111 protein-coding genes and 3 tRNA genes (1 of these 114 running past the window's edge) are annotated in these 115,343 nt (G+C 40.6%); 78 read left to right on the forward strand and 36 right to left on the reverse strand.

All coding sequences use genetic code 11. The features are described from left to right. Positions 1-337: 337 nt before the first annotated feature. The gene (locus ACU0NF_RS00005) at positions 338-1,372 is read left to right on the forward strand and encodes a hypothetical protein (RefSeq protein WP_445659711.1); all 1,035 of its coding nucleotides are present in this window, start codon (positions 338-340) and stop codon (positions 1,370-1,372) included. A 167-nt stretch (positions 1,373-1,539) separates the two neighbouring features. On the opposite strand, the gene ACU0NF_RS00010 is transcribed toward ACU0NF_RS00005, so the two are convergent. Beyond that, positions 1,540-2,412 carry an ATP-binding protein gene (locus ACU0NF_RS00010; RefSeq protein WP_445659712.1) on the reverse strand — a complete coding sequence of 291 codons (873 nt, stop codon included), beginning with the start codon at positions 2,410-2,412 and terminating at the stop codon, positions 1,540-1,542. A gap of 187 nt (positions 2,413-2,599) precedes the next feature. Between ACU0NF_RS00010 and ACU0NF_RS00015 the strand changes: the two genes are divergently transcribed. The 5 genes from ACU0NF_RS00015 to ACU0NF_RS00035 all read left to right on the forward strand — a co-directional run bounded on the left by ACU0NF_RS00015 (position 2,600) and on the right by ACU0NF_RS00035 (position 5,346). Continuing rightward, positions 2,600-4,111 carry a DUF3336 domain-containing protein gene (locus ACU0NF_RS00015; protein ID WP_370982980.1) on the forward strand — a complete coding sequence of 504 codons (1,512 nt, stop codon included), beginning with the start codon at positions 2,600-2,602 and terminating at the stop codon, positions 4,109-4,111. A 163-nt stretch (positions 4,112-4,274) separates the two neighbouring features. Then, positions 4,275-4,928, forward strand: a complete 654-nt coding sequence (locus tag ACU0NF_RS00020) for a serine/threonine protein kinase (protein WP_445659713.1) — start codon at positions 4,275-4,277, stop codon at positions 4,926-4,928. 104 nt (positions 4,929-5,032) lie between these two features. Further along, a tRNA-Leu gene (locus tag ACU0NF_RS00025) sits at positions 5,033-5,117 on the forward strand. Between the two features lie 33 nt (positions 5,118-5,150). Next, positions 5,151-5,224, forward strand: a tRNA-Trp gene (locus ACU0NF_RS00030). Positions 5,225-5,261: 37 nt separating this feature from the next. Further along, a tRNA-Leu gene (locus ACU0NF_RS00035) sits at positions 5,262-5,346 on the forward strand. Between the two features lie 173 nt (positions 5,347-5,519). Here ACU0NF_RS00035 and ACU0NF_RS00040 read toward each other — a convergent pair. Then, positions 5,520-5,723, reverse strand: coding sequence for a hypothetical protein (locus ACU0NF_RS00040; RefSeq protein ID WP_067723371.1), 204 nt, complete (start codon positions 5,721-5,723; stop codon positions 5,520-5,522). A gap of 472 nt (positions 5,724-6,195) precedes the next feature. Here ACU0NF_RS00040 and ACU0NF_RS00045 point away from each other — a divergent pair, with 472 nt between their 5' ends. Further along, entirely contained in the window at positions 6,196-6,468 is a 273-nt protein-coding gene (locus ACU0NF_RS00045; protein WP_370982977.1) for a hypothetical protein, read from the forward strand. A gap of 21 nt (positions 6,469-6,489) precedes the next feature. On the opposite strand, the gene gloB is transcribed toward ACU0NF_RS00045, so the two are convergent. Continuing rightward, positions 6,490-7,221 carry a hydroxyacylglutathione hydrolase gene (gene gloB, locus ACU0NF_RS00050; RefSeq protein WP_445659714.1) on the reverse strand — a complete coding sequence of 244 codons (732 nt, stop codon included), beginning with the start codon at positions 7,219-7,221 and terminating at the stop codon, positions 6,490-6,492. Positions 7,222-7,441: 220 nt separating this feature from the next. Between gloB and ACU0NF_RS00055 the strand changes: the two genes are divergently transcribed. After that, the gene (locus ACU0NF_RS00055; protein ID WP_445659715.1) at positions 7,442-8,263 is read left to right on the forward strand and encodes a PhzF family phenazine biosynthesis protein; all 822 of its coding nucleotides are present in this window, start codon (positions 7,442-7,444) and stop codon (positions 8,261-8,263) included. 139 nt (positions 8,264-8,402) lie between these two features. After that, positions 8,403-11,168 (forward strand): M16 family metallopeptidase, encoded by a 2,766-nt coding sequence (locus ACU0NF_RS00060; protein ID WP_445659716.1) that lies wholly within the window; start codon positions 8,403-8,405, stop codon positions 11,166-11,168. 349 nt (positions 11,169-11,517) lie between these two features. Here the strand turns inward: ACU0NF_RS00060 and ACU0NF_RS00065 are convergent, their stop codons facing one another. Further along, positions 11,518-12,582 (reverse strand): amidohydrolase family protein, encoded by a 1,065-nt coding sequence (locus ACU0NF_RS00065; RefSeq protein WP_445659717.1) that lies wholly within the window; start codon positions 12,580-12,582, stop codon positions 11,518-11,520. Between the two features lie 123 nt (positions 12,583-12,705). Then, the gene (locus tag ACU0NF_RS00070) at positions 12,706-13,101 is read right to left on the reverse strand and encodes a DUF3144 domain-containing protein (RefSeq protein ID WP_131319003.1); all 396 of its coding nucleotides are present in this window, start codon (positions 13,099-13,101) and stop codon (positions 12,706-12,708) included. Between the two features lie 109 nt (positions 13,102-13,210). On the opposite strand from ACU0NF_RS00070, the gene ACU0NF_RS00075 reads away from it, so the two are divergent. Continuing rightward, the gene (locus tag ACU0NF_RS00075; protein WP_131319005.1) at positions 13,211-13,843 is read left to right on the forward strand and encodes a hypothetical protein; all 633 of its coding nucleotides are present in this window, start codon (positions 13,211-13,213) and stop codon (positions 13,841-13,843) included. 34 nt (positions 13,844-13,877) lie between these two features. Here ACU0NF_RS00075 and ACU0NF_RS00080 read toward each other — a convergent pair whose 3' ends face one another. Together ACU0NF_RS00080 and ACU0NF_RS00085 are read right to left on the reverse strand one after the other, a co-directional pair. Continuing rightward, complete coding sequence (locus ACU0NF_RS00080) at positions 13,878-15,338, reverse strand: CYTH and CHAD domain-containing protein (protein ID WP_445659718.1); 1,461 nt, start codon at positions 15,336-15,338, stop codon at positions 13,878-13,880. A 180-nt stretch (positions 15,339-15,518) separates the two neighbouring features. Then, a complete protein-coding gene (locus ACU0NF_RS00085) occupies positions 15,519-16,979 on the reverse strand; it encodes a CYTH domain-containing protein (protein ID WP_445659719.1) in 1,461 nt (486 codons plus the stop codon). Positions 16,980-17,250: 271 nt separating this feature from the next. Here ACU0NF_RS00085 and ACU0NF_RS00090 point away from each other — a divergent pair, with 271 nt between their 5' ends. The 4 genes from ACU0NF_RS00090 to ACU0NF_RS00105 all read left to right on the forward strand — a co-directional run bounded on the left by ACU0NF_RS00090 (position 17,251) and on the right by ACU0NF_RS00105 (position 20,747). Continuing rightward, a complete protein-coding gene (locus tag ACU0NF_RS00090) occupies positions 17,251-17,634 on the forward strand; it encodes a DUF962 domain-containing protein (RefSeq protein ID WP_131383405.1) in 384 nt (127 codons plus the stop codon). A gap of 589 nt (positions 17,635-18,223) precedes the next feature. Next, positions 18,224-18,844, forward strand: a complete 621-nt coding sequence (thiE, locus tag ACU0NF_RS00095; RefSeq protein ID WP_171536857.1) for a thiamine phosphate synthase — start codon at positions 18,224-18,226, stop codon at positions 18,842-18,844. A 39-nt stretch (positions 18,845-18,883) separates the two neighbouring features. Next, on the forward strand, positions 18,884-20,185 hold the full coding sequence (gene hemL, locus ACU0NF_RS00100; RefSeq protein WP_445659720.1) for a glutamate-1-semialdehyde 2,1-aminomutase: 1,302 nt from the start codon (positions 18,884-18,886) through the stop codon (positions 20,183-20,185). A gap of 148 nt (positions 20,186-20,333) precedes the next feature. Further along, positions 20,334-20,747 (forward strand): GlcG/HbpS family heme-binding protein, encoded by a 414-nt coding sequence (locus tag ACU0NF_RS00105; protein WP_445659721.1) that lies wholly within the window; start codon positions 20,334-20,336, stop codon positions 20,745-20,747. 96 nt (positions 20,748-20,843) lie between these two features. Here the strand turns inward: ACU0NF_RS00105 and ACU0NF_RS00110 are convergent, their stop codons facing one another. Next, positions 20,844-22,025, reverse strand: coding sequence for a hypothetical protein (locus tag ACU0NF_RS00110; protein WP_445659722.1), 1,182 nt, complete (start codon positions 22,023-22,025; stop codon positions 20,844-20,846). Positions 22,026-22,215: 190 nt separating this feature from the next. On the opposite strand from ACU0NF_RS00110, the gene ACU0NF_RS00115 reads away from it, so the two are divergent. The 5 genes from ACU0NF_RS00115 to ACU0NF_RS00135 all read left to right on the forward strand — a co-directional run bounded on the left by ACU0NF_RS00115 (position 22,216) and on the right by ACU0NF_RS00135 (position 28,085). Then, on the forward strand, positions 22,216-22,923 hold the full coding sequence (locus ACU0NF_RS00115) for a phosphopantetheine-binding protein (protein WP_445659723.1): 708 nt from the start codon (positions 22,216-22,218) through the stop codon (positions 22,921-22,923). Between the two features lie 132 nt (positions 22,924-23,055). Continuing rightward, positions 23,056-23,700 (forward strand): RluA family pseudouridine synthase, encoded by a 645-nt coding sequence (locus tag ACU0NF_RS00120; RefSeq protein WP_171536851.1) that lies wholly within the window; start codon positions 23,056-23,058, stop codon positions 23,698-23,700. Positions 23,701-23,844: 144 nt separating this feature from the next. Next, a complete protein-coding gene (gene rapA / locus ACU0NF_RS00125; RefSeq protein WP_445659724.1) occupies positions 23,845-26,682 on the forward strand; it encodes an RNA polymerase-associated protein RapA in 2,838 nt (945 codons plus the stop codon). Between the two features lie 152 nt (positions 26,683-26,834). Next, positions 26,835-27,101, forward strand: coding sequence for a PAAR domain-containing protein (locus tag ACU0NF_RS00130; protein ID WP_171533616.1), 267 nt, complete (start codon positions 26,835-26,837; stop codon positions 27,099-27,101). Positions 27,102-27,257: 156 nt separating this feature from the next. Beyond that, the gene (locus ACU0NF_RS00135; protein WP_171533615.1) at positions 27,258-28,085 is read left to right on the forward strand and encodes an alpha/beta fold hydrolase; all 828 of its coding nucleotides are present in this window, start codon (positions 27,258-27,260) and stop codon (positions 28,083-28,085) included. Between the two features lie 48 nt (positions 28,086-28,133). Here the strand turns inward: ACU0NF_RS00135 and fabR are convergent, their stop codons facing one another. Continuing rightward, positions 28,134-28,829 (reverse strand): HTH-type transcriptional repressor FabR, encoded by a 696-nt coding sequence (gene fabR / locus ACU0NF_RS00140; protein ID WP_445659725.1) that lies wholly within the window; start codon positions 28,827-28,829, stop codon positions 28,134-28,136. A gap of 139 nt (positions 28,830-28,968) precedes the next feature. On the opposite strand from fabR, the gene ACU0NF_RS00145 reads away from it, so the two are divergent. Both ACU0NF_RS00145 and ACU0NF_RS00150 read left to right on the forward strand, forming a co-directional pair. Further along, positions 28,969-30,036 (forward strand): ferredoxin reductase, encoded by a 1,068-nt coding sequence (locus ACU0NF_RS00145; protein ID WP_445659726.1) that lies wholly within the window; start codon positions 28,969-28,971, stop codon positions 30,034-30,036. 14 nt (positions 30,037-30,050) lie between these two features. Beyond that, a complete protein-coding gene (locus tag ACU0NF_RS00150) occupies positions 30,051-31,145 on the forward strand; it encodes a fatty acid desaturase family protein (RefSeq protein WP_131383388.1) in 1,095 nt (364 codons plus the stop codon). Between the two features lie 42 nt (positions 31,146-31,187). On the opposite strand, the gene ACU0NF_RS00155 is transcribed toward ACU0NF_RS00150, so the two are convergent. From ACU0NF_RS00155 to ACU0NF_RS00165, 3 genes are all read right to left on the reverse strand, one after another. Next, complete coding sequence (locus ACU0NF_RS00155) at positions 31,188-31,391, reverse strand: hypothetical protein (RefSeq protein WP_131383387.1); 204 nt, start codon at positions 31,389-31,391, stop codon at positions 31,188-31,190. Between the two features lie 193 nt (positions 31,392-31,584). Continuing rightward, positions 31,585-32,235 carry an HAD-IB family hydrolase gene (locus ACU0NF_RS00160; RefSeq protein ID WP_445659727.1) on the reverse strand — a complete coding sequence of 217 codons (651 nt, stop codon included), beginning with the start codon at positions 32,233-32,235 and terminating at the stop codon, positions 31,585-31,587. Further along, positions 32,202-33,410: a DUF1615 family protein gene (locus tag ACU0NF_RS00165; RefSeq protein WP_445659728.1), complete on the reverse strand. Its 1,209-nt coding sequence runs from the start codon at positions 33,408-33,410 to the stop codon at positions 32,202-32,204. The genes ACU0NF_RS00160 and ACU0NF_RS00165 overlap by 34 nt, the downstream gene beginning before the upstream one ends. An 82-nt stretch (positions 33,411-33,492) precedes the next feature. Between ACU0NF_RS00165 and dusB the strand changes: the two genes are divergently transcribed. Together dusB and ACU0NF_RS00175 are read left to right on the forward strand one after the other, a co-directional pair. After that, entirely contained in the window at positions 33,493-34,515 is a 1,023-nt protein-coding gene (dusB, locus tag ACU0NF_RS00170; protein ID WP_445659729.1) for a tRNA dihydrouridine synthase DusB, read from the forward strand. A 311-nt stretch (positions 34,516-34,826) separates the two neighbouring features. Further along, positions 34,827-35,441, forward strand: a complete 615-nt coding sequence (locus tag ACU0NF_RS00175) for a hypothetical protein (protein WP_445659730.1) — start codon at positions 34,827-34,829, stop codon at positions 35,439-35,441. 72 nt (positions 35,442-35,513) lie between these two features. Here ACU0NF_RS00175 and ACU0NF_RS00180 read toward each other — a convergent pair whose 3' ends face one another. Then, the gene (locus tag ACU0NF_RS00180; RefSeq protein ID WP_445659731.1) at positions 35,514-36,557 is read right to left on the reverse strand and encodes an NAD(P)H-dependent flavin oxidoreductase; all 1,044 of its coding nucleotides are present in this window, start codon (positions 36,555-36,557) and stop codon (positions 35,514-35,516) included. A gap of 221 nt (positions 36,558-36,778) precedes the next feature. Here ACU0NF_RS00180 and ACU0NF_RS00185 point away from each other — a divergent pair, with 221 nt between their 5' ends. From ACU0NF_RS00185 to ACU0NF_RS00195, 3 genes are read left to right on the forward strand one after another with little or no spacing between them, the layout of a single operon-like run. After that, entirely contained in the window at positions 36,779-38,038 is a 1,260-nt protein-coding gene (locus ACU0NF_RS00185; protein WP_445659732.1) for a putative DNA modification/repair radical SAM protein, read from the forward strand. Continuing rightward, complete coding sequence (locus ACU0NF_RS00190) at positions 38,038-38,817, forward strand: TIGR03915 family putative DNA repair protein (RefSeq protein WP_445659733.1); 780 nt, start codon at positions 38,038-38,040, stop codon at positions 38,815-38,817. The genes ACU0NF_RS00185 and ACU0NF_RS00190 overlap by 1 nt, the downstream gene beginning before the upstream one ends. A 53-nt stretch (positions 38,818-38,870) precedes the next feature. Next, the gene (locus tag ACU0NF_RS00195) at positions 38,871-39,392 is read left to right on the forward strand and encodes a hypothetical protein (protein ID WP_445659734.1); all 522 of its coding nucleotides are present in this window, start codon (positions 38,871-38,873) and stop codon (positions 39,390-39,392) included. A 65-nt stretch (positions 39,393-39,457) separates the two neighbouring features. Here ACU0NF_RS00195 and ACU0NF_RS00200 read toward each other — a convergent pair whose 3' ends face one another. From ACU0NF_RS00200 to ahpF, 4 genes are all read right to left on the reverse strand, one after another. Then, on the reverse strand, positions 39,458-40,669 hold the full coding sequence (locus tag ACU0NF_RS00200; protein ID WP_445659735.1) for a YeeE/YedE family protein: 1,212 nt from the start codon (positions 40,667-40,669) through the stop codon (positions 39,458-39,460). 139 nt (positions 40,670-40,808) lie between these two features. Next, on the reverse strand, positions 40,809-41,510 hold the full coding sequence (locus tag ACU0NF_RS00205) for a VIT1/CCC1 transporter family protein (protein WP_445659736.1): 702 nt from the start codon (positions 41,508-41,510) through the stop codon (positions 40,809-40,811). Positions 41,511-41,646: 136 nt separating this feature from the next. Next, the gene (locus tag ACU0NF_RS00210; protein ID WP_131267331.1) at positions 41,647-41,991 is read right to left on the reverse strand and encodes a hypothetical protein; all 345 of its coding nucleotides are present in this window, start codon (positions 41,989-41,991) and stop codon (positions 41,647-41,649) included. Positions 41,992-42,198: 207 nt separating this feature from the next. Continuing rightward, positions 42,199-43,764, reverse strand: a complete 1,566-nt coding sequence (ahpF, locus tag ACU0NF_RS00215) for an alkyl hydroperoxide reductase subunit F (RefSeq protein WP_445659737.1) — start codon at positions 43,762-43,764, stop codon at positions 42,199-42,201. A 270-nt stretch (positions 43,765-44,034) separates the two neighbouring features. Here ahpF and ACU0NF_RS00220 point away from each other — a divergent pair, with 270 nt between their 5' ends. Together ACU0NF_RS00220 and ACU0NF_RS00225 are read left to right on the forward strand one after the other, a co-directional pair. Next, positions 44,035-44,256 carry a DUF1653 domain-containing protein gene (locus ACU0NF_RS00220; RefSeq protein ID WP_202736866.1) on the forward strand — a complete coding sequence of 74 codons (222 nt, stop codon included), beginning with the start codon at positions 44,035-44,037 and terminating at the stop codon, positions 44,254-44,256. A 63-nt stretch (positions 44,257-44,319) separates the two neighbouring features. Continuing rightward, complete coding sequence (locus ACU0NF_RS00225; protein WP_445659738.1) at positions 44,320-44,910, forward strand: O-methyltransferase; 591 nt, start codon at positions 44,320-44,322, stop codon at positions 44,908-44,910. A 94-nt stretch (positions 44,911-45,004) separates the two neighbouring features. On the opposite strand, the gene ACU0NF_RS00230 is transcribed toward ACU0NF_RS00225, so the two are convergent. Then, positions 45,005-45,211: a KTSC domain-containing protein gene (locus ACU0NF_RS00230; protein ID WP_131267327.1), complete on the reverse strand. Its 207-nt coding sequence runs from the start codon at positions 45,209-45,211 to the stop codon at positions 45,005-45,007. A gap of 257 nt (positions 45,212-45,468) precedes the next feature. Then, positions 45,469-46,032, reverse strand: coding sequence for an alkyl hydroperoxide reductase subunit C (gene ahpC / locus ACU0NF_RS00235; protein WP_131215921.1), 564 nt, complete (start codon positions 46,030-46,032; stop codon positions 45,469-45,471). Between the two features lie 568 nt (positions 46,033-46,600). Between ahpC and hrpA the strand changes: the two genes are divergently transcribed. From hrpA to ACU0NF_RS00260, 5 genes are all read left to right on the forward strand, one after another. Continuing rightward, positions 46,601-50,488: an ATP-dependent RNA helicase HrpA gene (hrpA, locus tag ACU0NF_RS00240; protein ID WP_445659875.1), complete on the forward strand. Its 3,888-nt coding sequence runs from the start codon at positions 46,601-46,603 to the stop codon at positions 50,486-50,488. Between the two features lie 28 nt (positions 50,489-50,516). Then, complete coding sequence (locus tag ACU0NF_RS00245; protein ID WP_445659739.1) at positions 50,517-51,626, forward strand: beta-ketoacyl-ACP synthase III; 1,110 nt, start codon at positions 50,517-50,519, stop codon at positions 51,624-51,626. A gap of 11 nt (positions 51,627-51,637) precedes the next feature. Beyond that, a complete protein-coding gene (locus ACU0NF_RS00250) occupies positions 51,638-52,396 on the forward strand; it encodes a lysophospholipid acyltransferase family protein (protein ID WP_445659740.1) in 759 nt (252 codons plus the stop codon). A 167-nt stretch (positions 52,397-52,563) separates the two neighbouring features. Continuing rightward, positions 52,564-54,570, forward strand: coding sequence for a hypothetical protein (locus tag ACU0NF_RS00255; RefSeq protein WP_445659741.1), 2,007 nt, complete (start codon positions 52,564-52,566; stop codon positions 54,568-54,570). Between the two features lie 88 nt (positions 54,571-54,658). Then, positions 54,659-56,374 carry an AAA family ATPase gene (locus tag ACU0NF_RS00260; RefSeq protein WP_445659742.1) on the forward strand — a complete coding sequence of 572 codons (1,716 nt, stop codon included), beginning with the start codon at positions 54,659-54,661 and terminating at the stop codon, positions 56,372-56,374. A 71-nt stretch (positions 56,375-56,445) separates the two neighbouring features. On the opposite strand, the gene ACU0NF_RS00265 is transcribed toward ACU0NF_RS00260, so the two are convergent. Then, positions 56,446-57,411: a 3-carboxyethylcatechol 2,3-dioxygenase gene (locus ACU0NF_RS00265; RefSeq protein WP_445659743.1), complete on the reverse strand. Its 966-nt coding sequence runs from the start codon at positions 57,409-57,411 to the stop codon at positions 56,446-56,448. 476 nt (positions 57,412-57,887) lie between these two features. Here ACU0NF_RS00265 and ACU0NF_RS00270 point away from each other — a divergent pair, with 476 nt between their 5' ends. After that, on the forward strand, positions 57,888-58,250 hold the full coding sequence (locus tag ACU0NF_RS00270; protein ID WP_445659744.1) for a hypothetical protein: 363 nt from the start codon (positions 57,888-57,890) through the stop codon (positions 58,248-58,250). A 99-nt stretch (positions 58,251-58,349) separates the two neighbouring features. Here ACU0NF_RS00270 and ACU0NF_RS00275 read toward each other — a convergent pair whose 3' ends face one another. Next, entirely contained in the window at positions 58,350-58,520 is a 171-nt protein-coding gene (locus ACU0NF_RS00275) for a hypothetical protein (protein WP_445659745.1), read from the reverse strand. A 230-nt stretch (positions 58,521-58,750) separates the two neighbouring features. Here ACU0NF_RS00275 and ACU0NF_RS00280 point away from each other — a divergent pair, with 230 nt between their 5' ends. Then, positions 58,751-59,671 (forward strand): LysR family transcriptional regulator, encoded by a 921-nt coding sequence (locus ACU0NF_RS00280; RefSeq protein ID WP_445659746.1) that lies wholly within the window; start codon positions 58,751-58,753, stop codon positions 59,669-59,671. Between the two features lie 149 nt (positions 59,672-59,820). On the opposite strand, the gene ACU0NF_RS00285 is transcribed toward ACU0NF_RS00280, so the two are convergent. After that, entirely contained in the window at positions 59,821-60,273 is a 453-nt protein-coding gene (locus ACU0NF_RS00285; protein WP_131319082.1) for a DUF441 domain-containing protein, read from the reverse strand. A 141-nt stretch (positions 60,274-60,414) separates the two neighbouring features. Between ACU0NF_RS00285 and ACU0NF_RS00290 the strand changes: the two genes are divergently transcribed. Continuing rightward, entirely contained in the window at positions 60,415-61,125 is a 711-nt protein-coding gene (locus ACU0NF_RS00290) for a pseudouridine synthase (protein WP_445659747.1), read from the forward strand. Here ACU0NF_RS00290 and ACU0NF_RS00295 read toward each other — a convergent pair. From ACU0NF_RS00295 to ACU0NF_RS00305, 3 genes are all read right to left on the reverse strand, one after another. Continuing rightward, positions 61,118-61,561 carry a GNAT family N-acetyltransferase gene (locus ACU0NF_RS00295; RefSeq protein WP_445659748.1) on the reverse strand — a complete coding sequence of 148 codons (444 nt, stop codon included), beginning with the start codon at positions 61,559-61,561 and terminating at the stop codon, positions 61,118-61,120. The two genes, ACU0NF_RS00290 and ACU0NF_RS00295, sit on opposite strands and share 8 nt — an antisense overlap. A gap of 90 nt (positions 61,562-61,651) precedes the next feature. Next, positions 61,652-61,987, reverse strand: a complete 336-nt coding sequence (locus ACU0NF_RS00300) for a type II toxin-antitoxin system RelB/DinJ family antitoxin (protein ID WP_445659749.1) — start codon at positions 61,985-61,987, stop codon at positions 61,652-61,654. A 115-nt stretch (positions 61,988-62,102) separates the two neighbouring features. Beyond that, the gene (locus ACU0NF_RS00305; protein ID WP_445659750.1) at positions 62,103-63,008 is read right to left on the reverse strand and encodes a pseudouridine synthase; all 906 of its coding nucleotides are present in this window, start codon (positions 63,006-63,008) and stop codon (positions 62,103-62,105) included. Between the two features lie 151 nt (positions 63,009-63,159). Here ACU0NF_RS00305 and tsaE point away from each other — a divergent pair, with 151 nt between their 5' ends. The 4 genes from tsaE (at position 63,160) to hfq (ending at position 67,158) form a co-directional block, all read left to right on the forward strand. Then, positions 63,160-63,636 carry a tRNA (adenosine(37)-N6)-threonylcarbamoyltransferase complex ATPase subunit type 1 TsaE gene (gene tsaE, locus ACU0NF_RS00310; protein WP_131267467.1) on the forward strand — a complete coding sequence of 159 codons (477 nt, stop codon included), beginning with the start codon at positions 63,160-63,162 and terminating at the stop codon, positions 63,634-63,636. Further along, positions 63,629-65,587 (forward strand): DNA mismatch repair endonuclease MutL, encoded by a 1,959-nt coding sequence (gene mutL / locus ACU0NF_RS00315; RefSeq protein WP_445659751.1) that lies wholly within the window; start codon positions 63,629-63,631, stop codon positions 65,585-65,587. The genes tsaE and mutL overlap by 8 nt, the downstream gene beginning before the upstream one ends. 6 nt (positions 65,588-65,593) lie before the next feature. Then, complete coding sequence (miaA, locus tag ACU0NF_RS00320) at positions 65,594-66,538, forward strand: tRNA (adenosine(37)-N6)-dimethylallyltransferase MiaA (RefSeq protein WP_445659752.1); 945 nt, start codon at positions 65,594-65,596, stop codon at positions 66,536-66,538. Positions 66,539-66,630: 92 nt separating this feature from the next. Continuing rightward, positions 66,631-67,158, forward strand: a complete 528-nt coding sequence (hfq, locus tag ACU0NF_RS00325) for an RNA chaperone Hfq (protein ID WP_370983335.1) — start codon at positions 66,631-66,633, stop codon at positions 67,156-67,158. 175 nt (positions 67,159-67,333) lie between these two features. On the opposite strand, the gene ACU0NF_RS00330 is transcribed toward hfq, so the two are convergent. Further along, positions 67,334-68,638, reverse strand: a complete 1,305-nt coding sequence (locus ACU0NF_RS00330; protein WP_445659753.1) for a peptidylprolyl isomerase — start codon at positions 68,636-68,638, stop codon at positions 67,334-67,336. Next, a complete protein-coding gene (locus ACU0NF_RS00335) occupies positions 68,638-71,097 on the reverse strand; it encodes an LPS-assembly protein LptD (RefSeq protein ID WP_445659754.1) in 2,460 nt (819 codons plus the stop codon). Before ACU0NF_RS00335 ends, ACU0NF_RS00330 begins: the two co-directional genes overlap by 1 nt. Positions 71,098-71,217: 120 nt before the next feature. Between ACU0NF_RS00335 and ACU0NF_RS00340 the strand changes: the two genes are divergently transcribed. The 29 genes from ACU0NF_RS00340 to ACU0NF_RS00480 all read left to right on the forward strand — a co-directional run bounded on the left by ACU0NF_RS00340 (position 71,218) and on the right by ACU0NF_RS00480 (position 93,554). Continuing rightward, positions 71,218-72,231 (forward strand): aminoglycoside phosphotransferase family protein, encoded by a 1,014-nt coding sequence (locus ACU0NF_RS00340; RefSeq protein ID WP_445659755.1) that lies wholly within the window; start codon positions 71,218-71,220, stop codon positions 72,229-72,231. Beyond that, complete coding sequence (gene murU, locus ACU0NF_RS00345; RefSeq protein WP_445659756.1) at positions 72,231-72,920, forward strand: N-acetylmuramate alpha-1-phosphate uridylyltransferase MurU; 690 nt, start codon at positions 72,231-72,233, stop codon at positions 72,918-72,920. Before ACU0NF_RS00340 ends, murU begins: the two co-directional genes overlap by 1 nt. A gap of 85 nt (positions 72,921-73,005) precedes the next feature. Further along, entirely contained in the window at positions 73,006-73,638 is a 633-nt protein-coding gene (gene rsmG, locus ACU0NF_RS00350) for a 16S rRNA (guanine(527)-N(7))-methyltransferase RsmG (protein ID WP_131267307.1), read from the forward strand. A gap of 25 nt (positions 73,639-73,663) precedes the next feature. Further along, positions 73,664-74,446, forward strand: a complete 783-nt coding sequence (locus ACU0NF_RS00355) for a ParA family protein (RefSeq protein ID WP_445659757.1) — start codon at positions 73,664-73,666, stop codon at positions 74,444-74,446. Next, positions 74,443-75,330: a ParB/RepB/Spo0J family partition protein gene (locus tag ACU0NF_RS00360; RefSeq protein ID WP_445659758.1), complete on the forward strand. Its 888-nt coding sequence runs from the start codon at positions 74,443-74,445 to the stop codon at positions 75,328-75,330. Before ACU0NF_RS00355 ends, ACU0NF_RS00360 begins: the two co-directional genes overlap by 4 nt. A gap of 30 nt (positions 75,331-75,360) precedes the next feature. Next, positions 75,361-75,999, forward strand: coding sequence for a MotA/TolQ/ExbB proton channel family protein (locus ACU0NF_RS00365; protein WP_445659759.1), 639 nt, complete (start codon positions 75,361-75,363; stop codon positions 75,997-75,999). Positions 76,000-76,007: 8 nt separating this feature from the next. Continuing rightward, complete coding sequence (locus ACU0NF_RS00370; protein ID WP_445659760.1) at positions 76,008-76,430, forward strand: ExbD/TolR family protein; 423 nt, start codon at positions 76,008-76,010, stop codon at positions 76,428-76,430. Further along, positions 76,430-78,157 carry a lipid A export permease/ATP-binding protein MsbA gene (gene msbA, locus ACU0NF_RS00375; protein WP_445659761.1) on the forward strand — a complete coding sequence of 576 codons (1,728 nt, stop codon included), beginning with the start codon at positions 76,430-76,432 and terminating at the stop codon, positions 78,155-78,157. The genes ACU0NF_RS00370 and msbA overlap by 1 nt, the downstream gene beginning before the upstream one ends. A 3-nt stretch (positions 78,158-78,160) precedes the next feature. Next, entirely contained in the window at positions 78,161-79,165 is a 1,005-nt protein-coding gene (gene lpxK, locus ACU0NF_RS00380) for a tetraacyldisaccharide 4'-kinase (protein WP_445659762.1), read from the forward strand. Positions 79,166-79,177: 12 nt separating this feature from the next. After that, positions 79,178-79,939, forward strand: coding sequence for a 3-deoxy-manno-octulosonate cytidylyltransferase (kdsB, locus tag ACU0NF_RS00385; protein ID WP_445659763.1), 762 nt, complete (start codon positions 79,178-79,180; stop codon positions 79,937-79,939). A gap of 29 nt (positions 79,940-79,968) precedes the next feature. Continuing rightward, complete coding sequence (locus tag ACU0NF_RS00390) at positions 79,969-80,952, forward strand: DNA polymerase III subunit delta' (protein WP_445659764.1); 984 nt, start codon at positions 79,969-79,971, stop codon at positions 80,950-80,952. Between the two features lie 19 nt (positions 80,953-80,971). Next, positions 80,972-81,313, forward strand: coding sequence for a PilZ domain-containing protein (locus tag ACU0NF_RS00395; RefSeq protein ID WP_067726035.1), 342 nt, complete (start codon positions 80,972-80,974; stop codon positions 81,311-81,313). A gap of 26 nt (positions 81,314-81,339) precedes the next feature. Next, a complete protein-coding gene (locus tag ACU0NF_RS00400; RefSeq protein WP_445659765.1) occupies positions 81,340-82,113 on the forward strand; it encodes a TatD family hydrolase in 774 nt (257 codons plus the stop codon). 45 nt (positions 82,114-82,158) lie between these two features. Beyond that, the gene (locus ACU0NF_RS00405) at positions 82,159-82,773 is read left to right on the forward strand and encodes a TetR/AcrR family transcriptional regulator (protein WP_445659766.1); all 615 of its coding nucleotides are present in this window, start codon (positions 82,159-82,161) and stop codon (positions 82,771-82,773) included. Positions 82,774-82,782: 9 nt separating this feature from the next. Further along, complete coding sequence (locus ACU0NF_RS00410; protein WP_445659767.1) at positions 82,783-83,340, forward strand: pilus assembly FimT family protein; 558 nt, start codon at positions 82,783-82,785, stop codon at positions 83,338-83,340. A 118-nt stretch (positions 83,341-83,458) separates the two neighbouring features. After that, positions 83,459-83,890 carry a type II secretion system minor pseudopilin GspI gene (gene gspI / locus ACU0NF_RS00415; protein WP_445659768.1) on the forward strand — a complete coding sequence of 144 codons (432 nt, stop codon included), beginning with the start codon at positions 83,459-83,461 and terminating at the stop codon, positions 83,888-83,890. Further along, complete coding sequence (gene gspJ / locus ACU0NF_RS00420) at positions 83,890-84,579, forward strand: type II secretion system minor pseudopilin GspJ (protein WP_445659769.1); 690 nt, start codon at positions 83,890-83,892, stop codon at positions 84,577-84,579. Before gspI ends, gspJ begins: the two co-directional genes overlap by 1 nt. A gap of 21 nt (positions 84,580-84,600) precedes the next feature. After that, a complete protein-coding gene (gene gspK / locus ACU0NF_RS00425) occupies positions 84,601-85,548 on the forward strand; it encodes a type II secretion system minor pseudopilin GspK (protein WP_445659770.1) in 948 nt (315 codons plus the stop codon). 158 nt (positions 85,549-85,706) lie between these two features. Further along, positions 85,707-86,303 (forward strand): 6-pyruvoyl trahydropterin synthase family protein, encoded by a 597-nt coding sequence (locus ACU0NF_RS00430; protein WP_131267294.1) that lies wholly within the window; start codon positions 85,707-85,709, stop codon positions 86,301-86,303. Between the two features lie 50 nt (positions 86,304-86,353). Continuing rightward, positions 86,354-87,067: a uracil-DNA glycosylase gene (ung, locus tag ACU0NF_RS00435; RefSeq protein WP_131382846.1), complete on the forward strand. Its 714-nt coding sequence runs from the start codon at positions 86,354-86,356 to the stop codon at positions 87,065-87,067. Continuing rightward, positions 87,064-88,188 (forward strand): enoyl-CoA hydratase/isomerase family protein, encoded by a 1,125-nt coding sequence (locus ACU0NF_RS00440; protein ID WP_131382845.1) that lies wholly within the window; start codon positions 87,064-87,066, stop codon positions 88,186-88,188. The genes ung and ACU0NF_RS00440 overlap by 4 nt, the downstream gene beginning before the upstream one ends. Before the next feature lie 2 nt (positions 88,189-88,190). Next, positions 88,191-88,712 carry a tRNA adenosine(34) deaminase TadA gene (gene tadA / locus ACU0NF_RS00445; RefSeq protein WP_445659771.1) on the forward strand — a complete coding sequence of 174 codons (522 nt, stop codon included), beginning with the start codon at positions 88,191-88,193 and terminating at the stop codon, positions 88,710-88,712. Positions 88,713-88,771: 59 nt separating this feature from the next. After that, a complete protein-coding gene (locus ACU0NF_RS00450) occupies positions 88,772-89,203 on the forward strand; it encodes an SRPBCC family protein (RefSeq protein WP_445659772.1) in 432 nt (143 codons plus the stop codon). A gap of 17 nt (positions 89,204-89,220) precedes the next feature. Then, entirely contained in the window at positions 89,221-89,904 is a 684-nt protein-coding gene (gene cmk, locus ACU0NF_RS00455) for a (d)CMP kinase (protein WP_445659773.1), read from the forward strand. 108 nt (positions 89,905-90,012) lie between these two features. Further along, positions 90,013-91,689, forward strand: a complete 1,677-nt coding sequence (rpsA, locus tag ACU0NF_RS00460) for a 30S ribosomal protein S1 (RefSeq protein ID WP_131216210.1) — start codon at positions 90,013-90,015, stop codon at positions 91,687-91,689. A gap of 160 nt (positions 91,690-91,849) precedes the next feature. Continuing rightward, entirely contained in the window at positions 91,850-92,152 is a 303-nt protein-coding gene (locus tag ACU0NF_RS00465) for an integration host factor subunit beta (protein WP_370983306.1), read from the forward strand. Positions 92,153-92,173: 21 nt separating this feature from the next. Beyond that, positions 92,174-92,533: a lipopolysaccharide assembly protein LapA domain-containing protein gene (locus ACU0NF_RS00470; RefSeq protein ID WP_131319363.1), complete on the forward strand. Its 360-nt coding sequence runs from the start codon at positions 92,174-92,176 to the stop codon at positions 92,531-92,533. A 36-nt stretch (positions 92,534-92,569) separates the two neighbouring features. After that, positions 92,570-93,250 carry an orotidine-5'-phosphate decarboxylase gene (gene pyrF, locus ACU0NF_RS00475; protein WP_445659774.1) on the forward strand — a complete coding sequence of 227 codons (681 nt, stop codon included), beginning with the start codon at positions 92,570-92,572 and terminating at the stop codon, positions 93,248-93,250. Positions 93,251-93,347: 97 nt separating this feature from the next. Continuing rightward, positions 93,348-93,554, forward strand: a complete 207-nt coding sequence (locus tag ACU0NF_RS00480; protein ID WP_445659775.1) for a hypothetical protein — start codon at positions 93,348-93,350, stop codon at positions 93,552-93,554. Positions 93,555-93,696: 142 nt separating this feature from the next. Here ACU0NF_RS00480 and ACU0NF_RS00485 read toward each other — a convergent pair whose 3' ends face one another. Further along, complete coding sequence (locus ACU0NF_RS00485) at positions 93,697-94,629, reverse strand: lysine exporter LysO family protein (RefSeq protein WP_445659776.1); 933 nt, start codon at positions 94,627-94,629, stop codon at positions 93,697-93,699. A gap of 51 nt (positions 94,630-94,680) precedes the next feature. After that, positions 94,681-96,192, reverse strand: coding sequence for a flavin-containing monooxygenase (locus ACU0NF_RS00490; protein ID WP_445659777.1), 1,512 nt, complete (start codon positions 96,190-96,192; stop codon positions 94,681-94,683). A gap of 156 nt (positions 96,193-96,348) precedes the next feature. On the opposite strand from ACU0NF_RS00490, the gene ACU0NF_RS00495 reads away from it, so the two are divergent. The 5 genes from ACU0NF_RS00495 to ACU0NF_RS00515 all read left to right on the forward strand — a co-directional run bounded on the left by ACU0NF_RS00495 (position 96,349) and on the right by ACU0NF_RS00515 (position 102,591). Beyond that, a complete protein-coding gene (locus ACU0NF_RS00495; RefSeq protein WP_445659778.1) occupies positions 96,349-97,356 on the forward strand; it encodes a helix-turn-helix domain-containing protein in 1,008 nt (335 codons plus the stop codon). A gap of 84 nt (positions 97,357-97,440) precedes the next feature. Continuing rightward, positions 97,441-98,580 carry a cell division protein ZapE gene (gene zapE / locus ACU0NF_RS00500; RefSeq protein ID WP_131267280.1) on the forward strand — a complete coding sequence of 380 codons (1,140 nt, stop codon included), beginning with the start codon at positions 97,441-97,443 and terminating at the stop codon, positions 98,578-98,580. Positions 98,581-98,949: 369 nt separating this feature from the next. Next, entirely contained in the window at positions 98,950-101,115 is a 2,166-nt protein-coding gene (locus tag ACU0NF_RS00505) for a malate synthase G (RefSeq protein WP_445659779.1), read from the forward strand. 78 nt (positions 101,116-101,193) lie between these two features. Beyond that, positions 101,194-101,664, forward strand: a complete 471-nt coding sequence (locus ACU0NF_RS00510; protein WP_445659780.1) for a hypothetical protein — start codon at positions 101,194-101,196, stop codon at positions 101,662-101,664. 267 nt (positions 101,665-101,931) lie between these two features. After that, positions 101,932-102,591: an SOS response-associated peptidase gene (locus ACU0NF_RS00515; RefSeq protein WP_445659781.1), complete on the forward strand. Its 660-nt coding sequence runs from the start codon at positions 101,932-101,934 to the stop codon at positions 102,589-102,591. A gap of 7 nt (positions 102,592-102,598) precedes the next feature. On the opposite strand, the gene ACU0NF_RS00520 is transcribed toward ACU0NF_RS00515, so the two are convergent. Together ACU0NF_RS00520 and ACU0NF_RS00525 are read right to left on the reverse strand one after the other, a co-directional pair. Continuing rightward, positions 102,599-103,063 carry a MarR family winged helix-turn-helix transcriptional regulator gene (locus ACU0NF_RS00520; RefSeq protein ID WP_131267276.1) on the reverse strand — a complete coding sequence of 155 codons (465 nt, stop codon included), beginning with the start codon at positions 103,061-103,063 and terminating at the stop codon, positions 102,599-102,601. Positions 103,064-103,215: 152 nt separating this feature from the next. Continuing rightward, a complete protein-coding gene (locus ACU0NF_RS00525; RefSeq protein WP_131267275.1) occupies positions 103,216-103,680 on the reverse strand; it encodes a MarR family winged helix-turn-helix transcriptional regulator in 465 nt (154 codons plus the stop codon). 929 nt (positions 103,681-104,609) lie between these two features. Between ACU0NF_RS00525 and ACU0NF_RS00530 the strand changes: the two genes are divergently transcribed. From ACU0NF_RS00530 to ACU0NF_RS00540, 3 genes are all read left to right on the forward strand, one after another. Beyond that, positions 104,610-106,136 carry a TerC family protein gene (locus tag ACU0NF_RS00530; protein ID WP_445659782.1) on the forward strand — a complete coding sequence of 509 codons (1,527 nt, stop codon included), beginning with the start codon at positions 104,610-104,612 and terminating at the stop codon, positions 106,134-106,136. Between the two features lie 274 nt (positions 106,137-106,410). Beyond that, the gene (locus ACU0NF_RS00535; RefSeq protein WP_445659783.1) at positions 106,411-107,142 is read left to right on the forward strand and encodes a hypothetical protein; all 732 of its coding nucleotides are present in this window, start codon (positions 106,411-106,413) and stop codon (positions 107,140-107,142) included. Positions 107,143-107,404: 262 nt separating this feature from the next. After that, the gene (locus tag ACU0NF_RS00540) at positions 107,405-109,156 is read left to right on the forward strand and encodes an FAD-dependent monooxygenase (RefSeq protein ID WP_445659784.1); all 1,752 of its coding nucleotides are present in this window, start codon (positions 107,405-107,407) and stop codon (positions 109,154-109,156) included. Between the two features lie 16 nt (positions 109,157-109,172). On the opposite strand, the gene ACU0NF_RS00545 is transcribed toward ACU0NF_RS00540, so the two are convergent. The 5 genes from ACU0NF_RS00545 to ACU0NF_RS00565 all read right to left on the reverse strand — a co-directional run bounded on the left by ACU0NF_RS00545 (position 109,173) and on the right by ACU0NF_RS00565 (position 113,450). Then, positions 109,173-110,066: a LysR substrate-binding domain-containing protein gene (locus ACU0NF_RS00545; protein ID WP_445659785.1), complete on the reverse strand. Its 894-nt coding sequence runs from the start codon at positions 110,064-110,066 to the stop codon at positions 109,173-109,175. An 88-nt stretch (positions 110,067-110,154) separates the two neighbouring features. Next, positions 110,155-110,976 carry a hydroxyethylthiazole kinase gene (gene thiM, locus ACU0NF_RS00550; RefSeq protein WP_445659786.1) on the reverse strand — a complete coding sequence of 274 codons (822 nt, stop codon included), beginning with the start codon at positions 110,974-110,976 and terminating at the stop codon, positions 110,155-110,157. Positions 110,977-111,063: 87 nt separating this feature from the next. Then, complete coding sequence (locus tag ACU0NF_RS00555) at positions 111,064-112,227, reverse strand: hypothetical protein (RefSeq protein WP_131319337.1); 1,164 nt, start codon at positions 112,225-112,227, stop codon at positions 111,064-111,066. 234 nt (positions 112,228-112,461) lie between these two features. Continuing rightward, positions 112,462-112,725, reverse strand: coding sequence for a hypothetical protein (locus ACU0NF_RS00560; protein WP_131267268.1), 264 nt, complete (start codon positions 112,723-112,725; stop codon positions 112,462-112,464). Positions 112,726-113,009: 284 nt separating this feature from the next. Then, a complete protein-coding gene (locus ACU0NF_RS00565) occupies positions 113,010-113,450 on the reverse strand; it encodes a hypothetical protein (protein ID WP_131382827.1) in 441 nt (146 codons plus the stop codon). 219 nt (positions 113,451-113,669) lie between these two features. Here ACU0NF_RS00565 and pepN point away from each other — a divergent pair, with 219 nt between their 5' ends. Further along, positions 113,670-115,343, forward strand: the 5' portion of a protein-coding gene (pepN, locus tag ACU0NF_RS00570; protein ID WP_445659787.1) for an aminopeptidase N. 933 nt of this gene lie beyond the right edge of the window; only the first 1,674 of its 2,607 coding nucleotides appear in the window; it begins with the start codon at positions 113,670-113,672; its stop codon lies off the right edge, out of view.

Raw genomic sequence — 115,343 nt, forward strand, 5'->3', positions numbered from 1 at the left:
TGGTATTGCCACTCGTTTTGAAAAGTTGGCTCGTAATTATAAGTCCATGTTGTTCTTGGCTTGTTTGTTTATTTGGTGCAAAGCAAAATGAGGACACGCCCTAGAAAAATTACATAATAAAGTTGCATTAACAGCTTTTTAATATTGCTGGAAACATACATTAAAATTACAGAAAAAAATTTGACTCTAATTACTATTGTTCAATCAATGCCATGCGAGATCAGGCAAGAAATAGATTAAGGATGGTGATGGAGTTTCATCAACTTAATTTTTATACGGTAAATGTCCATCTTTTCATTAAATAAAAATGCAAATAAATTTTAGGGAATAGAATCTCATGAAAAAGAAAACCACATTATTTGGAATTGCTTTTATCTCTGGTTTATTGAGTGCTTGCGGAGGCGGAGGAGGTAGCTCCGATAGCCCGTCATCTGTGACCACTCCTCCCAATGTACCAAATGATACTATTTCTCCAGAACTTTCAGATGAGTTTGTACCCTTTAAAGATCAGCTTGTGCTGGATAAAATTAATGGCAACACCAGTAATGATACCGATTACAACGTCGCACTCGGTCATATGATTGCAGAGTCCTTTGGTGATTATCCTTATGGGCGTACTGCTCGCCTGGTACAAATTTATAACCTGGGTATAAACAGTATTAAATATCCGAACGTTTTATGTGCCGAAGTAACAAAGACAGATACTGTAAAGACCCTTAAATTAAAAGATAATAAAGACAATTGCGTCATTCTGGATAAAACCTATCGCAAGGGTTCGAGCATTACCCAAACGGTCAATGGAAATACCACCACTTTGACTTTTAACAATGTACGTTATGGTTCCAATGTCGATTTCAACCTTAAAGATGACTATCTGATTTCTGGTACGATCGTTCATAGCAAAGCAAAAGATGCATCTGGTGCATCAGAAACCTATAAAATTGATCAGCTCGAGTTTCAGCGCATAGCCGAAAATACCACTGCGCCTGCGTCCGGAATGGGTTTTAGTGAAGACAGTAAGGAATATCTTCAGGTAATCAATTATAGCTACAGTTTAGTAGATGATTATGGCAATGGAAGTAATGGCAACCGGACTTTAAAGAGTCAGGGGACTATTATCGGTCAGCCTTACCTGGCGGATTTCCGTTACAAATTTGATTTTAATACCACGACTCCATTCAAGATGGAAGAAGTCGCATTGAACAATTTTGAACATCTTCCGGTTGAGGGGACTTTGAAAATTACTGATCGTTATAATCAGGTGATCGAAGTGAAACAAAACCAGCCTAGATCACTTAAAGCGACTGTCTATTTCAATGGCAGTGAAATTACGGACCTACTGTGGTCAACGATTATTGGCGATAAAAAATAAAATCCGATATAAAAAAACTCCGCTTTTGCGGAGCTTTTTTAATGATTGAGTGAACTTAATATTTAAATTTTTAAAATAAATTGAGAGGTTTCTACAATTATTTGAGAAATTTCTACAGTCATGAAAGTCACTTTATTATTCATACTGGGATTTCCATTATGAAAAACTTATAAAGATTTTAATTGCTGTGAACCAATCCAGTGTTTAGAAAACTGATAGGCTGCACGCCCTGAACGTTGCCCACGAGCCTGACACCAGCGTAATGCTTCAGCACGTGTATGTTCATCCAAAGGTATATTGGCTTTTGCTAAATAATGTTCAACGATTTGCAAATACAAATTTTGGTCCATAGGATAAAACGACAACCACATCCCAAAACGATCAGATAACGAAATTTTCTCTTCAATCGCTTCCTGAGGATGTAATTCGTTATATTGTGGAACATCAACCCGCGTTACCGGCGTATTTTCATGCATGAATTCAGGCAGTAAATGACGGCGGTTACTGGTCGCATAAATAATAAAATTACTTGAACCAGATTGTAATGAACCATCTAAAACACTTTTTAGACTGCGATAATTTTCATCTTCTGCGTTAAAGGCTAAATCATCACAATAGACAATAAATTTTTCAGGACGGTTTTCAATCAACTTCTGAATAAGGGGAAGGTCAGACAAATCATCACGTTCAATTTCAATTAAACGTAAGCCTTCTGCTTCGTATTGAGTGAGCAGGGCGCGGACAATGGAGGATTTACCCGTACCACGTGAGCCAGTAAGTAAAACATCGTTGGCTGGTAAGCCCTTGAGAAATTGCAGGGTATTTTGGATCACTTTTTCTTTTTGTCTTTCAATACCTTTTAAATCGTTCAAATACATTTTTTTGGGTTGTTGAATGGCTTTTAATTGTTGGTCTTGCCATTTAAAAGCAGAGGCTGAAAAGTCGGTTTCCTGTTTCAGCTGTGGTAAATTTTGCTGTAATTGTTGGAGTACATTAGAAAGTGCTTGTAAAATATGCTCAGGTAAATCGATTGTTGCCATGATTGTTCAGCTTATACGTGTAAAAGTAAAAAGGGGAGTTTTACTGAAGAACTGTATATCAAATAGTCAGGATTTGCCAATGGAATAGGCATTTTTGCAATCATCATCCCTTGAGTTTTCTGTCAATGTTATGTGTGATAAGCTGTCAGAAAGGCGAAATAAAAATGAAAGTGTTTGAGGGATAGATATGCTATTTAAAGATTTCACACAAGATATTAATCCACATCAAGCGTATCGCATAAAAAAATTAAAGCGCCAACTTGAAACAGCTGAAACTTATGAAGAATGGAAGAGTATTGCATTAGAAATAGATGAAGAAACGGGCGCTCAAGAATGGAAATATGATAACTGTTCACCTTATTTTGATGCCGAAATTATTTCCGAGCGATTAAGCCGCTTAAGACGCTACCGTTTCCAAAAACGTACTGAAGATCTCATGTATATATTACGTGAAGGTCTAAGCTATGATATTGCCAATATTGCCAATCCAATGTTATTTACTGCCACCTATGTGGGAACAAAAAAAATCATAGAAGATTATGTGGAAGAAGTCAGTGAAAGTCTGGCCTACATTGCCTCAGAATCGTGTTCTTGTTTATGTCGGGCCGAGAAAATCGAATTTTTCGAACATTGTAAACAGGCATATGGTCAACCTGCCATCATGTTTTCAGGTGGTGCGACCTTGGGGTTGTTTCATACAGGTGTGTGTAAGGCATTGCTGGAACAAGATTTAATGCCCAAGGTTTTATCGGGTTCAAGTGCGGGTGCCATTATGACGGCAATGTTAGGCACTTCAAAACCGTCCGATATTTCAGGTCTTTTAAATGGTGAAAATTTCTTTAGTGAAGCTTTTCATTTTCGTAAATTTAGCGAAATTATAAAAGGCAACGGGGGCGTTGCCGATGTGAAATACCTCAAGAAATTCTTGATTGAGAATTTAGGTGATGTGACTTTTGAAGAAGCGTTTAAAATCTCCGGTTTGCATATTAATGTGGCTGTTGCCCCTTATGATGCTTCACAAGAAGCCCGGATTTTGAATGCCTATACTTCACCAGATTTGCTGGTCTGGAGTGCAGTATTGGCATCTTGTGCTGTGCCTATTTTATTTCCACCGGTTAAACTCACCAGTAAGCGTCAAAATGGTCAACTCACCCCTTATATGGCAAATACACGTTGGGTAGATGGCAGTGTGCGCAGTGATTTCCCTCAAGAGAAAATGGCGAGACTGTATAATTTAAATTACACCATCGCCAGTCAGGTCAATCCTCATATTGTGCCGTTTATGCAAAGTGATGTTGAGCGTTACCGTCGAGATCTGCTGAGCTGGCCAGAACGGATTGTTCGCCGTCAGGGTAAAGTGATTAGCAAAGGGATTATGGACTTTGCCCGGGGGCGGGTGGGGAAAATTCCACCAGTGCGACGATTGCTCGATCATGGTTTTGGTGTGATTGATCAAGGTTATTATGGTGATGTAAATATTGTGGGTGATTATAGCTTGCGACACTATAGTTATATGTTTCAGAACCCGCGGCCATATTTGTTCAAATTGTTGCAACGTGAGGGTGAGCGGGCGACTTGGCCTAAAATAACCACCATTGAAACGCATGCCCGTGTAGGTAAAACCATTCTCCATTGTCTGGAACTTTTAAATTATCAAGATGATCCCGCACAGAAACAAGCAGAATTTATTGCGGTTTAATGCTGAAGATATTGCTTGCTTTAATTTGATTCTAAAGACCAAGCCCAAAAGTTTAACTTTTGGGCGTTCTTTATTTAGCTTTGAATATCAGAGGCAACTCTATTGGCTAAAAACACAAGCATGCAATGTAAACCAGAGTTATGAAGCTGGATTTTTAAATGAATTGGCTTTTTATCAGCAATATGCAGATCAACTTCATTCTTCCAATAACATGCCTGATTTTTTATTACCCTTTCAAGTGATTGCTCATTTAAAAACGGATGGGCAACAAGAGTCGGGCAGAGCAGCCTTGATTTTGAGTCATGCTGAACCGTTATTCAATGATTGTGCTGGCATGTTGCTGAATGAGATTAAAGAGACGCTGTTAAACGTTCTGGATGTGGTTGATCAATTGCATCAACTCGGCTGGATTCATGCGGATTTAAAGCGAGAGCATTTTGTTCAATACCAGCAGCGCGTGTGCCTGATTGATTTTGAACAGGTACAAAAAATTAATTCACCCCAGAATTTACAAAATTTGACTGCAACTCCGCGCTATATGGCCCCTGAACTTTTTCATGCCGAAGAAAAAACCGTACAGACCGATATTTATGCTTTGGGGGTTGTTTTTTATGAATGGCTCACAGGGCAGCGTTTAACAGCGGAAAATTATCAGGATTGGGCGTATTTACATTGCCAACGGTTAAGTATTGAACTTCCAGAACATTTCGCACCTTTTGAAAAGCTTCTATCTGGGATGTTGGCCAAGCAAAAAGAGCAGAGGTTTACCAGTATTTACACCGTAAAACGGGGCTTACTCACTGAAAATGTTCAATAAAAATACAAAAAAACTGTTTTTGTTTTTTATTTAAACAAACAAGTGGATTTTTCATAAAAAGGTCTTGTCAGGATGAATCGATCTCTATAATATACACAGCCATTGGGGACGTGGCGAAATTGGTAGACGCACTGGATTTAGGTTCCAGCGCCGCAAGGTGTGAGAGTTCGAGTCTCTCCGTCCCCACCAATTATTATCAAACTTGTTTGGTAATAAGGCTATAGAGGATTGGTGTAATGGTAGCATGACGGTCTCCAAAACCGTTCGTCAAGGTTCGAGTCCTTGATCCTCTGCCAAGTTTTAAAAAATCTAACATTATGTTAGTACCCTGATGGGGACGTGGCGAAATTGGTAGACGCACTGGATTTAGGTTCCAGCGCCGCAAGGTGTGAGAGTTCGAGTCTCTCCGTCCCCACCATCTAGATATTGAAGCAAGGTTATATACCTTGCTTTTTTATTGTCTAAAATAAATGAAAGATAAAATAAAAAAGCCCCAAGAGGGGCTTTAAAGATGATTCTGAAAAAATGTTTTGAAAAATATATTTTAAATAAGTTATTTTTATCTCGATTCAAACGTGAAATATATTTTTTTTAAGCTTTTAAGTGATCTTCAAATTCTTCACCGAGTTGCATCGCCAGGGAATTACCCGCCAAATCACAAGTCACCAACCCATATTCTTTTTTAAAACTAAAAGTAAATCCGCGATTGTCGGTTAATGTTTTTACCGAATAGCCTAATTTTTCTAGCCAAATACGAAATGCAATTAAATTTTTTGCCTTAACAACTTTCTTCACGAGAGAACTCCTTGTGTATATTAGATACATTGCAGTATTAAATTAATAATAGGGATGCAGTTTTTTTTTTAAAGGGTAGCTTTGTGTGGTTTTTTATAAAATAAATAATTTGTATTTTTTAGCAGCGATTATTGAATAAAAGAATAGCTAAAAATGAAGACCAAATTTATCAAAATGTTGATGAATTTTTTATATATTATTGATTTTAATATAATAATTTGGTTGTATGGGCGGGAAATATTTATACACAATTTTTAATGTAGCAAAATTATTTATATTTAAGCGATTTTTGAGGAATTCTTTAGCAATACCAAGCTGAGTCAGGAAAACCATGATTGTTTTATAAACAAATCGATAACCGTGAAAAAAAATGACAGTGCGTCTGGGTTGGAAAGACGCTAAAGTATATCGCTCTGTACAGGAAATTTTGAACTCCGCCCTGTGTAATCTTGATTAAGATAATTAGACTGAAATGACGACAGAAACCGTTGAACAAAATGTATTGAATCAAATTCAAAATATGCAGCAACAAGATTTAATTCCTGTTGCTGTCATGTTGGGACATGAAGACTGGCTGATCTTTGCGGAACAATCAAAAGTGTCTTATACGCCTTTTGGCAGTGCCAGACGTTATCAGCCTGCTTTAGGTGGCTTGCTCTTGGTTCGGGTGGATGAAATGAATATGACTCGTGTGGTGACTCAAATTGAGCTGGACGCTTACGCACAAACACATCAAATTTTATAAAGCTTTCATATTCGCTTCATATTAAAAATTATCTTTTAATTCTCGTAGACGTTGGAATTCAGCCACGCTTTCAACTCTTAAAAATGGATTGGTGTCCAACTCCAATTCAATTGTGCTGGGCAGCGTGCATTGACCGAGCATACGTTGTGCTTCGACTTTTTCGAAACGCTGTTGAATCGCCAGATTGTCTGGTTCTGCCTGCAAGGCAAATTTTGCATTGGAAAGGGTGTATTCGTGCGTGCAATACACTTTAGTTCGTGCAGGTAAAGCGGCTAAGCGATTAAGAGAATGATACATTTGCTCATATGTGCCTTCAAAAACCCGACCGCAGCCCATCGCAAACAGCGTGTCACCGCAAAAAAGAACATCTATGGCATCAATGAAATAGACGATGTGTCCGAGTGTATGACCCGGCACGGCAATAACTTCAATATCTAAATCATGGAAGGTAATATGGGCGTCATGTTGCAGAGGATGGCTAATAAAAGGAACTTTACTCAACTCATCACGTGGACCATAGACAGGAATATTGCGATTGAGTAAAAGCTCGGGTACGCCGCCTGTATGATCTTTATGCCAATGGGTCAGCCAGATCTGACTCAGCTTTAAATTGTTTTCTGCACAGTATGCTTCTACCAAATGTGCTTCGGTTGGATCAATCGCGACAACTTCCTTACTTGGCGTATGCTCTAATAACCAAATATAGTTTTGTAATTGATTTTTGACATCAATCATATGAATTTGAAAAGTCATGAGATGGGCGATCAATGAGAGAGATATGAATAAGCTAGCGTTAAAGCAGAATTTTTTCTAGTGCAAGATCGCAAATCAATAAGAAAACTTAATTTTCAATAAAGTCATAAATATCTGGGTTTTGTCAAAAAATGAACTATAGAAATTATTTTTAAATCTTTTTCTATATTCAGGTTTTTCAATCGCTAAAATGGCTACAAATAAAATTGGATAAATTGATATGAAAATGTATCAGGTGGATGCGTTCACAAATGAGCTGTTTAAGGGGAATCCTGCAGCGGTGATTGTGACTGAACAATGGTTAGATGAAACACTAATGCAAAATCTTGCCTTGGAAAACAATTTGTCTGAAACGGCCTTTGTGAAAATCATTGATGCAGAGAATTATGAAATCCGCTGGTTTACGCCGACTACAGAAGTGGACTTTTGTGGACATGCGACTTTGGCCAGCAGTTTTGTGCTGTTTAAAGATTTCACCTCTGCAAAAGTTATTCAATTTCATGTGAAAAATCTGGGTATCTTTGTGGTCAGCCAAGAAGCGGATGGCAAAATTAAAATGAATTTTCCTGTTCGCCGTGCAGAGAAAGTTGAGACTTATCCTGAGGTTTTAACTCAAGCTTTAAGCAAGCCCTTCAAAAATGTCTATTTGAATAGTCAGGCCTATATTGTGGAATATGAAAACCCACAAGATGTTATCGATGAAACGCCAAATTTGGAATTGCTGAAACAATTGGGGCGCATTCGAACTGCCATTACAGCACAAGGGACATGCGTAGATTTGGCCTTAACTGCACAAGCTGAGCAATATGATTGTGTTTCGCGTTATTTTGCCCCTGCCAATGGTATTGATGAAGATCCGGTAACAGGTTCAATTCATACCGCCATTGCGCCGCTATGGGCTGAAAAGCTCGCTAAAGTTGAAATTCTAGCGTATCAGGCATCAAAACGTGGCGGGGAATTGCATTGTGTTGTGCTTGAAAATGAACGGATTGAAATTTCAGGTTATGCAAAATTATATATGCAGGCAGAGCTGTATCTATAAAATCTTGTAAATAAAGTTGCTACACAGCCGTTGAAATAAACGGCTCTTTTTTCAAAAAACTACTACTAAAAATCAAAAGCATTTCCTAAGATGTCGTGGGTTATAAAAATTCATATCGTGGAATAAAATTGGAATAATTATGTTAATGCGGTTTAAACAACTTACCATCTCTTTATTATTTGTCGGCATGAGTGCAACCGCTTGGTCACAACCTGTTTTAGTAAAATCTCAACAGAAGATTGAGGAATATAAATTAGATAACGGTTTGCGTGTCGTTCTTGCGCAAAATGACAAAGAAAATAAAGTATTTATGAATACCGTTTATCTCACTGGTTCATTAAACGATCCCCAAGGTAAAGGGGGATTGGCGCATTTATTAGAGCATTTGGCATTTAAAGGCACACAGAATATTAAAGGCGAAGAGTTTCAGCGCCGTCTGGATCAATACACGTTAATGACCAATGCCAGCACCGATTATTATTCAACTAAATATACCAATATTATTCGCCCAGAACAGAATGCAATTAATGAAGTGATTCATCTTGAAGCGGAGCGAATGGATAAGCTGGTTCTGCAAGAAAAGTTTGTCCCTTCTGAAATTTCGATTGTGAAACGTGAACGTGAAGTTCGCATGGATCAGCCTTTTTCGGTCATGATGGACCAGATGTGGAAGTCCGCTTATGGCAATCGATATCTGGGGCGTTTGCCGATTGGCGACTTAAACGAATTACAGTCTATTAAAATGGATGAGCTGAATAAATTTTACCGTACCTGGTACACACCGAATAATGCGGTGATGGTGATATCAGGTAAATTTGATAAAGCTGAAGTGTTGAAACAGATTGATAAAAGCTTCAGTCCAATTGCAGCACGCCAAGTTCCAGCCCAAACTAACGTCCCGGTACTGGATTCAGCCAAAATCCAGAACAGAAACTTTCTGGTACAAAAGGGCAGTGATCTGGCCAAATTCAATATTTATTTGAATGGCAAGAATGAAAAGATCAAGTCTGCACTCGCTTTAGCGCCATATTTATATACCATGCAGCCGAGCGGGCATCTTTATCAAAGTGTGGTCGAAACAGGGGTAAGTACCGGGGTTCAGTCCACCACTTGGCTAGATCAAGACTTTAATCTGGTGTTTATGGGCGCTGTTTATGCCCCAAATCATGATGCGAAGAAAGTCCAGTCGGAATTGATTTCAGGGGTAGAGAAAAACAAGCCGTTTAATGAAACCGAGCTGAATCGGGTCAAAAATCTGATTCAGAATCAGGCAGACAACATCCAGACTAATGCCGCAGCATTGGGTGGACGCTTGAGTGATTATTACGTCTCTTATCAAGGCAATTGGTCACAATATTTTACTGATCTGGATAATGTGAAAAAACTCAAGCTCTCTGAGGTCAATCAAACCTTAACCCAGTTTTTAGTCCCTGAACATCGTATTTCCGGGGATATCAAACCGACTCCAGAAGATCAGAAAAAGGCACTAGAGCAAAAACAGGCATCTGAACAGCCTAAAACGCTTGATCAAAGCGATATCAAAGAAGAACCTTTAAAGGATTATAGCGTCTATAAACAAGAGGTTGCTGAATATGTTAAAACCTCGAAACAGTATTTAGTCGATACCGAAAAGAAAATTCAACGCGGAACATTGCAGAATGGAATTAAATACGCATTATATCCAACAACGACACGTGATGACAAAACCTATGCCACCATTTCTGTCGATTTTGGTACGGAAAAATCCTTATTTAATAAAGGTGAAGTGCTCGATTTGATGGCGTATTTATTATTGCGTGGTTCAGATCAATATAGCTTGCAGGATATTGCCGATAAATCCATTGAAGCGGGTGGTGGTGCCACTGCAACCGCATCCGCCAATAGTATTAGCATTCAGATTGTGGCGAAAAAAGAAAAGTTTGATGATTATTTCAAGTTTATGATGCAGGTTTTGAAAAATCCGAAGTTTGAACAATCTCAGTTTGACTTGATCAAATCGCAAACTTTATCTGCATTAGACCGTCCTTATACCGAGCCTGAAACCGTTGCTGCGCTCACCATGACCCGATTGCTTGAAACCTATCAACCCGGTGATTTGCGTTACCATTTTGAGCCGGATCTTGCCAAGCAACAAATTAAAGCTGCCACGGTTGAGCAAGTGAAGAAGCTGTATCAGGATTTCTTTGTCAGCAACCATGCACAAATCGCGATTACCGGTGATTATCAAGCCAAACCCATGCTCGCATTAGTGCAAAAAGAGTTTTCGGATTGGAAAGCACAATTGCCATATCAACGTCTAAGCTCTGATTATCAAGCGTATCCGGCACAGAAAATTCATGCTTTATCTGAACAACGCGAGTTCGGCAGTTATCAATCTATTTTGACTTTCCCAGCCGGTGCAAATCATCCTGATGCTACAGCGTTAATCGTATTTAGTTATATTTTAGGAGATTCACAACTCTCTTCACGTTTAGCTCAGGAATTACGTGAAAAAAATGCTCTGGTATATGGCTTTGGCAGTAATGTTGAACTGGATGACTGGGTCGATTCTGGTGCCTTAACCATTGATGCCAATTATACTGCAGGTAAATCGGCGCAAGTTTCCCAAGGTGTGCGCAAAGTCTTAAATGACCTGCTCACTAAAGGGGTGACCGAGCAAGAACTGGAAGCAGCGAAAGCCAATATCCTGAAAAAACGTGTGACGACTTTGGAAGATGAGCGCAATATTCATCAAATGTTAACGCCGCAATTAGAACGTGATCGTGATTTATTGTTCCGTGAAAAGCGTGATCAGGCACTGGCAAAATTGACCAAAGCCGATGTAGATGCCGTGATCAAGAAATACATGAAACTGGATCAGCTGGTTGAAGTTATGGCGGATCAGTATGGTAAAAAAGTAAAATAAACTGCTTGAAAACTTCTTAAGCGAAAATTTTAAAATCCTCCATGAGTGGGGGATTTTATTATTGTTGTTTCAATATACTCAATTAGGTTGCCCGATAGCTAAAGCCAATTCTGCCGATGATGCCTGCAAGAACTGCTAATTGGGGATGCCATCCGTAGATTAAAAAGAAGAATACATAGACACCGCAGCCCATTAAGATAGAGCCAATGGCGATGTCTGTATTAAGGATGTTTGATGATTTGTTGGTAATAGTAGGAAGTCATCCAACCAAAACTTAGGATTAAGCTCATACAGCAAATTTTTTGACTTAAGCTAATATCGGTAATCTCAAACATGACGGGATGTTGGTTTAAAGCCGATAAAACTGCTTTGCATTATGATGAAACACCTGCTGCAATGCGTTCGGATCATAAGCTACCACTGCATCGCTAAAGGCATCAATAATATTCACCAAGGATGAGCTGACGCGATCCATCGGGAAGTTGGACGCAAACATCACCCGATATGTTCCAAAACAGTGGAGTACATGGCTAATCAGTGGCATGGCTAAATCATAAATTTCCTGTTTACTGGCCAGCCGATCCTGCTTATGGAATTGATGACCTAAGACAGGCATCAACAAGCCTGACATCTTGGTGTAGACATTTGGGCATAGGGCAAGTTCGGCAATATCATCTTGCCAGCGAATTAAAATATTTTCCCGGGCTATTTTGGTCATTCCTGTCAGGGTTCCGACTTGACCAAATAATCCGGCAGGTGTTCCAAAATGATCCAGCACAATCGAGGTTTCAGGGAATTGTTTGGCTAAGGCAATCACATCACTGAGCTGAGTTGAATAAACCCAGGCATCAAACGTTAACTTGTTTTGTGCTAAAGCTTCGAAGCCTTTAAGAAACTTTTTATTCAAATATAAATGCGGTTCATCCGCCCAGGCATGAATGTCTGTATCTTCATGTACCGCAGCCATTTTACGAATGCCTTTAAAGCGCGGTGAGGCCTTTTGATGTAGCTGTAAAATCTTCTTAAAATTGCTGTCCCGTGGATCTGCTGTTGCAACAATACCGCCCAGCTTTACCGTTCCGAGATTAAAGGGCAGGGATTCAATGAACTTTGTTTCGCCTATCACGCCTTTGCCTTTATTTTTATGCCAGCTGGCTTCTACATGCACCACTTGTTCTACCTGATAATGCCCAATATCTTGCACATAATTTTCAGGTAAATAAGGCGCTGTAATGTGATTGGTGAGTCCCACCGTTTCAATGAGATCATCTGACTTAATCAGGCGAACGAATTTATCGAGCAAATAAGGATGCTTGCCCAATAACTTAACTGCCAAAGCTGCCGCATGGGGCGTGTTATAGGGATCCCATTGGTGAATATGCGCGTCAATAATTGCAAAATCCAGTTGTTGCATGGGCTTATCCTTAATTCATCGGTTTCTTTTATTCACCTTACTGCAAACTCATCGGGCTTTGAATGACCTTTTATCCAAAAGTAGCGGCGTAAAAAAAGCCCTTACGGGCTTTTCATTACATGATCAGTGTTTATGATCATGGTCATGCTTGTTGGCATGAAATTCTTCGTTATGACGGAAGCGAAGATAGTTTTCAAACTGTTCGCAATATTCATCATAGTTGTCTTCAAGCATCATCTGAAACTGCTGCATGATGTATGACATGACCTGGTCTTTGGCATCACGCATTTCATTGCCGTCTTTAAAGTTATTGGCTGCTACCCAGGTATTAAAACGTGCAGTACCAAACAACATTGCAGCACTGACTTGACCGCGCATTTCAGCGGGCTTTACTTGTGAACCTTTTTCAACACGACAAAATTCATTTGCTTGTTTGATAAATTCATCGGCACGTTCAAAAAAAGCAGCATTTAACGCTTCTTCTTCGGTTACATCTGTTGCTTCAATCTTTTGAACCATGAACTTTTCCTGCAAAAACGATCTAATGGCATATTATAGGCAAAGCCTTGCAGAAACTAAACCTTTGGATTAATCTAAAAATAGCCTAAGTATAAACATGGATAGTCCAATGCAAGATGCCATTGCGGTACAAAGTTTAAAAAGTGACATTGCCTTATTGCGTCAAAACATTTGGCCACCTGCAAACTTGGCCAATGTGGAAGGCTTGCCGATTTATTATGGCTCGAAGTCAGAAGTCGAAGAATATTACCGACAATGGACGGGGCTGATTGAAAGGGCACAAGATCTGTTTCAGCCCTTTATGGAAGATGAAACCCTTGATGCGGTGCATTTACCCAGCCATTTGAATTTGCCGTTGTTTTATTTTCATGTGGATCGCATCCGGATTAACAAAACCCGTGCCAAAGAGTCGAAAACCTTTCGCGGCATTGCCAGCCTGATTGATAAATGCGGGCAATTTGAGCCTGAACAAATTCAGGCCATGCGACTCTGGTTAGACAGTGATGATACCGCTGCCCTGGTTGCACACCGTGAATTTGTTGATTTGCGCACTTATGTGTTTCAGCATGGGCAAAGTGAATACACCCGCACCCGATTTTATGTAAATGGCATTGTGCTCAGTACAGAACCGCACTTTGAATTGGTCGATGCCCGAGATAAACCACGTAAACAGCGCAATGATAGTTATAGTGACCCACTGGCTGATAATAATACCTGGAAAATCTTTGGCAAATATCGCTAAGCAAATGTGATGTCGAAAGTTTAAATTTCCAGAGTTACCAGAAAGTGTCGGTTTTAGCATAAGTGTCTAAATGCTGTTGAGCCTGCTCTAGAATGTATTTTTTCTCATTCGCAATCCAGCCCAATATAAACCACACTTTTTGTTTGCGTTTAACCAGGTCTTGAAACATGGCTTCAGCCACATTTAAATCATTAAATTGACCCAAACTTTCTTGTGCAGGTTTTAAATCTTTCAAGTAATTCTTTAGCTCTTTGCCCGGATAGAGCGAAGCAATAAACTCGATGCAATAACGCAAGCGTTTGACTCGTTTACGGGTGCGATGCTGTGACTCAATATCCAGCTCCAGAAAATGATCGGCATCTTTGCAAATTTGTTGATGCAATTTCTGGAGTTTTTTTGCGATATCTTTTTTTAACTGCGTCTTTTGTTTGGTTGCGCAAAGCTGATGCACGAATTGCAGTAAAGCCAATATTAAGTTGACTGAGTCTAAAGAACGTAAAGACTCCTCAATCGGAATGCTGTTTTCTTCAGGAGCATCCGGAAGTTGTACAAAGGGAGCACCTGCCTGTTGCAGTTGGGGCAAGAGTCCTTCACTTAAAGCATCGCGGTCTCGGGTTGAACCGAGTTGACGAAACAGGGTCCTAAGTTGTTCCTGCCATTCAGGATCGGCATCCGTTGACCAATCTCCAAAAACACGTAAGGCACTTCTTAAACGGCGAATCGCGACGCGAGTTTGATGAACATGCTCGCTATTATATTGTTCAGCTGCAATAGCGGTTGCATTCGGCAAAAGGTGTTGCAAGGTATTATTGACGATCTGTTTTAATGCACTATCCGTTGAGTCTTTTTGTTTTAGCTGTAATGGACTGGCAAATTGAGCCGGAGCAATCTTTAAATTTTGTGCCAGTAAAGCGCCGCGCTGCGCTTTACTACGTACATCTAGCCACAAATGATATTGTTTAACCCAAGGTTGAATAAATTTGATTAGGTCTTGGATAGTTCCTTGTTTAAGCTCAAATTCAATCTCATAAATTGCCAGAGTTTGATCATCATGACGGATCTCACCGTGATCTAGACTGACTTCAATCTCTGCACGATTATAATGAACCACATACACCAGACGTTCTACATCTGTTTCAAATTGTGTGATTAAATTTTTGGCCTGTTTGCCTAATACCTGTTGCAGCAATTTTTTGGCTTGAGGGTTGGATTGATAAATCTGCAGATCTAAAGCCGGATTATCCATCTCGCCTAAATCTATTTCCAATTCAAAACGTTCTAAATGATGACCGCTCGGAGCTTTTAAGGTTTGTATCCAGTGCGTACCTTCAAGGCGTTGACGCAACGAGATTTTTTGCTCGGCTAGGTGCCGTTCTGGCGTATCGTAATATTTTGCATATAAAGAAATTGGACGCGCATTCTTGGACAAGAAGAATTGATAGATTTGTTTTTGATATGGTAGCGGGATCTGAAATTTTAATTCTACTTCTAGCATGTTAAAACTCCTGACGCTTTACAATCAAAGTGGTGATGACCTTGATTGTAAGCCAGCCTCAATAAAAGACTAGGAGATTTTTGCTCAAAAGTTTATACAGCGTATTACAAGATATGTCATCATCATGCCTGAAATATCCTGTCATACGCTTTAGTATTATTTATTACTTAATATTATTTATTATTTAATGAATTTACGGCTCACTAGAAATTGTTCTGTCGCCTCAAGTAAATTCTGTGCATAAACTTCCTGTTTTGCCGTTAGCCAACCCAAAACGAACCAGTCACTGGCTTCAAGTTCAGTTTGCTGAATATAATCCGCAGAAGACGCCAAAATTTGATATTCACTGGCAGCAAGTTGCGCGTCATTTAAAGCTTTGCTGTATTTCTGCAAATTTTTGACATCATAAATAGAGGTCAAAATAGGGAAGCTAAACTTCAATTCATGAATCTTGCTGGCTAATTTATTCAGACTCTCAAAATCAGTAATATCTGCACTGTTTAAACTGTCTTGCAAATTTTTATATTGATTTTGCAAGGTATTTTGTGCAAACCATTTTAAGTCGTGAGATTGAGCTTTTTCTTCATTGTCTAAACCAAACATCAATAATTCTAAATAGTGATGCACGTTTTGAGTTGAGCGAACCAGATTAGATAACTTTTCTTTGGCATACAAAATATCTTTGGTTAAGTTTGATGCGGTATTCGGGTTTTGTAAAAATGCACCCAAAGTCGTCTGCATGTGTTCCAAATGCTGTAAATGATCAAACTGCTGTTTAAATGCGCCAAGTTGCATCGCCCATTTGTCTGAAACAGCCTCATTCCAGTCTTTAAATAGCGATAGCGTTAAATTTAAATGATCTAGGGCAATCTGCGCTTGAAGAATATGTTCTTTTTCAGAAACCACTGCTGAAATGGCGGCAATGTTAGGTAACAAATGCTGTAACTGTTGGGCAATGAGTAAGCGTAAATTTTTATTGGCTGGATCTTTTTTGCTTAAGATAAATTCGTTGGCAGATTTTGCCGGACTGACTTTTTGAGCCGTTGCCAAAAGATTGCCAATTTCAGCTTTACTGCGCACATCAAGCCAAAGCTGGTATTTTTTAACCCATTCAAAGCTAAAGGCTAAAAGTGATTGTACAGAACCTGCCTTAAGTTCGAATTCCACCTCATGCACTTCGCGTTGCTCGGTTGCAGTGCGTACTTCACCGATATCTAAACTCACTTCAATATCGGTTTCTTCAAATTGAATCACGCGAAAGGTGCGTTGAATATCCGTCTCAAATTGTAATTTAAGTTGTTCTTGTGAGTCAGCTAAAGCATTTTTTAAGATTTGCTGGGCTTCAGCGTCTTGCTCATAAATACTTAAATCAAGCTGGGGCGCCTGTTCAAGCTCACCCAGGTCATAATTATGCTCAAAACGGTGTAGATGGCTTTTTCCCGCAGCTTTTAAGGTTTGAATCCAGCGTGTACCTTCCAGCCGTTGGCGCAGGGCAACGCCATGTTGGGAAAGCAGGCGCTGTTCAGTGTCATAATATTTTGCTTTAAGTTGAATAATTTCCGATTTTTTAGGATCTAACGCTTTCAGTAAAGCATTACGTCTTGCTTCAGGAATCTGAAATTTTAATTCAACTTCGACCATGATCTCTCATCCTAATTTTTTGACGCTATTTCAGAAATGAATCGCGTCACTTTACGGTACAAATGCGTTATGAAATCTATTCTTTTATAGCGCTGGAATTGTATTCTTAATTTTAAGTCCCCGATTGTAACGAAAATCAATTTTCATGTAAGACTTGACGAAGCAATTCTTAAGTAATTGCTTTTAAAATAGACAGAAAGTAAGAGCAAACTTAGCTTTTATTTGGACAAAATATACGCTAACGTAAACAAAAATAATTGGGATGATGACCATGAATGGACTTGTAAAGCTAAACTTCGAACATGATCCTGAACCAGAATTTCAGCTTCCGATTCAAAACTATCATGAATTTTATCAGTTTTATTTAACCGAGCACCGCAATATCAGCAGCCGCCGTTTGCATGCATTTGGAAGCAGCGTTGGCGTGTATTTCTTTACTCAAGCCATTCGTCAAAGAAAACCAAAATATTTGGCTTATGGTTTATTGTCTGGTTATGCCTGTGCATGGGTGGGACATTTCATGTTTGAGAAAAATAAACCTGCCAGTTTTAAACAACCCCTGTATAGCTTTATTTCGGATTGGCGCATGCTCTCTGATGTGTTGCGTGGGAATTTGAGCCTAAAAGACCGTTCACTGGATAAAATTGCAAGTTAATGAATTAGATTTTTTATGGATAATAATAGCTGTATCAAAACCCAAGTTTGACTTGAAGATAAAATAATACAGAATTTGAATGACTAAAGCTTGCAAAAATAGAGTGAATATTCTATTAATGGATGTGTGCTTATTCAATTCATTTTTAGGATTGAATAAAGCATGTAATCTTTAAGTTTTCCAAGCCTAGAGCGACCTTTCTCTAGGCTTTTTTTATGGGTATATTGAAGTGAAATTTAAGCATGGATTGAAAAAAGAGAGTGACTCTCTAATCCTTTGTTTCGCTTCCCCAAGCGCGTTTTTATCACAAAGAATTAGAAAGTCAGATGGTCGCTCCAAGTTTTATTGTTATATTGTATTGGTTATTTATTGTTATTCTGTAAGCTGATTAAACCGTTTAATGCACACATGATCTATCACTGAAAATAGGTATTTTTTCACTGAATCATAAAAAATAAGAGAACGGTTGGTATTTTCTGGGTTTTTTAAAAATTTATCGTTAGTAATCCATTTGTATTTGCGTGATATGCGCTGAATCTTGCTGTTGATATGCATATAATAAGACAGTTCTGGTTTTGGCAGCTTTTTTATGCGCGGTTTATATTTAATTACCAATGATGATCCTTTAGAGCTTTTATTGGCGAAGTTAGAAGGTGCAATGGCGAATGGCGGCATTGCGGTCTTGCAATATCGTCGTAAAAAAATTGCCAAAGAAGATCAAATTTACGAAATCGAGTATATGAAAGCCATGTGTGCTGAATACCGTGTCCCTTTTATCATTAATGATGATCTTGAAATGGCGGTCAAATACGGTGTAGGTGTCCATTTGGGGCAGGGTGATGGCTCTATTGTCGATGCTGTTGCACGGTTGCCTCAAGGTGTGTTGATTGGTCGTAGCTGTAATAACTCAATTGAGCTGGCTGAACAGGCGATTGCCGATGGCGCAAATTATGTGGCATTTGGTGCGATTTATGCGACCGACACCAAACCTGAAGCAGGTAACATTGGCTTGGAAACCTTAAAACTTGCCAAAGAAAAACTTAATGTACCCCTCTGTGCAATTGGCGGTTTAACCGTTGAAAATTCCAGCGAAGTCATTGAATCTGGTGCAGATTACTGCGCAGTGATTAGTGATATATTGGGACTTCCTATGCATGCCATTCCTGAACGTTTAGATGAATGGTCTGCGCTTTTTCAAGCTAAAGCATAAAATATTTTTGATAGATTTAATTTTTAGTCGAGTGCCTTCATGAGCTTATCTCCAAAGCAAGAACAATTGTTCAAACAAGCCAGCAAACATATTCCAGGTGGTGTGAATTCACCTGTACGTGCTTTTAATGGGGTGGGTGGTACGCCTGTATTTATTGAAAAAGCCAAAGGTGCGTATTTGTTCGATGTCGATGGTAAACGCTATGTCGATTACGTGGGTTCATGGGGACCGATGATTTTAGGACATGCACATCCAGCAATTATTAAAGCCGTTCAGGATGCTGCAGTTGATGGTTTAAGCTTTGGTGCGCCAACGGTTCATGAAACCACACTGGCTGATATTATCTGTGAAATTATGCCATCCATTGAATTGGTTCGTATGACCAACTCGGGCACAGAAGCCACCATGACCGCGATTCGTCTGGCACGCGGTTATACCGGTCGTGACAAGATTGTAAAATTTGAAGGCTGTTACCACGGTCACTCAGACTCGCTTTTAGTCAAAGCAGGCTCAGGCATGTTGACCAGTGGTGAAGGTGAGGCGACTTCTGCGGGTGTGCCTGCTGATTTTGCCAAGCATACGCTCACGCTTCCATACAATGATATTGCGACTTTAAAAGAATGCTTCGCCAAATTTGGTCATGAAATTGCTGGGGTAATTGTTGAACCAGTCGCAGGCAACATGAATCTGGTGAAACCGATTGACGGTTTCTTGCAAGCGATTCGTGATGTATGTGATGAGCATGGTTCAGTATTTATTATTGATGAAGTGATGACCGGTTTCCGTGTTGGTTTAGGCGGTGCACAAGCACATTATAGCGTAACACCGGATTTAACCACCTTGGGTAAAATCATCGGTGCTGGTCTGCCAGTGGGTGCATTTGGTGGTAAACGTGAAGTAATGGAATGCATTGCGCCACTGGGTAAAGTTTATCAAGCAGGAACATTGTCAGGTAATCCACTAGCAATGCGTGCCGGTATTGAAATGTTCAAACATTTACGTGTCGAAGGTTTCTATGAAAAATTAACGGCTCAACTTGCCAAGTTACTGTCAGGCTTAGAAGCTGCGGCTGCTGAGGCAGGCATTCCGTTCAAGACTCAACAAGTCGGTGGTATGTTCGGTTTGTACTTCACAGATCAAGAAGACATCACCAGCTTTGATTCAATGTTGAAATGCGATGTGGATGCGTTCCGTAAATTCTTCCATGGCATGTTGGAGCGTGGTGTGAACCTTGCTCCATCTGCATTTGAAGCTGGTTTTATTTCAGCAGCGCATTCTGATGAAGATATTGCATTTACCATTCAGGCTGCTATCGAGACTTTTGCTGAAATGAAAGCTTAATTTATACATTTTAAAATCCTCCCTCTTGCGAAGCGGTACTTCTCACCTTTTCAAAGGAGGGAATTTCAATTTTAGAAATAATAAAATTTCCCCTCTTTCTTAAAGAGGGGTTAGGGGAGATTAAATTCTAAATTAGGGATATTTAATCATGCAAACCAAACATTATTTGACTTTAAGTGATGCAGAGTTTTTATTAGATCAGGCACATCAATATGCGATCGAAAATCAGTTTAATGTCAGTATTGCTGTGGTTGATGAAACAGGCACTTTGCTGGCCATGAAGCGTATGGATGGTGCTTCACCGATGACTGCAAATTTATGTTTGGAAAAAGCCAAATGTTCAGCCATCAGCCGCCGTCCATCCAAGTTATTTGAAGATATTATCCGTGGTGGGCAAATGGGCTTTCTGACTATGGATAGTTTTTCTGGCATGCTGGAAGGCGGTGAGCCGATTATGTATCAAGGACAGTTGGTCGGTGCAATGGGTGTGTCTGGAGTAAAGTCATTTCAGGATGCGGAGATTGCACAGGTGGCGATTGAGAAGTTTTTAGCGCAGGTCTAAAAATAAAGCTAATTTTAAGTAAAAAATAAAAATTAGTGGTTGAACGTGAAACGTCAACAAAAAAGCCCAATCGGTGAAGATAGGGCTTTAAAATCATTACTTAAGGTCTTTTAACCAACTATATATATATGGATCCTTTTTCAATAAGCTTGTCACCATCTCACTACGTTTCGCTTTATCTAGTTTTAAGAGAATACTTCTAAGGTCCACATTGATAGAATTTTCTGGAGCACCTCGATCACGGGCTTTACTATACCAATCGTGACCAAGATTATATTCATGGTTTTCCATGTATATAGCTCCTAACAAAGTACAAGGCCTATAGTCTTGAGAACTATGATCATGTGCTTTTAAACCATGTTCTATAGCTATATCGGACTTCTCAAGATCCCTTTTAACTCCACCTAAAGTTGTAAAGTAAGCTGATAATATTTTTTCGTTTTTATTTGAAGAAAGGTTTGTATTTTCTAAAAAGTTTTCAGCTTCTTTACTAGCCTTACACTTTCTTAATTGGCTAGAAGCATTGATAGCATGCCAATCTGATTTGTTTATTTCATATTGTTTAAGATAAAAATTGGCTTCTACGCGATGAAATTTCATTTTAACTTCATCTGTAAAAAATTTACGTCCTTCTGAATTTAACCAAACAGCATCCTGCTCTTGTAATCTTTGTTTGTTATCCAAAAGATTCAATATATTAAGTAGTTTAGACCGTTGCTTGGTTGAAATATGGTAAGGATGAATACCATATTTATTTAAAAGAGCCTTTTCTCTCTGTTGTGCAATATAATTTGGATCCGATTCTAATTTCTTTCTTTTGTCACGTGCAGCCTGTTCCCTGACTCTTGTTTCTTGAGCTAATTTTTCTTGGCCCTTTTGTAATTCAATAAGTTCTAATTCTCTAGCTTTTTCTAAGCGGATCCTTTCTTCTTCTAAATGCTCTGAGTATTTTATTCTTTCATTAAGAGATTCTTTTTTATACTGATTAAAGGATGTTTTTCCTTCAACTAAGTTATGTAAAGCATTAAGATTTTGACGAATTAAGTAAGCTTTTTCCTGTAAAGTTAAACTATTATTCTGCTTCGTTTTTAACTTCTGAATTATTTTGTGAAGAATACTATGTGGGATCATTGAGCTTTCTATATGATCTAAATAGTAAAAAGCGGCATCTTTCTTCATGTCATCAATATATTGTTGATGTTTTTGAGCATCCTCAACAGATACTTTTCCCCGGTAATTAGAACGGTAAGTATTCTTAAAAAATCTATTTCTAGTCATTTCAATTATTCAACAATTATTATGATTCTATTAAATAATTTTTTTCAAGATATTAAAAGTCCTTCCTTTTAACATAAGGCGATTGTAAGAAATTTTTTCAAAAATATTTAGGTTAATCCAAAAACTTATCAAGCATGTAAATCTAGGCTAGCATATTGCAACTTTGAAAATATTAAATAGAAGCTCTCCCATGCTGTACCCCATGCCCAAAAAAATCCAACTCGCACCCTCACAAGCCAAATGGCAGCTTTCATCAATTGAATCTGTTCTGGTACTGGTGGGATTGCAAAATCTAAGGATGATGGCAGGAATACAAGACAGTGACCTAATGACTCATCTGATCCAGATCAGCAATAAAGCCAAAGCTTTGGATATTCCGATTGTGGATTTGTATGGCGATGACTTGATGCAAGGCATGCAGCAACTCGGTGAATATGCATCCACTCATCCGCAACTCATCTTTGCAGGACAGGTGAGTCCGATGTTCAAGCAAATATTGCCGCATTTGCAAAGTGTGACTGAACAGATCTGCGTGGTTGATGACGCGATCCTGTTGCCAAATCAGGAACAGCACATTCAATGGATTGACAGCATTTCAGCCCAAGCTTTGCATCATATGAATAGCTATAGTTTGACCCGGCTATGGGATTTAAGTGCGCCGTCCAATTATGTGCTTTCCACCAAGGGGATCATGCTCGCCGTTGCAGAGCAGTTGAACATGGATGCACTTGAAATTGACCCTTATGTCGATTTGAAGCAATACGGTCTGGATTCTGTGGCCATTGTCAGTCTGGTCGGTGTTTGGCGCGCGCATGGTGCGAATGTGAGGTATGAAGATGTCTTAAAACACAATTCACTGCATGAACTGGTCAGCTTTATTTTGCAATCGGCAGGTTGATAACGCGAGATTGAAATAATTTTTGAGCAAAATCGGAAAATCCGTCGTCAATTGCGGCATTGCGCATTGTAATTCTGCGCCAAGCTTTCTATCATTGCCGGCTTGTTTTCGCGATCCGCTTGGAATTGAACATTGAGTAATTTTCTAACCGAACACCTGATCCATCGTGACGAAGATTTTATGGTGATCCATAAACCCGCAGGTGTACTCACCGTTCCCGGTAAAACTGAAGATTTACAAGATTGCGTGATCAACAGATTATTAAAAATAGAACCCAAAACTTTACTGATTCATCGTCTGGATCGTGATACTTCAGGCATCCTGGTTTTTGGCTTGAGCAAATGGGGACAAAAAACCATTTCCCGCCAGTTTCAGGAACGCCAAACAGAAAAAACCTATCAGGCCGTCGTTGCTGGTCATCTTGAAGGCGAAGGCACGGTTGATGTCCCGGTGATTTACGATCCTGAACATCCGCCTTTACATATTGCCGCTCCAGATCACAACAAGCCTGCGCTCACACATTGGCAAGCCATCGAACATTTTGAAATTCAAGGGCAGGCGGTGACGCGTGTCAAACTTACTCCCATTACAGGTCGTTCACATCAGCTTCGTGTGCATATGCAGTATCTCGGTCATCCGATTGTGGGTGACACCTTGTATGCTACACCAGAGCAGCAACAGTTGATTCCTCGACTGTGCTTGCATGCTGAACACTTGAGTTTTTACCATCCTCAAACAGAGGAACGTGTGGAATTTTATTATCCAGTTCCTTTTTAAGGTGAAAACTTTTTAATCGTCATCGATTTTGCGCACTTTTTAGTGGGCTTTATGTCAAAATATATTGCTTAAAGACCTGTTTTATTGCTCAAATACTCATCAGGTTTTGAGCTTGAAAATAAGTGTCCTCATTTTTAGATAAAGGTGGAAAAATTGCATCAGTTTGCTATTGGTCAGCGTTGGTTATCAGATACAGAAACAGAGCTTGGATTAGGGGTTCTCATTGATGTAGATGAACGATCGGTTAGCATTTTATTCCCGAAGAGTGATGAAACACGTGTTTACGCACGTAACAATGCACCTTTATCGCGTATTGTTTTTAACATTAAAGATGAATTGCAGGATCAGGAAGGCACCAAGTGGCTGGTTGAGTCTTTTGAAGACCGTCATGGCGTGGTGCGTTATAACGTGATTCGTACCCTGGAAGATGGGACTGAAGAACGTAAAGCTTTAAATGAAACCCGTGTGGGTGCACATATTCAGCTGTCTAAACCGCTAGACCGTTTGCTTGCCAGTCAAGTGGATTATAAAGAATGGTATGACCTGCGTATTGAAGCCTTGATGATGCAAGCCAATATGAAATCAAGTCCATTACGCGGCATGATTGGAGCGCGTGTGGGGCTGATTCCGCATCAGCTTTATATTGCACATGAAGTCGGTCAGCGTTTTGCGCCGCGTGTTTTACTTGCCGATGAAGTAGGCTTGGGTAAAACCATTGAAGCCGGCCTGATCATTCATCAGCAGCTTAAAACCGGTCGTTCAGAACGTATCCTGATTTTAGTGCCCGATTCACTGCAATATCAGTGGATGATTGAGATGCGTCGCCGTTTCAATCTACAGTTCTCGTTATTTGATTTAACCCGTACCGCTTCAATTAAAGAACACGATCCAGATTTAAATCCATTCCTGACTGAGCAATGCATTATTGCCAGTGTGGACTTAATGGTCGATCACGAAGATTTACGTGAACAGGCATTAGAAGCCGGTTTCGATCTTCTTGTCGTGGATGAAGCCCATCACTTGATGTGGAGTGAAGAAGAAGGTGGTAACGACCGTTATGACCTTGTTGAAGAGCTGGCTGAAAAAACTCCGGGTGTGTTACTGCTTACAGCGACCCCAGAACAACTGGGTGTAGAAAGCCATTTTGCGCGTTTACGTCTGCTCGATCCGCAACGCTTTAGTTCACTAGACCGTTTCTTGGATGAAGAAGAGCAATATCACCACACCGCAAAAATTGCTGAAGTGTTGATGTCGGATCTGCCTTTAGAAGAAGGGCATTTAAAAGCGATTGAAGGCTTATTGGGTCATAGTATTCAGGATGAGCCAGAACAGCGTTTCCGTGCCATTCATGAATTGTTAGACCGTCATGGTACTGGCCGTATTTTATTCCGTAATACTCGTGAAGCCATTCGAGGTTTTCCTGGTCGTGACTGTCAACCTGCACCGTTACCGGCACCTGCTCAATGGTCGAAAGACGGCAAGTTACGTGAACAAATGTGGCCTGAAGAAGCGCAGCTTGATGGTGCTTGGATGGAACATGATCCACGTGTGATGTGGCTGATGGAAATGCTGCGTACCGAGCTTAAACACAAAAAAGTGTTGCTCATTGCGCGTAGTGGTCCAGTGGTTGAAGCATTGGAAAATGTACTTCGTTTACATGCCGGTATTCGTACTGCCATGTTCCATGAAGGCATGAGTCTTTTAGAGCGTGACCAGGCAGCCGCTTATTTCGCTGAAGAATCGTATGGCGCGCAAATTTTATTGTGTTCTGAAATTGGTTCGGAAGGACGTAACTTCCAGTTTGCCTCAGACCTGATTTTGTTTGATTTGCCTGCGAATCCAGATGTTCTAGAACAACGTATTGGTCGTTTGGACCGTATTGGTCAAGAAAACCGTATTCAGATTCATGTGCCATATTTAGCCGGTACAGCGCAAGAGCGGATGTTCCGTTGGTACAACGAAGGTTTAAATATTTTCAGTAATATTTCACCAACGGCACAGACGCTGCAAGAAAACTTCATTGCTAAATTAAAAGACTGTTTGTTGGCAGATTTGGGTCAACAGTTTGAAGATTTGCTTGAAGAAGTCAGTGTTCAGCGTGAAGCCTTGGAAGCTGAATTACAGGAAGGTCGTGACCGCTTGCTTGAATACAATTCATGTCGTCCTATCGTGGCACAAGAAATTGTTCAAGCGCTTGAAGACTATGATGACAACACCACTTTGCCAATGTTTATGAAACGCTTCATGGCATCGACAAACATCGATTTTGATGAGCAAAGTAACGGTACCGTAATCATCAAGCCAACCGATCAAATGCAGGTGCAAGGTTTATCTCTTGATGAAGAAGGCATGACTGCCACCTTCTATCGTGACCAAGCTCAAGTCCGTGAAGATGCGCAGTATCTAACCCTTGAACATCCATTCACTGAAAGTGTGATGGAAATGATTAATACCCAGTCATTTGGTAGCACCAATGTTGCATTGTTAAAATCGAATGCGCTTAAACAGGGTTCTTTGCTGTTAGAAGTGTGGTTTAAAGTGGATGTCATTGCGCCTAAATCATTGAATCTGCCTTCAAGCTTGCCTCAGCAGTTGATTCGCGTATTGCTCAGTGAAACCGGTCAGGACTTGTCTGCCAAGATTGATCCAAGTATCTTGAAACCGTATTTGCATCATTTGGATAGCAATAGCTGCCGTCAGGTGGTTAAAGCCCGCCGTGATGTGATTGAGCAACGCTATACACAGGCGCTTGATATTGCTAAGACAGCATTACCAAACTTTAAGAAACAAGCCAAAGAAGTGTATGGCAATAAATGGCAATATGAAATTGACCGTTTAAGCTACTTGAAGCAATTTAATCCAAGTATTCGTGAAGATGAAATTGCTCGTCTACAAAAATTACAATCAGAAGGCATTAGCTTGCTTGATGGTTTATCTGTGACACCAGAAGCCATTCAAGTGTTGGTTGTGGTTAAACCATAATTTCGAAACTTGTTTAAAAAGCACCTTCGGGTGCTTTTTTATTGCTTAAGATTCTATAGGTTTTATTTGCGTGAACAATGGAAGATATAAAATCTGGAAGTCATCTCATGTTAAAATGGCGCATAAATTTTATAAATCAAATTAGAATAATGATGGCTAAAGCTTTAGTGACTATTGGTTCTTCAACCACGCATGGTGGCGTTGTCTCAGAATGTGAAAATACCTTTATCATTAATGGCATTGCGGTGCATTTGCATGGTATGAAACATTATTGTCCAAAATGCCAAGCTATGGTGTCTGCAATTGCAGCAGATCAATCAACCGTAGTGCAAGGACGAGCAATTGTTATTGCTGGAGATAAAACCACGTGTGGCGCAATTTTCCTAGGCAATCAGGCTTTGGTTATTTCAAAGAAATAATCACAAGCGAGTTGCAAAATATTTTTATAATAATTTTTCAGGCTAAAGAAAGACTGACTTAGAAGTCAGCTTATCCATGATTTAGTGATTTGAATCAGGCAGGCTTTTGCTTAAGCTAGACGATGTTCATCGATCTAATCAAGGAAGAGCAGAGTTGTGAAGGATTTATCATTTAAAAAGACTGCGATTCATTTTACTCATGCCAATGGCATTCCTGCGCCAAGTTATCAAAAGTTTTTCGCTTGCTTTGAAGATGAGTTTGATTTGAAGTCCATTCCGATGATTGGACTCAATCCACAATATCCCATAACGCATGACTGGCGTTATTTAGTCGATCAAGTTATTGATGATATTGAGCAGAAATTTCATAGAAAAAAGGTGATCGGTCTTGGACATTCCTTTGGTTCACTGGTCACGTTAATGGCTGCGTATAAACGTCCTGATTTATTTTCACAATTAGTCATTATGGATCCGCCTTTTGTGATTGGTTCAAAGTCTCCAATATTCGAGATTGCAAAAAAATTAAAACTCAAGGCAATCGATCAATTGACTCCGGCAGGAATCACCCTGAAACGAACAGATCACTGGGAAAATCATGAGCAAGCCTATACTTCCATGCGGCATAATCCGTTATTTAAACATTTTGATGAAAGCTGTTTTCAGGATTTTTTAGCCTGTGGTTTGCAACCAGATATGAAACGGGGTGGCTTAACTTTGGCAGTACCTAAAAGGGTTGAAGCGCAGATTTTTAGAACGGTACCTGCATGGTGGTGGCGTACGCCAAGGAAAGCACCGGCTGTACCTGTACATTTAATTAGTGCGCAGAATAGTCCATTTTATAAGCAAAGTTTTCCGCAAGGGATGCAAAAGACCTATCAAATTAATTATAGTTTGATGCAAGGCGGGCATATGTTTCCGTTGGAACAGCCTGAAAAAACCGCTGAACTGGTTAAACAGATTATTGCTCGGCAAAAAAACATTTAAAAAGATAAGCTCAGGATTCAATCAATATTGAATCCTCAAATTCAACCCCTAGCGAATTTGCGCTTCATCCAAATGACGCGCGCCTTCTAAAATCATGCGAATCATAATCATGGTTTGTTCTGCAATTTCTTTGCGTTCAGTTATGGGCATGTCAATCACTGTTGCACCCATATTAAACACCAGTTGGGTAATCGCTTTTGCCACAATGTCAGGATGAAACAATTTACTGTGATTGAGACGTTCCAGACGAATTAAATCTTCTTGCAGTTCTTGCTGAAAATAATTTAATTGGCGTCCCACTGCTGATTTATATGAAGCGGAACCCGTATAGGCTTCACGAAGCAATAAGCTTAAATTTCCTTCATCGGCATCGAGCTGCTCAATAAAAATTTCAACTGAACTGCGAATAATACTGTTTTGTTTTGAGGCTTTTAAACGTGCCTGATGCAAAATTTGACGCAGCACAATACCTGCACGATCAATCAACTCAATTGCAAGTTCATCTATATCTCTGAAATGTCTGTAAAAACTGTTTGGGGCAATACCTGCTTCGCGGGCAACTTCGCGCAGGCTTAAAGATGCAATACTTTTTTGAGGACCAATGAGATTGAGCGCGGCCTGAAACAGTTCTTCTTTGGTAATTGTTGCTTTTCGACCGACCGTGCGGACTACAACTGGCTCATGAGCAAGACTTTGTGCGGCAATTGTGGCATCAACATTTTTTTTGATCGAAAACTGATTCATATTTTTCAAAGGATTAGAGACACCAAAACATTATAGCTGTTGCTGGCTCGCTTGGGAAATGAATAGAAACAATACAGATATATATACAAATATATATACATGTGTATAATAATTAAAATTCAATCGCGTGGTGCTTACTATGCATGTGTTAGAAAAAACGAAATCTCCCTTGGCTTCACTTGCTGAAACTGTTATTGATCAGCATGCAGCAAACTTTTGGCTGCAAAAATTTAACTCGCTTTGGTCATTTAACCAAGCTTTGGGAAAAATTGTTCAAAAAGAAAATTCTGCTCAGAACATGGTAAGTTTAACCATTCAGGTCAATCGTCATTTTGAGCTTGGGCAAGCAGGGCAGCATCATCCGATCTTTGTGGAAGTCGACGGCATTCGCTATGAACGCAGCTATAGTTTGACTCAACTTGATTCTCAGCACGTCTTGTTGACGGTTAAAAAAGTCGATCAAGGTAAAGTTAGCTCTTGGTTGGTTGAACAGTCTAAAGTCGGGGATATCCTGGAATTTGGTCAGCCGTATGGCGACATGCTGTTACCAGAACAGGCTCAAACGATGCTGTTGCTTGCTGCAGGTAGCGGCATTACCCCAATGTTAAGTTTGCTTAAAGCGCTTTCTAAAACAGATCGAATGACTCAAGCGCCAATTCAATTGCTGTATTGGGTGAAAGAGTATGCAGATGTGGCTTTTAAATCACGTTTTGAGCAGCTTGCCGAGCAATATCCGAATTTCTCCTTTCAGGTTTTTTATACCCAAGAAGTCGATGCTGGCGAACGTTTAAACTCTGCTCATGCTGCATTGCTGGAAAATATTGAAAATAGCGTGGTGTACGCATGTGGTCCATCTGGATTCATCGCACAGGCTGAACAGTTATTTGCACATGCGCAAAGTTTTAAAAGTGAAGCTTTCAGCATGACACCTGTCGAAAATTCTGAGACTGGCTTTGTCAATGTGACTTTATTGAAATCGAAAAAAGTGCTCGCTATTCCAAAAGGCCAGTCGATTTTAGTTAGCCTTGAACAGCAGAATGTAAAACCCACCCATGGTTGCCGTATGGGCATCTGTAATAAATGTGTCTGCAATAAAGTTGAAGGTTCAACCAAGAATTTGGTCAATGGCGGACAAAATTCAGAACCTGGTAATTTATTAAAAATTTGTGTCAATTCAGCACAGTCTGATCTTGTTATTGATTTATAAGTGAGTCAAATATCATGAATATGCCCGTAAAAATAGAATATTTTAAGAATCCTAAAAATGGTGAGCTCACTCAATCTCAATTAGATGGATTGGCACGTGAGTTAGATGCCATTAAACAAGAAGTGTTGGATGATATTGGTGAAAAAGACGCGAAATATATTCGTCGTGTTTATTCAACCATTCGTTATGCTTCTATTGCTGGACGTGCCTGTCTGTTTGCAGGCTGGTTCCCGCCGGCTTGGGTTTTAGGTACTGGTTTACTTGGCTTTGCCAAAATTATGGAAAACATGGAGCTGGGCCATAATGTCATGCATGGTCAATATGACTGGATGAACGATCCAAAATTCCATGGTCCATCTTATGAGTGGGATATTGTCGGTACAGCGGATAACTGGCGTCAAACCCATAACTATAAACATCACACCTATACCAATATTAAAGGTATGGATGATGATATCGGTTATGGATTGCTTCGACTTTTCCCAGAACAGCGCTGGAAACCTGGCTATTTGTTACAACCAATTTATGCGATTCCATTTTGTCTGTTGTTCCAATGGGGCGTGGCAATTCAAAATCTTGAAATTGGTAAAGTCTTGAAAGGGCGTAAAACCAAAGAGCAAGCGAAACGAGAATGGCGTCCAATGCAACGCAAAATCACTAAACAACTGTTTAAAGATTACGTGTTCTTCCCATTGATTGCCGGTCCGGCAGCTTTACCTGTTTTAGCAGGTAACTTGGTGGCGAATGGCATGCGTAATATCTGGACTTTTAGTATTATTTTCTGTGGTCACTTCACTAAGGATGTTGAAGTCTTCCCGAAAACAGTACTTGAAAATGAAAGTCGTGGACATTGGTATATGCGTCAGATTCGCGGTTCATCGAATTTAACTGGTTCAGAAGCCTTCCATATTTTGACGGGTCATTTAAGTCATCAAATTGAACATCATTTATATCCAGATGTTCCGGCACGTCGCTATCGTAAAATGGCGCCAAAAGTACAAGCTGTTTGTGAAAAGTATGGCTTGAACTACAACAATGCCAGTCTGATCAAACAATATGGCAGCGTGATTAAGCGTATTGCAAAATATGCTTTTCCATTTAAGAAATAAATGAAATTTGAAATAAAAAACCACTTCAATTGAAGTGGTTTTTTATTTATGTATATGAGCTTGAAGCGTTTTAATCAAATGCATGTAATTGCCTTTTTTTGCTTTGCTTAGGACATTTGCAATTTCTTGTTGTGTCCAATTTTGTTTGATTGCCTGGCAAGAAAATAAAGATAACAATAAAAATGGATTTTCGCCAAAACGAATATATATACCTTTCACCAGCTTTGGAGGGTCGAATAAATTCATAATATTGTCTTTCCCTCATGTAGGGCTGCTTATTTAGCTATAAATAAAAATTGTGTGAATGGCATCACTATATATTATTTGATTAGGCTGAATTTTTTATCAATAAAACATTGGTTTAATTTTAATTATTGTTAAATTGTGATAATTATATTTATTATTTAGAAAAAATTAATTTGATTAAACTTCTTTAAAGTTAAATTGCAATTTGAATGCCTGTTGGTAATTTAGGGAGGATTTTATCTACCCCAACCATATAAGCATGATCAGCAAGCGCAAGCATTTCATTATCTTCTATACTATTGCCATAGGCATAAATCACAGCATAATCATCTAAATGATAGTTTTCTAAAATTCGTTGTCTTTTTTGTGCCGAGCTACAATCGGGGGTGGTGTATTGCCCAGTATAGATATTATTGACCTGTTCAGTCTGAGTGCAAATTAAGTCAATATTCAATAAGTTGCAAACATGTTGCAGATAGACATCAACCGATGCTGAAACCAGTACAACTTCATCGCCCAAAGCTTGATGTTGTTTAAGTTGTTTAAGCAATGGCAGATTTAATTGAGACATTAAACTTGCTGCGTAGTCCTGTGCAATCTGCTGTAACTCTAAAGCATCTGCATTGCTAAACATGGCGCGAAATAATTTAGAGCGCATGGCTGGCGCAGGGTAGACATTTAAATAATAGGCTTGAATCCAAGGGAGGATTTTGATGCCTTGTTTGACGATATGTCTTTTTCTTAAAGCATAGAAGATAAACCCTGTGAAACTGTCTTTTTTACACAGGGTTCCATCAAAATCAAAGAGCGCTAAATTTTTATTCTTTTTGCCCGTTGCATACATGATTGATATCTTCCATTTACACGTGTCGCAAACCAGTTGGTATTATATTCACGGCTTAGTTTAGGGCCAGAAATGATCACTTCAGGCATAATTGCATAAATAGGATCTTTGCCTGTTTTCTCCTGATAGAGCTTAGATACAGCACGATAGGTGGCTGTATCTTCAAAACCTTTATTTTTTTCTTTTTTCAAGTCAGAACGAATTTGTCGCGGTGTAACTAAGATATTGTTGGCTGCAAAAACACTGATCAGCTCGCGTTCAGACTGGCTGCCGGCAGAACGGATTGAACCCTCTTTCGTGTAAAGTAATAAGTCGCCATCCAGGTCTAGCTCAGCTGCCGTTAAATCATTCAGCATGCTTTGAAAGGCCGCATTGCGACTTGAATACATGCCAGAGTTATAGTCTGCAAAACGATAAATCGCTTTATCGTAATCGGCAGGGTACATCATTAAACGATGAATGCCGTAATACAAACCACCATATTGGCTATATAAATCGGTCCGTAATTCGGCAATATTGCCGCCTTGACGTTTGTGCTCTTTGGCATAACCAATATGAACCTGCATTGAGCCCAGTGTGGTAATTGGATTTAATTTTTCACCAATGTCTTGTCCAACCAGTTTGGCTGCACCGGTTAATGCACTGACGTGATAATGTTTTGACATATAGGCAAAAATTTCACGATATAATTCATCCAATTCACGTTCGGTTTTAACCCGACGCATTTGGCTTAAATAGTTATCTTCAGGACTCGGCTGATTTTTTAACACTTCCTGGAAATAGCCGGCAACAGTTCCGCCAATTGCATCACCTAATTTATCTTTAAATTTTTCATCCAGACGGTCTTGAACTTCTTTAACCGCTTTTACCCCTAAACCGGGTACTTGCGGGTCGGCAACAAAGTTCGATTCTTGATCGACCACTGCTACAATACTGCAAATATTTTCTTTGGTTTGGGGAATACCGAGCTGGTCACTAATATCAAAAATATCTTTGGCCCATGCGCTACGATCATTGACACGTGGTGGAACAAGGCGCTTGATTTGATCTTCTTCTAGGGTCGGTTCATTATTTTTTGACCACCAGGAGTTATCTCCACATGCCACTAAACTTAGAGATAAAGCCAGAATACTCAAGGATTTAACATGAGATGAAATAAAAAAATTCTTTTTCATAAGGATGAAAACATAGTCCAAAAAGATGAGCCAATACAGTAGATGCAGTATACTATGCCGGTCGAAAAAGTGATGAATTTATATGTATATTGGTCCATATCAGCTGTCAAATAATTTAATTGTTGCTCCTATGGCAGGTGTTACGGATCGTCCATTTCGGACGTTGTGTAAATATTTTGGTGCAGGGCATGCGGTCAGTGAAATGATGACCTCAGACCAAACCTTGCGCATGAGTAAGAAAAGTTTATACCGAGCCAATTTTGATGGCGAAATTGCGCCTATATCTGCACAGATTGCAGGTTCAGACCCGTTCGAGCTTGCCGAAGCGGCGCGTTATCAGGTCGCCAATGGCGCACAGATTGTCGACATCAACATGGGTTGCCCGGCTAAAAAAGTCTGTAATAAATTGGCAGGTTCCGCATTATTAAAAGATGAAGATCTGGTGGCACGTATTTTAGATGCTGTCGTGGCTGCTGTGGATGTACCAGTGACTTTAAAAACCCGTTTGGGTTATTTAAATGGTCATGAAAACATTATGCGGGTAGCGAAACGTGCGGAAGAGGCGGGGATCGCTGCATTGGCCTTGCATGGCCGAACCCGTGAAGATATGTACTTAAATACCGCGCGCTATAGTTTGATTAAAGAAGTCAAACAGATGCTGACTATTCCGGTGATTGCCAATGGCGATATCGACAGTCCTGAAAAAGCCAAATATGTACTCGACTATACCGGCGCTGATGCGGTCATGATCGGGCGTGCGGCACAGGGCAGACCGTGGATTTTCCGTGAAATTTCTCACTATTTAGCCACAGGTACGCACTTGGCTGCACCGAATATCCAAGAAGTGAAAGATGTGCTGTTGGGGCATTTATCTGAACTTTATGACTTCTATGGTGAATATTCAGGTTGCCGGATTTCGCGTAAACATATTGCCTGGTATACCAAAGGCTTACGTTCAAGCAATGAGTTCCGTCAGAACATGTACAAGGTTGAAAGTACGGCTGAGCAGTTCAATGTAGTTGAAGACTATTTCAATCAGTTACTTGCTCAAGGGGAAATTATGAGTGATGTGCAAGTGGAACAGGTCAATTTGCTGCAACCCTGATGTGATCAATATGTAATCAATAATTATAGAAAAATCAATCAAGGTACTGTTGTGGAAACAGTACCTTTTTTATCTTGGGTCATGTTTTTTTCAACACGCCGGTTACATGAAATATCTTCTTATACATAGCGCAGCATTTTATTCACTGAAACTGGACAGGACTTGAACATTATTTACCTGAACTTTCTCTATGCTGAAAGTCTACCTACATAACAAGATGTAATTTCAATCTTGTTCACGCAATTTGTTTAAATAAGAAATTTGTTTAAATAAGAAATTTGTTTAAATAAGAATATCGAGGGAGATGAACAATGACGAATACCAATCGACCAGTTTCAGATATTAATCCTGCAGCTCCTACAGAACGTTCTCCAGAACGCAGTGATGTACTCAATAGCGATTCACTAAAATCTAGTCCACCTACTGATGATAGTGCACGTCCTGACCTGAATTCGCCAGCGACTGAAAGCCATCGGGTTCCAGATATGACCGAAGCGGGTGATCATCTGGCTGCGACCAGTGCCGGTACTGTGGGCGGAGCAGCTGTTGGGGCGACACTGGGTATGATCGGTGGCCCTCCAGGCGCAGTGGTGGGTGGTCTGATCGGGGGGGTCGTAGGCGGACTTGCTGGTAATGACATCGCACAATCTGCCAATCCAGAAGAGGAAGACCATTACTGGAGAGAGCAGCATAAAGATCGACCTTATTTCCATGAGACACGTAATACTTATAATGATCTCGACTATGATCGCGATTATCGTGGGGCTTATCGTCTCGGTTATGAAAACCGTAACCATTACAACGACTTTGATCAGGCTGAACCTGACCTGCGTACTAAATGGGAACAGGCCAAGGATAAATCCCGTTTAAATTGGGAGGAAGCCAAATTTGCAGTAATAGATGCCTGGCATCGTAATACCCGTTAAGTCGTATTCTGTATATATAAAATTTTGCCTAGAAAAAACCTCTCCACGTGGAGAGGTTTTTTGCCGATTTGATTAGGCTTGGCTCATTTCCAGAACCAGCTGGTTAATTAAATCGGGAGCTTCTATTTCTCGAATCTGAGCCACATTGGTTCCTGCCCAGAATGCAGCAAAACCATAATCGCCTTGCGCTGTTGCCGCGGCATTGAGTTGTTTGCCCAAGTCATAGCAATAGGGGTAGGTCGCAACAGCCGGTCGTTCAGGACGATCGATTTGGGTATGCCAGTGATTAATCAGGCCACGGGCAGGTCGGCCAGAAATACTGGCGCTAATTTGGGTAATCGGTTTGCTAAACAGGGCTTTTCGATACGCGGCATTGGCATTGGAACTTTTGCATTGTACGAAAGCAGTCCCCAGTTGAACGGCTGCTGCACCTAACTTGATTAATAACTGGGCTTGCTGTCCATTCATAATCCCGCCAGCAGCCACAATAGGCAAGCGGCAAGACTGTTTGAGCAATTGAACCAAGTCTGAGGTTTTAACAGCACTGTCAAAAGTTTCGTTAAAAATCCCGCGATGTCCACCCGCCTCAATGCCTTGAGCAATAATCACATCTATGCCGGCAGCTTCAATTTCAAGCGCTTCAGCCAGATTGGTTGCCGAAACCATAGTGATAATGCCCGCTTGTTTTAAAGCTTGAATTTGATGGGGATGGGGAATACCAAAGTGAAAACTGACGGCCTTAGGTCGGGTTTCTAAAACCAGGTTTAAATAGTCGTCATGATCTAGAAAGCTGGGATAAATGCATTTTAATTCTGTGGGCGGCACAGCATCATATTTCTTAAATTGCGGTGCCAAATATTGAATCCATTGCTTTGCGGCATCATGGTCGAGTTCTAGACTTTGATGGCAAAAGAAATTTACCTGAAAAGGCTGGTGGGTCAATGCCTGAGTTTCTAAAATTTGTTGACGTGCTGCTTCAACAGAACTTGCGCCCAAACCGAGTGAACCCAAGCCGCCTTGATTGGAAACTTCAGCCGCCAGTTCTGGAGTAGAAACCCCAGCCATCGGGGCCAGGAAAATAGGATGTTTAATCTCGAGTTGTTCTAATAAAGTCATATTCGGCTCCTCCTCCTCATGCATATTACTTTGCCCAAGCCATCCAGATTAAGCAAATCATATTCGTTATTTTCTGGCGAAATAAGATAGGTCTTTGGTAGCCAGCTTAAAAATAAAACGTCAAAACGAAACGTCAGTCTTTGTCGCGTTCAAGATTAGTGAACATCGCGTTATAAAATTAAAATTTATAATGTGTTTTTATCATCAAATGCTGCCTGCTCATGTCTGAACGGATCCGTGAAAAACTGCAAATTTTAGCCGATGCTGCCAAGTATGATGTGTCGTGCTCCTCAAGTGGCAGTAACCGTAAAAATAAGCACAAGGGCTTGGGCAATACCGGTTCCGGGATTTGCCACAGCTATACCGAAGATGGGCGCTGTGTATCTTTATTAAAAATCCTGTTTTCCAATGTCTGTATTTTTGACTGTTCTTACTGTGTGTCACGGCGTTCCAATGATGTGAAAAGGGCTGCCTTTACCGTGCAGGAAGTGGTTGATTTGACCATGAACTTTTATCGCCGCAATTATATTGAAGGCTTATTTTTAAGTTCCGGTATTTTTAAATCGGCAGATTACACCATGGAACGTATGCTGCAAGTGGTGAAAAAATTACGCCTGGAAGAAAATTTTAACGGTTATATTCATCTAAAAACCATTCCTGGAGCATCACAGGAAATCATTACCGAAGCGGGTTTATATGTAGACCGGATGAGTATTAATCTGGAGATGCCGACTGAAGCTGGCTTGCAAAAGTTTGCGCCGGAAAAAAACCATGCAGAAGTGCAAAAAGATTTGGGTATTGTACGTGACCGTTTAATTCAATTTAAAGATGAAGGCAAGCTCATACGCTCCGTTCCTAAGTTTGTTCCAGCAGGGCAAACTACACAAATGGTGGTGGGGGCATATAGTGAAACCGATCAGGACATTATTTTAATGGCGGATCGTCATTACAAGGAATTTAAACTTAAGCGCGTCTATTATTCCGGCTATATTCCGATTAATGAACAAGAAAAAGCCTTGCCTGCGGTTGGATCTGCGCCGCCTTTACTCAGGGAAAACCGTTTATACCAGAGTGACTGGTTAATGCGTTTTTACGGTTTTGATGCGATTGAACTGGTCGATGAAAAGCATCCGAACCTGGATTTAGATGTCGACCCAAAACTGGGTTGGGCATTGCGTCATCCGGAGCAATTTCCTGTCGACTTAAACCGTGCTGATTATCGGATGATTTTACGGGTGCCAGGAATTGGTGTGCGATCTGCAAAAAAAATTGTCCAGGCCCGTCGTTTTGGTCAAATTCATATCGATCAATTAAAACGTATCGGGGTGGCATATAACCGCGCGCAGCATTTTATCCGCTGTGCCGATACGCCAAAATTCATCAAAGACCAGTTACCGAGCCAGATTCGTCATCAAATTCTACAGTCGGGACAGTCAAAATATACTCAGCAACTTTCCCCGCAGTTAGGTTTTGGTTTCTGATGGCAACCTATTGCTTTGATGGCAGTATGACCGGTTTGCTGAGCTGTGTATTTCGTGCCTTTCAATTTAAAGATTTTCAGGTTTATGTCAGCAGTGATGCGCATGCCCAAAAGGGACTATTTGATGATTTTATTCAGGTGGCTTCAAATGATGAGCAGGCACAGCGCGTCTGGCAAGGACTACGGCAAAGAACCTCGGCTCAGAGTCAGCGCAATTTTTACTATACTTTTCTATCTGAAAATCAAGCCGCTTATCAGCACTTGTTTAATTATTGCCTGTATATTTTTCAGCATAAATATAAGGTGGATGAAAATTATGGGCATCCCGATGTTCTGGCTTTGGCCCAGTGGACCAAGCAGGTCGGGCGTGAAAAGCATCGTATGGAAGCATTTGTACGTTTTAAGAAATGTCAGAATGGTTTGTTTTTAAGTCTGGTTCGACCGGATTTTAATGTTCTGCCGTTGATTGAACGGCATTTTAAAGCGCGTTATCAGGACCAGGCCTGGCTGATTTATGATGAAAAGCGTAACTATGGCATTTATTATGACTTGCAAAAGGTTCATCAAGTTGAAATGAATGCCTGTGAGGTGGATGCCAATCTTGCGACTGGTTTTAGCCAATCTTTTAGCGTAGAACTGGACGAGCAAGAATGGCTGTATGATCAGCTGTGGAAAGATTATTTCCGCAGTGTCAATATTGAAGCACGGCAAAACATGAAATTGCACATTCAATATGTACCAAAACGCTATTGGCGCTATATGAATGAAAAGTCAATTTAACTGGATATTTCAGGCATAATGTTGTGCTGTATAAGGTGACTATTAGGCAAGTTATGATCAAGCCGTTAATTTGTGCGACTTTAATTTCAAGTTTATTATTTTCAGCATGTTCAAGCTCTGAACAGCATAAAGCCCCAGTTGATCCTCAGCAATACAAAGTTCAAGATGCCGCAAGTTTGCAACAGCGTTTCGAGACTTTAAATCAACAGTTATCAAAAGATTATCAGGCATTTAAAAAAACCAATAATATTGCCTTTTCAGATCAGTCTGTACTGGATGTCAATCAGCTCAAGACACTGGATCAGAATGCAGTGAGCCGGACCTCATTAAAACCGGTCAAACAGGCCTATTGTGAAATGATGAATGGATATTTTGCCGAGATGTATCATTTGGGCAATCAAAACCTGAATTTAATCGGACAAGTTCAGTTACCCAATATGCAAGCTGAAGACTTGGAAAAAAGTTTTGCAAATGCCGATCAGTTTTATGATTTTATTTTAAATCGCTATACCACATACCGTCAGGCTCAGGAAATAATGGGCTTTGGCTGTAATTTAAAAGCCGCTTTAAACTAAATACTAAAAATAAAATGTATAAAAAGCCCATCACTTGATGGGCTTTTTATAATCTTAAACGGGCTTTAACAACCAGTTAATTTTTCAGGTTGTGGACGTTCACCCGGGAAGAAAATCGGACGAAGTTTGACACCAATGCTATTGCCGATAAAGGCGAAAATCAGCCACAACCAGCCATGTAAACTGCCTGAGGCAATACCGCTGAAGTAAGCGCCGATATTACAGCCATAGGCCAAACGCGCGCCGTAACCTAAGAGTAAACCGCCAATAACCGCAGCAATCAGTGAGCGTTTTGGAATGTTCAGGTTAGGCGCAAATTTACCGGCCAGACTTGCTGCCAACAATGCACCCAGCATAATGCCGAAGTTCATCATCGACGTTATATCGAACCACAATGATTCAGCTAAGGCTTTAGCATTGGCGGGTTGTTGCCAATAAGCCCAAGAAGCAACATCCACACCCATCAAACTCGCAGATTTTGCCGCCCAAACTGCCAGTGCAGAAGTTACACCCCAAGGACGACCGGCTAAAGCCAAGGTGGCAAAGTTGAGCAAGGTTAAAATAATTCCGCCCCAGACCAACGGCCATGGACCACGCAAGAAACGTTTCAAACCTTGGGTTTGCGCTTGAGGTTCAGCTTCAAGTGAACCATGACGTTTTTTCTCAAAATGAATGGTTGCAAATGCAATCCCAGCAAACAGGACAAAACTGATAATGAGTGCAGGAATAACGCCCAAGCTTGAAACAATGGAAATAGGTGCAAGATGAGGCAGGTTAAACCACCAGTCTAAATGCGTGGTTGCAATTAGAGAGCCGAGGCAGAAGAAAATCAGCGTTACGATCATGCGGGCGCTGCCACCGCCTACGGTGTAGAGCGTACCGGATGCACAACCGCCGCCTAATTGCATGCCTATACCAAAGATAAAAGCACCAATCATCACGGACATGGAAACAGGGCTGACATTGCCTCTGACAGGATTGCCAAATAACTCGCCTGCGCCTAAAGCCGGGAAGAATAGCAATACCGCAAGACCCAGCATAATCATTTGTGCACGCAAGCCACGACCACGACGTTCTTTAATAAAAACACGCCAGCTGGATGTAAAACCAAATGAAGCATGATAAAGCGTCATGCCCAAGGCACCGCCAACCAGGAACAATAAGGCTTGATTCAGCCCAACCACTTGATAGGCACCGAGTGTACCCACCAATAATAGAAAAAGAGCAACCCAGATCGATAGATTAGATCGATCAGATTTTGCAGCGATAACAGTCATGGGAGTATAAAATTAAATAAATGAATAGTGATATTTTAATCGATTATTCACGTATACATAGTATTAAAACTTATAGATTATAAGTAATTTAATTGAGAATAACTGATTTGTTATATTGATTAAAATCATAATAAATCAATTAAAATGTAGAGACATTAAATAAAGAACCAATCGCGCTGGAAAATATCATGGCAAGAATTCCCCATAGTGTCACCCGTAAACTGCCCTTGAGCATTGAAGTACCAGCGAAATGACTAGATAACGCACCCAGTGCAGCCAGCGATAGAATTCCAACGATCATGACGGTGTTTGCCACATATTGTTCGGGACTAATTAAAATCGAGAACATGGGGAATAGGGCACCCAGTGCAAAGGCAAGGGCAGAAGAACCTGCTGCTTGTAGTGGATTGGCAGCTGTATTTTCATGAATGCCAATCTCATCACGGGCATGCGCCTCTAAAGCATTATTCGCCGTCAGTTGCACTGCAACTTCATGGGCAAGTTCAGGTTTTAAGCCTCGCATGACATAAATTTGAGTCAGTTCTTTCAGTTCATGGCCCGGATTACGCTCTAGCTCACGTGCTTCCATATGTAAATCCGCTTTTTCAATATCGACTTGTGACTTGACAGAAATATATTCCCCTGCGGCCATGGAGCTTGCCCCTGAAATCAGGCCTGCTACACAAGTGACCAATAAGGTTTGGGTTGAAGCACCGCTGGCGGCCATCCCCATGATTAAACTGGTGACTGAAATAATCCCATCATTTGCACCCAGTACTGCTGCGCGAAGCCAACCTGTTCTATGAATATAATGTTGTTCGCTATGATGAGAATATGACATCTAAACATGCTCTTAAAAAGTATTGGCACTTCAACCATATAGGAAATTGAAAGCTAAAAGCAAGATTGGAAAAATAAACAAGATTGGAAAATAAAAAAGCTCCTGATCAGGAGCTTTTTTAGTTCAACAGTTACACTTATTGTTGAGCTCTTTCTTTAACGTTAGCAGCGCCATTTTCTACAGCACCGGCAGTTGCTGCAGTCGCATCTTTCGCTGCTTCTTTGGCATCCTCTGCAGCATTTTCGGCACGGTCAGCAGCAGTATTTGCGGCTTCTGCAGTGGCATCAGCTGCATTATCCATTGCTGTTGCAGTGTCATTCGCTGCTTCAGAAGTTGTATTAGAAATATCATGACCTGCCTGATTAGCAGCGCCTTCTAAATGTTCACCAGTCGTTGCACCTGTTTCAGGCGCCTTGTCTTTGTTACAACCAACTAAAGCAACAGTAGCAGCAAGACCTAAAGCAACAAGTAATTTATTCATTTTCATCTATCCTTCTAATTGTTTTACCCATAAAGAAAAGATGGGATAAAGCGAATATAATCGAAAAGTCGTCTAAATAACGCTCTAAAATTGTTAATTAAATGTAACGTTTGGTGAAAAAACTTGAGTTAAAAAAAAGGCTTATATCTACAGATAGATATAAGCCTATGTTTATTTTATCCAAAGTTAATTGCTTGGATAATGCAATTATTGCCCAGAACGGATAATGTAATCGAATGCTGAAAGCGATGCTTTCGCACCTTCACCTGTGGCAATGATGATCTGTTTGTACGGCACCGTAGTACAGTCACCTGCAGCAAACACACCCTTGACGCTGGTTTCGTTGCGCTCGTTAATCACGATTTCGCCGCGGTTGCTTAATTCCACTTTAGATGCTTTCAGGAAATCGGTGTTTGGCAACAGACCGATCTGTACAAAGATCCCGGCAAGTTCAACAGTTTTAATTTCATCAGTGGCACGGTCTTTATATTTCAGTGCAGTCACCTGTGAACCGTCACCGACCACTTCTGTAGAAAGTGCATTCATAATCACCGTGGTATTCGGCAAGCTGTTGAGTTTGTCTTGCAATACCTGGTCGGCACGCAGTTTGGTATCAAATTCAACTAAAGTCACATGCTCGACAATACCCGCAAGGTCAATCGCTGCTTCCACACCCGAGTTGCCGCCACCAATCACTGCAACACGTTTGCCTTTGAATAATGGACCGTCACAGTGCGGGCAGTACGCCACACCACGGGTTTTATATTCCTGCTCACCCGGAACATTCATTTCTCTCCAGCGTGCACCGGTAGAAAGGATAATGGTTTTTGATTCTAACTTCGCGCCATTTTCCAAAGTCACTTCAACCAGACCGTTGGCGGTTTCATCGGCACCTTTAATGGCAGCCACTTTTTGCAGGTTCATGATGTCGACATCATAAGCACGCACATGCGCTTCCATTTCAGCGGCAAATTTTGGACCTTGAGTCTTTTGTACTGAAGTGTAGTTTTCAATGTCCATGGTATCCATGACCTGACCACCGAAGCGTTCAGCTACAATCCCGGTTTGAATGCCCTTACGTGCCGCATAGATCGCAGCTGTGTTGCCTGCAGGGCCACCGCCAATCACCAGTACATCGAATGCGCCTTTGGCATTGAGTTTTTCAGCCTCTTTGGCAGATGAGCCTGAATCCAGTTTGGCCACAATTTCTTCCAGCGTCATACGGCCCTGACCAATGTGCTCGCCATTCTGGAACAGCATTGGAACCGCCATGATTTTGCGCTCTTCCACTTCGTCCTGGAAAAAGGCCCCGTCAATCATGGTCGCGGTTGTACCCGGATTGTTGATCGCAATCAGGTTTAAGGCTTGCACCACGTCCGGACAGTTATGGCAGCTTAAGGATACGAACACGTCAAAGTCAGAGCTTAAATTCAAGCCCTTGATTTGAGCCAGCACTTCATCAGAGACTTTCGGTGCATAACCGGAAACCTGCAGCAATGCCAGGATCAAAGAGGTAAATTCATGTCCCATCGGCAAGCCGGCAAAGTTCACGCGCGGCTGTTCACCGACTTTGGCAATCCCGAAGCTTGGGGTACGCTTGTTGCTGCCGTCAAAACGGGCAGTGACCTGATCCGACAATGCCGCAACCTCAGTCACTAGTTCCTTGATCTTGTCCGATTTGTCAGATGAATCGAGAGATGCCACCAGTTCAATCGGGCTTTCCAGACGTTGTAATAAGGTTTTAAGTTGCGCTGAAGTGTTTTGGTCTAACATGGCTAACGTCTCCAAGGGAGTAAATGTTTATTTAATAAAGCTATATTAGTGCAAATTATTAAATAGGTAAAACAATTCATTTTAATATAAATAATCGGATAAATAGATTGTGCGAATATTTACTTGACTTAACTTTCTACACTAAAGATGAGGGTTTAATGTGAATATTCAAGTATTTATTGGATATTTTAGGCAAAGAAACAGATTTGTGTCATGACTAGCAGAAATTTTGATTATGATGAGCGCAAGTATTTTAAGAGGTAACAAGTAATGAACCTTAAATCTGGGATTTATCAACATTATAAAGGCAATTTATACCAGGTGTTTCATGTGGCAACCCATAGTGAAACGCGTGAAAAGCTTGTGGTGTATCAATGCCTATATGGTGATTATTCCATGTGGGTGCGTCCTTTAGAGATGTTTCAGGAAACGGTCACCCTTGCGGATGGTCAAACCCTTCCGCGATTTAAATTGATTCAAAAAACGTCTTGAATCTAGATTTCTGGCATAGATAAGTTAGACTCAGAATAACCGGTAAAGATAGGGACATCTGCTATGAGCATGAGTTTGACTTTTCAACAACGCATGCAAGAGCTGTATCAAAGTTTTATCAAATTTGATGCGTTACAACATGAGCGTATTCAGCGTTATCGAAATATTGAACCTGATTCTGCATTATTTTTGGCGATGCAAATTCGTATCCAGCAATCGAAATCAATTTTAGAAATTGGTACTTCGACAGGCTATTCAACTTTATGGCTGGCAAATGCCGCGCAAACCACTCAAGGACAGGTAACTACAATTGAAATAGATCCATCACGCACAGCTCAAGCACAACAATATGCTCAAGAGTTGGGATTAGATGAGGTGATTGATTTCTGGGTAGGCGATGCGCAAAAATTTCTGGAAAAGTGTACCGATCAATATGACTTTATTTTATTAGATGCCGAACGCGATGCGTATGTCGGTTACTGGACGTATCTGCAAAATATGATTCAGTTACAAGGCGGGATTTTGATTGTCGATAATGTCATCTCTCACGCGGCAGAAGTGAAAAGCTTTATTGAACTGGTCAAAAATGATGGGCGTTTTATCACCATGACGCTGTCTATAGGCGCAGGTTTGTTTATGATTTGCTATAAATAAAATAAGATCAGCATATCGCTAGACTTTAAATCATAAATCAGGGAAATTGCCCTGATTTAGCGTATCTGACTTATATTACTGAATCTGACTTAGATTACTGAATTGAAATACGGGTGAATTGGACATCGTATTCCAAGTATTTATGTACAAAAGCGGTTTTATCATTACAGCGCAACAAATTATTATAGATAAATTCAGGAACCGGATGATACAACTCGCCTGATCCGTTGTTATAAAAAATTTTCAAATAACGTGAAGATGCATTGTATTTATAAGAAGTGACGACAAGCATTGTTCCCATAAGCGCTCCTTATTGTTTAGTTCAATCATACAGCATGGTGTTGACTGCATAGTTTGAAACTAAGATAAAAAGATCAGGGCATGTATAGCAAAATTGTAATATATCTAATAAAAGAATGCTGTTATATCAACAGTTATGAAGCTTTTAATTGAGCTGATAAATTGAATATTTAACGTTTTATATAGTCCATAAAATATCGTCCATAAAAAACCACGCTAAAAAGCGTGGTTTTTTGAATCAGTTCAATCTAAAACGAATTAGATTTTACCAACTAGGTCGATTGAAGGAGCAAGAGTTGCGTCGCCTTCTTTCCATTTAGCTGGGCAAACTTCACCTGGATGAGCGTGAACGTATTGAGCTGCTTTAACTTTACGAAGAAGTTCTGAAGCATCACGGCCAACACCACCAGCGTTGATTTCAACGATTTGGATTTTACCTTCTGGATCGATAACGAAAGTACCACGATCTGCAAGGCCGTCAGCTTCGATTAATACGTCGAAGTTTTTAGCAAGCGTCCAGTTCGCATCACCCACCATTACATATTGGATTTTTTTGATTTCTTCTGAAGAATCATGCCAAGCTTTGTGAGTGAAGTGAGTGTCAGTAGAAACTGAGTAGATTTCAACGCCTAATTTTTGGAATTCAGCGTAGTTGTCTGCAAGATCACCAAGTTCAGTTGGGCAAACAAAAGTGAAGTCAGCTGGGTAGAAGAATACTACAGACCATTTGCCTTTAAGATCAGCTTCAGTTACTTCAATAAATTGACCATTTTGGAATGCAGTTGCTTTAAATGGTTTAACTTCTGTATTAATTAAGCTCATCATTGTCTCCATGATTGAGGTTTGTATTTGATATCCAAAAGAATAACGAATTTTTTGTTATTGCTGAAACAGTATTTTTACATAATTGAAATCGGAAAAACCGAATTAACTAAGATAAAGCCCACCATTTCACCAAATCTGATTCCTTTATCTCTTCAGCCATATAAAAAGAACTGAATGACAAAACATCAGTTTTTCAGCTTGCCTAACAAGATGAAGGCTCAAGGGCTAAAATTCAAGGGTAAATTTTTTAAATTAAATTTCTTTTTGCAGAATGAATCATTTTTAAGATGATTAATCACTATAAAAGGAAATATATAAACATTTTTAAGGATTATGAATAGCATAATTCTTGTTATACAAGCGGATTTTAGCGGCTATCCAAGAAGATTTTAGCGTAGTTGGTGATCTATTTTTTATGGTTTTGAAGATTCTTTACATCAAACTTCCTCAATAAACATTGCACTGTCTTTCTCTCTGGAGCGTTACAGCGTAAAATATTCAGTTCAATTTTTTGTTTTGGGATAAATTATCTGTGTTAAGTCATTTAAATGTAGATCAATGGGTCATGGCACGTGACCGTCATCGTTTAAATCGACTACGCAAAGGTAAAGATGCCAATGAAAAGCAATATCAGGAATTATTAGAAAAATCCAATCATAAAGTTCGTGAGCGTCTGTCACGTGTCCCGAACATCAAACTGAACCAAGACCTGCCGGTTACACAATATAAAGACAAGCTGATTGCAGCAATTCAACAGCATCAGGTGATTATTGTGGCCGGGGAAACCGGTTCGGGTAAAACGACGCAGTTACCGCAAATTGCCATGCTGGCCGGGCGTGGTTTAACCGGAATGATTGGACATACCCAACCACGACGACTGGCTGCACGTAGCGTATCGCAACGTATTGCTGAAGAAGTCGGTGAAAAGCTGGGTGAATCGATTGGTTTTAAAATCCGCTTTAATGAACAAGGTTCGCAAGATTCTATTGTCCGTTTAATGACGGATGGTATTTTGCTGGCGGAATTGGCTAATGACCGCTTCCTCACCAAATACGACACGATTATTATTGATGAAGCACATGAGCGTTCACTCAATATCGACTTTATCATGGGCTATTTAAAACAGCTTTTGCCTAAGCGTCGTGATTTAAAAGTCATCATTACTTCAGCAACCCTAGATGTAAACCGTTTTAGCAGTTACTTTTTTGATGCCCCAATTTTTGAAGTCGAAGGGCGCAGTTTCCCGGTAGAACTTCGTTACCGCCCAATTTCAGAAATGACCATTGGTGGTAGTGATGACGATGAGTTTGATGACTTTGAAGAGAACCTGCCCCGTGCAGTGGTTCAAGCGGTCAATGAGTGTTTTCAGGATGCGCAGGAAAAAGGTCATCCGGAACATGCCGATATCCTGATTTTTGCCAGTACCGAACAGGAAATTCGCGAACTGCAGGAAACCTTGCAAAAGCATGGTCCACGGCATACCGAGATTTTACCCTTATATGCACGCTTAGCTTTGGCTGAACAGCAAAGAATTTTTAATCCGGGTGGCAGTGGACGACGTATTATTATTGCCACCAATGTGGCAGAAACCGCTTTAACCGTACCGAATATCCGTTATGTGATTGACAGCGGTTTTGCGCGTATTTCACGTTATAGCTATCGTTCACGTGTGCAACGTTTACCGATTGAAGCGGTGTCTCAAGCGGCAGCCAACCAGCGTAAAGGCCGTTGTGGTCGTATTGCACCGGGTGTCTGTATTCGACTTTATTCAGAAGATGATTTCCTGAGCCGACCTGAGTTTACCGAGCCAGAAATCAAGCGTACCAATTTAGCCTCGGTCATTTTGCAGATGCAAAGTTTGAATCTGGGTGATTTGGAAAGTTTTGACTTTATTGAGCCACCGGATCATCGTCTTGTGAATGACGGTCGCAAGCTGCTGATTGAGCTTGGGGCAATGCATGAGAAAAACTCTGCTAAAGTTGAAGAAGGAAAATTATCTTCAAAATCTAGTGTTTCTAAGAATGTAGCAACACAAGGCGGACTAACCAAAATCGGTCAGCAAATGGCGAAGATGCCGATTGACCCGCGTTTGGCCCGTATGATTTTAGGTGGTGCACATTTTGGTGTGCTGAATGAAGTTCTGATTATTGTTGCAGCACTGGCAGTACAAGATCCGCGTGAACGCCCTGCAGATAAGCAAACTCAAGCCGATCAAAAACATGCGTTATTTAAGGAAGGCGATTCTGACTTTTTGTTTTACATCAAGTTATGGGAAACCTTGCAGAATAACCGTACTTCAATGAATGAAAACAAACGGCGTAATTTTGCCCGTCAGCACTTTTTAAGCTGGTTACGTTTACGTGAATGGAAAAAAACTCACGAACAATTGACTGAATTGGCTCAAGGGTTAAAGCTTTCATTTAATGAGAAAAAAGCCAGTTATGAAAACTTGCACCGTGCGTTATTGACCGGTTTGCTTTCGTTTATTGCCAATAAAACCGATGAAAAAAATGTCTATATGGCAGTGCGTCAGCAAAAAGCCCGCATTTTTCCGGCATCGACTTTGCATAAGGCGGGTGCATCCTGGGTAATGGCTTTTGAGATGGTGGAAACCTCTCAAGTGTATTTGCGGACTTTGGCGAAAATTGAACCTGAATGGATTTTGCTGGCAGCGCGTGATTTGCTGAAACATCACTATTTTGAGCCGCATTGGTCGAAGAAAGCCGGCATCGTCAATTGTTATGACCAGATTTCATTGTTTGGTTTAATTATTGTACCGAAACGTTTGATGAACTATGAAAAGGTCGATCAGCCGGCAGCACATGAGATTTTCCTGCGAGATGCCTTAACCACAGGTCACTTAGGTATTACACCACCATTTTTAAAGCATAATTTGCTCAAGCTTGAAGAAGTGGAGCGTGTGGAAGATAAGCTGCGTCGTCGTGATCTGGTGGTCGATGAAGAAACCATCTATCAGTTCTATGCATCCAAGGTCCCTGAAGAGGTCGCCAGCCGACGAACCTTTGAAGACTGGCGTGCAACGGTTGAGCCGCAAAGTCCGCGTTATTTATTTGTCGATGATGATGCGTTGTGGATGAATGACCGTCCAACAACACAGCAATTTCCTGATTATCTGCACAACGGTTCTTTACGTCTGGCAGCGAGCTATCGCTTTGACCCAAGCCATGATGAAGATGGAGCCACGGTTAAAATTCCGGTACAGGCATTGCCGCAGGTGGATGAAAATATCTGGTCGTGGGGCATACCGGGCTGGCGTCAGGATTTGATTGAAGCATTGTTAAAATCACTGCCTAAAGATAAACGTCGTAATCTGGTGCCGATTCCAGATACTGCGCGTAAGCTGATGAACGGGATTGATGCGGTACATTTACGTGAGCACATTTTCAGTTATTTAGCTTTTCAGTTACGTGGCGAGCAAATTACGGCTAAAGATTTCTCCTTTGATCGGGTGGATCAGTACTTGTTGCCATTCATTAAAGTCATAGATGAAAAAGGTCGGGTGCTTGAAAAAGGCCGCGATCTGGCTGAACTTAAAGCACGTTGCCGTACCGAAACGCATAGTCCGGTGAAACAGCTTAAGGGCGAGTTTAAAACCTTCCCGGATAATTTTACTTTTGAAGCCTCGCAAAAAGTGACAGGGGTGATTGTTAAGCAATATCAAGCTTTAGTGCCAACCAAAGCATTTGCACAACTCGATGCGAAAGATGAATCGGGTGTGGTGATCCAAACCTTTAATGATCAGGCTGAAGCGATTCGTCAGCACCGCGAAGGAGTGATTCGTCTGGTTTATATGCAGTTGGGAGATCTGATTCGTCAGCTTAAAAAACAGATTTCAAAACCCTTGGCTTTGGCCTATTCACCGCTGGGTGACAAGGCTAAACTTGAGCAGATGTTAGTTTATGCCACACTGCAGATGACAATAAATGAGCTTCCTGTCAATGCTGAAGAGTTTCAAAACTTGATTTTAAATGTAAAAAAATCTTTCCTAACGCATGGGCAAGAGGCATTATTGATACTCAGTGATATTTATATCCAGTGGCAGGATATTCGTCGGAAATTGTTGGTTTTAGACGATTCTCTGTTTGGGAAAAATATCGATGACATTGAGGATCAGCTTGATTTGATGAATCTTTCCGACTTTGTGTATGTGAAATCTTCGGACATATGGCAGGAATTCCCACGTTATTTAAAGGCGTTGGTCTTGCGTTTGGAGCGCTTGCCAAATAACCTACAAAGGGACAATTCTGCCATTGATCAAGTTGACCCATGGATGGAAAAATTATTTAAGTTTAAAAATGACGCTCGCCTGAAAGAACTGTACTTCATGATTGAAGAATTTCGCATTAATCTGTTCTCACAGCCAATGAAAACAAAGATGCCGATTTCTCCAACCAGATTGCAAAAAGTATGGGATCTGTTAGGCATCAGTTAACATAGCGGGATATTAACAGGAGTTTTACATGGGCATTCGTATTACAGGTACTGGTCTTTATCATCCAGAAGAAGCCATTAGCAATGAAGAATTAGTGGCAAGTTTAAATGCTTATGTGGAACAGTTTAACCACGACAATGCTGACAAAATCGCAGCCGGTGAAATTGAAGCGCGTCGCGGTTCAAATGCAGAATTTATTGAAAAAGCATCCGGTGTTAAAAGTCGTTATGTTGCTGAAAAGTCAGGTATCCTAGATCCAAAACGTCTTCATCCGCATTTGCGTGAACGCAGCAATGATGAACTTTCCATTCAAGCGGAATGGGGCGTGACTGCGGCTAAACAGGCAATGGAAAATGCCGGTGTCACTGCCGAAGATATCGATGTGGTGATTCTATCATGTTCAAACATCCAGCGTGCTTATCCTGCTGTAGCGATTGAGATTCAAACGGCTTTGGGCATTGAAGGCTATGCCTATGACATGAATGTGGCATGTTCTGCGGCGACATTTGGCTTAAAACAGGCTGCTGATGCCATCAAAACTGGCGCACGTCGTGTATTGCTGGTAAATGTGGAAATTACTTCGGGCCATACCGATTTCCGTTCACGTGACTGTCACTTTATTTTTGGTGATGTTGCAACCGCGTCAATTATTGAAGATACCACTGCTAAAACCGGTTTTGAAATTGTAGATACGCATTTATTTACCCAATTCTCAAACAACATTCGCAACAACTTCGGTTACTTGAACCGTAGTGAAGATGCGGTTGCAGATGACAAACTGTTCCGCCAAGACGGTCGTAAAGTCTTTAAGGAAGTTTGTCCGCTGGTTGCGAAAATCATTACCAAGCAACTTGAGAAAAATGAGATTGCACCAACCAAGGTCAAACGTTTTTGGTTGCACCAAGCCAATGCCAGCATGAATGACCTCATTTTAAAATATGTAGTCGGTAAAGATGCAGATCGTGCACTGGTGCCGATTATTTTGGATGAGTTTGCCAATACATCTTCTGCAGGTGTGATTATTGCTTTACACCGTACTGCAGATGAAGTGAATGATGGCGAGTACGGCGTACTTTGCTCATTTGGTGCGGGTTATTCTGTTGGTTCGATTCTTGTGCAAAAACACGTTGTTGCATAAGGAACAATATATTGCAGGTTGAGCATGATGCCAAATGGATCAAACGCCTAAGTGCGTTGTCCAAACAGTATTTCACACCCAGCTTTTTCGGTGCTGAACATATTGATGCATCCAAACCTGCAATGTATGTCGGTAATCACACTTTATATGGGATATTTGATTCACCGATCCTGATTGATTACCTGTATAACCAACATAAAGTGGCTGTGGTCAGTATTGCTGATCATGGTCATTTTTATTTGCCAGGCTGGCGCACCCTGTTTAAAAAATTTGGTGCAGTCGACGGTAATAAAGAATATATCCGTGCCGCGATGCAGCAGGGTTATTCGATCCTGGTCTTTCCGGGCGGCGGTCGGGAAGTGTTAAAAAGAAAAGGCGAGGCCTATCAGCTGATCTGGAAGCAGCGTTATGGTTTCTTAAAACTGGCGCAAGAATTTAACTACGACATTGTTCCATTTGCAGCTTTGGGGGGCGATGAAGTCTTTGAACTCGGTTTTGATGCAAATCAGATTGTTGAAAGTCAATGGTTTCAAAAGCTGTTGAAAGTACCTCAACTGGATAAATTACTCCGGCATGGCGATGTGATTCCGTCCTTACCTAAAAACCTGATTCCAAAACGCTTACCTTTTTATTTTCAGTTTATGCCACGGCAAAATTTAATGCATATTGAAAATGCTGAACAATTAGCAGATTTTCGTGAGCAGATTCAGCAACACATTTATGCCGGATTAGAACACTTAAAACAACAACGAGAAGTTGATAAAGTTTGAATAAGCTTAGTGAATATTTTAGTTCTAGCGTTTTTTTATAATTCATTATCAAATCGTTAAGCCTAGATGAATTGCCGAGAGGTTTGATTAAATTCTCAAGTCAGCATACAGTAGCTTCATTCTATTATTAAATTCATCTTAGGATGCTTGTTTAATTTGAGGCGAGTATGGAACAGGGGCGTTTAGTACCGCAGTATCAATTGGTTGCGAAACAGTTACTCAGAATTTCTAAAAGTCTAAATGAGATTTTTCAAGATCAGCTCAATATTGCTTTTGATCTGAATGCGCAAAACATGTTTCGTATTGATCAAGAGCGGCATGCAGTACACGTCGCCAATGGCTTGTTTCAACTTCAATTTCATGCACCAGAATCCCATCTAAAAAGCATTTTGCAGTGTGATTTTACTTATTCGGGGCAAAAAGCAGAAGCATTAGAAGAATTCATATTACATGACCTGTATTTTTTAACCGGTGATTTAAAGCCGCAACATTCTCTTTTTCTGCGTCAAAAAGCCCAACAATTACGACAGTTATTACTCGAGCAGATTTATGTATGGGTTAATGGCGCTGAACGGATCAGTACTTATTTAAAATATCTGCGCGTAGATGAAGCTGAAATTATTGATCAACTAATGATGAATGCAGGGATTTATCATTCAAAAGTTTTGACTGATTATGTGCTAAATAAAACAGCTGTACCTGAGACTCTTGTGCAAATGCTGCAACAGATTTGCTCGATTCAGGTGGTCTGTGGGGATGAGTTTTTAGCGCTACAGCCATTGATGGAATGTCTGGATGAATTTTGTTTTAGCGCCTCGCAGTTTTTACCTGCTGCCATGTATCGCATTATGGCACTGTCATTTGAAGAGCGTTTTAATTTAAATGAGTTAATTGAACATCAAGATGATATTCAGCTGCTATATCGTCATGCACAAGAAAAAGCACAATTATTAGGTTTTGTCCGTTTAATGCGACGCGAACTTTGGCAACGTGATGATTTATTGTCAAAGCATAATTTTCTTCACGCCAGCTCTACAGTCTGGCAGAAAAAAGTCGCCAAACTGCCATTATTTGATTATCCACGTACAGTGAACTGGCTGTTTAAACAATCTGGTGATGTGCTGGATTGGCTAAGTCGTCATATTCAGCACAGCAGTGTCAGGGTCGCCGTGACGGCTTTAAGTTTTCTAGATACCAGTCAGGTTCACCCGCAAGTCATTTTAGCCACCTTGCAGTATTTTCAGCATTCTTCAGCACGCATGTTTATTCATAGTTGTCACTATTTTGCGATGCAGGAAGAATGGTTTAAACATGAAAATAATCAGAGTGTGGTGTTAAAAGGGCAGCGACAAGCCCTGGATGATCATCGGATCGCGATTAGTCCTTCTATTTTGTACTTGGATGAATGGATGGAACTGATGCGCAGTGTCGCCAAAGGCAATGAGCAAACCGTCAAGAAGATCTATTTGCGTTTAAGTCGGGTGATGCAGGCGTATATGTTGCATCTACAAAAAATAACCCAGGCATTACCTGAAGATCTGATGTTTTATCTCCGTCCGGACGCCCATCAGAACCGTGATTTTTATCCTGTATTACAGCGCTATAAAATGCAGCTGGATGCGTTTAGGCAAATCTTTTATTTACGTGGTCGGCATACCAGAGTGTCAGTTTTTGATTCCTATGTACGAGATTATTTGGTCGATTATTTTAGCGACAATAAAACGATTCTGAAAAGTATGACGTGGATGGGTCTGTTTCATCAAGCCATTCACTGGCATGATCAAATCCAGAAACAGGAAATTATTGCCCAGTTAAAGAAAAATTATGCTGAAGCTGTGTGGCAACCGCTCATGGTTGAGAAAAAGACTCAGTTTGCAGGCTGGAGCTTTGAAGAACTGGCAGATTTAGACCGAATTATCGAAGAATCTAAAAGATGCCATCATTGCCTAGCAGTCAGTTATGCACAGCGTATTATGGAAGGGGAATATGTGGCTTTTCATATGGCTTCACAATCAGGTACACATCATATGACTCTAGGCTGTAATCTGCGAGATGGGCAGTTGCTCTATGACCAGCTGGAATATCCGCATAATCAAAAAGCTGAATATCTTTTTGTAAAAATCGCTTTACAGTTTATCTCCTGGTTAAATTTACAGTTAATCGAGTTTAAGTGACAGTTGCTGTCGTTAAACTTTTTTCTGTGCTTAACTTTTAGGGAAAAAATCGGTAGGCTATAGCCGTTAATTTACGGTTATAGGTCTTATGAAACAAGAAACTGCACTCAAGCTTTTAAAAGCGGGCGAAAATGTCTTTTTAACAGGTTCGGCTGGTGCAGGGAAAACCTATACGCTCAATCAGTACATCAACTATTTAAAAGCCCGTAAAGTACCGGTGGCGATTACTGCATCGACCGGTATTGCGGCAACCCATATGAATGGCATGACCATTCATACCTGGGCAGGCATTGGCATCAAGGATTTTTTATCCGATGCCGACCTGAAAAACATGAAAGAGCGCAAATACCTAAAAGAGCATTTGGAAAATGCCCAGGTGTTGATTATTGATGAAATCTCCATGTTGCATGCCAAGCAGCTGAATCTGGTCAATCAGGTGCTTAAATATTTCAAAGAAAGTGATGAAGCCTTTGGCGGCATCCAGGTGATTGTTGCAGGTGACTTCTTCCAGTTACCGCCAGTCGGTAAGAATGACGAACGCAACCGCGATAAATTCTGCTTTATGTCCGATGCATGGGTCGAGGCGAAATTCCGCGTTTGTTATTTGACTGAGCAGCATCGTCAAGGCAACGATTATTTAAATGACATCTTAAATGCGATTCGTAGTCAAAGCATTACTGCGGAACATTTACAGGCTTTAGAGCAAACCCGACAGCAAGAGATTGGTGAAACCTTTACCCGTTTATATACCCATAATATGGATGTGGATGCGATTAACTTTAAGCATCTGAATGCCATTGAAGCGGATGAGCGACAGTTCGAAGCGGTATGTGATGGTAATGACAAATTGATTGAAACTTTAAAGTCGTCAGTGCGTGCGCCTGAAAATCTCACCTTAAAGAAAAATGCCAAAGTCATGTTTGTAAAAAACAACTTTGATATGGGCTATATCAACGGCAGTTTAGGCGAGGTGATTGGCTTTGAAGAAGATGATGATCATGGCATTTTACCAAAAGTGAAGCTCACTGATGGCACGGTACTGATTGTCCCGCCCGAAACTTGGTCGGTGGATAACGATGCCGGTAAAACCATTGCCAGTTTTCAGCAAATTCCACTGCGTCTGGCCTGGGCGATTACCATTCACAAGTCTCAGGGCATGACCCTCGAAGCGGCTGAAATTAATCTGGCGCATACTTTTGAGAAAGGTCAGGGCTATGTCGCAATATCACGGTTAAAAGCCTTAAGTGGTTTAAAACTGCTTGGCATTAATGAGCAGGCTTTAGAACTGGATAATCTGGCGATTAAAGCCGATCGGCGTTTTCAGGAATTATCCAGTGAAGCGGAAAATCATTTTGAATCGATTGATTTAGCGCCGCAACATAAAGCCTTTATACGTCATTGCGGCGGGACCTTGAATGAAACTGAAATTCAGCGCAATGAAAAGAAAATTGCCAAAAGCGGCGGTAAAACCAATTATGCCACCGCTACACTGGATGAAACGCGCGAGCTTTTTGTTGAAGGCTATGAAATTCAGGATATTGCGGTTGAGCGCGGATTAACGCCGGCAACCATTATTAATCATCTCGCCAAATTGCATAAAGAACAGGGTCTGGATATTTCTGTGGCACATCCGGGCGAAGAAGTGGTTGAACAGGTGCGGAAAATTTATAAACGCTTAATGAAGCGTCAAAGTCCGGAACATTTTAGTGAAGATGGCGTGATTAAACTGCGCCCAATCGTGGAAGCGACTACACCGCGTATGGGTTATGATCAAGTGCGTCTGGCTTTACTTTTTGTTGAATAAGTTCGCATGCATTGACCAAAAAAGGACATCATTTGATGTCCTTTTTATTTGAATTTTTGCAGATATGACTTTTATAATTTGTTAAATGTTTGTGATTTGGGTTCAGCGGTCATCATACCCATACCTGCAATCCATTCCTGAATCGGTTCATAATAATGCACTTCTGAATCATATTCACCACTTGCAGAAAGTGCTGCGAATGCTGCAATCCAGGCTCGGATTTCCTGACCGCCACGTCCACCATCACGGCGAATTTCGTCATTACTCATCTTGGCGAGGTAATCAAAGTCCGCATTTTTAAAGCGCTGCAATAAGTCTTTATCCCATTCCGGGTTCAGCGGGAGCGCGGCTGACATGTCGCCACTCGCCAAGCGTTGTCCAACCGCAATGATTTTGGATTGACGATGCTCACGTGATTCTGCTGTCGGGTTACGCCCCGCAATTAAGAATTCCTGAATTTCGGGTGCTGTGGTGCCAATTTGAGGGGTCGGTGGATCATGCGATAAACCGCCCGATCCAATAATTAAAATGCGTTCATCTAAGCTTTTAAGATATTCGCCAATCACTTTACCTAGTTCAATCACCCGTTTGGTTCGTGGCATGGGTGCGGCAGCGCCATTGATAAATACGGGGATCACCGGATAACGATCCAACTGAGCTTCACAAAGTAAATCCAGCGGCTGGGTAAAGCCATGATCGGCTTGCATACGATATGAATAGGAAACATCAATATCGTGCTCTAAACAGTGTTCAATCAAAGCTAAGGCTTTATCTTCTGGGACGTTTAATGGTGCAGGTCCGTAGTTCCAGTCACCTGCAGCCGTTGCACGTACACCGACACAGAAACTTGGCATCAGGTCGTAAAAGAAGCCATTAAAATGGTCTGGACCAAAGACCACAATGAGCGTGGGGTCATAAGCTTTAACCTGTTCCGCCAGTTTCTGAAATGTTGCGCGTGCAGCTGCTTCAATCTCTGCGGGAGGAGACGCAAAATCCAGTAATGGGGTGTGCGAGACACATATCAGTTTTATGGGCATTATTTTTTCTCAAATCTGCATGTATTAATGACTTGAGCTTAAATATAAAGGGACAGGTAAATACAATATTTATCTTTGATCGAACCATAGTCAAAATATTCATATTAAACAGATGTGTTTAGTTTTATTATTTTTAGCATGTTGAAATACAGTTGTTTAATTTATTACTGATATTTTTGAGATAGATAATATTGAAAACTTCATGGTTCGTGGAGTTTTAATTTCTGCAAAGCTAAGACCAAAGTTTTAACCAGGTTTAGGTTTTTTAAGTGAGGGGGAAAGTGAATAAGATTATTTAGTGAACAAGATTAATTAAAGTTGAATTTGAGGCAGTATAAAAAGTAATGCTTTAATTTGAAAAAAGAATTTGTTATGTTGTTTCTGAATAACAACAATTTGAATAAGTTTTAAATAGAAAAAACAGGATGATTTTTTTCTATAGCTCAAAACAATTAAAAAAATAAAAGGAAAATTTTATGAAACAGTATCAGAGAGCGGCTCTTGCTTTAGTGGTGGCCAAGCTAGAATTTGGCGATAATAAATCCAATATTTTTGATTATAACGAAAATTTATATCCTCAAATAAGCGGCAATGTGAATCAACATGAAGCTAAACTTTATGATTATCAGCGATCAGTAATTTTTGAGGGACGAAATACCGGTCGGGAGTTCAATTTATATGATTATGGTCACAGTGAATTTATTAGTTTAAAAAAGAAAGGTGTAAAAAAATACGAAGGTTATCATTATGGAAATTCAAGTTATTTCGAGATTACGATTTCTGGTTCTACCTTGAGTTTTTATGATTTGGGTACTGGGCAATATTATCGCTTTTCTTGATCGCTGATTTGTTTTATCCCAAGTGAATTGAGGTGGAATCCTGTCTAAACGTACCGCATGCGTCAAAATATTGTCAAAAAAATACACAGTCATTCGTCGTCATAAATGAAAGCCCTGCATTAATTTCGCTTGCCAACTGCTTGTATCAACAGCTTGTGCTTTTGCCAAAAATTTAACTTGAGTCGATTCACCTTTCCAATATGGTTCGGCAAATTTAAGTTCACGTTTTGCCCGAATATTGAATAGCCTAGAATATGAGAAGTAATTCATGACGTTTTCCTGCGAGGATTTTTTTCGTTAAAAACATTATGAAATAAAATAAAACATGAAATAGACTAATTAATTTTATGGTATATTGAATTTTATTCATTTTTATTTTTTTGAAAATTTATCTGAGTGTTTATCTTTAAGTAGAATTATTTCTATAAGATTCCTGGGCATATAGCAAAGTTACATATCGTTCACTCGGACAAAGTTTCATTTTGTGGATCCTCCTTCCCATGTTAGAAATTCGTCATTTAAAAACTTTAACGGCTTTGCGTGAGCATGGTTCATTGGTGGCTGCTGCCAATGATTTGTGTTTAACGCCATCAGCAATTTCTCATCAGCTGAAAGAACTGGACCATTGGTATGGGGTAGAGGTGGTGAATCGCCGTAGTCGCCCGGTGACTTTTTCCAATGTGGGGCAGCGCTTACTCAAATTGGCTGATGATGTATTGCCACAAATTCAGATTACCCAAACTGACATTACCCGTATCGTACATGGTCAGACCGGACGTATTATTTTTTCATCTGAATGTCATAGCTGTTTTGACTGGTTGATGCCTTTGCTCAACCAATATCGCCATTTATATCCAGATGTAGACCTGGATTTTGCTTCAGGTTTTGAATCCAATCCGCATGAACTTTTGCAAAATGCAGAATTTGACATGCTGATTACCGCAGATCCGATTGCATTAAAAGGCATCGAATATTTCCCGATTTTTGAATATGAATCACGTCTGGTTTTATCCAATACCCATCCATTGGTACGTGCAGAATGTATTACCGTGCAAGAATTGGCAGATGAAACCCTAATTACCTATCCGGTCGATAAGCACCGTTTAGATATCATGGCGAAACTGTTTATTCCTGCAAATATCCAACCGAAGCACATACGCACCACAGATTTAACTCAGATGCTGATTCAGTTGGTGGCGAGTGGTCGAGGTATTGCGGCACTTCCAGATTGGGTGGTGAATGAATATGAGCAAAAGGGCTGGGTGACTTCACGCCGTTTAGATTGTGTGTCTTCCACAGGCTTGCGCCGTACCTTGTATGCGGGTTATCGAACTGAAGAGAAAGAGAAAAGTTATTTTGAAGGTTTCTTAAAACAATTGGCTAAATTCTCGCAAAAGCGTAATCAGTATTATTCTGCATAAAAAGAATCGATCATTCATTTAAAAATTGAGACGATCAATAGAACAGATGAGCTGGATGATTAACTCATCTGTTGTTTGTCTTTTTAAATGGGGAAATAGAAAAGTTACAAAGACTGAATCTTAATATGAGTCAATCGACAAGCTTAATTTTATGAATGACCAATAAACAGAGTCAGTATCCCTGCAGCAATTAAAGGGCCGACAGGAACACCGCGCAATACCGCAACACCTGCAACCGTACCAATCAATAAACCTGCAACTACATCGGGCTGGTTGCTCATCAGCTTAACCCCACGTCCACCCAGCCATGCAACTAAAACACCAATTGCAATGGCCAGTAGTGATTTCCAGCTCATAAAGGATTTTAAAATCGCCTCTCCCGGAATTTTTCCGCTGGCAATAGGAGTGAGCACGCCAATGGTTAAAATAATGATGCCGATATTTAAACCGTGTTGCTGCAAATAAGGGAAAAATTCACTCAGCGGGGTAATGCGAAAGACAATTAAAACACCGGCAGCAATGGTGACTGCACTGTTATGACTAAAGATGCCGCAAGCCAATAAAACCAAGAGAACGATCAGATTTAAATCTAAATTGGACATTACTTTCTGGGAGATAAGATAAATAAGATCCATTGTATCGGGTTTTACCCTTAGATTTACTGTAAAGAGGCGTTGAACAATAAAATTAGTCTGCATTTCAGTATAGAATGCGGCTTTGATGATAGCTAAAAGGTAAGGTTTATGTTCTTGGAAAAGATGTTGCAATCGCAAGGTTTCGGTTCGCGTAAACATTGCCAGCAGCTCATTAAAAATGGAGCGATTGCCATCCAAGGTGAAGTCATCACCAATGCAAAACATAAACTGGATTTAAATAATTTAAGTTTTTCCGTGTATGGCGAACATTTTGAATATCGTGAAAAGGTCTACATCGCTTTAAACAAGCCGCAGGATTATGAATGTTCACATCAGGCCACACACCATTTTAGTGTGTTTGATCTTTTTGATGATGTGTTGATGAACCGTGGTTTGCAGTGTGTGGGTCGTTTAGATCAGGACACTAGCGGACTTTTATTACTCACCGATGATGGTCAGTTTCTGCAAGCCTTAACCCATCCAAAAAAACACGTGGCTAAAGTCTATCGAATGCAAACGGCCGATCCTGTGACAGAGCAACAGATTCAGCAATTGCAGCAGGGCGTAGAATTACATAATGAATCAGGTATTTTTGCGGCAACAGATGTGGTTCAACTTGCAGAAAATGAATTGCAGCTGACCATTCATCAAGGTGTTTACCATCAGGTGAAGCGGATGTTAGCTGCTGTGGGAAATAAAGTTGAACGATTACATCGTCAGCAAATTGGGACTTTAACACTTCCTGAATTGGAACAGGGGAAGTGGATTTATTTAGATGAACAACAAGTTGAACTCGCCAAGACGCGTATGGTTATTTAAGGAAACAATGATAGGTCTGGAATTCATTGTCTTTCACAAAGCCCATGTGCTCATACAGTTTATGGGATTGATAATTGGTTTTTTGAGTTTCCAGGCTAATGCGTAGTGCATTTTCATGACGTGCAAATAAAATGGCAGTATCAATCAGTTGTTTTGCTGAACCCTGACGTCGATAGATTGGTGTGACGTAAACATCATCTAAAATATAATAGGTGGAACAAGCAACCGAAGAAAATCCTAAATAAAGTAAAACGAAACCTGTAAAAACATTGTCTTTGATATGAATAAAAATCACGCTTTCTTGATTTTCAAAGCGCTGTTTTAAGAATTGATAGGATAAATTTAAGTTGGAAGAAGCACCATAAAATTGGCGATATTCATCGAATAAAACTGCAAGTGGATGTAAATCTTCTAGAGTTGCGCGTCTTACGATCATTCTATACTCCATGCTTTTATTATCTTTGCATGAAGCATAACTAATTTTTTATATTCGGTTTTTTAAATTTTGTTTGTAAATGCGACACTGTTAAGTTTTGTCACTTTCACCCAAAATGGCATTCAGCTCTTCAAACAGGTCTAAATGGTCATCATCTAAAATAAATTCTTCATCCACATCAAGTGATTGTTCCGCTTCACCATTTAAAACGGTTTGCTGTTGCTTTAATTTACGGATCTTATACAGTTGTTCAAGATTAATACTTTGATTTTCAATAGAAAAGGGGATGGATTTGGTTAGCACGACTTGTTTAAAGAACAGTCGAACCGCTTGTGCTGGCGTAATCCCCAATTGTTTAAACACTGCAAAAGCATGTTTCTTTTCTTGGGAGTCAAGTCTTATTTGATAAACTTCTGTTTTTCTCATGATTTTTTGAATACATCTAATTACTTAACTTTTCAGCATTTATTTTAATCAAATCTAATGTAATTTCAATATTCATACACTATATTTACGAAAATAATTTGTAATGACAAGCTTATTACAATGTCAACTCAAAGTTGGATAAAAATTGCATATCCTGAAAAGTGATAGGATCGTTAAAGCAAATATGCTTTGCTAAAAGCTGTAGTGGTGCAGAAAAGTCATCTTCCCTTTTATGCTGCACCACTGGATAAAAAGGATCATTTTTAATGGCAATGCCTAAACTGTTCAAATGGACACGCAATTGATGTTGCTTACCCGTGATCGGTTTAAGTTGGTATTTCCCCCAAACAGAATCATGTTCAATTAAATCAATTTCCGTTTGACTATTTATTTGCCCTTCAACGACTTGCATCGTATAAAAGGGTTGTCCTTTTTCCATCCGATAAAGAGTATGACAAGGAAATGTTAAATCTGCATGAAATGGGGCAATGGCATGATAGGTTTTATTCACCTGTCGCTGTGTAAACATTTCTTGATAGATTGCTCGGGTAGCGGGCTGTTTAGAAAATAAAACTACTCCTGCCGTTTCACGGTCGAGACGATGAATCGGGGTTAAAAACTCATTACCGGTTTGTTTTTTTAAACGCACTAACAGTGTTTCTTGAACATATTGTCCGGTTGGGCTGATGGTTAAAAAATGCGGTTTATCGATTACCAGTAAGTGTTCATTTTCAAATAAAATTTCATGTTCAAAGGGAACATGTATTTCATGTGCTAGAAAACGGTAGTAAAACACGTGGCTATTTTCGATATATTCAGAGCTTAAGCTTAATACCTGACCTAAAGCATCATAAATTAATCCGTCAGTAAAACGCTGCTGCCATTCAGCGGGTTCAATATGTGCAAACTGCTGACATAAATATTGATAAACAGTTATTGGTGCAGGCTTCATTTTAGGAAGAAATACTTTGCTTGCGCTTACGCCATCTAGCATGGGTGGAATAAATTCAGTGTTGGTCATGTGATTTGTCTTGGATGAATCTGTCGGTCATCAAAATGAATGATATTTACCAGGAAATGTAGGAAAAGTTACACATTTGCAAGTGCGAGCATGGGCAATAAAGCGGTGCGATGCTATCATATTTGGTCTTTGGAATCATGTCGTGAGTAATATGCAGTATTCATTTAATTTAGCCCTGAACAATGAAGACGATACCCAAAATTTAGCACAGGTTTTGGCGCAGCATTTTAGCACGGGCGTGGTTTATTTAATTGGTGATTTAGGTGCAGGGAAAACTACACTGACACGCTATTTCTTGCAAAGTTTAGGACATCAGGGCGCAGTAAAAAGCCCGACTTATACTTTGGTTGAACCGTATAATATTCAAGGTAAAGATATCTTTCATTTCGATTTATACCGCTTAAATGACCCTTATGAACTTGAACTGATGGGTATTCGCGATTATCTGGAAACACCGAATGCACTATTTTTATTTGAATGGCCCTCAAAAGGTGGTGATGAAATTCCACAAGCGGACCTGATTATTAATATTGAAAAGTCTGAAGATGAGCTGACGCGTACAGCAAGTTTAAGTTTTTCATCGGCAGCATTAAAACAAGCATTAGAGAGTCAATTGAACAATGCGTGATCATTTAAGCGAACGTCGTATTCATACCCTTAATCCTGCACTGGCAAACCAGATTGCGGCAGGTGAGGTGATTGAACGCCCAGCATCGGTAGTGAAAGAATTATTAGAAAATTCAATTGATGCGGGTGCGACTGAACTTATTATTCGCGTTGAACAAGGTGGCAGCACCTTAATTGAAATCATTGACAATGGTCATGGGGTTCATCCAGACGATTTAGCGCTGGCGGTCATGCGTCATGCCACCAGTAAAATTCAAACGGCTGATGATTTACAGGCCATTGTCAGTTTGGGTTTTCGCGGTGAAGCACTGGCCTCTATTGCCGCCGTTTCCCGTTTAACCCTGACCAGCAGCCAGAATGATGAGGGTATTGGTTATCAGGTTGAAGTGAATGGCACGGCTTTTGATCATCAGGAAATTCAGGCGGTAGCGACTCAAAAAGGCACCCATATTCGGATTCAGGACCTGTTTTTTAATGTGCCTGCACGTCGCAAGTTCTTAAAAAAGCAGGGCACTGAATTTGGTCATATTGAAGAAATTGTCCGTCGTCTGGCACTCACCCATTTTGATATTCGTTTTGTTTTAGAGCATAACAATAATGTTCGTTTGAACTTGCCGATTGCAGATAGTGGCGAGCTGCGTTTCCAACGTGTTCAGCAGTTATTGGGTCGCCAATTTACTGAAAATGCCTACTGGATTGATGCCGATAGCATCAACATGCGTTTGTCTGGCTGGCTCGGTCATCCATCAGATGCACGTTCACAAGCAGACTTGCAGTATGTCTACGTGAACGGGCGGATCGTCAAAGATAAAACCATTTCCCATGCCTTGCGTATGGCTTACGATGGAATTCTGCATGGTCATCAACATGCTGCCTATCTGCTTTTTTTAGAAGTGGATCCTGAAAATGTCGATGTTAATGTGCATCCCACCAAACATGAAATTCGTTTTTTAAATCAACGTGAAGTACATGAATTTGTGCGTCATTTTGCCAAAGAAACGCTATCTCAGTTCCAAACGGCAAGTGCTGACTTGGCGCAGGCCATGAAAACGCAAGAGGAGGCTGCTCAGAATCCTCAAGTGCAGCTTCCGCGTTATCAGGAACAGTTTCAACTGCATCGTGCTGTTGAAAATAAACAGCCCGTTATGGCGGTTGAATCATCTACTGAATTGTTAACTGATTTTAATGCTTCTAGCCCGCAAACCGTTCAATATTCGTCACAGCCTTCGCAAAGTCGTTATGCGGGATCACAGCAACTGAATAATGCCTTGCAAAGCTATTTAGCGCCCTTACGTGAATCAACCTCATCGGCTGCACATACAGAGCTGAATCAATTTGAACAAACTCCTGCAACTCATGTGGATGAGCATCCACTCGGGATTGCAATTGCACAATTGCATGGCATTTACATTCTGGCGCAGAACACTGAAGGTTTAATTATTGTGGATATGCATGCCGCGCATGAGCGAATTGTATTGCAGCAAATGAAAGCGGCGTGGGATAAGCCAGAATTTTGGACATCACAACAGCTGCTTATTCCTAAAGTTATCAGTATCAGCCGTATGCAAGCCATGCGGGTCGATGAGCTAAAAGATCAGCTTGCACGTTTAGGTCTGGAAATTGATCAATATGGCGATGAACAAGTGATTGTACGCGGGGTGCCTGCCATTTTGCATAAGGCAGATTTTGAATCCTTGGTGCCTGAATTGCTGAATGATTTAGACCCAAGTGATGAAGCTCAAGGCTTGCTGCAAAAGCGTGACCAAATTTTAGCGGGAATGGCGTGCCATGGCGCAGTGCGTGCACATCGTATCTTAAGCCTTTCTGAAATGAATGCTTTGCTGCGCCAAATGGAACAAACCGAATTTGCCAGCCAGTGTAATCATGGACGTCCAACTTGGCGTGCATTTCCACTTTCACAATTAGATAAACTTTTTGCTCGAGGAGAGTAGTTGTACATGTCAAATCAATTGCCGGTCATCAATTTAATGGGACCAACTGCAAGTGGTAAAACCGCTTTGGCATGTGAACTTTATGAGCAAGGTCATTTTGAGCTCATCTCCGTCGATTCTGCGCTGGTTTATAAAGATATGGACATTGGTACGGCAAAACCAACGAAAGAGGAGCAGGCGCGCTATCCGCATCATCTGATTGATATTATTACGCCTTTAGAAGTGTATTCAGCTGCGCAGTTTGTGGAAGATGCCTGTGTGCTGATTGATGATATGCATGCACGTGGTAAAACACCTATTTTGGTAGGTGGAACCATGCTTTATTTCAAGGCTTTACTGGAAGGGTTGTCGAGCAATTTACCCAGTGCTGATCATGCTGTTCGGGCTGAAATTGAAGCGCAAGCAGAACAACAAGGCTGGGACGCGGTATATGCAGAATTATGCGCGGTAGATGCCTTGGCAGGACAGAAATTCAAGATCAGTGATAAACAACGAATTATCCGTGCATTAGAAGTATTTAAGCTAACCGGGCAGCGGATTACAAAACTACAAGCCGAGCAACCCAAAAATGTACCATATCGTTACACTTTTCATAATCATGCTTTATTGCCTGATCGTGTAGAATTACATAAACGTATTGAACAGCGGCTTAAAACTATGTGGGATATCGGATTTTTACATGAAGTAGAAGATCTGATTGAAAAATACGATTTAAATGATAATTTACCTTCCATGCGTTCCGTCGGTTATCGTCAAACTTTAGAATTCCTGCAAAAAAGTGATCAAAGTAACGAAAAAAGGCAAGAAATGGAGGATAAGTCTTTGTTTGCGACACGACAACTTGCAAAACGTCAATATACCTGGTTAAGATCTTTGCAAGAATCGCATAATTTTAAAACATATTTGACAATAACGCAGGCTCAAGAAGACTTGCGAAACTGTTACGGATAAAGCAAAATTTAGTAACTGTCTTTTTATAATTTTTATTTGAATAATAGAGATAGTTTTTTGCGCTGATTTTTAAATTTTTTTGGAGTTATAACATGTCTAAAGGTCAAACTTTACAAGATCCGTTCTTGAATTCTCTCCGTAAGGAACGCATCCCTGTTTCTATCTTCCTTGTTAACGGTATCAAATTACAAGGTCATATTGAATCTTTTGACCAATATGTCGTTTTATTAAAAAATACTGTAAGCCAAATGGTTTATAAACATGCGATTTCTACAGTCGTTCCTGCACGTAACCCACGTCCTGCTGGTGCTCCTGCTGGTGCTCAAGGCGCTCCTGGTAGCTTTGGTGCTCAAGGCGGTCAAGGTGGCTTCGGCGGTCAAGCTGGCGGTTTCGGTGGTCAAGCTGGTGGCTTCGGTGGCCAAGGTGGCTTCGGCGGTCAAGGCGGCTTTGGTGCTCAAGGCGGTTTTGGTGGTCAAGGCGGTTTTGGTGGTCAACAAGGCGGTGGTTTTGGTGGTCAAGGCGGCTTCGGTGGTCAAGGCGGCTTCGGTGGTCAATCAAACCCTGGTTTTGAAGGCGAAACAAAATTTGAAGATCCTCAAGATGACGAAAATAATCGTTAATTGTTGATTCTTAAAAACCTCTCCTTGTGAGAGGTTTTTTTTATTTAACAGAATCCGATTTATATGATTTTGAGTTTTTCTTGTCTGAAATAAAAAGCCAGTTGTTTAAACAACTGGCTTTTATGGCTTAAATAAGTTTTAGCTTAAATCGCTTTTGGCTTAAAGAGTGTGAGCGTTATTTATTCTTTTTGCGATCCAGACTCGGATCCTTAATCTCAACAAAAGCATTGCTGCGAATTTCACGTAACCAGCTATCTAGCTCTGCATCAAATTGGCGTTCACCTAAAATTTGACGTGCCATACGTTCCTGATATTCACGCGTCATATCTTGTTGGCGAGTATCTGTCACTTGAAGAATGTGCCAGCCAAATTGGGTTTGAAATGGCGCACTGGTTTGACCTACAGGTGTATTTTTCATTTGAGTTTCAAATTCGGGAACCATAACACCCGGGTTAACCCAGCCCAAGCTACCGCCATCACGCGCAGAACCTGGATCATTAGAGAACGTTGCAGCCAGTACTGCAAAATCTTCACCTGCTTTTAAGCGATTATAAATGCTGTCAATTTGCTGTTTGGCATTTTCCGGACTCACCACTTCAGAAGGCTGAATCAAGATATGGCGTGCTTTATATTGAGGCACAATGGCTTTTTGATCCGCACCTTTACGATCAATGAGTTTTAAAACATGTATTCCATCTTGCACGGGAATAAGGTCAGTGGTTTGTCCAACTTGGAGTGGACTTACACGTGCCGCAAGTTCGCTTGGAATGTCAGACAGATTGCGAAAGCCCGTATCTGCACTTTCGACTTTCACGCCATTGGCAGTGAATTTTTTATCAATTGCAGCAATATCATTGCTATCTTTTAATGCCGCTTTCACTTGCTCAGCAACTTTTGCTACATTGTTGTTGCCGGAAATACGTACATGTAATACATGTACCTGATTGCCTAAGGCTGCTTGACCTTGCGGTGTTTTTAAGAAATTGTCCACGTCCTGGTCACTAATTTTAATACGTGACATCACCATTTGTTGACGTAGGCGATTGATGGCTAAATCTTCTGTAATACGGTTACGCAGCGATTCATAAGTTCCAGGTGCAATCGCATCCAGTTTTTGCTGAAATGCTTCCAGACTATTGCTACCGGACTGAGCAGCAACTTTCATTACAGCTTCGTTCAGCTCTTTTTCATTGGGCTTGATATTGTAGCGTTTGACCTGCTCAAGTTGAGCTTGGCGAATGATCAGCTGATCAAGAGCCTGCTGTTTTAGGAATTGCTCTGGTGGAACTGGTTTTTTTTGGCTTTCAAATTGGTGTTTTACTTCTGCAATACTTTGATCTAAATCACTTTTCAAAATGACACTGTTATCTACCAAAGCCACAACTTCATCTGTTGGTTGCGCGAATGTAGCCATTGATGAAGAAAGGGCTAAAGCAAGAGCAGTCGCTTTAAAAAAATGTTTTAACTGTATTGTCTTCATTAACGTTGTGTCCAAGATTGATTAATTTTATTAAAACCTAGAATACGGTTTTCTAGTAATGATGAAAGCTTTTTGTTGAAACCACCTAAGCCTTTAAGGCTGACTTCAGCCATGATGGCGCGTTTTGCATTGACGCCCTCTGCCTTCACATCATCCAGGTCATTATAGTAAGAGCGTCCATAAACCGAAACACCCCAACAACACGCTTCATAATTTACACCCAATAGATATTCGCGCGCTACATTATTGTCTATGTCGTATTGAGCATGTCCCATAATGCGCCAGTTGTTAGAGACTGGCTGAATGAAGGATGCAACGACTTGGTCATATTGCTTTTGCTGGTTTGGAATGTCTTGGCGATAGAAGTAACCCACGTTATACAGGTTACCTTGTTCACCAGTGTAATAAAGCTGGAAGTCGCGTTGAGCATTGTCGCCATTCGACATCCATGCCGAGTTGGCACCGATCGTGAAATTTTGTGACAGCTGGCTAGATACGCTTAAAACAGGGCCGGTACGACGTTCAGTATCAAACTGATTGCTTTCATTTTCTAAACTTACTTGGCGATCTTCAAAATAGAAGCTTTGTCCAACGCTGGTTTTTAAACGTTCCAGACCAATTTCATCAAACAAGCTATAACTTAGACCTAAAGATAAGAAATTGTTGTCTTCTAAACGGTCATGGCCATAGAAACGACGTGCATTAAATAACTGGTCATAATTGATCGATGCGGTTGTCGAGTCAAAGTTTGGATGACCATCCTGGTTTTTATATGGTGCGTAGGCATAAAATGCACGGGGTGTGATGGTTTGTAAAAATTTACCCTCTTTTTCAAAGGTCAAACCGGTATCTAAAGTGAATTGCGGCACAGTCACCGATTGATTTTCACTTGAAGAATTGGTGTTCTGGTTGGCATTAATGGTGTCTTGATCATAGAAAGTATTGATATTACGAATCGACACTTCCGGAATGACAAATGACCACGGATTACGGTAGTTATAACGAACAGAAAAGTCATTATAAATACGGGTACCGCTTGGCTCATAGGAGCCAGTATTGGCTGTATCAGAAAGGCTGATGTCTTTCTTAAAGTAAGCGGTGTCGTTATTAAATTCGTATTGTAAACCCAGTGGATTGCCTGTTTTATAATTTAACAGGAACTGTGGTAAACGGGCATAGGGACGGTCTTGATCAGAAACAGACTTGTCCAGAGTCTGGAAATCTTCAACTTTTAACTGGGCTTTTAAGCCGGGAATACCATTTTTATAGTTAAGTTCCCAAGCGCGACGCAAGTTTAAGTCGGTCTTCGAGTTGGGGTTGTTGTTTAAGTCAGAGAAATAATCTTTATCTGAGGCGTAGTTATAATCCAGGTTGGTAGAAAATTGATCGTTAATTTGCCATTGATGCAATAGATGCAAGTCTTTACGGTCTTGGCCATCATATTTGTCATCCGAAGCCAAATAACCGCCCCAAATCATACCTGAGCCGTAATTCTCGGTTAAATAACGGAATTCGCCTTCAAGCATGGCTCCACGATCAGCAATATATCGTGGCGTAACGGTAGCATCGTAATTTGGCGCCAGATTTAAATAAACCGGAACAGCGAGTTCTACACCACCGTCGTTGGTAAAGCCAAAACTTGGGGTCAAAATACCCGTGGTACGACGGTCATCAATCGGGAAGTTAAAGTAGGGAACCGCCAAAACGGGAACATCTTTAACATAGAGCTTGGTTCCGCGCGTTTCTCCGCGACCCGTTTCCTGATTTAAAGTGATTTTATCTGCCTGAATTTTCCAGGTGGGTGTTTCATCGGGTGGACAAGTGCTATAGGTCGCATTGTTCATCACCACAACATTTTCAGAAGTACGGGCAATTTTCTCCGCACGGCCATGCGCATGTTGTTCTTCAGAAATATAGAAACTGTTATTTAAATCGCCTTGCTGGGTTTTTAAGTTGTAATTGATCTGATCACTTTGTGCGAGCAATCCGGCTTGTGCCATTTGCACGCGACCTTCAGCATTGGCAAAAGTTTGAGTCTGGTCAATGGTGATTTTATCGGCACGAATCTGGCGACCTTGTTGATCAATAACGACATTGCCCTCAAGGACAGAATCGCCTTTGGGATCGTAATGACCATAATCTGCAGTCACAACTGAGGTGGCTTCAGACGGATCTACCGCTTGGGTCTCCGGGCTAATCGGCGTAACCCAGGCACCTTTACAATAGGCGGAACTTAAATTTTGTCCCTGACGCTGTTGCGCTTCTGGTGAGGATTTATCAACGTAATATTGTTCAAAAAATTGTTGTCCAGGATAAGCTTCCTGAATGCTGTCCTTCATTTTTTGGTTGTCGACAGTCGAAGCTGGAAGTGTGGACTCAGCATAGCTTGAAATCGAGCTGCCACATAAAAGGGTCAAGATAGCAGTCGCTAAAGGATTAAATTTGAACTGATGCTTCATTTGTATCATTAACCAAGTATGCTTAATCGCAATTAATTATTCTCGCATCATAGAGAAAAAGTTTATAAGTGGCTACACTTAGTACTTTAAAAACTCAGCCTGTTTTAGAATTTATCGCAAATGAAAACACAACGTGAACAAATCATACATACATGGATTACATCTGTACTTGATTCAGATCAATTTGAAATTAATTTTTTGCCAGGCGATGCAAGCTTCCGTCGTTATGCACGAATCAATTTGAATAATAAAACATTTATGCTCATGGATGCACCACCAGAAAAAGAAGATTGTGTGCCTTTTGTGACGATTGACCAGTTTTTCGATAGTCATGGTGTCCGTGTACCGCATATCGTTGCAAAAGACCTGGAACAAGGCTTCTTATTGCTGGAAGATTTTGGTGATGTTTTGCTCTCAACCTTGCTGAACGATGTCACTGTTGATGCCTATTATGCGCAAAGCTTTAAACAGTTGATCGAATTACAAGCGATTGATGGTACAGAAAACTTTCCGGCTTATTGCTATGAAAAACTGATTTCTGAAATGGAGTTGCTCACAGAATGGATGTTGCCTTCATTACAAATCCAGCCAACTCAAGATGAACAAGCCTTAATTAAACGCACCTTTGCGATTTTGGCCAATGCTGCATTGGCGCAACCGCAAGTGATTGTGCATCGTGATTTTCACAGCCGTAACTTGATGAAAATTGAAGGTGAAACAGATCTCGGAGTAATTGATTTTCAGGATGCGGTCATTGGTGCAGATACTTACGATTTAATTTCAATTACGCGTGATGCGTATGTGCAGTGGAATGCGGATCGTGTTTATGAATGGTTTAAGGTCTTCTATGAATTGTTGCCTGAAACTGCAAAACAAGACCGTGATTTTGAACAGTTTAAACGTGACGCAGACTTTATGGCGATTCAGCGTCATATTAAGATTTTGGGTATCTTTGTGCGTTTGTTTGAACGTGATGGAAAAACAGGTTACTTGAAAGATTTGCCACGTGTGATGTGGTATTTACTTGAAGAAAGTAAAGATTATGCGGAACTACAACCGTTTATGCAGTTTATCCAAGCCAAAGTGATGCCGAAATTTGAAGCCAAATATGGCACATATGAGGTTGCTGCATAATGAAAGCGATGATTCTTGCGGCCGGGATGGGTAACCGTATGCGTCCACTGACGCTACATACACCCAAGCCTTTGCTTGAAGTGGGTGGCAAGCCACTCATTGTCTGGCATATTGAAAAATTACAGGCAATCGGTGTGACTGAAATTGTCATTAATACTGCGTGGTTGGGCGACAAGCTGGCGAGTGCTTTAGGTGATGGTTCACAGTTTGGCGTGAACATTTTATGGTCACATGAAGGCGAAGGCCTGGAAACTGCTGGCGGTATTATCAATGCCTTGCCATTGCTGGGTACAGAGCCGTTTATTCTGGTCAATGGTGATGTCTGGACCAGCATGGATTTTAGTTGTTTATTGAATGTGCAGCTTGCAGAAGATTTAGCACATCTGGTATTTGTAACCAATCCGGAACAGCATCCGCAGGGTGATTTTACCTTGGCAAATGGTCGCGCCTATACCTTCGAACAAGAACAGCAGGGTGAATCGCTCACTTATAGTGGTGTAGCGGTGATTGATCCTAAAATGTTTGAGGGTCTGGAAGGTGGTAAACGCCCATTGGCACCCTTGCTGAAACAGGCCATGCTTGAGCAGAAGATATCTGCTTCGAAGATGCATGCTGTTTGGGTCGATGTTGGCACTCCGGAACGATTAAATGTACTGGATCAACAAATTAAGCGAGGCTTGTACGCTTAAGTGCGTATTCACTAAGCACTCGCTACTGTGACTTCATGTATAAATCGGTATACTTCACCTAACTTTTTCGAGACGTTAATTGTATATGCATACGTTTTTTCAAGAACTCAAGCAGGGTAGTCAGGCTTTGGGTTTAGAGCTCAGCGATGAGGCTTTAAATTTATTACTCAAATACCAAGATGCTTTGGTGTTGTGGAACAAAGCATATAATTTGACTGCAATTCGTGATCCAAAGGAAATGCTGGTCAAGCATTTACTGGATAGCTTAAGTATTTTAAAAGACTTGCCACAAGGGCGTCTGCTGGATATTGGTACGGGTGGCGGTATGCCGGGCATGATCATTGCATTGTGTCAGCCAGAGCGTGAATGTGTTTTGCTGGATTCAAATGGCAAAAAAATTCGTTTCTTGAAGCAGTTTATTGCTGATTTAAAATTAAAAAATGTCATTGCAGTGCAAACCCGTGTTGAAAATGAAGACAGCATCAATGACTTGGGGCAGTTCGATGTCATTACCAGTCGTGCCTTTGCATCATTAACCGACTTTGTTGCTGCATCAAAACCTTATATGCATGAAAACAGTATTATTGCTTCAATGAAAGGCCTCATTCCTGAAGAAGAAGTAGCGGCCATTCAGCAAGAGTTTAGCTGTGACATCATTGCATTAAAGGTTCCGCGACTGGATGAACAGCGTCATCTGCTTTTATTAAAACGTATTTAATTATTTTTGAAGGGTTGGGGTTACCATGGCACAAATTATTGCGATTGCGAACCAAAAAGGTGGTGTAGGCAAAACCACAACCGCAGTAAATTTGGCAGCATCGTTAGCTGTGTTAAAAAAGCGCATTTTACTTGTGGATATGGATTCACAAGGGAATGCCACGATGGGTTCTGGTATCCAAAAAAATGATCTTCTGTATTCGGTAACTGATGTTTTATTGGGTGAAGTTCCGATTGAAACAGCGATTAGTAAAGCAGAAGTTGGTTATAAAGTTTTAGGGGCTAACCGTGATTTGGCGGGTGTAGAGCTTGCGATTGCAGAACAGGATGGTCGCGAGTTCATTCTGCGTGAAGCATTAAAAGAAATAGAACATTCTTTTGATTATATTATCGTGGACTGTGCACCCAGCTTAAGCCTGATTACCGTAAATGCTTTGGCAGCGGTGGATAGTGTGCTGATTCCAATGCAATGTGAATACTATGCACTGGAAGGCTTGGCGGATTTAACCCAAACCATTGATCGTATTCAGCAAGCACTCAATCCGGATTTGCACATTGTTGGTGTGTTACGCACCATGTATGATGCTCGCAATGCATTGACACGTGATGTTTCAGAAGAACTTGAGCAATACTTTGGCAAGAAGCTGTACGACACCGTGATTCCGCGTAATGTACGTCTGGCTGAAGCGCCTGCGCATGGGTTGCCCATTATCTATTTTGAGAAAAATTCAAAAGGCGCAGTTGCTTACTTAAATTTAGCGGCTGAAGTGTTAAAGAAAAGTAAAGTAAAAAAAGGAATTAAAGCATGACCACAAAAAAACGCGGTTTAGCTAAAGGTCGTGGTTTGGATGCCTTGCTTGGTTCAATCCAAAAAGAAAAATTACAGATGGAAGCGCAAGGTTTAGATCATGGGCAGTTGAAACAAATTGATGTGCATTTGCTTAAACGGGGCGAATATCAACCGCGTCGTTTTATTCATGAACCTGATCTTCAAGAACTTGCCGCTTCGATTGAAAAACATGGGGTGATGCAGCCCATCGTCATTCGTCCAATCGATGATGAAAAATTTCCCTATGAAATTATTGCCGGTGAGCGACGCTGGCGTGCTGCACAGCTTGCAGGCTTAACTGAAATTCCGGCGATTGTACGTGATTTGACCGATCAGGTTGCCATTGCATTAGCCTTAATTGAAAACATTCAACGTCAAGATTTGAATCCTATTGATCAAGCCATGGCATTACAGCGTTTTCATGAAGAATTTGGTTTAAGCCACCAGGAAATTGCCGATACAGTCGGCAAGGCACGTACTACAGTCAGTAATCTATTGCGTCTTTTGACTTTGGCTGAATCCGTCAAGGACTTCATGCAGCAAGGTCTGCTGGATATGGGACATGCGCGTGCAATCTTGACTTTAAAAGCCAAAGATCAGCTTAAAGTTGCAGAGCATGTGATTGAAAAAAGTTTATCGGTGCGTCAAACTGAGCAACTGGTCCGCGATTTAAACACGCCTAAACAAGAAAAAGCCAAAGTGGATGTTGCACCAGATATCCAGCAGTTGACGCAGCGTCTAGCAGAGCGTTTTAGTGCAGCTGTAAAAATTGATCATAATAAGCAAGGTAAAGGAAAACTTGTCATTCAATATCATTCACTTGATGAATTAGATGGTATTTTGAATATTTGTTTCGCAGAATAATTTTTTGTTGGTTTTATTGGGGAAAAACAGATGTGGGAATTAGTCAAAGCAGGAGGCTGGCTGATGCTTCCTCTTGTTTTATGTTCGATTTTTACAGTAGCAATAACCATTGAGCGCTTTATTCGATTAAAAAAATCAATGATTTTGCCCAAAGCATTGTTACTGAATCAAAGTCAAAATGCCGATGTTGTCATGCAACAATTGCAACAAGATAAAGTATTGCAAAGTAGTACCTTGGGGCGCATCTTTACTGCAGGTTATCAAAGTAAAAATAAAAATGAGCAGTATGCCCGCGCACAGATGGAAAGCACTGCTTCTCAAGAAATTGGCTATTTGGAAAAAAATATTAATTTCTTGGGTACACTCAGTGCCGTGGCACCATTATTAGGTTTGTTGGGTACCGTTCTGGGTATTATTGAATCATTTTTGGTGGTTGATCTAGGCACTAACAGCAATCCAACCTTGATGATTCCCGGCATTTCAAAAGCCTTGATTACGACTGCAGCAGGAATGTTTATTGCCATTCCTGCATTGTTTGCCTACCGTTATTTTCAGCGTTTGGTACAAGAATATGTTGCTGAACTTGAGCAACAATCGACCTTATTCCACGCAGCACTTTTCTATCAAAATTCTACAGATGAAGAACAAGATATGAGAAAAGCAGGTTAGGGTGGAAAATGAAATTCAAACGTACACAAGTTGAAGATATTCATATTAACTTAACCCCCATGATCGACTGCTTGCTGTTTATCCTGGTTTTTTTACTGTTATCCACCACATTTAACCAGTTTAGTCGCATGAATTTGACCTTGCCAGATGCGCAAGGTGTTCCGCCTAAGCAATATGAGCATAAAGTTGAAGTGGTTGTGGATGCTTCCGGGCATTATTCAATTAACGGACAATCGCTTGCAAGTAAAGATGTGGCAGATTTAAATACTGCAATTAAACAGATTTCTAATGATCGCCGTGATTTAATGTTTGTGATTGCGGCGGATGCCAAAGCCACGCATCAGGATGTGATTCGGGTGATGGATGTTGCAGGTCAACTGGGTTTTGTTAATATCAATATTAGTACTAAAGTTCCGTCTAGAGGTTATTAGTGAAGCAAGATTTTAAAGTCTATCTACGTCTTTTAGGCTATTTAAAGCCTTTTTGGGGTGTGGCGATATTGGTTTTTATCGGTTTTTCAATTAGTGCTGCTACAGAAGTATCTATTGCAAAGCTGCTAGAAAAAATCATTACTGCAATCCAGCATAGAGACCAAGGCTTTACTTCTATATTTCCCTTTTTGGTCATTCTACTGATGTTTTTCCGTGGAGTAGGTTCTTTTATCGGGGGCTATTTCACGGCAGTGATCTCCCGGAATTTGGTCTTTAATATTCGTCAGGAAGTCTTTTCAAAACTGTTAACGCTTCCATCGCAGTATTATCTGGACAATACCAGCGGTCATATCACCGCTAAAATTATGTACAATGTGGAGCAGTTAACCGCTGCTTCATCAGAATCCCTCAAAACCATTGTGCAACAAGGTTTGATTACCATTGGATTGCTCGGCTACTTGTTATATAGCAATTGGCGACTAACCCTGATCATTCTGATTTTTGCACCTTTGATGGGTTTTCTGGTTCGTCAAGCATCAAAACGAATGCGTAAATTATCTTTGCAAGTTCAGGACACCATGGGTGATGTTAACCATGTGGTGCAAGAAACGGTAAATGGCAATTTAGTGGTCAAGGGTTTTGGTGGTCAAGCGTATGAGCAAACCCGTTTTAAAGATCACTCGCTTGAGAACTTAAGACGTGGTTTGAAAATGGTGGTGGTGCAGCAGCTGAATAGCCCTGTTGTGCAATTTATTATGTCGATTGCAATGGGGCTTATTATCTGGATTGCATTACGACCAGAAATTTTGCGTGATACCAGTGCCGGTGAGTTCGTTGCTTACATCACAGCAGCAGGGATGCTAAGCAAGCCAATTAAAGCTTTAACCGATGTGAATGAAAAATTACAACGCGGTATGGCGGCAGCCCATTCAGTTTTTGAATTACTCGATTTACCTGCAGAGCAAAATACAGGAACTTTAACGCCGGTACTTAAAGGTAATATTCAATTCCAAAACGTGAATTTAATTTATTCCGATGGTCATCAAGCCATTCATGATTTTAACTTGGATGTCAAAGCGGGTGAAACGGTCGCGCTGGTGGGGCGTTCAGGCGCGGGTAAAACATCTTTAGTAAATCTATTGGTGCGTTTTCAAGAAGCCAGCTCGGGTCATATTTATTTGGACCAGCATGATATTCAAGCGCTGGATATCAATACCTTGCGAACCCAGATTGCGATGGTGAATCAGCAAGTGGTGCTGTTTAACCGGACTGTGCGTGAAAATATTGCCTATGGTCAGCTTGAAGGTGCATCTGATGAAGATATTATTGCAGCAGCAAAAGCGGCTTATGCGCATGACTTTATTATGGCTTTGCCGCAAGGCTACAATACGCCATTAGGTGCACAGGGCTTGAATCTGTCAGGTGGTCAACGTCAGCGTATTGCTATTGCCCGTGCGATTTTGAAAAATGCGCCGATTTTGATTCTTGATGAAGCCACCAGTGCACTGGATAATGAATCGGAATACTTTATTCAACGGGCTTTTGATGCAGCCATGCAAGATCGTACAACCATCGTGATTGCACATCGTTTATCGACCATTGAAAATGCAGATCGTATTGTGGTGATGGATAAAGGTACAATTGTTGAGCAAGGTACACATGCGGAACTGATTGCTAAGCATGGTGCTTATTACCAGTTGCATCAGCGTAATTTCGAGGAAAATTGATTTATGTCAATGGCACAATTGATTCAGGATGCTTGGAATAGCCAAGCCAAGTGGTTAATTGTGCTTCGACCTTTGACATGGATTTATCGTGCCGGTTTTTTATTGAATAAAAAGCTCTACCAGACGGGCATTAAATCAAGCTATCAAGCCCCGGTCCCGGTGATGGTGATTGGTAATATCACGGTGGGTGGGAGTGGTAAAACGCCACTGCTGATCCAGCTGGTGAATTATCTCCACTCTCAAAATGTTCGGGTGGGGGTAATTAGTCGAGGCTATGGCGGGAAAGGTCCTTTTCCCGCTTATGTCGATCTAGAATCTGTACCGGACATCGTTGGCGATGAGCCCTGTTTGATTGTTCAATCCACCGGGGTTCCAATGGTTGTCGGTTCCAATCGTCAGCGCAGTATTGAATATTTATTATCCAAGCATGAATTGGACTTAATTATTAGTGATGATGGTTTGCAGCACATGGCTTTACAACGTCAAATTGAATGGATTGTGCTGGATCAAAATCGTGGTTTAGGTAATCAGAAGTTATTGCCTGAAGGGTATTTACGTGAGCCTCCCAGCCGTTTAAATAAAGGCACGGTTATTGAGCATGCCGCAGAGCCTCGCTCTGCTTTAAATATGCATTTGCAAGTGGCTACACCATATTTACTCAATGCTGTAGATGACACGCCATTTAATCCAGCTGACAATTTTTATGCAGTGGTCGGCATTGGTTTTCCGCAGCGCTTTTATCAAACTTTAGATTCTATGGGGATTCATGAGTTTCAGGGTCATGAATTTCCCGATCATTATGATTATGAAATCACCGATCTTCAATTTGAAGATGGGAATCCCATTATTACCACCGAAAAAGATGCAGTGAAACTGCTGCCGTTATTAAAGCAAAATCCAGATTTCAAACGTGAAATTTGGGTAGTGCCTGTTGAGGCTGTACTTTCGCCTGGCTGTTATGAAGTCTTGCATCAGCAATTGCAGCAACTCGGTATTCAAATTTCTTAAGGTTCATCGTTTATGAAACATATTGTTATTCCCGCACGTTTTGCAAGTTCACGTTTACCAGGTAAGCCATTACTGGAAATTCATGGCCGCCCCATGATTTTACGGGTGGTGGATCAGGCAAAAAAAGTTGCGGGTTTTGACGATTTATGTGTTGCAACCGATGATAAGCGTATTGCTGAAGTTTGCCGCGCAGAAGGTGTAGATGTTGTCATTACAAGTGCAGATCATCCATCAGGCACAGATCGCTTAAGCGAAGTTGCCCGGATTAAAGGTTGGGCAAGTGAAGATATTATTGTCAATGTACAAGGCGATGAACCTTTGCTTCCTGCTCAACTGGTGCAACAGGTAGCACAACTATTAGAATCACAGCCTGAATCTTCAATGTCGACCTTGTGTGAGCCAATTCACAGCCTGGACGAGTTTCATCGTGACAGTATCGTGAAAGTGGTGATGTCTAAATACAACCAGGCCTTGTATTTTAGCCGTGCGACCATTCCTTATGATCGTGATGGTGCTAAACAGGAAGTTCAAGAATTACACTCTCAGGCATACCGTCACCTGGGTTTATATGCGTACCGTGTGAATTTGCTTCAAGAATATGTGTCTTGGGATATGGGTGTGCTGGAACAACTGGAAAGCCTTGAACAATTGCGTGTGCTTGAAAATGGGCATCGTATTGCGATTGCTGTTGCTGAAGCCAACTTGCCACCAGGCGTTGATACGCAAGCGGATTTAGATCGTCTCAATGAAATGGATGTTTCCTGCTTTGAGTAAAATTTGGGATAAGGTTGGGCTTTAATTCAATGCAAAATGATGTGGTCGCACAAGTTTATCCATGGCAACAGACCGTTTGGGATACGCTAACAGGGCGTTTCCCCAAACTTGGGCATGGCTTGCTTTTTTATGGCAAAAAAGGCTGTGGCAAGGAAGCGTTTGCGCAATATTTTTTGGCTTGGGTTTTATGTGCCAATCGTCATGCCAACAATGCACCTTGCGGTGAATGTGGCAGTTGTTTGTGGTTAAAATCGGATACCCATCCGAACTATGTGTATATCAGCACGGATGAAGACAATAAAAAGCAAAATGCGAAAATCAAGATCGAAAAAATTCGTGACTTATTGCCCTTTGTGCAACAAACGGTAGATGGCTGGCGGGTGATTGTGATTGAGCCGGCAGAAGCTTTAAATATGGCTTCTGCCAATGCCTTACTGAAAACCCTTGAAGAACCGGGTGATCGTGTGGTCATTATTTTATTGGCCGATCATTATCTAAAACTTCCTGCAACTATTCGCAGCCGTTTGCAGCATTTTGCTCTGGATCGTATCTCTGAAGTTCAAGCAGGCGAGTATTTATCTCAGCAGTTACCCGATTTAGATCAAACCCAAAAACAACTGTTGCTGAACCTGTCCAATCAAATGCCTTTGCAGGCCATGCAATTAGCGCAAGCTGAATGGTTGAATAAGCGACAGGAATTTCTAAATGACTGGCAAAAATTAGTGACACAAAAGAATATGCCGATGGCAATTGCGACCAAGTGGAACAAAGCCTTAAGTTTTAGTGATTTTGCGCAAATGTTTGAATACTTGTTGTCCGATTTAATTTGTGTCAAGCTCAATCAGCAAGTTAAAAATCCGGATTTGGATTTGAGTGGGCTATCAGAAAAATATACATTGGAATTTTTATTTACGATTTATTCCGACTTGCAACAATCCAAACAGTTTATCGAGCAGAATGTACAAAGCAATTTGGTGCTTGATCAATTGTGTATAAAACTAATGAACATTTAAATATTTAAAGGGGAAGATGATGCAACCACGTATGGGCGGTATTATTCAGGCCAATATCCCGGATAAAGACACTTTGTATGCCAGCTATATGCCTTATGTTGTGGGTGGCGGATTATTTGTTCCAACCAAACAGCCGGTAAAAATCGGTGAAGAAGTCTTTGTACTGGCAACTTTGCCTGAGCAATCACAAAAAATTCCTTTGACAGGTAAAGTCATCTGGATTTCTCAAAAACAAAATGGCATCAAATTACAAGGCTTTGGTATGCAGTTGACGGGGGAAAAAGGCGTTTATTACAAATCAGAAGCCGAAAAGTTGCTTGTAGGTATTAAGTCTGAGGGTCGAACTAGTTACACTATGTAGCTGTTTAACCGATTTAGGATCTCACCGTGTTTGTAGATACTCACTGCCATTTAACCTTGCTGGATTTAACGCCTTATGATGGGAATCTAGATCTGGCATTAGCACAGGCGCGTGAAGCGGGTGTATCCAAATTCATGAGTATCTCGGTGGATCTGGATGACCATATCGAGCTTGCTAAAATTGCCGCACGTCATGCTGATGTTGGGTACAGTGTTGGGGTTCATCCCTGTGAAGATCCGGCGACCATGGCGCGCGCCACCACAGATTATTTGATTGAACTGGCGCAGCCTGAAAAAGTTTGGGCGATTGGTGAAACAGGTTTGGATTATTTTCATAGTACCGATTTTATTGCTGAACAAAAACAATGTTTTGCCCGTCATATTCATGCCTCTCAGGCAGTAAAAAAGCCGGTAGTGGTGCATACCCGCTCAGCCAAGCATGATACGGTGGATATCATTCGTGCTGAAAAGTCGACCCATGGCATTTTGCACTGTTTTACCGAAGACTGGGAAACTGCCAAAGCTGTGCTGGATTGCGGTTATTACGTGTCATTTTCCGGCATTGTGTCTTTTAAAAATGCACAAGATTTACGTGATGTGGCTAAACAGGTTCCACTTGATCGCGTACTGATTGAGACGGATAGCCCTTATTTGGCACCGATGCCTTATAGAGGAAAGTCTAATGAACCAAAATACGTTCCCTATGTAGCCAAAGCCTTAAGTGATGTATATGATAAGTCAGTTGAGGAAATTGCTTTCATTACCATGCAAAACTTTGAAAACTTCCTCAATTTAAAGTAGATAATTCGAATTGATACAAGCGCATAAGAGAGTTACAGGGTGAAGATGGATCGTCAGGCTCAGTTTCGAGCAAGAGAAGCGTTAATTTTTCAGGTTGCAGAGCAACTGTTATTAGAAAATGGCGAATCAGGGATGACGCTTGATGCGTTGGCAGCAGAACTCGATCTAGCGAAAGGGACTCTATATAAACATTTCCAAAGTAAAGATGAACTCTACATGCTGCTCATTATCCGTAATGAGAAGATGTTGCTGGAGATGATTAAGGATGAGGAGAAAGCTTTTCCAGAACATCTGGCTTTCTTTATGCTGCATCATTTACACCATCCGGAACGTACCGTGCTGTTCCATCAAATTGAAGAACGTCTTTCTACCACAGGTGTAGGCATTCATCATTTGTTCAGTGAGCTGTATCAGGTGAGAAAGCAGCGCTTACGGATTATTTTCCGTATGACTGAAAGCTATTTGGAAAGCATTCAAAGTCGCATGTCGGTACGTGATTATTTGGCTTCAATCTGGGCTTTAACTCACGGTGCAGCAGCCATCCTGAATTCTAGTTTTTATCAGCGTTATTTGGGTTCACGCGATACACTGCGTGTCGCTTATATTGATCAGGCCCTGGCAATGCCAAAACAAATCCGCGCTACGGAACAATTTGCCTAAAGGGATGCCATGAAGCACACAGGATCATCAATTCGCGGTTTTACCTTAATAGAGTTGATGGTGGTTATTGTGATTATGGCAATCATGGCATCTTTAATTTTAACCAATATCAATGGCGTTGATCAGCGTAAAGCCATGCAGGCACGTGAAGTGTTTATTATGGATTTGCGCAGGATGAGCCGAGAAGCGAATGATCAGGCACGCATTTTTGCTCTGGATGTTCAAACCGCAACAGATGTATCGCCATTTCGTTATGGTGTCGTTGAATATTTGATTCCATCGCTTCAAGCTGCACAAAATTCAGTCATGAATGAAAATAAGAAATGGCAAGACTATTCAGAATTTGAAAAACGGGCTTTACCCGAACATGTTTCCTTTAGTGTGCAATCACTCGACCATGCCTATGAAAATGCCAATAACGATGATTTGTTGAGTGCAAATGCACCGAAATTGCTTTGGCTAGGCAATGGTGACGCGAAACCGGTACGGATTCAGTTTTATTTCGAGCAACGTCCGATTGGTGAAGAAATCGAGATTGATCATTTAGGTAAAATCAATGAAAGCTAGGTGCTTAAGGTGGAGCGCTTGGTCTTGCGCAGCGGTGAAACAGCGTTTCACTCATCGCTGCTCCTCAAGCACAGCTTTAGGACTTACGGCATGTTCGAGTGTTACTCGAATTAATCGTGTGTACTCAGAACATGGTTCTTCCTCTTGCGCTCGGACGAAACGTTGTTTCGTTTATCCTCGCTCAGGTTTTACGTTATTGGAAGTGATGGTGGCTTTAGCCATTTTTGCAACTGCTGCAATCGCTTTTACCAAAGTGGCGATGCAATATACCCAAGCGACATCAAACGCAATTTTACGCACCAAAGCGCAATTCGTGGCTTTAAATGAAGTTGCCGTGATGGAAATTAATCAAGAATGGCTGCAAGGCACACAGTCCAAACAGATTACCCAGCAAGGTGAAAGCTGGCAAATTGATAAATCTGTACAATCCACGATTAGTCCGAATGTGCAGCGTATAGAAGTGCAAGTCAGCTTGTTTAATGCTGAATCCGGTAAAGTGGAATCCGGTATTACCAATCTAGTTTTCTTTAACTATAAGGCCAAAGTTTGATGCAACCGAAAAATAAAAAAAATCAAACTCCACACTCCCGGCATCGCTCAGGCTTTACCTTGGTTGAATTATTGGTCGCAATTGCCATATTTGCGGTACTTTCGGCACTGGGTTGGAAAGTTTTTGATTATCTTATCAAAGTCAAAGAGCGCAATACTGAACATGAAGTGAATTTAGGACAGTTGCAAGAAGCCTATCAACAAATTCTGCGTGATACCGTTCAAGCCGTGCCACTCAATGCCAATATGAATAACGATATTCAGCCTGCTTTGATTTTGCAAAACGGCCGCTTTAATTTTAGTAAAACGGGTGTAACTGATCCTTTGCAGCAGGGTATTTCACCGGATGAGCGTGTTGAATACCAATATCGTGCAGATGAAAAAAAACTCTATCGTTTGAAATATCGTAATTTAAATAGTAGCGGACGCGATCAGCCTGAATCCAGTGTATTGTTAAATGATGTGGATCAGTTTGAAATTGTGGTGCTGAATCCGAATGAGTCGACTTCATGGCCAGAGGAACAAGTGGATTTAAATGATGCCACGCAAAAACAGATATTACCAAAAGGCATTAAAATTAAATTAATGGTGAAAAATGTTGCTTATGAATGGATTTTTAGTCTGTTGAATACGGACTATTTAAAGCCGCAGAACAGTAATCAAAATAATAATTCCAATAATCCAACATAACCACATCTAAAGAGATTGAGCATGAAGCAGCAACAGGGTATTGCCTTAATTACGATCTTGGTGATGGTCGCATTAGCAACAATTCTTGCTGCGACGATTGCCAAACGTCAGGCCAATACTGCTGAAAATACTGCATATTTAATGCGTCAAAATCAATCGTTGCTGTATGCCAAAAGCGCAGAAGCCTTTTTTTCAGAGCTTTTGGTGGATGATGCGGAAAATGCAGGTGATATTGATCATCTGCAAGAAAATTGGGCCAAACCGATGCCGGCTTTTCCGGTGGAAGATGGCTTTGTTTCGGGAACTTTGCAGGATGAATCCGGAAAATTTAATTTAAATAGTTTGCTCAATACTGATGGCACACCGAATCCTCAAGCAAAAATCTGGTTTGAAAAGCTGTTAGTGCGGGTCGGTTTGCCGGAAAAGCTGAGTGAAGCCGTGATTGATTGGCAAGATGCGGATGATGAGACTATTGGTGCGATGGGAGCAGAGGCCAGCTACTATCAAGGTTTGCCACACGGTTATTTAGCGCCAAACAGTAAATTTCATAGCGTTGAAGAGCTTAAATTGGTGCGTGGCTTTGAAGGTCAAAAATATCTGAAAATTGCAGATTATGTCAGTGCCGCGCCTACATCAGACAGTAAAGTTAATGTCAATACAGCACCCGCAATGTTGCTTGCGAGTCTCGATCCCAAATTGGATGTCAATGCAGTTCAGGACATCTTGCAGCAACGTCAGGCCAATCTAGAGTATTTTTCAAATATTAATGATTTTTGGACCATTGAGCCTTTTACCCAGGTCAATCCTGATGTCCGCAATGAAGTGAATGATTTGCTGGGGGTGCAATCCAGTTATTTCAAAGCCAAAATTGAAGTGTTGCTAAGTGAGCGTAAACGTCAGTTTAGTAGTGATTTGGTGCGTAAAGATAAAACCGTGTATGTGGCATATCGCAGTATGGCGCCATTTTAATCATATAAACCAACACGCTGAAATATAATCCATCTCATGATCTTGGTTAAGTCGCATATGTTTTACCAATTGCTTTGAACAGTAAAATTAATGCCCAGACTTTCACTTTTGCTTTATAATCCAATTTAATTCACATATTTTTGATTGCATCACCACACATGTTAATTCGTAAGTTATTTAAGTTTGAAAATGCTCATATTGTGCGAAACTGCACATCGGATCGCTGTAAGCGTTCGATTCATGGCCATAGTTATAAAGTTGAATTATTGCTTAAAGCTTCGAAGCTAGATCATGGTCAAATGGTGTATGACTTCGGATTGCTGAAGGGCGTAATCAAGGATATTTTTGACAGTTTTGATCATGCCATCTGTTTTTGGCAGCATGATGATGCTGAATATATTGAAGCCTGCAAAAAGTTTAGCGCCCGTTGGGTGTCTTTGCCCGTTTCTCCTTCAGCGGAACAGTTTTCACGTATTTTCTTCTACTTGGCTCAACAGGTGCTTGCGTCAACCGAAACCCAGAATGGGGAAGGTGATGTAGAGGTTTACTCGGTGATTGTGCATGAAACAGATACCGGCTATGCGCAAAGCTTTGTAGAAGATATTGAAAATACGCAAATGGGTGTGCTGAGTCTTGAACAAATTGTGTTCTCTGAACAAGTTCAAGCTGAATGGACAGACCCTGATATGTACGAAAAATTACAACAAGGAATTAAATTCCAAAACCCGAGTGTTGATCTACAGGTACAGATTTAAGGGTCATTGAGTCACATACTAGGTTTTCAAAAAAGGATTAGGAAGCAATTATGTCTTTAACGGAACAACAGCAAGCTCAACTAGATAAAATCCAGTTGGATGCGAGTTGGAAAGGTGCTTTGAGTGATTTTTTGCTTAGCCCAAAAATGGATGAGTTAAGGCAGTTTCTGATTGCTGAAAAAAATGCAGATAAAGTGATCTATCCCCCAAGTTCACTGATTTTTAATGCATTAAATAAAACCCCATTAAACCATGTGAAAGTCGTTATTTTAGGGCAAGATCCTTATCATGGCCCCAATCAAGCCCATGGATTAAGCTTTTCTGTGCAAAAGGGACTTGCATTACCACCATCTTTACGTAATATTTTCCATGAGTTGAATGCCGATCTGGGTATTCCTGTTCCGAAACATGGCGATTTGACACGTTGGGCAGAACAAGGCGTGTTATTGCTGAATGCAGTATTAACTGTTGAAGCAGGGCAGCCAACCTCTCATCAAAAACAGGGTTGGGAAGATTTTACCGATCATATTATTGATGTATTAAATGAGCAGTGTGAGCATATTGTTTTTATCCTTTGGGGAGCATATGCACAGCGCAAAGGTCAACGGATTGATCCGAATAAACACCTGATTTTAAAAGCTGCACATCCTTCACCACTGGCAGCAAACCGTGGTGGTTTTTTTGGTTGTAAAGTATTTTCTAAAGCAAATAATTACCTGAAACAAAATGGCATTGAGCCGATAAATTGGCAGCTGGACGCATGACACAATCTCCTGAATTAAAAAATTATCATCCCGATCTTATTGTAGAAGAAGCTGGAAATGGCTGGCGCATTGTTCGCCTGAACCGTCCGAAATCTCTGCATGCTTTAGATGAATCCATCGTCACTGCACTTTTAGAAGTGTTCCAGGATTTTCAGCACGATGATGCTGTGAAAGCCGTTTGGCTAGATTCCACCACACCAAAAGCATTTTGTGCGGGTGGGGATGTCCGTAAACTTCGTCAATTAGTGATTAATGATGAAGTAGAAACGGCAAATAAATTCTTTGAACAAGAATATGCATTAGATTTGTTGCTGCATAACTATGCCAAGCCAGTACTGGTTTGGGGGGAAGGTTATGTGATGGGTGGGGGGCTTGGCTTGTTTATGGCTGCACCTTTCCGACTGGTCACACCTTATTCACGTTTGGCGATGCCTGAAATTAACATCGGTTTATATCCAGATGTCGGGGCAACCCGTTTCTTGGCTGATCGTGGGGCTATAGGCTTGTTTACAGGCTTAACCGGTTCCATCATGACGGCAGCAGGTGCCTATGGTATTGGTTGGGCGACGCATATTTGTGATGCACAGCGGGATAATGTGCTGGAAAAAGTCATCAATATAGATTGGGGGCATTATCCAGCCGGTGATTTTCGTGCCATTGATGACACACTGAATGGGATGCACCGCCCTGTAGGTCCTGGTCCGCTGCAAAACTCATTAGATGTGATTCACAGTGTTTGCCGTGGTGTGAACTTTGAGCACGACTATGAATCGATTATTGGTTTGAGTGATGCGCGTAGTGACTGGCTACGTCAGGCGAGTGAAAACTTGCAAAAAGGTTCGCCTACAACCGCTGCTTTAACTTGGTTATTGTGGCAATGGGGCAAGCAGGTTCATTCTTGGAATGAAGTGTTTGAGCTTGAAACTCAAATTTCAGACTGGAAGATTCGTCATTCAGATTTTGTAGAAGGTGTTCGAGCGCGTTTGGTGGATAAAGATTTATCTCCAGAGTGGATTAAAGGTGCGGATTTCTCGTTGAAAGCAATTTTATCAGATTGTCCACCTGTGACCAAAAATGAAAGTTGGAATAGTCTGTTGAAACATTATGGTGTGATCGGTTAAGAATGACTGATGCAACACAATTGAAAGATGAATACTGGATGCAGTTTGCTTATGAGCAAGCTGCCATTGCAGCATCGAAACAAGAAATTCCGGTCGGTGCGATTATTGTCAGTCAAAATCAAATTATTGGCGTAGGATATAATGCGCCAATTTCTTTGAATGATCCGACCGCACATGCAGAAATTCAAGCATTGCGTCAGGCCTGTGCAAATTTGAATAATTACCGCCTTCCTGAAGATTCGGTTCTTTATGTAACTTTGGAGCCTTGTACCATGTGTGTCGGGGCTTTAATTCATGCGCGTGTATCTAAAGTGGTGTTTGGTGCAACCGAACCCAAAGCAGGCTCTTTGATCAGTGCGCGCAAGTTATTCGAAACAGGTTATTATAATCATCAGTTTGATTTTGAAGCTGGATGTTTAAATGAACAATGTTCCAAGCAGCTGAGTGATTTTTTTAAGATGCGGCGTGAGCAAAAACGGCTACAGAGATTACAAGAAAAGTCTTTAAATGATCAGAAGCATTAATTCAAATCATGTAAAATAAAATGACAATAAGTATTGTCAATTAAAATTTAGGATAAGTCATGAATTCCATTCAGGTAAAAAAAGAATTTAACGCACCCATCGATCAGGTTTTTGATTTGTTATCAAAACACTCAACTTATAATATTGCCTTTGCACCGATTCAGGTAGAGCGAATTAAAGACTCTGCAGATCCTGAACGTCCAGATGGTGTTGGTTCAGTACGCCGTATGGGTTTTGGCCCCATGAAACCGCTGCAAGAACAAATTACTTTGCTGGAACCTAATGAGCGCATCGAATATCAAATTATTAAAAATCCTTTGGTGAAACATCATTTAGGAATTATTGAGTTTGAGGAAAAAGATGCTGACAAAACTTTAGTGACCTACACAATTGAATTGCAGGCGCGAGCACCTTTTGTAAGCAAATTAATCCTTGCACAGCTTAAATCTGCGATTAAACTAGGTTTTTCGAAATTAGCTAAAACTGTATAGGGTAAAGTGGAAAATTAATGACAGTTCAAATTATTACTATCGATGGTCCAAGTGGTTCTGGAAAGGGCACACTTGCGGCTAAGCTGGCAGCGCACTATCACTTTCATTTACTGGATTCGGGTGCTTTATATCGTTTGCTGGGGCTGTCATTACATCAAAAAAACTTGCTGGATTGTCTTGATTCAGCACTTGATCAATGCATTAAAATTGCAACAAATTTAGACATAAAATTTGTTACAACTGAAGCCGGAACTCAGATCCAACTGGACGGTGAAGATGTGAGCCAAACGATTCGTACTGAACGTGTGGGTGAGTTTGCTTCAAAAGTTGCTGCAATTCCTGAACTTAGAGCCGCGTTATTAGAGCGTCAACGTGCTTTTGCGCAAGAACCGGGTTTGGTTGCAGATGGTCGTGATATGGCCACTTCTATTTTTCCAGAGGCTCAAGCCAAGATTTACCTGACTGCTTCGGCTGAATCCCGAGCGGCGCGACGTGTAAAGCAGTTGCAGGGTATGGGGCTAGATGTTAAAATAAGCGACATTTTAGCTAATATACAAGCTCGAGACAAACGAGACATGGAGCGCACAGTCGCTCCACTCAAGCCGGCAGCAGATGCATATATCATTGATAGTTCAGAATTGGGCATTGATGAAGTATTCCAGTTGATGACCAATTTTGTCGAAAAGCAATTAGCCAATTAACGAATTTTCAGCCAAAGCATAGCTAGATCAGTTTATTACGGACTATGTGGAAGCTTTATTAAACCGGCCTTGTCTGATCCAAGACCGCTGAACTTTATCAGGTATATCATGACCGAATCTTTTGCAGCCCTCTTTGAAGAAAGCGAATTAAACCTCAACGTTGAAAAGGGTGCTGTCATCCAAGGCGTTGTCGTAAGCATCGACTCTGACTGGGTAACAGTTGACACTGGCCTTAAATCAGAAGGTATTGTTGACCGCGCTGAATTCTTAAACGACCAACGTGAACTTGAAGTTCAAGTTGGTGATACTGTTGATGTTGTTGTTGAAGCTCTTGACAACGGTATGGGTCAAACAGTTCTTTCACGCGAAAAAGCAAAACGCGCTGAAACTTGGACTAAACTTGAAAAAATCTTTGAAGACGGCGAAATCGTTACTGGTGTTATCTCTGGTAAGGTTAAAGGCGGTTTCACTGTTGACATCGGTCCAGTTCGTGCGTTCCTTCCAGGTTCTTTAGTTGATACTCGTCCTATTCGTGATACTACTCACTTAGAAGGTAAAGAGTTAGAATTCAAAGTAATCAAACTTGACGCTAAACGTAACAACGTTGTTGTTTCACGTCGTGCTGTTATGGAAGCTGAATCTTCAGCTGACCGTGAAGCTCTTCTTGCTCAGCTTGAAGAAGGTCAAACAGTTACAGGTACTATCAAGAACCTTACTGATTACGGCGCATTCGTTGACCTTGGCGGTATCGATGGTCTTCTTCACATCACTGACATGGCTTGGAAACGCATCAAGCATCCTTCAGAAGTTGTTGAAGTTGGTCAAGAAGTTACTGTTAAAGTACTTAAATTTGACCGTGAACGTAACCGCGTATCTTTAGGCCTTAAACAATTAGGCGAAGATCCATGGTTAGCGATCATGAACCGTTACCCTAAAGGTTCAATCGTTAAAGCTCGCGTAACTAACCTTACTGATTACGGTTGTTTCGCTGAAATCGCTGAAGGCGTTGAAGGTTTAGTACACGTTTCAGAAATGGATCACACTAACAAAAACATCCACCCATCTAAAGTTGTTCAGATTGGTGACGAAGTTGATGTTATGGTTCTTGAAGTTGATGAAGAACGTCGTCGTATTTCTCTTGGTATCAAACAAACTCGTGCTAACCCATGGGAAGAGTTTGCTAAAGACCACGACAAAGGCGAAAAAGTTTCTGGTACGATCAAATCTATCACTGACTTCGGTATCTTCATCGGTTTACCAGGCGGTATCGATGGTCTAGTTCATTTATCTGACATTTCTTGGAACGAACAAGGCGAAGAAGCTATCCGTCGTTACAAGAAAGGTGACACTGTTGAAGCGGTTATCTTGTCTGTAGATGCTGAAGGCAACCGTATCAGCCTTGGTATCAAACAAATGAACAACGATCCGTTCAATGATTTCTTGGCAACTAACGAGCGCGGTGCTTTGGTTAAAGGTACTGTGACTGCTGTTGACGCTAAAGGCGCAACTGTTAAGTTAGCTGACGAAGTTGAAGCGTCTCTTAAAGCTTCTGAAATCAACCGCGATCGCGTTGAAGATGCAACTAAGTTCCTTGAAGTTGGTCAAGAAGTTGAAGCTAAAATCATCAACGTAGACCGCAAATCACGCTCTATCAACTTGTCTATTAAAGCGAAAGACGAAGCTGAAGAGAAAGAAGCAGTTGCTAACTTGAAAACAGCAACAACTTCTACAGAAAATGGTCCTAAGACTATTGGTGATTTGATCAAAGCTCAAATGGGTAACTAAGTAGGCGTTAAAATGTATTGTTAATGTAAATTAACTAATACTTTTTACACAAATACTGTAAACGGTAGCGTAGTATTAACTTATTGCGCTACCGTTTTGTATTTAAACACGTTATTATCGGATCATCTACAAAGTAGCTTGATAATTAAAGAGGTCGCAGATGACTACGGAAGCGTTGAATAAGTCTGACTTAATAGAGCGAATTTCCCTTAAAAATCCACACTTAGCAGAGCCTTTGGTCGAAGAAGCTGTTAAAATTATGATTGATCAAATGATAGCTGCTTTATCATCTGATAATCGTATTGAAATTCGTGGTTTTGGCAGTTTTGCTTTGCATCACCGTGATCCACGTGTGGGGCGTAATCCTAAAACAGGAAAGTCTGTTGAAGTGGCTGCAAAAGCAGTTCCACACTTTAAACCTGGTAAGGCGTTGCGTGATGCAGTAAACGATTCTGCACAATAATAAATTCCAAAAGGGGTATTTATGCGTTACGTATTGGTAGCTTTGCTCATTGTGCTGTTTGGCTATTCACTGGCTTTAGTTTTACAAAATGGTACTGAGTTAAGCGTAGATCTGCTATTTACTCAAGTTCCTGCTATGCGTTTGGGCTTATTGTTATTACTTACTTTAGCTTTGGGTGTGGTGTTGGGTTTATTGCTGGGTGTACAAATTTTTCGGGTATTTCAAAATAACTGGGAAATTAAACGACTGCGTAAAGACATTGAATATCTCCGGAAAGAGCAAATTCAGACTGCCCAAATGGCTGCTGCTGAAGCTGCAGCTCATACTAGGCATGAAAAAACTGTATTAGATATTACCAACGAAAATAAAAGCCCATTATAATGGGCTTTCTTTTTGTCTGACCGAAGGTAAATTCTCTTGAGTATCATTGTTGCACTGGATGCTAAAAGCCAATATGACGCGTTAACCATTGCAGAGCAATTAGATCCTGCTTTATGTCGGGTAAAAGTTGGTAAAGAGTTATTTACCCATGAAGGTCCAAGTGTGGTTAAGGCACTTCACGACAAAGGTTTTGAGGTTTTTTTGGATTTAAAATTCCATGATATTCCAAATACGACAGCGCAAGCCGTATGTGCAGCAGCTGATTTGGGTGTGTGGATGGTGAATGTGCACGCATCAGGTGGTCGTAAGATGATGGAAACTTGTGTGGAGCGCTTAAAAGCAGGTAACTACAACACTCAACTGATTGCTGTGACTGTATTGACTTCAATGGGTCGTGAGGACTTAAAAGATATCGGTTTGGATGTTGAACCATTTGAACAAGTAAAACGTCTTGCTAAGCTCACTCAAGACAGTGGTCTTGATGGTGTGGTCTGTTCAGCTCAAGAAGCAAAAATGCTCCGTGAGACATTAGGTCAGGATTTCGCTTTAGTGACACCGGGTATTCGCCCGGCGGGTTCTAATGCCGATGATCAAAAGCGTATTGTGACACCAAAGCAAGCCATACTGGATGGTTCAACGCATTTGGTGATTGGTCGTCCGATTACTCAATCACAAAATCCAAGTCAAACCTTGCTTGATATTTTGGCGACCATTTAATCTGATTCGCATTTTGTCGAATATCTATAAAAAGCCTTTCTGATGAAAGGCTTTTTTAATACATTAAGAACAAGGTTAATTTCAAAAGAGCAATTCAATGACCGAACCTGATGATTTTGCTTTATCGTCAAAAAATGAGTCTTCGCAGGAGATTCAACCTGTAGAACAGCTTGTGCAGCAAGAAGAGCAGCAGAATCAAACGAGTTCAGCAGACTGGAGTTCAGGTTTTGATGTGGCTGAAATTGCTTTGGATGTGCTTGACGTTGTGGGGGATTTGGTAAAGGGAATAGATTTGAATTTTTAAAATTACAAGCCTAAATATTATTTCCCTCATCTAAATCATCTTCCAGAGGGAGACGACTTTATGCCATTCTTTGAAAGAAAATAAAGTTCTCTATCCCTGCGCAAGTTCTCTATCCCTGCTTTAAACGAAGCACAAGTAAGAGTTAGAGAAAGGGGAAATAAAAAATCAAATCGCTGCAAAGTACACTCACCATAATCGGTGCAAGCACAGAAAGAATAAAGCCACTGACCATTGCGTGTGGAATAAACTCATTGCCACAGGCTTGTTTGACCATAGGTAGGGTAACATCCATTGCTGTTGCGGCAGCGGATGAAATGGCAGAGCGAGGGTAGCGCCAACCAATGCTATACATCAAAAGAATTGCAATGATTTCTCTGAATAAATCATTCATCAGTGCAATGCTGCCAAGCTCGGCATTTTTAAGTTCAGTCACCACAATGCCTGTCATAGAATAAAAACCATAACCTTGAGACAGCATAATCAGGTCTTTGAGACTAATGTCTTTCACAATTGCTGCGGTAAAAAATGCACCGGCTAATGAACCGACAATACAGCCGATCGGTACAAGCATGATTTTCCAGTTCAGCCATGAACGGTCGAGTGGAGAATATGCTAAATCCAAACCAATCAAGAACATGAAAATCAGCAGTAGATTCCATGTACTCATATGCAGGCTATATTCAAAATGATTAAATAGTTCAGCAAGTCCATACCCGAATGCGAGTGCAATAAAGGCATAACTAATGTTGAGCAGTGATTTAACCAATAACTCTGCAGATACTTTACCTTGCGTTGGTTGATAGCCAATACTTTTAAACAGGATATAACAGCAGAGAAAAGCACCAACTGATGTTGCAATCGAGAGGGTCAGTGCATGAGATAAAATTTGCAGCGGACTGCTTATGCTGTGTAGTGTTTGAGAGAATTCAATTGCGATGGCAATCAGCAGTATGTAAGTAAAATAGGGTAGAACTTTAAAGGCTAAATTTTCTAGCCACCGAGGAAGTTTACGTGCAAGAACGAACCCAAGGAATAAACAGAGAAGAAGCTGGATAATCAACCAAAGCGATTGCATACAAAAAGTCGGCAGGTGAAAAGACACCTGCTTATTATGAGCATTAAGTATTTAGGCTGCACGACTTTCAGGAGTTTTATTTAGCAAGCGGTAATCTGCGGGATTAAGTTTTTTGGTTTTTAGCCAATATTTCCATGTATAGGTGGGCCACAGGGCAAAGTTCTTGCCGCCATCTTGCTGATACCAGCTTACACAGCCAGATTGCCATACCGTTCCATTCAGCAGGTTTTGTACCTCTGCATTGAATTGATCTTGTACTTGGTCTTTCACTACAATGGCATGGCTATGGGTGTGCTTGACCAGCTGAATCATTTGCAAGATGTAATTGATTTGTGACTCAATCATAAAGATAACCGAGTTGTGGGCCAGAACGGTATTGGGTCCTAAAAGTTGGAAAAAATTCGGAAAATGTTTGGTACACATGCCATAAAAGCTTTCCGCACCATCATGCCAAGCCTCTCGTAAATCGAGACCATTTTCTCCAGTGCATTTAAAGGACTTTAAATAAATACGTGGGTCGGTGATAAAGCCTGTGCCATAAATCAGGCAATCAATTTTACGTTCTTTGCCATCTTGAGTAATGATGCTGTCAGTCGTCAACTCTTGAATGCCATCGCTAACGAGTTCGACATTGCGTCGATTAAAGGTTGGATAGTACTTGTTGGACACTAAGATTCGTTTGCAACCCATAATGTAATTTGGAGTGAGTTTTTGAGCCAGCTTTTTATCTTTCACCTGATATTTGATATAGGCTTCCGCGAGTTTTTGGGTGTATTTCATCACGGTCGGTTTAACAATAGGAACTACACGTGATTCATTTGACCAATACAGACGTGCACGATGCAACTTTCTAAACCAATCAAATTTATTAAACAGCTTTTTTTCCAGACTTGAATAACTACGTTCATCGCGTGGAATAATCCAAGCTGCAGTACGTTGAAATACGTACAGTTGCTTAACTTTGGGGGCAATTTCAGGAATGTATTGAATGGCGCTGCCACCTGTACCAATGGATGCAACATTTTTATTGCTGAGGTCGTATTGATGATCCCATTGCGATGAATGAAAAACTTTGCCCTGAAACTTTTCAATGCCTTTGATATGTGGAATTTGCGGAACATGTAAAGGGCCAGATGCGAAAACAACAAATTGAGCAATCAGGGTTGAGTCATTATTTAATGTCAGCTTCCAGTCACAACTGTGTTGATTGTATTCGGCAGCCAGAACTTCACAGTTAAATTGGCAGTATTTTTTTAAATCATAACTGCTCATCAAGCTTTGGATGTAGGCAAAAATTTCAGGTGCTTCAGCATAGCGCTTCGACCAGTCATTTTTAGCTGCAAATGAAAGTGAATACATATGCGATTGCACATCACAGGCTGCGCCCGGGTATTGGTTCTCACGCCAAGTCCCACCGACATCATTGGCTTTTTCTAAAATGACAAAATCTTGAATATTGTTTTGTAATAAACGAATGGCCATTGCCAAGCCACCAAACCCTGCTCCAATAATGGCAATTTGAGTTTGCTGGGGCATTTGCTGGCCTTGAGTTGCATCATGCATTTTTTTATTGCCTTATAAATTTATTTTTATATAGCTTAAATGAATAGATTGCTCCGCAACATGATAGTCGTGCCAAAAAAATTGATATATTCGGCAATTTGCAAGCGTGGAATTTTATAGTAAAAAATGGTCATATTCTTTTAATTAGACAATGCTATGAAAAGATCAATTCTTGGCTTGATGTATTTAATTCAAGGCATGCGTAAAGCTGGGATTGCAGTTGATCAAAAACTTCAAAGTATTGGGCTGCGTGCCGAAGCATTGGATCCAAGTTCAACCATTCATCCAAGTTTGGAGTGGGATGTTCTAAAAGTTATTGGGCAGGATGTTCCGCCTGAAAAAGGTCTGTTTATTGGGCAGCATTATGCGCTTGCTGGATATGGTCCTTTGCTCATGTTGCTGGTCACCAGTGAAAATGTGCGTACAGCCTTAGAGCAAGGTATTAAATATCAAGCATTAACTCATCTAACCGGGTGTCTAAGTTTAAAATATACAGCACACAAGGTTGCTTTATGCTATGAACCACAAGATTTGAACAGTGATCTGGGTCTGTTACGAGCACAATGTGAAATTTCAGGTACCTATAAATTTATCCAGGACCTTTATAAAATGATAGGGTTGAGTATTCCCCAGATTCATATTGAATTGCCATTTTCGCAGCCACAAAATCAAGGTTTTTTAAATACTTATTATGGTTACTATGGTACAGCGTTAAGGTTTGGCTCGAAATGTGCAGAATTTTGGTTTGATGATGCAGTTCTGGATGTTGAGATTCCATCGGCAGATAAAATGACTTTTAAAATTTATGAAAGTAAATGTATTGCTGAATTGGAGCGCTTAAAAATGGATGAGCAGGTGCCGTCATTGGTGCAGCGCGTACAGGATTATTTAGAGTTGCAGCAAGGCGTGATGCCAACGATGGCAGAAACAGCCCAAGCCTTGCGAATTCCGGAACGAACCTTGCGCCATCAATTGCAGCAATTACAAAGTAGCTATAAACAAATACGTGAACAACTGATTAAAGACAAGGCCTTAAGGCTGATAGAATACAAAGAGTATTCCATTGAAATGATTGCAGAGTTACTCGGCTATTCCGAACCGGCAGCTTTTAATCATGCCTTTAAACGATGGTTTGGATACAGTCCACGCCAGTACTTTAAATAGCCTAAGTTTAGTAATGCCAAAGTGTTATATCTTCCATCCCAAACTTCGCTATACTTTCAATAGCCTAAAATAGTATTCAATCATATGTCAGACTTAAATTCTAAGCACAGCACCGCCTTTATTCCTTTGTCACCTGCAGAACGTTATGCGCAAGCGATCTCGTCTGGTCAGTTCATGCCGGATGATGCACAGGCGCAAGCTGTCCATGAATTGGATCGTGTCTGGCAAGAACTGCTGCAGCGTTTTAAGGCATCGAAAAAAGCTTTCCGTCGTTTCCGTCGTCAAACATCTCCTAAGGGTGTATATATGTGGGGCGGTGTAGGGCGCGGTAAAACCTGGTTGATGGATCAGTTTTTTGAGTCGATCCCTTTTCGCCGCAAAATGCGCATGCATTTCCATCATTTTATGCAGCATGTGCATCGTGAATTGAACAAATTATCGGGACAACGTAATCCACTTGAGTTGGTGGCTGACCAAATTTACCAGCAAGCCGTGGTGATTTGTTTTGATGAATTTTTTGTATCGAATGTTACTGATGCGATGATTTTAAGCGAACTGTTCCAAAAATTATTTGATCGCGGGATTACCTTGGTTGCAACATCGAATATTGCTCCAGATGGCCTGTATAAAAACGGGATTCATCGTGACCGTTTTATTCCCACCATTGAGATGGTGAAAAAGAACTGTGTGATTTTAAATGTTGATGCAGGGGTAGATTATCGTTTGCGAGTGCTGAAACAGGCGCAATTGTTTAAATCACCCTTGACCCATGATCATAGAAACTGGATCGCACAGCGCTTTACGGCTTTAACCCAAACGCAAAAAATTTCCCAAGAGCCGATTATTATCAATAACCGTATTGTGGAAACAGTGGGACATACTGAAGATGTTTTATGGTGTGAATTTTCAGATTTGTGTTTTAAGCCGCGTAGTCCAGCAGACTTTATTGAGATCGCCAATATTTACAATACTGTGCTGGTGAGCAATGTTCCGCATTTAACAGATTACTTGTCGGAAGGTGCACGCCGTTTTATTTATCTGGTCGATGAGTTTTATGATCGCGGGGTCAAACTGTTGTTGACCTCTGAAGATTCAATTATTGATATCTATCAAGGTGAAAAATTAGCCTTTGAAATTGAACGCACGCGTTCACGTTTACTGGAAATGCAGTCCGATGAGTATCTGAATGCAGCGCATAAACAGATCCAGAAAGTAGAATCCTAAACAAATGAAAATAAAGCGCCAGAAATGGCGCTTTTTTATGACCAGAAAATATGTATTTAGTCGTCATTTAAAACTAGTCATTGTTCAATCTTTACTCTATAACTATACCAATGTCGGGTTTAACTGCTGTTTTTATCTCTAAATCTGCACTTAAGTCTAATTTAGACATTTCAAAAACTTTATAAACTGTAAAAAGGTATTCAGGTGGATGATGACATCGCATTGGTGAGTTATATTTTATTTAATAATGTGCATATTTATTTTATAAAAAATGACCACTATTTAGCAGTGTGATAGTACTATTCAGCTAGATTTAAATCGGTATACTAGAATCTCTTGTTATAAAAAGTAGCAATATCAGGAAAGACAATGACTGCACGTATTCAAAAAGGCAAGTTAGCGATTGCTAAAGAACTTTACGATTTCATCGAAAATGAAGCATTACCAGGTTCTGGTTTAGACAGCGAAACATACTGGAAAAACTTCGAGCAAGTCGTTGTTGATCTTAGTCCTAAGAACAAGGCGCTTTTAGCAAAGCGTGAAGATCTTCAGGCTAAAATTGATGAATGGCACCGCAACAACAAATTTGAATTAGAAGCTTACAAAGCTTTCCTTACAGAAATTGGCTACTTATTACCAGAAGTAGAAGATTTCAAAATCAGCACAGAAAATGTCGACGAAGAAATCGCACTTTTGGCTGGTCCACAACTTGTAGTACCTGTACGTAATGCACGTTACTGCTTGAACGCGGCAAATGCGCGTTGGGGTTCTTTATACGATGCACTTTACGGTTTCGACGTAATTCCTGAAGAAGGTGGTGCGGAAAAAGGTAAGGGCTATAACCCAGTCCGTGGCGAAAAAGTCATTGCATTCGCGAAAAACTTCTTAGATGAAACTTTTCCGTTGGCAAATGGTTCGCATGCAGATGCAACAAAATATACAGTAGAGCACAATGCACTGGTTGTGACTTTAAAAGATGGTTCAACCACCACTTTGGCGCATCAGGCTCAATTTGTTGGTTATAACGGCGAAGCTGCTGCACCAACTGAAATCGTATTTAAAAATAACGGATTGCATGTAATTGTTGAAATTGATGCAACAAGTCCAATTGGTCAAACAGATGCAGCCGGTGTTAAAGATTTAGTACTTGAAGCAGCTGTAACTACCATTCAGGATTTAGAAGATTCGATTGCTGCAGTTGATGCAGAAGAAAAAGTAGAAGGCTACCGTAACTGGTTGGGCCTAATGCGCGGCACGCTCGAAGAGTCAATCGCGAAAAATGGTAAAACTGTTACTCGTACATTGAACAAAGATCGCACTCACAAAAACCTGATTGGTGGTGTGACTTCTATTCACGGTCGTTCACTCATGTTGCTTCGTAATGTTGGACACTTGATGACCAATCCAGCCATCCTTGTAGATGGTGCGGAAATTTATGAAGGCATCATGGATGCGCTGGTTACACCATTGTTATCTTTTGCAGACATCAAGGGTGAAAACGAAATCAAGAACTCGCGTAAAGGTTCTATGTACATCGTTAAACCAAAAATGCATGGTCCTGAAGAAGTTGCTTTTGCAGTTGAACTGTTTGAGCGTGCTGAACAGGCATTAGGTTTACCGGCTAAAACGCTTAAAATCGGTATCATGGATGAAGAGCGCCGTACATCTGTAAACCTGAAAAACTGTATCGCTCAAGCGAAAGACCGTACCATTTTCATTAACACGGGCTTCATGGACCGTACTGGTGATGAAATCCATACCTTCATGGAAGCAGGTCCTTTCGTTCGTAAAGGTGAAGTTAAAGGTCAAATCTGGTTCCCGGCTTATGAGAACCGTAATGTAATGATCGGTCTTCAGGCTGGTTTACGTGGTAAGGCGCAAATTGGTAAAGGCATGTGGCCAAAACCAGATATGTTGCTCGACATGTACAAAACCAAAACTGAACATCCAGAAGCGGGTGCAAGCTGTGCCTGGGTTCCTTCACCGACAGGCGCAGTGATCCACGCAATTCACTACCATCAAATCAATGTAGCAAACCGTCAGCAAGAATTGCTTTCGACTGAAGCATTGTCACTTGATGATTTGTTGACACCGCCATTAGCTAAAGACACTAACTGGTCTGAAGAAGAAAAAACCAAAGAACTTGAAAATAACTGTCAGGGTATCTTGGGTTATGTGGTTCGTTGGGTTGATTTGGGCGTAGGTTGCTCTAAAGTTCCAGACATCAATGATGTCGGTTTAATGGAAGATCGCGCAACTTTACGTATTTCTTCTCAACATGTTGCGAACTGGTTGCGTCACGGTATCGTAACGCGGGCGCAAGTTGAAGAAGTCATGCAGCGTATGGCGAAAATTGTGGATGAGCAAAATGCCAATGATCCACTTTACACGCCAATGTCGAATGACTTTGAAAACAACATTGCGTTCCAGGCAGCTTCTGACTTGATCTTTAAAGGTGGCGAACAGCCATCGGGTTATACGGAACCTCTATTACACGCTGCACGTTTAAAATTAAAAGGTTATACAGGCGACTAATCCTGTAACCTGAATAAAAAAGCCTCCTTGTGAGGCTTTTTTTGTATATGATCGACACCTAATAATGGAGTATAAATCATGTATTTTTGGCGCACCGATCAACTGATTGATGATTTAAAACAAAACCGTGTGATCCAAGGTGACTTTAAAAATTATTATATGGTCAGCGGTATTTTGATTTTGTTGGGCTTTTTTGCTTTAAGTCTGACTGGGGTTGAGGAACTTAAAATCAGTTTAGCTGGATTTGTCATTCATTTAGGTTTATTGATCAGTTGGACCAATGCTGCTTTTAAAGCCAATGGCGGTGAAAAAGGTCATGCGTTCTTAAACCGTTTTATTGCGCTGTATTTACCGATTACCATTAAAATTTCCATTTTCGCCATTGTGGTAATGATCTGTTATGAACTGATTTTTAATATTTTTAAAGGGCGGTTTGATGAAGCTGAACTTGCACATATAAATGCAATTGAAAGTACCATTGTGGACCTGGCAACTTCATTTTTAATTTACTGGCGTATCTGGATTGCTATTAAAAAGGTGAACAGTTGATTTTGATCAGCAAATAATAAAACCCAGTCTCAGGATATGTTGACCTTAATAGTTCTTTTTGATTACAAGCACAGATCAAATGAATACTCCATTTTCGTAGTCAGAAAAAAACTAGACTTGAGATGTTTTAGTAATCAATGGGCTCTGGAAGCATTCAGCTTTACACACTGGTTGATGATTCACAACGACCGGATACAGTCATATTGATACGGTTAAGGATATAATTGAGCCAGTTTAATTTAATTCCTATCATTCAATTCTTATGCTATGTGTGCAAACTTTAAACCCTTAACACTCAAACAATTGCAGGATCTAAAGCTTCCGGATATTGCTTTTGAATATCCGGAAGAAGTCTATCCGGGTTATGATTTACCTTTATTGTTTAAATCGCCGCAAGGTCTTGAATGGCGTAAAGTGATGTTTGGTCTTGTGCCGAAATGGGCAGAAGATAAAACCATTGCCTCTAAAACCTATAACGCCCGTAATGAGACTTTATTTCAGAAACCCACCTTTAATAATGCTTTGATGAAATATAAGTTTGGTGTCATTCCCGTGGCTGAGTTTTATGAATCTAAATATTTTGATCATAAACCCCAGCGTTGGGGTGTGCGCCGCAAAGATGGTCAAGCTGTTTTTATTGCGGCACTTTACGAAATTTGTAAGATCGGGGATGAAGTGGTTCGTTCAGCCACCATGATTACGATGGACGCAATTGACCATCCCATGATGAAAGAATTTCATGAGCCCGGAAATATTAAACGCTCAGTGATTGTTATTCCTCACGAGCGTTTAGATGAATGGCTGAGTTGGAAGTCTCCAGATATCCGATCATTTGTACAAGGGTTTCCTGAAGAGGAATTTGAATGTTCTCATGTACCAAAAGCAAAAATCGAGAAAATAACTCCTCAACTGAATTTTTTCGATTAAGCCCTGCTTAACGGGCTAAATTTTTGAAAATATGCTTCAGACTTTCGATCATTTTTTCAATTTGTAATGGAGTCAAGCCATCAAAAGATTGTTCCAAAACCACATTGGTAAGGTCATTAATCTTTTGGGTCATTTGTTGCCCTTTTTCTGTTAATAAAACACGGGTAATTCGGGCATCATCTTCACATGAATAAGTGTCTACTAAGCCTTCATCTTTTAAGCGATATACAATTTTGGTGGTTGTCGACATTTTGGAAATAATCATTTCAGAAAGGTCGGACACACTGGCATGAGATTTTGCTTTTAAAGCAAGTAAAATACGGCGACGAGAATTATCCAGACCATACTTTTTCAGGGCGTGATCTACGTTCTGTACATGTTGAGCATGCACTTGGGTAACCCAATAAAATGGGAAATTGTCTAAACTAAAATCTTCCACGCACGGTAAAAATTTACTGTATTTTTTTGTCATGGATGTCTCTCCTGTTATTAATTGTTGTAATTGTATTTTATTATTGTAGCTGTTCTGCGAAAAATTTTGAATAAAATTTATTTAAAATATATCTTTTAACGAAAGTGAAAAAGCCTCCTGATTAAATTTGTAAATTAGATTTAAAATTAAAATTAATGCGCTAAATTCTTGAAAATATGTCTAAGACTTTCCATCATCTTTTCAATTTGTAAGGGGGTTAAGCCTTCAAAAGATTGTTCCAAAACCACATTGGTAAGATCGTTAATCTTCTGGGTCATTTGTTTTCCTTTTTCCGTTAAAACTACACGGGTAATTCGGGCATCATCTTCACATGAGGAAGTATCAACTAATCCTTCATCTTTTAGGCGATATACAATTTTGGTGGTCGTTGACATCTTGGAGACGACCATTTCCGAAAGATCGGACACGCTTGCATGCGGTTTAGATTTTAAAGCGAGTAGAATTCGGCGACGAGAATTATCTAAACCATATTTTTTCAATACATGATCGACATTCTGAACATATTGGGCATGCACTTGGGTAACCCAATAATATGGAAAATTGTCTAAGCTGAAATTTTCCGGAGAAGGTAAAAACTTACTGTATTTTTTAGTCATGGTAGACAACCCCATAATTCATTGTTGTAATTGTAATTTTTCATGAAAAGCATTCTAATCTAAAGCTATTTTGTTTCGCAATATATATTAAATTATTTTTATTGCATATTAATATATATCAAGTTTTTTATAATGCAATAAGGAAACTGATATTTGTAAATTTCTTTATATCAATCAAAATCAAGCATCATCGTTTAGAAGGGACAGGGTTTCACTATCGATCTTAATGAAATCTCACAATGCTTTGGGCAAACTTCAGCAATTCTTGCTGGACTTCAGAATTTTGATAAGGCTCTGAAGATAACATTGTACTGATCAAATCATGAATCTAGTTTAAGATATGACCTTCATAGCGAATGCTGGCAATCGTTTTCGATGCTTGTTGAAAGTTAACGCTTTTTCATCTGTCATAGAAAATAATCCTGTTAGTTTTTTTGATTGGATTAGAGACTTACGCATCTAAGTTTAGCTATCGATTATGAGCTATATAATCTTGGCTGTGTTACATTTTAGTGAAAAAAATAGCTTTGGGAGCTGATCTTTTTAACAAAAAATTTCTGACAATGAGTTAATAAATGTAATGAATTAATGTATTTGTCAAGTAAATATTATAATAAAATTCATAAAAACAATAACTTATATTTTCTTCTTTTGAGCTTTTTTAAGTTTTTCAGAGGATGCGACTATTTGATCTGGTGTGTGATTACATCAAAAAATCAGACGAATAGAGGAAGCAAGTCACAAAAATTAATCTCTATTTTATATAAATTGGCACTTTTAGGCCTAAAAATACAAAAAACTAATTACAAATTTTGGAGATTGTGCATAATTCATTTATCTATTGTTGAACAGGTCATATCTATGGATCCGTCGCCGTGCAGGTCTACCTTTAATTTTTGCCAAATTCATAAAATCGGAGATATAAACTAATGGAGTTTTTATTAGATCCGGGAATTTGGATTGGTTTACTTACCCTGATTGTTTTAGAAATTGTCTTAGGTATTGATAACCTAGTCTTTATTGCCATTTTGGCAGAAAAACTCCCTCCAGAACAACGTGATAAAGCGCGTGTAGTGGGGCTTTCCCTCGCTTTGTTTATGCGCTTGGGCTTATTGTTTGCTATCTCTTGGTTGGTCACTTTGACCAAACCGCTTATTGTGGTCTTTGATTGGACCTTCTCAGGTCGAGATCTTATTCTTTTGTTTGGTGGTTTATTTTTGGTCTATAAAGCTGTGACCGAACTACATGAAAAGATGGAAGGCAAACCTGAAGTTAACGTCACCACCAATATTGTTTATGCCAGTTTCGCTGCAGTTGTTGCACAAATTGTTGTATTAGATGCTGTATTTTCTTTAGATTCGGTAATTACCGCAATTGGCATGGTCGACAACATTTATGTGATGATGGTGGCCATGATTGTTGCCATGGCTGTAATGTTACTGGCTTCTAAATCATTAACTGCTTTTGTAAACCGCCATCCGACTGTTGTGATTTTGTGTTTAAGCTTCTTGCTGTTAATTGGGATTAGCTTGATTGCAGAAGGTTTTGGTTTCCATATTCCGAAAGGCTATATCTATTCAGGTATTGGCGTTGCGATTGCAATTGAAGCATTTAATCAATTCGGTCAGCGCAATGCAGCCAAACATGAATCTAAAATTCCACTGCGTCACCGTACAGCGGATTCTATCCTGAAATTGATGGGTGGCAAAATGGAGACCGTGGCGAATAGCGCTCAACACTTTGAGGCGAAAGAAGCATTTGCCGATGAAGAGCGTTATATGATTGGTGGGGTGCTAACCCTGGCAGAAAGATCTGTAGCCTCGATCATGACACCACGTAGCCAGATTTCCTGGGTGGACATTGAAGATCGTCCTGAACAAATTCGTGAACAGGTGTTATCCGTCCCACATAGCTTGTTTCCAGTGTGTCGTGGCAGTTTGGATAAGGTGATCAGTATCGTTCGTGCCAAAGAATTGCTCGATGTGCTTGATGATGACGAACAGCTCAAAACTTTAATCAAACGTCATCGTCCGATCTATATTTTCGCGAAAATGAAAGTGATTGATGCCATCAATACCTTGCGTACATCGAAAGGTTCATTGGTTCTGGTGAGTGATGAATTTGGGAATGTACAAGGTTTAATTTCTCCGCTTGATGTATTTGAAGCGATTGCCGGAGAATTTCCTGATGCAGATGAACAGCTTGATTTAGTGAAAATTGATGATCATACCTGGAAAGCATCGGGGATGTTGGATGTGTACCAGCTTGAATTAGAGCTTGGCATGATGGATCTGGTCGAAGAAGATGCCGGCTATATCAGTGTTGCAGGTCTGATTTTGGAAAAGACGCATGGAGAAGTAACCGTAGGTACTCATCTGGAGTATCACGGGGTTCACTTTGAGGTGACGGAACTGGATGATAACCGAATTAAATCCGTTTTAATTACGCATCGCTAGAAGATCATTGGGGAAACCAATTAAAGATAATCAATATCTTTAATTGGTTTCCTTTTTAAGCGCTTTAAAAACCCAACAGACCAGTGCTGTTGGGTTTTTTATTATTTTGATTTACCTTTTAATCAGGAAAAGTGAGTTAAATTCTGATTTGATGTGGCTAAAATGAAGAGAACATTCAACTGAATCAATCCTAAAAATCGCTATTTCTAGGGATATTGAATGTGAATAAAATAATGAATAATAAGAATATAAAAACAAGGGTTGAATGCATCTAATGCGTATTACTGAAAGGATTGTCGATTTTACAAAACTTGCATCTGAACAAAAGCATCATTTTTTCACAACCATGCTGGCATTTGATCAGCAAATTTTTCCAAATTCTACTCCAGATGAAATTTATGATCTTGTTCATGATGTAGATGCGGTCTCTGTCCAGGTGGTTCATTATTATCATCATGATAAATTGATTGGACAAAATGTTATTCCGATATTGAAACTCTCTTTGCAAGACAAACCAATTTTTGTGCTGAGTTCCCGGGCGGGTATTTTGCCTGCTTATCGTAAAAGAAATAGGGCGCTTAATACCGCCATTCGCGTTGCAATCAATTATCGAATTCGATATCCCGCGATTCCATTATGGTTTGTACCCACAGTCATACAGCCCAAAATCTATACACTTTTTGCATCACGATCGCAGAATTTCTTTCCGCGTAAAGGACGACGGATACCTGAGGAATATTTACAGGTTTTAGATATGATTCAGCAGCGTAAAAGTGAGGTGCAAAAGCGCAGAGAAGATATTTTTGTTCATCCAAGTGTAATGCCAAAAACAACGCCTGCAGACATTCAGCGCTTAAGGAATAAAGCGACCCCACATATCAATTTCTTTACCCAGCATGTGCCGGATTATTTTGATGGCATGGGATTGATGTGTGTCTGTAAACTGGATTTAAAAACAATCTCTGAAGCAATTTTTAATTTGTGGCTCGATCGACATGTATATTAAATTTTATTATTCATAGGCTGGGTTAATAAATTTGCTGCATTTTGGTTTCTAAATTCTAAAAAATGAGTGGATAAGTCGCTGACTGATCTTCAAACGAAAGATTCAAGATAAAAACTCTATATGAGTTTCTATAGCTCAGACCAATATGACCATAGTTAGTTGTGATAGTTTTTAAATAATCTCGACATTTTCCTTATAGTTCAATAAAAGCAATCCAATGATGTGGATGTGCACATTTAAGTGAATTGAATAAGGAAATGTGATGTCAAATCAGCCTTTCGATACGGATGTGGTGGTGATTGGTACGGGCCCGGCAGGTGCAACGACGGCTTTGGCCTTAGCCACTTATGGTATTGCTGTACGTTTTTATACCCAGTTTAATGGTCTGGCAAATTCTCCCCGTGCGCACATTACCAATCAGCGTGCAGTCGAAGTATTGCGTGAATTTGGCTTAGAAGAAGAAGCTAAAAGTAGAGCCACGCCATGGCAAGACATGGGAGAAAGCATGATTACCACCAGTCTAATTGGCGAAGAAATTGCCCGGATTCAGGCGTGGGGAATGGGCGATTTACGTCATGGCGATTATGTGAAGGGTAGTCCTTCGCCCTTATTTGATCTTATTCAACCCGAAATGGAAGCACTACTGGTCAAACATGCAGTTGCGCGTGGTGCAAATTTATTTTACAACACCGAATATTTAGATCATGAACAAGATGATGATGGCGTTACTGTCTGGTTCTTGGATCGCTTGGAAAACCGGAAATATTCGGTACGTGCCAAATATTTGGTGGGTATGGATGGGGCGCGCTCTAAAATAGTTGAAAAAATCGGTCTTCCGATTGAAGGTCATATGGCGCGTGCTGGGACGACCTATGTACGTTTTAAAGCAGACTTAAGCAAGTATGTGCAACATCGCCCAAGTATTTTGCATTGGATTGTCAATCCTGCCGCGGGCTTTGGTGAAATTGGCATGGGCTTGCTGCGTGCCATTTCTCCATGGAATGACTGGATTGCAGGTTGGGGCTTCGATATTGCTCAAGGTGAGCCGCAATATACCCAAGAACAGATCATTCAACGTATTCATACCTTTATTGGTACGGATGATGTCGATATTGAAGTGCAAAATGTATCGGCATGGTATGTAAATCAGGCATTTGCCAAGCATTATTCAGTCGGTCGTGTGTTCTGCGGCGGAGATGCGGTACATCGTCATCCGCCGTCAAGCGGTTTGGGCTCAAATACTTGTATTCAAGATGCATTTAACTTGGCATGGAAACTGGCTTTTGTGATTAAGGACTGGGCGAAAGCGGACTTGCTGAGCTCTTATAGTGATGAGCGTGTGCCGGTTGGACAGCAAATTGTCGCACGTGCCAACCAGTCTCGGATGGACTATAAGCATCTCAAAGATGTTTTTGGTTTTGATCAAGGTGTTGCCACTACACAACAGTTGCTAGATCGACTGAATGCACCGACTGCCAAGGCTGCTGAATTACGTACTCAGTTGAATCATGCTTTAGACATTAAAAATTTTGAGTTCAATGCGCAAGGTGTGGAGCTGAATCAGCGTTATCAGTCGGCTGCCGTGGTTTTAGAGGATGAATGTGATGAACAATGGCACGCTGATCCGCAATTGTATTTACAGGCGACGTCACGTCCCGGGGCGAAAATTCCACATTGCTGGTTAGTAGATACTAAAAATGGCCAAAAGGTTTCCACCTTGGATATTGTGGGAAATGGCAAACTTACTTTAGTGACTGGTTTATCCGGTACAGCCTGGAAACAGGCAGCTGAACAATTAGATTTAGCTTATCTAGATGTTGTGACCATTGGGCAAGAAGTCAAAGATGTTTACGGTATCTGGCAAAAAAGCTGTGAAATTGCTGAAGCAGGCATGTTGCTGGTTCGCCCGGATGGTTATGTGGCATGGCGCCATCAGCAAGCCTTGTATGATGATGCACAAGCCTTGCAGAAATTAACGCATGTGCTAGAACAAATGAATTATCAAATCGCGTAATTCAAGTTTTAAAAAGTTATTTTGAAACGTGTTGTTGAACGGATTGTTGAATGATTTTTGCGGTAAATTGCAAAACCGGATTTTCAGCATCTGTTCGATAACTGGCATATAGCGGCAAGGTCGGCAAGTCTTGTTTTAGTTCAACCGACTGTACATTGGAATTGAGCAATTGCCGTGCATATTCAGGAATAAAGCTCCATCCCAAGCCCATATTGATGAGATTGATATGCTGTAGGGCATTGGTGACTTGATATTTATATTGCAGTTTTAGATTTTCTTTTTGCGTGAATTCTTCAATTCGCTGATAAAAAAATGGCGAAAACAGCTGATCACAGACAATAAAGTCATCGTTTTGAATTTGTCTTAAATCTTGAATTTTGCGATTGGCAATATAGTTTTGATGAGCGACAAATAATAATTTTTCTTCAAACAGCATCGTGCTGGTATACACCGGATCATCCATACACACGCGACTAAAAATCAAATCCAGTTCAGAATTTTTCAACGCCTGAACCTGTTCGCTACAGGATAAGCTTCTAATTTTAAGATCGACTTGTGGAAACTGAGCACGAACCTGTTGAATGATGTGAGGGATGATGGTCATTTCAGCCACATGCAGTACACCAATAAACAGCTGTTGTTGTCCTTGATTGGCGATTTGACGTGCATGAGCGACTGCAAGTTCTGCGTATTTAATCGATTCTAAGGCATATTTTAGAAAGCCTTGACCTTCTGCAGTCAATGCTATTTTTCGTGCACTGCGGTCGATGAGTTGTACACCGACTTCTTCTTCAAGATCTTTAATTTGCTGGCTGAGAGAAGGTTGTACGGTACACAGTTTTTGTGCAGCACGGGTAAAATTGAGTTCTTCAGCCAAAGCCACAAAGTAACGTAAATGTCTAAGTTCCATTGAGTATGTCCTGCTGTAAAACGGCTTTAAGCTGCTGTTTAAAAACTAAAATAAAGATCTATGTAGAGTGGCAACATAGATAATTTTTTTAGATTTCAAGTATTTTAATATCGGCATATTGTCGGATTAGATCTGGATTTAAACTGTGAATGTAATCCATGAATGCAACATTAAACTGACCCATCGTTTGCGCTTTTTCAAAGGCCAATTTTCCTGCAATGGCAAAATGCGTATGCGCCGCAACGGTGGCAGTCGTCGGTGTGGTTACCGCACAGTAAGCAGCAATTAAAGCACCGAGCGCACAGCCTGTCGCGGTGACTTTCGGTTGTAAATAAGAACCGCCATTGACTTGAATTACGGCATCCAGTTCTTTGCTTAAAATGAAGTCAGATTCACCTGAAATGGCGATGCATTCCGCATGTGTTAACAGTACTTTGGCCTGGCTATAAACATCTGCGCTATCCAGTGTGCTATCCACGCCTTTGGAGAGCACCTGATTGCCTGCAAGGGTGCTAATTTCTGAAGCATTACCCCGAATGACTGTTGGGTGGTATTGTAGTAACTCATCCACCATATCCGAACGCCATTTTAAAACGGGACCATAACCGACTGGATCGAGTACCCAAGGGGTATTGGTACGCTGCGCCGTTTGTGCAGAAATTTGCATGGCCTGCATTTGTTCATGGGTCGGTGTACCCAGATTAATACTGAGTGCAGCGGAAATACGGGTAAAACTTTCGGCTTCGAATGGATTGTCAATCATGGCAGGAGAAGCACCGGCAGCCAGCAAGATATTGGCTGCATAATTGGCTGCAACGCTGTTGGTAATGCATTGCACCAAAGGCTGCTCGGTTTGCAGCAGTGTCCATGCTTCAACAATATGCTCGACCAATGTTGAAGTTTGATCCATGGGGTTATTCCTTAAGTTATATATAGGATTGGAGAGGCTAGACATAGTGATCACCGTCTACTGGGCGAAACTCTATTGGGTAAAACTTTATTGGGTAAAATAATGGTCTTGATGCTTACAGGTGCGACAGCAGAGTGTCACATAATTTTCAGCATCATAATCGACAGTAAGCTCATTGGAACCACAATACATACAGCGTTTTTGTGAATAGAAGCTTAAGCGAGGTTCAATCTTTTTCCAGATCCGCCAAATCGGCTGGAAAAAAATACTTTCATCATAGCCCAGAAAACGGAAAAACAGGATTTCGCTCATCTTGCTAAATGGAATATTGTGTGGACGTGGCAGGGTGGAGGTTTCCCATTTTTCGGTCACGGCACGGTCACGATATTGCTGCAAGGTTTTCTTTAATAAGTTGGTGTTAATAAAGTTTTCATTACGTGCTTGCAGGGCTTTTTGTTGATGCAAATATTCCAGTGCAGTCTGCACCAGATAATAAATTTGCCCCACAGCCAATGAATCCATCAGGCGATAACAAAAAGTTTGAAAACTGTTGTTTCCCGCAATTTGAATGCCCCAGGTGCGGCAATAAAACTGGGCGAACTGAATAATTTCCTGATACAGCGCTAAATAAAGCACATTCTTCACTTCATCTGCATTTTTAAAGGGCACGCCCATGGTCAAATTTTCATAAAACCAGTTGCGAAGTTGCTGGGTGATGCTAAACAGGCTCGGTTCAGAATAACCATCCAAACGCACATTGACATAGTAATGATGTGCCTCGGCTGCAAAATCCTTGGCAATCAGGATTTGTTCTTTTACCAGTTGCTTGACCAGATAATTTTGAAATAAGTAATTCGGGGTAATGGAATGGTATTTAATACTTTCCCAATCAATATATTCATGATGCGTGGTATGTTCCTGAACCTGATTATCCAGAATACTCAGTAAAAATAATTTATTTAAAAAGCTGATCTGATCCAATCGGTATTCAACATTATCTTTATTTTTCGATTTGATTTTGCGTTGCTCTTGCAGCCGCGTTTCGGTGAGCATTTTTTTTCGATTGACCAGGCATTTGTCACAATGACAGTTGGTGCGTCCATCCTGAAAAACACGATGCTGACAGTGACTACATTCATGAAAATTAAGTGCTTGATCATACTGTTCTGCCTCAATCCAGAACATGGATGCCTGACACAAAGGGCATGATGTACTTTCATCTAACTGTTTTTGCAGAATCTGAAGGAGCATAGGAGAGAGTCAATCACAAGTCTGGTTAATCATTCAAACGATTATACACATCTCTTTTATTGTAACGTGATTGAATAGTGCTGAATGAACAATAAATGCAAGCAGAAAAATATAAGCGGATTTTGCTCTAGATAAATAGCCTAAGTATTTGTTATTGATTGATGTGGAGATAGAAAAGCAAAGCTTCCATCTCCACAAAAACAGGGGCTATCGAGGGGATTTAAATTCTTTAAATTAATATGAAGCAGGGCAAGGTAATGAGTCATCCTCCTCACCTAACTGTTTTGCATTGATTAAAGCCTGAACCTTTTTAGAGGGAATTTTTTTGCTACCTAATGAATCGTAATTATTCAAAATTGCGCAAATATCGGGCGATTGCATGGGAATGCCTTCGCAGCTCATAAACATCGCAATCACCTTGTGATCGATTCCGGCAGCATCGAGAGTTTGCATGGTCTTGATATTTTCCACACGGACAATATGGTCTTTTAAATACATGGGACACCTCTTCTCATTTTGAATTAATTTTATAGTGCGCTTTGTGCAAATAGATACAAGCAAGAAACGTGCTCAAAATGTATTCATCTTGAAAATGTCTGTCACTTTGAGTTAAGTCAGAATATAAGCCAGATCAATCTTGCTCAAATAATATAAAGAGACATCAACATACCGTTATTTTCTATTTACATTATTGAAAGATGTTGGCGTGATAGGAAGTGCATTCAATACATGCGCTTGGGGCAAGAAAAAATCAGATATACATTGAATCGTCATGATTTTAACTATAAACATTCTCTGCTTCTAAGCGCTAATTTCTTATTGATTTGCTCTTTTAATTGATGATTCAAGGGAATGGTAAAAGAGATCGGTTGAAGTAGTTCGGGACTGCTGTATATGACGAATAGAATTTTTTTTCGACCACGCACTGCAACGTCATATTTTCCAGTCACTTTTTCATCTATTTTTTCATTGTAGCTGTAATACCAAATGGTATCTGGACCGCCTACGCCTAGACCTGAATCACGTTCTATTGTGATGGGTTTGAGATAAGGAAAGTACATCAGATCATTAATTTGACTTGGTTCTGGATTGCTTGCACTCAGCATTAATATATTTTTGCTTTGAGTTGAAGCTAAGCAATTATATTTAATATTTGTATATTCGGCATATACCGGTTGAAATTTAATTAATATAAGTGCCGAAAGCAGTATTTTTACTTTCATAATTGGTCACACTGGAGTTGTTATTATTTTGATTCACAAATTTGTGCAAATATAAGTCAAACCTCAAATAATTTAAAGCCTTTAGATTGAAAATGACATAAATTGTGCCCATATATAACTCAAATCAATCGCACAGACAGATTGTGATAGTTGTCGTATGATCGAAGCACTCACAAAAAACAAAGTCTTGGCTTAAGAACTACAGGATTAGGACATTATATGAATATCGCGGCAAACCCAGTGGTTGAAGCAGACCAAACTGTTTATTTGAAAGACTACGAAAAACCCTCTTTTTTGGTTGATTCAATCAACTTGGATATTCAAGTTCATACAGATCGTACCGATGTAAACGCAACATTGGTCATGAAGCGCCAAACCGCAGGGGATTTGGTCCTGCTGGGTCGTGACTTGGAATTAAAATCAATTACTTTAAACGGAAAGCTGTTAAGCGAAGCTGATTACACGCTGGATGCAGAACAGTTGGTGATTAGCAATGCACCCAATGAAGTGATTCTTGAAACTGCCGTGGTGATTCATCCTGAAAACAACACCCAGCTTGAAGGTTTATATCAGGCGGGTGATGATTTATTCGTCACTCAAAATGAACCTGAAGGTTTCCGCAAAATCACGTTCTACCCAGACCGTCCAGATGTCCTGTCTGTCTTTACTACGCGTGTAGAAGCGGATAAAAAATTTCCTGTGCTCTTAGCCAACGGTAACTTGATGGAAGCCGGTGAAGCTGGCGAAGGTCGTCACTACACCATTTGGCAAGATCCAACCAAAAAACCAAGCTATTTGTTTGCCTGCGTGATTGGCGATTTGGCAGTTCTGAAAGATTCTTATGTGACTTCGGAAGGCCGTGACGTTGCACTTGAGATTTACGCCGTTGAAAAAGATATTCCAAAATGTCACATTGCCATGGAAGCGCTGAAACATTCCATGCAATGGGATGAAGAACACTATGGTCGTCCGTATGACCTAGACAACTACATGATTGTGGCAACCAGTGCATTCAACATGGGTGCCATGGAAAATAAAGGTTTAAATATCTTTAATACTTCATGTGTGCTTGCCGATGAAGAATTCACCACTGATGCTGCAATTATGCGTGTTCAGTCTGTGATTGCGCATGAATACTTTCATAACTGGACTGGTAACCGGATTACGTGCCGTGACTGGTTCCAACTTTGCTTGAAAGAAGGCTTGACGGTATTCCGTGATCAGTCTTTCTCTGAAGATTTACAGTCCGCTGCAGTACAGCGTATCGATGATGTTGCCGTATTGAAAGCACACCAGTTCCCTGAAGATTCCGGTCCATTGTCGCATCCGCCACGTCCAGACCATTTTGTGGAAATTAATAACTTCTATACCGCGACTGTATATGAAAAAGGTGCGGAAATTAACCGCATGATGGCAACCTTGCTTGGTAAAGAAAAATTCCGTCAAGGCACTGACGAATACTTCCGCTGTCATGATGGTCAAGCGGTGACAGTAGAAGATTGGGTATCCGCATTAACTGCAGGTTCTGGAGTAGATTTATCTGCATTCCTGATTTGGTATAACCAGCCTGGCACACCAAAACTTGAAGCCAAAGGTGAGTATGATGCTACCGCTCAAATCTACCGTTTAAGCTTTAAACAAAGTTTAAAAGCCAATGCAAAATATCCAAACCTGAAAGCTGTGCCGATTCCTGTCGCTTTGGCACTTTTTGATGCAGAAACAGGTGAGCAATATACGCTGCAATCTGAATCACTATTTGAAAATGGCGTGAAAGATGGCGTGTATTTATTTAATCAAAATGAGGCAACCATTGAATTTACCGGCGTAACCGCAAAACCTGTGGTTTCATTGCTGCGTAATTTCTCTGCACCGGTCAATCTGAATTTTAACTAT

Source organism: Acinetobacter sp. F16 (assembly GCF_052712855.1).

Excerpts from the sequence above, each read along its gene's own strand:
- ACU0NF_RS00130 (WP_171533616.1), top strand. The coding sequence starts at position 26,835 with ATGGCTAAAGCTTTAGTGACTATTGGTTCTTCAACCACGCATGGTGGC.
- ACU0NF_RS00230 (WP_131267327.1), bottom strand. The coding sequence starts at position 45,211 with ATGGGAACAATGCTTGTCGTCACTTCTTATAAATACAATGCATCTTCA.
- hrpA (WP_445659875.1), top strand. The coding sequence starts at position 46,601 with ATGGCACGTGACCGTCATCGTTTAAATCGACTACGCAAAGGTAAAGAT.
- ACU0NF_RS00450 (WP_445659772.1), top strand. The coding sequence starts at position 88,772 with ATGAATTCCATTCAGGTAAAAAAAGAATTTAACGCACCCATCGATCAG.
- rpsA (WP_131216210.1), top strand. The coding sequence starts at position 90,013 with ATGACCGAATCTTTTGCAGCCCTCTTTGAAGAAAGCGAATTAAACCTC.
- ACU0NF_RS00090 (WP_131383405.1), top strand. The coding sequence starts at position 17,251 with ATGAATGGACTTGTAAAGCTAAACTTCGAACATGATCCTGAACCAGAA.
- ACU0NF_RS00015 (WP_370982980.1), top strand. The coding sequence starts at position 2,600 with ATGCTATTTAAAGATTTCACACAAGATATTAATCCACATCAAGCGTAT.
- tsaE (WP_131267467.1), top strand. The coding sequence starts at position 63,160 with ATGCAGTATTCATTTAATTTAGCCCTGAACAATGAAGACGATACCCAA.
- ACU0NF_RS00395 (WP_067726035.1), top strand. The coding sequence starts at position 80,972 with ATGCAACCACGTATGGGCGGTATTATTCAGGCCAATATCCCGGATAAA.
- ACU0NF_RS00535 (WP_445659783.1), top strand. The coding sequence starts at position 106,411 with ATGCGTATTACTGAAAGGATTGTCGATTTTACAAAACTTGCATCTGAA.
- murU (WP_445659756.1), top strand. The coding sequence starts at position 72,231 with ATGAAAGCGATGATTCTTGCGGCCGGGATGGGTAACCGTATGCGTCCA.
- ACU0NF_RS00205 (WP_445659736.1), bottom strand. The coding sequence starts at position 41,510 with ATGTCATATTCTCATCATAGCGAACAACATTATATTCATAGAACAGGT.
- ACU0NF_RS00080 (WP_445659718.1), bottom strand. The coding sequence starts at position 15,338 with ATGCTAGAAGTAGAATTAAAATTTCAGATCCCGCTACCATATCAAAAA.
- tadA (WP_445659771.1), top strand. The coding sequence starts at position 88,191 with ATGACTGATGCAACACAATTGAAAGATGAATACTGGATGCAGTTTGCT.
- ACU0NF_RS00010 (WP_445659712.1), bottom strand. The coding sequence starts at position 2,412 with ATGGCAACAATCGATTTACCTGAGCATATTTTACAAGCACTTTCTAAT.
- ACU0NF_RS00065 (WP_445659717.1), bottom strand. The coding sequence starts at position 12,582 with ATGCAACAACTGGATTTTGCAATTATTGACGCGCATATTCACCAATGG.
- ACU0NF_RS00175 (WP_445659730.1), top strand. The coding sequence starts at position 34,827 with ATGACGAATACCAATCGACCAGTTTCAGATATTAATCCTGCAGCTCCT.
- zapE (WP_131267280.1), top strand. The coding sequence starts at position 97,441 with ATGTCAGACTTAAATTCTAAGCACAGCACCGCCTTTATTCCTTTGTCA.
- ACU0NF_RS00545 (WP_445659785.1), bottom strand. The coding sequence starts at position 110,066 with ATGGAACTTAGACATTTACGTTACTTTGTGGCTTTGGCTGAAGAACTC.
- ACU0NF_RS00190 (WP_445659733.1), top strand. The coding sequence starts at position 38,038 with ATGGCAACCTATTGCTTTGATGGCAGTATGACCGGTTTGCTGAGCTGT.
- ACU0NF_RS00210 (WP_131267331.1), bottom strand. The coding sequence starts at position 41,991 with ATGAATAAATTACTTGTTGCTTTAGGTCTTGCTGCTACTGTTGCTTTA.
- dusB (WP_445659729.1), top strand. The coding sequence starts at position 33,493 with ATGTATATTGGTCCATATCAGCTGTCAAATAATTTAATTGTTGCTCCT.
- gspJ (WP_445659769.1), top strand. The coding sequence starts at position 83,890 with ATGCAACCGAAAAATAAAAAAAATCAAACTCCACACTCCCGGCATCGC.
- ACU0NF_RS00275 (WP_445659745.1), bottom strand. The coding sequence starts at position 58,520 with ATGAATTACTTCTCATATTCTAGGCTATTCAATATTCGGGCAAAACGT.
- ACU0NF_RS00555 (WP_131319337.1), bottom strand. The coding sequence starts at position 112,227 with ATGCTCCTTCAGATTCTGCAAAAACAGTTAGATGAAAGTACATCATGC.
- lpxK (WP_445659762.1), top strand. The coding sequence starts at position 78,161 with ATGTCAATGGCACAATTGATTCAGGATGCTTGGAATAGCCAAGCCAAG.
- ACU0NF_RS00465 (WP_370983306.1), top strand. The coding sequence starts at position 91,850 with ATGACTACGGAAGCGTTGAATAAGTCTGACTTAATAGAGCGAATTTCC.
- ahpC (WP_131215921.1), bottom strand. The coding sequence starts at position 46,032 with ATGAGCTTAATTAATACAGAAGTTAAACCATTTAAAGCAACTGCATTC.
- ACU0NF_RS00285 (WP_131319082.1), bottom strand. The coding sequence starts at position 60,273 with ATGTCCAATTTAGATTTAAATCTGATCGTTCTCTTGGTTTTATTGGCT.
- ACU0NF_RS00440 (WP_131382845.1), top strand. The coding sequence starts at position 87,064 with ATGACACAATCTCCTGAATTAAAAAATTATCATCCCGATCTTATTGTA.
- ACU0NF_RS00525 (WP_131267275.1), bottom strand. The coding sequence starts at position 103,680 with ATGACTAAAAAATACAGTAAGTTTTTACCTTCTCCGGAAAATTTCAGC.
- hfq (WP_370983335.1), top strand. The coding sequence starts at position 66,631 with ATGTCTAAAGGTCAAACTTTACAAGATCCGTTCTTGAATTCTCTCCGT.
- ACU0NF_RS00430 (WP_131267294.1), top strand. The coding sequence starts at position 85,707 with ATGTTAATTCGTAAGTTATTTAAGTTTGAAAATGCTCATATTGTGCGA.
- ACU0NF_RS00410 (WP_445659767.1), top strand. The coding sequence starts at position 82,783 with ATGAAGCACACAGGATCATCAATTCGCGGTTTTACCTTAATAGAGTTG.
- ACU0NF_RS00165 (WP_445659728.1), bottom strand. The coding sequence starts at position 33,410 with ATGAAAAAGAATTTTTTTATTTCATCTCATGTTAAATCCTTGAGTATT.
- ung (WP_131382846.1), top strand. The coding sequence starts at position 86,354 with ATGTCTTTAACGGAACAACAGCAAGCTCAACTAGATAAAATCCAGTTG.
- ACU0NF_RS00195 (WP_445659734.1), top strand. The coding sequence starts at position 38,871 with ATGATCAAGCCGTTAATTTGTGCGACTTTAATTTCAAGTTTATTATTT.
- ACU0NF_RS00070 (WP_131319003.1), bottom strand. The coding sequence starts at position 13,101 with ATGGTTCAAAAGATTGAAGCAACAGATGTAACCGAAGAAGAAGCGTTA.
- ACU0NF_RS00510 (WP_445659780.1), top strand. The coding sequence starts at position 101,194 with ATGTATTTTTGGCGCACCGATCAACTGATTGATGATTTAAAACAAAAC.
- ACU0NF_RS00150 (WP_131383388.1), top strand. The coding sequence starts at position 30,051 with ATGAATATGCCCGTAAAAATAGAATATTTTAAGAATCCTAAAAATGGT.
- ACU0NF_RS00005 (WP_445659711.1), top strand. The coding sequence starts at position 338 with ATGAAAAAGAAAACCACATTATTTGGAATTGCTTTTATCTCTGGTTTA.
- ACU0NF_RS00225 (WP_445659738.1), top strand. The coding sequence starts at position 44,320 with ATGAGCATGAGTTTGACTTTTCAACAACGCATGCAAGAGCTGTATCAA.
- ACU0NF_RS00520 (WP_131267276.1), bottom strand. The coding sequence starts at position 103,063 with ATGACAAAAAAATACAGTAAATTTTTACCGTGCGTGGAAGATTTTAGT.
- ACU0NF_RS00340 (WP_445659755.1), top strand. The coding sequence starts at position 71,218 with ATGAAAACACAACGTGAACAAATCATACATACATGGATTACATCTGTA.
- ACU0NF_RS00200 (WP_445659735.1), bottom strand. The coding sequence starts at position 40,669 with ATGACTGTTATCGCTGCAAAATCTGATCGATCTAATCTATCGATCTGG.
- cmk (WP_445659773.1), top strand. The coding sequence starts at position 89,221 with ATGACAGTTCAAATTATTACTATCGATGGTCCAAGTGGTTCTGGAAAG.
- ACU0NF_RS00180 (WP_445659731.1), bottom strand. The coding sequence starts at position 36,557 with ATGACTTTATTAGAACAACTCGAGATTAAACATCCTATTTTCCTGGCC.
- ACU0NF_RS00290 (WP_445659747.1), top strand. The coding sequence starts at position 60,415 with ATGTTCTTGGAAAAGATGTTGCAATCGCAAGGTTTCGGTTCGCGTAAA.
- ACU0NF_RS00270 (WP_445659744.1), top strand. The coding sequence starts at position 57,888 with ATGAAACAGTATCAGAGAGCGGCTCTTGCTTTAGTGGTGGCCAAGCTA.
- ACU0NF_RS00560 (WP_131267268.1), bottom strand. The coding sequence starts at position 112,725 with ATGTATTTAAAAGACCATATTGTCCGTGTGGAAAATATCAAGACCATG.
- ACU0NF_RS00105 (WP_445659721.1), top strand. The coding sequence starts at position 20,334 with ATGCAAACCAAACATTATTTGACTTTAAGTGATGCAGAGTTTTTATTA.
- ACU0NF_RS00505 (WP_445659779.1), top strand. The coding sequence starts at position 98,950 with ATGACTGCACGTATTCAAAAAGGCAAGTTAGCGATTGCTAAAGAACTT.
- ACU0NF_RS00335 (WP_445659754.1), bottom strand. The coding sequence starts at position 71,097 with ATGAAGCATCAGTTCAAATTTAATCCTTTAGCGACTGCTATCTTGACC.
- ACU0NF_RS00330 (WP_445659753.1), bottom strand. The coding sequence starts at position 68,638 with ATGAAGACAATACAGTTAAAACATTTTTTTAAAGCGACTGCTCTTGCT.
- ACU0NF_RS00530 (WP_445659782.1), top strand. The coding sequence starts at position 104,610 with ATGGAGTTTTTATTAGATCCGGGAATTTGGATTGGTTTACTTACCCTG.
- ACU0NF_RS00185 (WP_445659732.1), top strand. The coding sequence starts at position 36,779 with ATGTCTGAACGGATCCGTGAAAAACTGCAAATTTTAGCCGATGCTGCC.
- ACU0NF_RS00265 (WP_445659743.1), bottom strand. The coding sequence starts at position 57,411 with ATGCCCATAAAACTGATATGTGTCTCGCACACCCCATTACTGGATTTT.
- ACU0NF_RS00540 (WP_445659784.1), top strand. The coding sequence starts at position 107,405 with ATGTCAAATCAGCCTTTCGATACGGATGTGGTGGTGATTGGTACGGGC.
- thiM (WP_445659786.1), bottom strand. The coding sequence starts at position 110,976 with ATGGATCAAACTTCAACATTGGTCGAGCATATTGTTGAAGCATGGACA.
- ACU0NF_RS00060 (WP_445659716.1), top strand. The coding sequence starts at position 8,403 with ATGTTAATGCGGTTTAAACAACTTACCATCTCTTTATTATTTGTCGGC.
- ACU0NF_RS00565 (WP_131382827.1), bottom strand. The coding sequence starts at position 113,450 with ATGAAAGTAAAAATACTGCTTTCGGCACTTATATTAATTAAATTTCAA.
- ACU0NF_RS00245 (WP_445659739.1), top strand. The coding sequence starts at position 50,517 with ATGGGCATTCGTATTACAGGTACTGGTCTTTATCATCCAGAAGAAGCC.
- ACU0NF_RS00055 (WP_445659715.1), top strand. The coding sequence starts at position 7,442 with ATGAAAATGTATCAGGTGGATGCGTTCACAAATGAGCTGTTTAAGGGG.
- ACU0NF_RS00305 (WP_445659750.1), bottom strand. The coding sequence starts at position 63,008 with ATGACCAACACTGAATTTATTCCACCCATGCTAGATGGCGTAAGCGCA.
- ACU0NF_RS00115 (WP_445659723.1), top strand. The coding sequence starts at position 22,216 with ATGCTGTACCCCATGCCCAAAAAAATCCAACTCGCACCCTCACAAGCC.
- ACU0NF_RS00045 (WP_370982977.1), top strand. The coding sequence starts at position 6,196 with ATGACGACAGAAACCGTTGAACAAAATGTATTGAATCAAATTCAAAAT.
- ACU0NF_RS00220 (WP_202736866.1), top strand. The coding sequence starts at position 44,035 with ATGAACCTTAAATCTGGGATTTATCAACATTATAAAGGCAATTTATAC.
- ACU0NF_RS00390 (WP_445659764.1), top strand. The coding sequence starts at position 79,969 with ATGCAAAATGATGTGGTCGCACAAGTTTATCCATGGCAACAGACCGTT.
- gspK (WP_445659770.1), top strand. The coding sequence starts at position 84,601 with ATGAAGCAGCAACAGGGTATTGCCTTAATTACGATCTTGGTGATGGTC.
- fabR (WP_445659725.1), bottom strand. The coding sequence starts at position 28,829 with ATGAATCAGTTTTCGATCAAAAAAAATGTTGATGCCACAATTGCCGCA.
- ACU0NF_RS00365 (WP_445659759.1), top strand. The coding sequence starts at position 75,361 with ATGTGGGAATTAGTCAAAGCAGGAGGCTGGCTGATGCTTCCTCTTGTT.
- ACU0NF_RS00370 (WP_445659760.1), top strand. The coding sequence starts at position 76,008 with ATGAAATTCAAACGTACACAAGTTGAAGATATTCATATTAACTTAACC.
- ACU0NF_RS00110 (WP_445659722.1), bottom strand. The coding sequence starts at position 22,025 with ATGACTAGAAATAGATTTTTTAAGAATACTTACCGTTCTAATTACCGG.
- ACU0NF_RS00155 (WP_131383387.1), bottom strand. The coding sequence starts at position 31,391 with ATGAATTTATTCGACCCTCCAAAGCTGGTGAAAGGTATATATATTCGT.
- miaA (WP_445659752.1), top strand. The coding sequence starts at position 65,594 with ATGTCAAATCAATTGCCGGTCATCAATTTAATGGGACCAACTGCAAGT.
- ACU0NF_RS00485 (WP_445659776.1), bottom strand. The coding sequence starts at position 94,629 with ATGCAATCGCTTTGGTTGATTATCCAGCTTCTTCTCTGTTTATTCCTT.
- ACU0NF_RS00470 (WP_131319363.1), top strand. The coding sequence starts at position 92,174 with ATGCGTTACGTATTGGTAGCTTTGCTCATTGTGCTGTTTGGCTATTCA.
- ACU0NF_RS00355 (WP_445659757.1), top strand. The coding sequence starts at position 73,664 with ATGGCACAAATTATTGCGATTGCGAACCAAAAAGGTGGTGTAGGCAAA.
- ACU0NF_RS00515 (WP_445659781.1), top strand. The coding sequence starts at position 101,932 with ATGTGTGCAAACTTTAAACCCTTAACACTCAAACAATTGCAGGATCTA.
- mutL (WP_445659751.1), top strand. The coding sequence starts at position 63,629 with ATGCGTGATCATTTAAGCGAACGTCGTATTCATACCCTTAATCCTGCA.
- kdsB (WP_445659763.1), top strand. The coding sequence starts at position 79,178 with ATGAAACATATTGTTATTCCCGCACGTTTTGCAAGTTCACGTTTACCA.
- ACU0NF_RS00300 (WP_445659749.1), bottom strand. The coding sequence starts at position 61,987 with ATGAGAAAAACAGAAGTTTATCAAATAAGACTTGACTCCCAAGAAAAG.
- ACU0NF_RS00295 (WP_445659748.1), bottom strand. The coding sequence starts at position 61,561 with ATGATCGTAAGACGCGCAACTCTAGAAGATTTACATCCACTTGCAGTT.
- ACU0NF_RS00280 (WP_445659746.1), top strand. The coding sequence starts at position 58,751 with ATGTTAGAAATTCGTCATTTAAAAACTTTAACGGCTTTGCGTGAGCAT.
- ACU0NF_RS00495 (WP_445659778.1), top strand. The coding sequence starts at position 96,349 with ATGAAAAGATCAATTCTTGGCTTGATGTATTTAATTCAAGGCATGCGT.
- thiE (WP_171536857.1), top strand. The coding sequence starts at position 18,224 with ATGCGCGGTTTATATTTAATTACCAATGATGATCCTTTAGAGCTTTTA.
- ACU0NF_RS00480 (WP_445659775.1), top strand. The coding sequence starts at position 93,348 with ATGACCGAACCTGATGATTTTGCTTTATCGTCAAAAAATGAGTCTTCG.
- rsmG (WP_131267307.1), top strand. The coding sequence starts at position 73,006 with ATGCATACGTTTTTTCAAGAACTCAAGCAGGGTAGTCAGGCTTTGGGT.
- ACU0NF_RS00260 (WP_445659742.1), top strand. The coding sequence starts at position 54,659 with ATGAAACAAGAAACTGCACTCAAGCTTTTAAAAGCGGGCGAAAATGTC.
- ACU0NF_RS00490 (WP_445659777.1), bottom strand. The coding sequence starts at position 96,192 with ATGCATGATGCAACTCAAGGCCAGCAAATGCCCCAGCAAACTCAAATT.
- ACU0NF_RS00145 (WP_445659726.1), top strand. The coding sequence starts at position 28,969 with ATGCATGTGTTAGAAAAAACGAAATCTCCCTTGGCTTCACTTGCTGAA.
- ACU0NF_RS00405 (WP_445659766.1), top strand. The coding sequence starts at position 82,159 with ATGGATCGTCAGGCTCAGTTTCGAGCAAGAGAAGCGTTAATTTTTCAG.
- ACU0NF_RS00085 (WP_445659719.1), bottom strand. The coding sequence starts at position 16,979 with ATGGTCGAAGTTGAATTAAAATTTCAGATTCCTGAAGCAAGACGTAAT.
- hemL (WP_445659720.1), top strand. The coding sequence starts at position 18,884 with ATGAGCTTATCTCCAAAGCAAGAACAATTGTTCAAACAAGCCAGCAAA.
- ACU0NF_RS00075 (WP_131319005.1), top strand. The coding sequence starts at position 13,211 with ATGCAAGATGCCATTGCGGTACAAAGTTTAAAAAGTGACATTGCCTTA.
- gloB (WP_445659714.1), bottom strand. The coding sequence starts at position 7,221 with ATGACTTTTCAAATTCATATGATTGATGTCAAAAATCAATTACAAAAC.
- ACU0NF_RS00360 (WP_445659758.1), top strand. The coding sequence starts at position 74,443 with ATGACCACAAAAAAACGCGGTTTAGCTAAAGGTCGTGGTTTGGATGCC.
- ACU0NF_RS00255 (WP_445659741.1), top strand. The coding sequence starts at position 52,564 with ATGGAACAGGGGCGTTTAGTACCGCAGTATCAATTGGTTGCGAAACAG.
- ACU0NF_RS00160 (WP_445659727.1), bottom strand. The coding sequence starts at position 32,235 with ATGTATGCAACGGGCAAAAAGAATAAAAATTTAGCGCTCTTTGATTTT.
- ahpF (WP_445659737.1), bottom strand. The coding sequence starts at position 43,764 with ATGTTAGACCAAAACACTTCAGCGCAACTTAAAACCTTATTACAACGT.